Source organism: Agrobacterium sp. Ap1 (assembly GCF_017313375.1).
Classification (GTDB): Bacteria; Pseudomonadota; Alphaproteobacteria; order Rhizobiales; family Rhizobiaceae; genus Neorhizobium; species Neorhizobium cellulosilyticum.
Map to the genome: position 1 here is coordinate 56,162 of NZ_JAFLMY010000011.1, position 115,343 is coordinate 171,504.

103 protein-coding genes and 3 pseudogenes (2 of these 106 running past the window's edge) are annotated in these 115,343 nt (G+C 58.3%); 51 read left to right on the forward strand and 55 right to left on the reverse strand.

Annotated features, from left to right (window positions below; genetic code table 11):
- The 5 genes from JZX87_RS20215 to JZX87_RS20235 all read right to left on the reverse strand — a co-directional run.
- Window positions 1–164, reverse strand: the 5' portion of a protein-coding gene (locus JZX87_RS20215; protein ID WP_206827568.1) for an energy-coupling factor ABC transporter ATP-binding protein. 577 nt of this gene lie to the left of the window's left edge; only the first 164 of its 741 coding nucleotides appear in the window; its start codon is at window positions 162–164; its stop codon lies off the left edge, out of view.
- The gene (locus JZX87_RS20220; protein WP_206827570.1) at window positions 151–1,002 is read right to left on the reverse strand and encodes an energy-coupling factor ABC transporter ATP-binding protein; all 852 of its coding nucleotides are present in this window, start codon (window positions 1,000–1,002) and stop codon (window positions 151–153) included. Before JZX87_RS20220 ends, JZX87_RS20215 begins: the two co-directional genes overlap by 14 nt.
- A complete protein-coding gene (locus tag JZX87_RS20225) occupies window positions 999–1,763 on the reverse strand; it encodes an energy-coupling factor transporter transmembrane component T family protein (RefSeq protein ID WP_286194965.1) in 765 nt (254 codons plus the stop codon). Before JZX87_RS20225 ends, JZX87_RS20220 begins: the two co-directional genes overlap by 4 nt.
- The gene (locus JZX87_RS20230) at window positions 1,763–2,359 is read right to left on the reverse strand and encodes an ECF transporter S component (protein WP_206827572.1); all 597 of its coding nucleotides are present in this window, start codon (window positions 2,357–2,359) and stop codon (window positions 1,763–1,765) included. Before JZX87_RS20230 ends, JZX87_RS20225 begins: the two co-directional genes overlap by 1 nt.
- A 66-nt stretch (window positions 2,360–2,425) precedes the next feature.
- Window positions 2,426–2,863, reverse strand: coding sequence for a PPC domain-containing DNA-binding protein (locus tag JZX87_RS20235; protein WP_206827573.1), 438 nt, complete (start codon window positions 2,861–2,863; stop codon window positions 2,426–2,428).
- Window positions 2,864–2,911: 48 nt separating this feature from the next.
- On the opposite strand from JZX87_RS20235, the gene JZX87_RS20240 reads away from it, so the two are divergent.
- Window positions 2,912–3,250 (forward strand): hypothetical protein, encoded by a 339-nt coding sequence (locus JZX87_RS20240; protein ID WP_206827574.1) that lies wholly within the window; start codon window positions 2,912–2,914, stop codon window positions 3,248–3,250.
- A gap of 4 nt (window positions 3,251–3,254) precedes the next feature.
- Here JZX87_RS20240 and JZX87_RS31420 read toward each other — a convergent pair.
- Window positions 3,255–3,394 (reverse strand): annotated as a pseudogene (locus JZX87_RS31420) (alkanesulfonate monooxygenase); the annotation flags it as partial.
- A 335-nt stretch (window positions 3,395–3,729) separates the two neighbouring features.
- Here JZX87_RS31420 and JZX87_RS20245 point away from each other — a divergent pair.
- From JZX87_RS20245 to JZX87_RS20255, 3 genes are read left to right on the forward strand one after another with little or no spacing between them, the layout of a single operon-like run.
- Window positions 3,730–4,761, forward strand: a complete 1,032-nt coding sequence (locus JZX87_RS20245) for an amino acid ABC transporter substrate-binding protein (protein ID WP_206827575.1) — start codon at window positions 3,730–3,732, stop codon at window positions 4,759–4,761.
- A 17-nt stretch (window positions 4,762–4,778) separates the two neighbouring features.
- Window positions 4,779–5,963: an ABC transporter permease subunit gene (locus JZX87_RS20250; protein ID WP_206827576.1), complete on the forward strand. Its 1,185-nt coding sequence runs from the start codon at window positions 4,779–4,781 to the stop codon at window positions 5,961–5,963.
- The gene (locus tag JZX87_RS20255; RefSeq protein WP_206827581.1) at window positions 5,960–7,036 is read left to right on the forward strand and encodes an amino acid ABC transporter permease; all 1,077 of its coding nucleotides are present in this window, start codon (window positions 5,960–5,962) and stop codon (window positions 7,034–7,036) included. The genes JZX87_RS20250 and JZX87_RS20255 overlap by 4 nt, the downstream gene beginning before the upstream one ends.
- 303 nt (window positions 7,037–7,339) lie before the next feature.
- Here JZX87_RS20255 and JZX87_RS20260 read toward each other — a convergent pair whose 3' ends face one another.
- Window positions 7,340–7,537 (reverse strand): hypothetical protein, encoded by a 198-nt coding sequence (locus JZX87_RS20260; RefSeq protein ID WP_183827660.1) that lies wholly within the window; start codon window positions 7,535–7,537, stop codon window positions 7,340–7,342.
- Window positions 7,538–8,030: 493 nt separating this feature from the next.
- Here JZX87_RS20260 and JZX87_RS20265 point away from each other — a divergent pair, with 493 nt between their 5' ends.
- Window positions 8,031–9,080 carry an isopenicillin N synthase family dioxygenase gene (locus JZX87_RS20265; protein ID WP_206827583.1) on the forward strand — a complete coding sequence of 350 codons (1,050 nt, stop codon included), beginning with the start codon at window positions 8,031–8,033 and terminating at the stop codon, window positions 9,078–9,080.
- Window positions 9,081–9,460: 380 nt separating this feature from the next.
- Here the strand turns inward: JZX87_RS20265 and JZX87_RS20270 are convergent, their stop codons facing one another.
- The 9 genes from JZX87_RS20270 to JZX87_RS20310 all read right to left on the reverse strand — a co-directional run bounded on the left by JZX87_RS20270 (window position 9,461) and on the right by JZX87_RS20310 (window position 20,536).
- Entirely contained in the window at window positions 9,461–9,907 is a 447-nt protein-coding gene (locus tag JZX87_RS20270; protein ID WP_206827585.1) for an RrF2 family transcriptional regulator, read from the reverse strand.
- Between the two features lie 782 nt (window positions 9,908–10,689).
- Window positions 10,690–11,187 carry a hypothetical protein gene (locus JZX87_RS20275; protein WP_206827587.1) on the reverse strand — a complete coding sequence of 166 codons (498 nt, stop codon included), beginning with the start codon at window positions 11,185–11,187 and terminating at the stop codon, window positions 10,690–10,692.
- 48 nt (window positions 11,188–11,235) lie between these two features.
- Window positions 11,236–12,558, reverse strand: a complete 1,323-nt coding sequence (locus tag JZX87_RS20280) for an NtaA/DmoA family FMN-dependent monooxygenase (protein ID WP_206827590.1) — start codon at window positions 12,556–12,558, stop codon at window positions 11,236–11,238.
- A gap of 62 nt (window positions 12,559–12,620) precedes the next feature.
- Window positions 12,621–14,276: a dipeptide ABC transporter ATP-binding protein gene (locus JZX87_RS20285; protein ID WP_206827592.1), complete on the reverse strand. Its 1,656-nt coding sequence runs from the start codon at window positions 14,274–14,276 to the stop codon at window positions 12,621–12,623.
- Window positions 14,273–15,145 carry an ABC transporter permease gene (locus JZX87_RS20290; protein ID WP_206827593.1) on the reverse strand — a complete coding sequence of 291 codons (873 nt, stop codon included), beginning with the start codon at window positions 15,143–15,145 and terminating at the stop codon, window positions 14,273–14,275. The genes JZX87_RS20285 and JZX87_RS20290 overlap by 4 nt, the downstream gene beginning before the upstream one ends.
- Entirely contained in the window at window positions 15,142–16,158 is a 1,017-nt protein-coding gene (locus JZX87_RS20295; protein WP_206827595.1) for an ABC transporter permease, read from the reverse strand. Before JZX87_RS20295 ends, JZX87_RS20290 begins: the two co-directional genes overlap by 4 nt.
- A 50-nt stretch (window positions 16,159–16,208) precedes the next feature.
- A complete protein-coding gene (locus tag JZX87_RS20300) occupies window positions 16,209–17,831 on the reverse strand; it encodes an ABC transporter substrate-binding protein (RefSeq protein WP_206827597.1) in 1,623 nt (540 codons plus the stop codon).
- A gap of 37 nt (window positions 17,832–17,868) precedes the next feature.
- A complete protein-coding gene (locus JZX87_RS20305) occupies window positions 17,869–19,506 on the reverse strand; it encodes an ABC transporter substrate-binding protein (protein WP_206827599.1) in 1,638 nt (545 codons plus the stop codon).
- Between the two features lie 28 nt (window positions 19,507–19,534).
- A complete protein-coding gene (locus tag JZX87_RS20310) occupies window positions 19,535–20,536 on the reverse strand; it encodes an MsnO8 family LLM class oxidoreductase (protein WP_206827601.1) in 1,002 nt (333 codons plus the stop codon).
- Window positions 20,537–20,768: 232 nt separating this feature from the next.
- Between JZX87_RS20310 and JZX87_RS20315 the strand changes: the two genes are divergently transcribed.
- From JZX87_RS20315 to JZX87_RS20330, 4 genes are read left to right on the forward strand one after another with little or no spacing between them, the layout of a single operon-like run.
- Window positions 20,769–21,398, forward strand: coding sequence for a GNAT family N-acetyltransferase (locus JZX87_RS20315; protein WP_206827602.1), 630 nt, complete (start codon window positions 20,769–20,771; stop codon window positions 21,396–21,398).
- A 52-nt stretch (window positions 21,399–21,450) separates the two neighbouring features.
- Window positions 21,451–22,473 carry an LLM class flavin-dependent oxidoreductase gene (locus JZX87_RS20320; protein ID WP_206827603.1) on the forward strand — a complete coding sequence of 341 codons (1,023 nt, stop codon included), beginning with the start codon at window positions 21,451–21,453 and terminating at the stop codon, window positions 22,471–22,473.
- A 39-nt stretch (window positions 22,474–22,512) separates the two neighbouring features.
- Window positions 22,513–23,532: an LLM class flavin-dependent oxidoreductase gene (locus JZX87_RS20325; protein WP_206827604.1), complete on the forward strand. Its 1,020-nt coding sequence runs from the start codon at window positions 22,513–22,515 to the stop codon at window positions 23,530–23,532.
- 18 nt (window positions 23,533–23,550) lie between these two features.
- The gene (locus JZX87_RS20330) at window positions 23,551–24,822 is read left to right on the forward strand and encodes an LLM class flavin-dependent oxidoreductase (protein ID WP_206827605.1); all 1,272 of its coding nucleotides are present in this window, start codon (window positions 23,551–23,553) and stop codon (window positions 24,820–24,822) included.
- Between the two features lie 2 nt (window positions 24,823–24,824).
- On the opposite strand, the gene JZX87_RS20335 is transcribed toward JZX87_RS20330, so the two are convergent.
- The 5 genes from JZX87_RS20335 to JZX87_RS20355 are packed head-to-tail and all read right to left on the reverse strand — an operon-like array spanning window position 24,825 to window position 30,014.
- Entirely contained in the window at window positions 24,825–26,309 is a 1,485-nt protein-coding gene (locus JZX87_RS20335; protein WP_206827606.1) for an FAD/NAD(P)-binding protein, read from the reverse strand.
- Window positions 26,306–27,382: an LLM class flavin-dependent oxidoreductase gene (locus tag JZX87_RS20340; RefSeq protein WP_206827608.1), complete on the reverse strand. Its 1,077-nt coding sequence runs from the start codon at window positions 27,380–27,382 to the stop codon at window positions 26,306–26,308. The genes JZX87_RS20335 and JZX87_RS20340 overlap by 4 nt, the downstream gene beginning before the upstream one ends.
- Window positions 27,383–27,430: 48 nt before the next feature.
- Window positions 27,431–28,162 carry an ABC transporter ATP-binding protein gene (locus JZX87_RS20345; protein ID WP_206827609.1) on the reverse strand — a complete coding sequence of 244 codons (732 nt, stop codon included), beginning with the start codon at window positions 28,160–28,162 and terminating at the stop codon, window positions 27,431–27,433.
- Window positions 28,159–29,022 (reverse strand): ABC transporter permease, encoded by an 864-nt coding sequence (locus JZX87_RS20350; RefSeq protein WP_206827610.1) that lies wholly within the window; start codon window positions 29,020–29,022, stop codon window positions 28,159–28,161. Before JZX87_RS20350 ends, JZX87_RS20345 begins: the two co-directional genes overlap by 4 nt.
- Window positions 29,019–30,014, reverse strand: coding sequence for an aliphatic sulfonate ABC transporter substrate-binding protein (locus JZX87_RS20355; RefSeq protein WP_206827611.1), 996 nt, complete (start codon window positions 30,012–30,014; stop codon window positions 29,019–29,021). The genes JZX87_RS20350 and JZX87_RS20355 overlap by 4 nt, the downstream gene beginning before the upstream one ends.
- A gap of 409 nt (window positions 30,015–30,423) precedes the next feature.
- Between JZX87_RS20355 and JZX87_RS20360 the strand changes: the two genes are divergently transcribed.
- The 6 genes from JZX87_RS20360 to JZX87_RS20385 all read left to right on the forward strand — a co-directional run bounded on the left by JZX87_RS20360 (window position 30,424) and on the right by JZX87_RS20385 (window position 37,378).
- Window positions 30,424–32,010, forward strand: a complete 1,587-nt coding sequence (locus JZX87_RS20360; RefSeq protein WP_206827612.1) for an ABC transporter substrate-binding protein — start codon at window positions 30,424–30,426, stop codon at window positions 32,008–32,010.
- Window positions 32,011–32,070: 60 nt separating this feature from the next.
- Window positions 32,071–33,054, forward strand: coding sequence for an ABC transporter permease (locus JZX87_RS20365; protein WP_206827613.1), 984 nt, complete (start codon window positions 32,071–32,073; stop codon window positions 33,052–33,054).
- A 1-nt stretch (window position 33,055) separates the two neighbouring features.
- Window positions 33,056–34,012, forward strand: a complete 957-nt coding sequence (locus JZX87_RS20370) for an ABC transporter permease (RefSeq protein WP_286194966.1) — start codon at window positions 33,056–33,058, stop codon at window positions 34,010–34,012.
- Window positions 34,009–35,703, forward strand: a complete 1,695-nt coding sequence (locus JZX87_RS20375; RefSeq protein ID WP_206827614.1) for an ABC transporter ATP-binding protein — start codon at window positions 34,009–34,011, stop codon at window positions 35,701–35,703. Before JZX87_RS20370 ends, JZX87_RS20375 begins: the two co-directional genes overlap by 4 nt.
- 116 nt (window positions 35,704–35,819) lie before the next feature.
- The gene (locus JZX87_RS20380) at window positions 35,820–36,380 is read left to right on the forward strand and encodes an isochorismatase family protein (protein WP_206827615.1); all 561 of its coding nucleotides are present in this window, start codon (window positions 35,820–35,822) and stop codon (window positions 36,378–36,380) included.
- On the forward strand, window positions 36,377–37,378 hold the full coding sequence (locus JZX87_RS20385) for a GlxA family transcriptional regulator (RefSeq protein WP_206827616.1): 1,002 nt from the start codon (window positions 36,377–36,379) through the stop codon (window positions 37,376–37,378). The genes JZX87_RS20380 and JZX87_RS20385 overlap by 4 nt, the downstream gene beginning before the upstream one ends.
- A gap of 19 nt (window positions 37,379–37,397) precedes the next feature.
- Here the strand turns inward: JZX87_RS20385 and JZX87_RS20390 are convergent, their stop codons facing one another.
- The 8 genes from JZX87_RS20390 to JZX87_RS20425 all read right to left on the reverse strand — a co-directional run bounded on the left by JZX87_RS20390 (window position 37,398) and on the right by JZX87_RS20425 (window position 46,698).
- Window positions 37,398–38,606, reverse strand: coding sequence for a cystathionine beta-lyase (locus tag JZX87_RS20390; RefSeq protein ID WP_206827617.1), 1,209 nt, complete (start codon window positions 38,604–38,606; stop codon window positions 37,398–37,400).
- Between the two features lie 84 nt (window positions 38,607–38,690).
- Window positions 38,691–39,581: an ABC transporter substrate-binding protein gene (locus JZX87_RS20395; RefSeq protein ID WP_286194975.1), complete on the reverse strand. Its 891-nt coding sequence runs from the start codon at window positions 39,579–39,581 to the stop codon at window positions 38,691–38,693.
- 173 nt (window positions 39,582–39,754) lie between these two features.
- Window positions 39,755–40,693, reverse strand: coding sequence for an ABC transporter substrate-binding protein (locus JZX87_RS20400; RefSeq protein WP_206827619.1), 939 nt, complete (start codon window positions 40,691–40,693; stop codon window positions 39,755–39,757).
- 36 nt (window positions 40,694–40,729) lie between these two features.
- On the reverse strand, window positions 40,730–42,520 hold the full coding sequence (locus JZX87_RS20405) for an amino acid ABC transporter permease/ATP-binding protein (protein ID WP_206827621.1): 1,791 nt from the start codon (window positions 42,518–42,520) through the stop codon (window positions 40,730–40,732).
- 8 nt (window positions 42,521–42,528) lie between these two features.
- Entirely contained in the window at window positions 42,529–43,071 is a 543-nt protein-coding gene (locus JZX87_RS20410; RefSeq protein WP_183686712.1) for a GNAT family N-acetyltransferase, read from the reverse strand.
- Window positions 43,072–43,094: 23 nt separating this feature from the next.
- Complete coding sequence (locus JZX87_RS20415; RefSeq protein ID WP_183827734.1) at window positions 43,095–44,282, reverse strand: M20 aminoacylase family protein; 1,188 nt, start codon at window positions 44,280–44,282, stop codon at window positions 43,095–43,097.
- 64 nt (window positions 44,283–44,346) lie between these two features.
- Window positions 44,347–45,657: an LLM class flavin-dependent oxidoreductase gene (locus JZX87_RS20420; RefSeq protein WP_210349090.1), complete on the reverse strand. Its 1,311-nt coding sequence runs from the start codon at window positions 45,655–45,657 to the stop codon at window positions 44,347–44,349.
- Window positions 45,658–45,702: 45 nt separating this feature from the next.
- Window positions 45,703–46,698, reverse strand: coding sequence for an MsnO8 family LLM class oxidoreductase (locus JZX87_RS20425; RefSeq protein ID WP_206827723.1), 996 nt, complete (start codon window positions 46,696–46,698; stop codon window positions 45,703–45,705).
- A gap of 251 nt (window positions 46,699–46,949) precedes the next feature.
- Between JZX87_RS20425 and ku the strand changes: the two are divergent.
- Window positions 46,950–47,833 (forward strand): annotated as a pseudogene (ku, locus tag JZX87_RS20430) (non-homologous end joining protein Ku).
- A 383-nt stretch (window positions 47,834–48,216) separates the two neighbouring features.
- Entirely contained in the window at window positions 48,217–48,453 is a 237-nt protein-coding gene (locus JZX87_RS20435; RefSeq protein ID WP_206827623.1) for a DUF6894 family protein, read from the forward strand.
- A gap of 67 nt (window positions 48,454–48,520) precedes the next feature.
- Here JZX87_RS20435 and JZX87_RS20440 read toward each other — a convergent pair whose 3' ends face one another.
- Window positions 48,521–49,792, reverse strand: a complete 1,272-nt coding sequence (locus tag JZX87_RS20440; protein WP_206827625.1) for an NAD(P)/FAD-dependent oxidoreductase — start codon at window positions 49,790–49,792, stop codon at window positions 48,521–48,523.
- A 287-nt stretch (window positions 49,793–50,079) separates the two neighbouring features.
- Between JZX87_RS20440 and JZX87_RS20445 the strand changes: the two genes are divergently transcribed.
- From JZX87_RS20445 to JZX87_RS20455, 3 genes are all read left to right on the forward strand, one after another.
- Entirely contained in the window at window positions 50,080–50,520 is a 441-nt protein-coding gene (locus JZX87_RS20445) for a hypothetical protein (RefSeq protein WP_206827627.1), read from the forward strand.
- 284 nt (window positions 50,521–50,804) lie between these two features.
- Window positions 50,805–51,704 (forward strand): hypothetical protein, encoded by a 900-nt coding sequence (locus JZX87_RS20450; protein ID WP_206827629.1) that lies wholly within the window; start codon window positions 50,805–50,807, stop codon window positions 51,702–51,704.
- Window positions 51,705–51,956: 252 nt separating this feature from the next.
- Window positions 51,957–53,915 carry an ABC transporter ATP-binding protein/permease gene (locus JZX87_RS20455; RefSeq protein WP_206827630.1) on the forward strand — a complete coding sequence of 653 codons (1,959 nt, stop codon included), beginning with the start codon at window positions 51,957–51,959 and terminating at the stop codon, window positions 53,913–53,915.
- A gap of 18 nt (window positions 53,916–53,933) precedes the next feature.
- On the opposite strand, the gene JZX87_RS20460 is transcribed toward JZX87_RS20455, so the two are convergent.
- Window positions 53,934–54,320 (reverse strand): DUF4174 domain-containing protein, encoded by a 387-nt coding sequence (locus tag JZX87_RS20460; protein ID WP_206827639.1) that lies wholly within the window; start codon window positions 54,318–54,320, stop codon window positions 53,934–53,936.
- 444 nt (window positions 54,321–54,764) lie between these two features.
- Between JZX87_RS20460 and JZX87_RS20465 the strand changes: the two genes are divergently transcribed.
- From JZX87_RS20465 to JZX87_RS20490, 6 genes and pseudogenes are all read left to right on the forward strand, one after another.
- Window positions 54,765–55,022: a DUF982 domain-containing protein gene (locus JZX87_RS20465; protein WP_206827641.1), complete on the forward strand. Its 258-nt coding sequence runs from the start codon at window positions 54,765–54,767 to the stop codon at window positions 55,020–55,022.
- 74 nt (window positions 55,023–55,096) lie between these two features.
- Window positions 55,097–55,558, forward strand: a complete 462-nt coding sequence (locus JZX87_RS20470) for a TspO/MBR family protein (protein WP_206827643.1) — start codon at window positions 55,097–55,099, stop codon at window positions 55,556–55,558.
- A 93-nt stretch (window positions 55,559–55,651) separates the two neighbouring features.
- On the forward strand, window positions 55,652–56,104 hold the full coding sequence (locus JZX87_RS20475) for a pyridoxamine 5'-phosphate oxidase family protein (RefSeq protein ID WP_206827645.1): 453 nt from the start codon (window positions 55,652–55,654) through the stop codon (window positions 56,102–56,104).
- Window positions 56,105–56,248: 144 nt separating this feature from the next.
- Window positions 56,249–56,581 (forward strand): annotated as a pseudogene (locus tag JZX87_RS20480) (exonuclease/endonuclease/phosphatase family protein); the annotation flags it as partial.
- Window positions 56,582–56,697: 116 nt separating this feature from the next.
- Window positions 56,698–57,567 carry a TIGR02587 family membrane protein gene (locus JZX87_RS20485; RefSeq protein WP_206827647.1) on the forward strand — a complete coding sequence of 290 codons (870 nt, stop codon included), beginning with the start codon at window positions 56,698–56,700 and terminating at the stop codon, window positions 57,565–57,567.
- Between the two features lie 7 nt (window positions 57,568–57,574).
- Window positions 57,575–57,985 (forward strand): hypothetical protein, encoded by a 411-nt coding sequence (locus JZX87_RS20490; protein ID WP_206827649.1) that lies wholly within the window; start codon window positions 57,575–57,577, stop codon window positions 57,983–57,985.
- A 148-nt stretch (window positions 57,986–58,133) separates the two neighbouring features.
- On the opposite strand, the gene JZX87_RS20495 is transcribed toward JZX87_RS20490, so the two are convergent.
- The 6 genes from JZX87_RS20495 to nirK all read right to left on the reverse strand — a co-directional run bounded on the left by JZX87_RS20495 (window position 58,134) and on the right by nirK (window position 65,068).
- Window positions 58,134–58,559 carry a response regulator gene (locus JZX87_RS20495; RefSeq protein WP_206827651.1) on the reverse strand — a complete coding sequence of 142 codons (426 nt, stop codon included), beginning with the start codon at window positions 58,557–58,559 and terminating at the stop codon, window positions 58,134–58,136.
- Entirely contained in the window at window positions 58,556–59,683 is a 1,128-nt protein-coding gene (locus tag JZX87_RS20500; RefSeq protein ID WP_148144224.1) for a PAS domain-containing protein, read from the reverse strand. The genes JZX87_RS20495 and JZX87_RS20500 overlap by 4 nt, the downstream gene beginning before the upstream one ends.
- A gap of 61 nt (window positions 59,684–59,744) precedes the next feature.
- Window positions 59,745–61,562, reverse strand: a complete 1,818-nt coding sequence (locus tag JZX87_RS20505) for a PAS domain S-box protein (protein WP_206827652.1) — start codon at window positions 61,560–61,562, stop codon at window positions 59,745–59,747.
- A 591-nt stretch (window positions 61,563–62,153) separates the two neighbouring features.
- Entirely contained in the window at window positions 62,154–62,858 is a 705-nt protein-coding gene (locus JZX87_RS20510) for a Crp/Fnr family transcriptional regulator (RefSeq protein ID WP_183686745.1), read from the reverse strand.
- 91 nt (window positions 62,859–62,949) lie between these two features.
- Window positions 62,950–63,846, reverse strand: a complete 897-nt coding sequence (locus JZX87_RS20515; RefSeq protein ID WP_206827653.1) for a formylglycine-generating enzyme family protein — start codon at window positions 63,844–63,846, stop codon at window positions 62,950–62,952.
- Window positions 63,847–63,928: 82 nt separating this feature from the next.
- The gene (gene nirK / locus JZX87_RS20520) at window positions 63,929–65,068 is read right to left on the reverse strand and encodes a copper-containing nitrite reductase (RefSeq protein WP_206827654.1); all 1,140 of its coding nucleotides are present in this window, start codon (window positions 65,066–65,068) and stop codon (window positions 63,929–63,931) included.
- 459 nt (window positions 65,069–65,527) lie between these two features.
- On the opposite strand from nirK, the gene napE reads away from it, so the two are divergent.
- Genes napE through JZX87_RS20550 form a run of 6 tightly spaced genes read left to right on the forward strand, consistent with a single transcriptional unit; the run spans window position 65,528 to window position 70,164 of the window.
- The gene (gene napE / locus JZX87_RS20525) at window positions 65,528–65,743 is read left to right on the forward strand and encodes a periplasmic nitrate reductase, NapE protein (protein ID WP_206827655.1); all 216 of its coding nucleotides are present in this window, start codon (window positions 65,528–65,530) and stop codon (window positions 65,741–65,743) included.
- Between the two features lie 5 nt (window positions 65,744–65,748).
- Complete coding sequence (napF, locus tag JZX87_RS20530; RefSeq protein ID WP_148144230.1) at window positions 65,749–66,249, forward strand: ferredoxin-type protein NapF; 501 nt, start codon at window positions 65,749–65,751, stop codon at window positions 66,247–66,249.
- Entirely contained in the window at window positions 66,242–66,523 is a 282-nt protein-coding gene (locus tag JZX87_RS20535; RefSeq protein ID WP_206827656.1) for a chaperone NapD, read from the forward strand. Before napF ends, JZX87_RS20535 begins: the two co-directional genes overlap by 8 nt.
- Window positions 66,498–69,002, forward strand: coding sequence for a periplasmic nitrate reductase subunit alpha (gene napA / locus JZX87_RS20540; protein ID WP_206827657.1), 2,505 nt, complete (start codon window positions 66,498–66,500; stop codon window positions 69,000–69,002). The genes JZX87_RS20535 and napA overlap by 26 nt, the downstream gene beginning before the upstream one ends.
- Entirely contained in the window at window positions 68,972–69,463 is a 492-nt protein-coding gene (locus JZX87_RS20545; RefSeq protein ID WP_148144233.1) for a nitrate reductase cytochrome c-type subunit, read from the forward strand. The genes napA and JZX87_RS20545 overlap by 31 nt, the downstream gene beginning before the upstream one ends.
- Window positions 69,463–70,164 carry a NapC/NirT family cytochrome c gene (locus JZX87_RS20550; protein WP_353654227.1) on the forward strand — a complete coding sequence of 234 codons (702 nt, stop codon included), beginning with the start codon at window positions 69,463–69,465 and terminating at the stop codon, window positions 70,162–70,164. The genes JZX87_RS20545 and JZX87_RS20550 overlap by 1 nt, the downstream gene beginning before the upstream one ends.
- 94 nt (window positions 70,165–70,258) lie before the next feature.
- On the opposite strand, the gene JZX87_RS20555 is transcribed toward JZX87_RS20550, so the two are convergent.
- Together JZX87_RS20555 and JZX87_RS20560 are read right to left on the reverse strand one after the other, a co-directional pair.
- Window positions 70,259–70,768, reverse strand: coding sequence for a DUF2249 domain-containing protein (locus tag JZX87_RS20555; protein ID WP_206827659.1), 510 nt, complete (start codon window positions 70,766–70,768; stop codon window positions 70,259–70,261).
- 70 nt (window positions 70,769–70,838) lie between these two features.
- Complete coding sequence (locus JZX87_RS20560) at window positions 70,839–71,120, reverse strand: DUF2249 domain-containing protein (protein WP_148144235.1); 282 nt, start codon at window positions 71,118–71,120, stop codon at window positions 70,839–70,841.
- Window positions 71,121–71,324: 204 nt separating this feature from the next.
- On the opposite strand from JZX87_RS20560, the gene hemN reads away from it, so the two are divergent.
- On the forward strand, window positions 71,325–72,677 hold the full coding sequence (gene hemN, locus JZX87_RS20565) for an oxygen-independent coproporphyrinogen III oxidase (protein ID WP_206827661.1): 1,353 nt from the start codon (window positions 71,325–71,327) through the stop codon (window positions 72,675–72,677).
- 68 nt (window positions 72,678–72,745) lie between these two features.
- Here hemN and JZX87_RS20570 read toward each other — a convergent pair whose 3' ends face one another.
- The 6 genes from JZX87_RS20570 to JZX87_RS20595 form a co-directional block, all read right to left on the reverse strand.
- Entirely contained in the window at window positions 72,746–74,644 is a 1,899-nt protein-coding gene (locus JZX87_RS20570; RefSeq protein ID WP_206827663.1) for a nitric oxide reductase activation protein NorD, read from the reverse strand.
- 12 nt (window positions 74,645–74,656) lie between these two features.
- Window positions 74,657–75,460, reverse strand: coding sequence for a CbbQ/NirQ/NorQ/GpvN family protein (locus JZX87_RS20575; RefSeq protein WP_206827665.1), 804 nt, complete (start codon window positions 75,458–75,460; stop codon window positions 74,657–74,659).
- A gap of 69 nt (window positions 75,461–75,529) precedes the next feature.
- Window positions 75,530–76,876, reverse strand: a complete 1,347-nt coding sequence (locus tag JZX87_RS20580) for a nitric-oxide reductase large subunit (protein WP_206827667.1) — start codon at window positions 76,874–76,876, stop codon at window positions 75,530–75,532.
- A gap of 28 nt (window positions 76,877–76,904) precedes the next feature.
- Window positions 76,905–77,357: a c-type cytochrome gene (locus JZX87_RS20585; RefSeq protein ID WP_148144240.1), complete on the reverse strand. Its 453-nt coding sequence runs from the start codon at window positions 77,355–77,357 to the stop codon at window positions 76,905–76,907.
- 160 nt (window positions 77,358–77,517) lie between these two features.
- A complete protein-coding gene (locus JZX87_RS20590; protein ID WP_286194967.1) occupies window positions 77,518–77,769 on the reverse strand; it encodes a cytochrome C oxidase subunit IV family protein in 252 nt (83 codons plus the stop codon).
- 26 nt (window positions 77,770–77,795) lie between these two features.
- A complete protein-coding gene (locus JZX87_RS20595; protein WP_206827670.1) occupies window positions 77,796–78,365 on the reverse strand; it encodes a cytochrome c oxidase subunit 3 in 570 nt (189 codons plus the stop codon).
- Window positions 78,366–78,470: 105 nt separating this feature from the next.
- Between JZX87_RS20595 and JZX87_RS20600 the strand changes: the two genes are divergently transcribed.
- The 9 genes from JZX87_RS20600 to JZX87_RS20640 all read left to right on the forward strand — a co-directional run bounded on the left by JZX87_RS20600 (window position 78,471) and on the right by JZX87_RS20640 (window position 87,363).
- Window positions 78,471–78,626: a hypothetical protein gene (locus JZX87_RS20600; protein WP_206827671.1), complete on the forward strand. Its 156-nt coding sequence runs from the start codon at window positions 78,471–78,473 to the stop codon at window positions 78,624–78,626.
- Window positions 78,627–78,639: 13 nt separating this feature from the next.
- The gene (locus tag JZX87_RS20605) at window positions 78,640–79,116 is read left to right on the forward strand and encodes a hemerythrin domain-containing protein (RefSeq protein WP_206827672.1); all 477 of its coding nucleotides are present in this window, start codon (window positions 78,640–78,642) and stop codon (window positions 79,114–79,116) included.
- On the forward strand, window positions 79,113–79,796 hold the full coding sequence (locus JZX87_RS20610; protein ID WP_206827673.1) for an NnrU family protein: 684 nt from the start codon (window positions 79,113–79,115) through the stop codon (window positions 79,794–79,796). Before JZX87_RS20605 ends, JZX87_RS20610 begins: the two co-directional genes overlap by 4 nt.
- Window positions 79,797–80,000: 204 nt before the next feature.
- Window positions 80,001–82,277 carry a TonB-dependent receptor family protein gene (locus JZX87_RS20615; protein WP_206827674.1) on the forward strand — a complete coding sequence of 759 codons (2,277 nt, stop codon included), beginning with the start codon at window positions 80,001–80,003 and terminating at the stop codon, window positions 82,275–82,277.
- 98 nt (window positions 82,278–82,375) lie between these two features.
- Window positions 82,376–83,395 (forward strand): ABC transporter substrate-binding protein, encoded by a 1,020-nt coding sequence (locus JZX87_RS31835; RefSeq protein ID WP_206827675.1) that lies wholly within the window; start codon window positions 82,376–82,378, stop codon window positions 83,393–83,395.
- Between the two features lie 8 nt (window positions 83,396–83,403).
- Window positions 83,404–84,213 carry an ABC transporter permease gene (locus tag JZX87_RS20625; RefSeq protein WP_148144246.1) on the forward strand — a complete coding sequence of 270 codons (810 nt, stop codon included), beginning with the start codon at window positions 83,404–83,406 and terminating at the stop codon, window positions 84,211–84,213.
- The gene (locus JZX87_RS20630; RefSeq protein WP_148144247.1) at window positions 84,210–84,956 is read left to right on the forward strand and encodes an ABC transporter ATP-binding protein; all 747 of its coding nucleotides are present in this window, start codon (window positions 84,210–84,212) and stop codon (window positions 84,954–84,956) included. The genes JZX87_RS20625 and JZX87_RS20630 overlap by 4 nt, the downstream gene beginning before the upstream one ends.
- A 5-nt stretch (window positions 84,957–84,961) precedes the next feature.
- The gene (locus JZX87_RS20635; protein WP_286194968.1) at window positions 84,962–86,173 is read left to right on the forward strand and encodes an NnrS family protein; all 1,212 of its coding nucleotides are present in this window, start codon (window positions 84,962–84,964) and stop codon (window positions 86,171–86,173) included.
- Window positions 86,174–86,175: 2 nt separating this feature from the next.
- Window positions 86,176–87,363 (forward strand): NnrS family protein, encoded by a 1,188-nt coding sequence (locus JZX87_RS20640; RefSeq protein WP_206827678.1) that lies wholly within the window; start codon window positions 86,176–86,178, stop codon window positions 87,361–87,363.
- Window positions 87,364–87,446: 83 nt separating this feature from the next.
- Here the strand turns inward: JZX87_RS20640 and JZX87_RS20645 are convergent, their stop codons facing one another.
- Entirely contained in the window at window positions 87,447–88,490 is a 1,044-nt protein-coding gene (locus tag JZX87_RS20645; protein WP_206827679.1) for a LacI family DNA-binding transcriptional regulator, read from the reverse strand.
- Window positions 88,491–88,765: 275 nt separating this feature from the next.
- Between JZX87_RS20645 and JZX87_RS20650 the strand changes: the two genes are divergently transcribed.
- The 7 genes from JZX87_RS20650 (at window position 88,766) to JZX87_RS20680 (ending at window position 99,141) form a co-directional block, all read left to right on the forward strand.
- Entirely contained in the window at window positions 88,766–89,947 is a 1,182-nt protein-coding gene (locus JZX87_RS20650; protein WP_148144251.1) for a YyaL domain-containing protein, read from the forward strand.
- Window positions 89,948–89,955: 8 nt separating this feature from the next.
- Entirely contained in the window at window positions 89,956–91,701 is a 1,746-nt protein-coding gene (locus JZX87_RS20655) for a DUF2264 domain-containing protein (protein ID WP_148144252.1), read from the forward strand.
- Between the two features lie 30 nt (window positions 91,702–91,731).
- Window positions 91,732–93,027, forward strand: coding sequence for an ABC transporter substrate-binding protein (locus JZX87_RS20660; protein WP_206827680.1), 1,296 nt, complete (start codon window positions 91,732–91,734; stop codon window positions 93,025–93,027).
- Window positions 93,028–93,153: 126 nt separating this feature from the next.
- The gene (locus tag JZX87_RS20665; protein ID WP_148144254.1) at window positions 93,154–94,041 is read left to right on the forward strand and encodes a carbohydrate ABC transporter permease; all 888 of its coding nucleotides are present in this window, start codon (window positions 93,154–93,156) and stop codon (window positions 94,039–94,041) included.
- On the forward strand, window positions 94,038–94,961 hold the full coding sequence (locus JZX87_RS20670; RefSeq protein WP_148144255.1) for a carbohydrate ABC transporter permease: 924 nt from the start codon (window positions 94,038–94,040) through the stop codon (window positions 94,959–94,961). Before JZX87_RS20665 ends, JZX87_RS20670 begins: the two co-directional genes overlap by 4 nt.
- A 15-nt stretch (window positions 94,962–94,976) precedes the next feature.
- Entirely contained in the window at window positions 94,977–96,140 is a 1,164-nt protein-coding gene (locus tag JZX87_RS20675) for an ABC transporter ATP-binding protein (RefSeq protein ID WP_206827681.1), read from the forward strand.
- Between the two features lie 769 nt (window positions 96,141–96,909).
- Window positions 96,910–99,141: a methyl-accepting chemotaxis protein gene (locus JZX87_RS20680; protein WP_206827683.1), complete on the forward strand. Its 2,232-nt coding sequence runs from the start codon at window positions 96,910–96,912 to the stop codon at window positions 99,139–99,141.
- 408 nt (window positions 99,142–99,549) lie between these two features.
- Here JZX87_RS20680 and JZX87_RS20685 read toward each other — a convergent pair whose 3' ends face one another.
- The 8 genes from JZX87_RS20685 to JZX87_RS20720 all read right to left on the reverse strand — a co-directional run bounded on the left by JZX87_RS20685 (window position 99,550) and on the right by JZX87_RS20720 (window position 111,798).
- Window positions 99,550–99,984 (reverse strand): DUF2721 domain-containing protein, encoded by a 435-nt coding sequence (locus tag JZX87_RS20685; RefSeq protein ID WP_148144258.1) that lies wholly within the window; start codon window positions 99,982–99,984, stop codon window positions 99,550–99,552.
- Window positions 99,985–100,601: 617 nt separating this feature from the next.
- Window positions 100,602–102,536, reverse strand: a complete 1,935-nt coding sequence (locus JZX87_RS20690) for a mechanosensitive ion channel family protein (protein WP_206827684.1) — start codon at window positions 102,534–102,536, stop codon at window positions 100,602–100,604.
- 148 nt (window positions 102,537–102,684) lie between these two features.
- Complete coding sequence (locus JZX87_RS20695) at window positions 102,685–103,131, reverse strand: ion channel (RefSeq protein WP_206827686.1); 447 nt, start codon at window positions 103,129–103,131, stop codon at window positions 102,685–102,687.
- 68 nt (window positions 103,132–103,199) lie between these two features.
- Complete coding sequence (locus tag JZX87_RS20700) at window positions 103,200–104,906, reverse strand: SulP family inorganic anion transporter (RefSeq protein ID WP_206827687.1); 1,707 nt, start codon at window positions 104,904–104,906, stop codon at window positions 103,200–103,202.
- Window positions 104,907–104,995: 89 nt separating this feature from the next.
- The gene (gene aspT, locus JZX87_RS20705) at window positions 104,996–106,687 is read right to left on the reverse strand and encodes an aspartate-alanine antiporter (RefSeq protein ID WP_206827689.1); all 1,692 of its coding nucleotides are present in this window, start codon (window positions 106,685–106,687) and stop codon (window positions 104,996–104,998) included.
- Window positions 106,688–106,759: 72 nt separating this feature from the next.
- Window positions 106,760–109,501, reverse strand: coding sequence for an aminotransferase class I/II-fold pyridoxal phosphate-dependent enzyme (locus JZX87_RS20710; RefSeq protein WP_183686796.1), 2,742 nt, complete (start codon window positions 109,499–109,501; stop codon window positions 106,760–106,762).
- Between the two features lie 151 nt (window positions 109,502–109,652).
- Entirely contained in the window at window positions 109,653–111,344 is a 1,692-nt protein-coding gene (gene aspT, locus JZX87_RS20715) for an aspartate-alanine antiporter (RefSeq protein WP_148144264.1), read from the reverse strand.
- 226 nt (window positions 111,345–111,570) lie between these two features.
- On the reverse strand, window positions 111,571–111,798 hold the full coding sequence (locus tag JZX87_RS20720; RefSeq protein WP_286194969.1) for a hypothetical protein: 228 nt from the start codon (window positions 111,796–111,798) through the stop codon (window positions 111,571–111,573).
- Between the two features lie 521 nt (window positions 111,799–112,319).
- Here JZX87_RS20720 and ppk2 point away from each other — a divergent pair.
- Both ppk2 and JZX87_RS20730 read left to right on the forward strand, forming a co-directional pair.
- Entirely contained in the window at window positions 112,320–113,156 is an 837-nt protein-coding gene (ppk2, locus tag JZX87_RS20725) for a polyphosphate kinase 2 (RefSeq protein WP_148144266.1), read from the forward strand.
- A gap of 29 nt (window positions 113,157–113,185) precedes the next feature.
- On the forward strand, window positions 113,186–114,346 hold the full coding sequence (locus JZX87_RS20730; RefSeq protein ID WP_206827690.1) for an AI-2E family transporter: 1,161 nt from the start codon (window positions 113,186–113,188) through the stop codon (window positions 114,344–114,346).
- A gap of 504 nt (window positions 114,347–114,850) precedes the next feature.
- Here the strand turns inward: JZX87_RS20730 and JZX87_RS20735 are convergent.
- Window positions 114,851–115,343, reverse strand: the 3' portion of a protein-coding gene (locus tag JZX87_RS20735) for a DUF2950 domain-containing protein (RefSeq protein WP_206827691.1). The gene runs 443 nt beyond the window's last position; 493 of the gene's 936 nt are visible here — the last part of the coding sequence; its start codon lies off the right edge, out of view; its stop codon occupies window positions 114,851–114,853.

Below are 115,343 nucleotides of genomic sequence, written 5' to 3' on the forward strand. Positions count from 1 at the left end.
TGCGGCCTGAGAAGGCCGTTGATGATCCTGAATAGAGTGCTCTTGCCTGCCCCGTTTCGACCGACGATCGCAAGGATATGCCCATCCGGGACAATCGCGCTGATGCCATCGAACAATGCCGGCTGGCCCTGATAGGCAAAGCCAAGTTTCCTAAGCTCGAGCACTTCTTGATCTCCTCAAAATCGCGGCTGCCTCATCCAGGGTCAATGGAAGATTACTTTGCGATACCTGCTCTGCGGCTTCCAAGGCCGGTCGAATCTCAAGAAAGCCTCGCGTCACGGAAGGCAGCCCGATTGTTGCAATCACAGCCGGATCAAAAAGCGCAGCACGCATGGTTTCCATCTCGCAAAGCCTTCCCTCATGGAGAACGAGCAACCGGTTGGCCCATCCAAGAACCGTATCCGGACTTGTGTCCATGATGATCACGCTGACTTCCGAAGGCAGAGCGTTCAGGACTGAAAGCGTGTGAGAACGGGCCTCCGGATCGAGATTGGAGAATGGCTCGTCGAGGATCAGGGCTTTCGGGCGAAGGGCAAGCGCCGAGGCGATCACCAATCGCTGCTGCTCTCCGCCAGACAGGGTGAAGGGATCCCTGTCAGCAAGATGTGCCAAACGGCAGGACGAGAGAGCTTCGTCGCGCCGCGTAATGATCTCATGCGTCGGGAGACACAGGTTTTCGGGGCCGAACGCAATCTCTTCGGCTACCGTAAAGGCGCGTCCGGAAATATGCTGCGCAGGAAACTGTCCGACCAACTGAACGGTGGCGGCGCGCTCCGCCAGGCTGTAGTCCTCCCACGGCCTGCCGTTCCACAGGCAGCGGCCTGCGGTAAGTCGGTGAGTGCCACCACTGAACCAGCCTGCCAGCCATCCCGCAAGCGTTGATTTACCGGAACCGTTGCCGCCCAGAACGGCAATCCGCTCTCCCTGGGTGACCCGCAGGGAGACACCCTTGAGTACCTCACGGGATGCAAATCCCGCGTGAAGGCCGATTACCTCGATCATCGCAACACCACAATCACGATTCCCGTTGCCGTGAGAACGGTCAGCAACCAGCGTAGAACTCGCTGTGATAGCGAATCTGCAGGTGGATCGACCACAGTCCGGGAGGGCAGAGCCCTGAACCCTCGTGCCGTCAACACATGGGACCGCTCCTGGGCGTCAGCGAGTGCGGAAGTCAAGAGTGGGACGAGCAGCATGCGCAATGCCTGCAGACGCCGCCAAGGCGTGCCATCGACCCTCAGCCCGCGCGCCTGCTGAGCGTTGCTGATCGCTTTTGCCCGTGCGGTAAACTGATCCAGAAGCAGGAGCGGACTTGCAAGAAGAAAGGAAAGGCCGGGCGGCCAGCGCGCAGCATCCAATGCGCGAAGCAGTGTTGCGGGCGCAGTGGTCGACACGAACAGCAACGATGCGGACAGGATCAGCGAAATCCGCCCGCCGACAAGCGACGCATGATCCAGGCCGGTCGAGCTGTAGAACAACCAGCCCAGTGCCGGTTTCATGTCGGGCCGAGGAAGGATGGCGCCGTGAAAGATGAAGACAGCGACGGTAAATGGAAGCGAAAGAACGACGTACCGCCAGGCAAGATTTCGTCCCACCCCGGAAAATGCGCCGATCAGGAGTATGGCCGCACTTGACATCCAGAGCATCAGCGGCGGCAAAATGAAAGATGTCGCCACGAGGGCAAGCAATGCGGTTGATTTCGTTAACGGGTTTGCCCGGTGAAGCACACTCTTCCCCGGGCAATAAATGGATGTATTCAGCATCAAACAGAAGCTCTGCTGAACTTCAAATAGTCGTAACCGCCCGTCAGTCGTTCCGGCAACTGCCGAACCAGGCCCCAGACAAGCAACGCGGAAAGTACCTTGTCGGCAACGTTCGCACCGAAAACCGTGAATGCGACCGAACTGACCAGGGTCTGGCCAACGCTTGAGAAATACGCAACGAAGAAATCGGCACCGGAGCCTGTGACACCGCCGAAAAGATAGATCCGGATCGGCACGGCTACGACGGTTAGTGCAGCTGCGACGACAACGCCGGAAATCACGGTCTGCCAGATCGTCTTGAACCAGCCGGCTCTCGCCAGCAGACCTGCAACAAGGCCGATGACCAGCGCGACCGGTGCGAAGGCGGCAGCAACGGGTGCAAAGATCAACCCGATGATCACGTTGGTGAATATGCCGGTTATCGCGCCGGCGATGGGGCCTGCCAGCACCGCCACCAATATCGTCCCGATCGAATCCAGGAAAATCGGCAAACGCAGCAGATCATTAAATTGACCGCCAACGATGTTGATCACGATTGCCACTGCGATAAGTGCAAGAACCTTGGTATCGAAATAGGTTCTGGTTGTAGTTGACATGGATATTACCCCCTATTGAGCGCCGCATCGGCCTGGCCCCGACCAGACTGATGCGCTCGTTGATGTTCAGATGGATGAGCGTGGTTCGACCACAAGTTCTTCCCAGCCCGATTGCGGGCAGAGTTCACGGCGGAACGACAAATCGGTGAATTCCGCGAGCGTGATTTCCGCCGTCGTGTAGACAGCCGACCCCTCGCCGAAATGGGCGCCTATCGTTTTTCCTGTCCGGTCGGAAAGCGAGATATGAAGATGCTCGCCCTTCTCGTCGATCGTACCGACCAGCGAAACGATCTCGAAATGCCCGCTGACTTCGGCCCAGACGCCTGTATTTGCATAGCGGAGCAGCGCCGTGTTCAGACTTCCGACAACCGATACAATCGAAACGGCCTTGAGACTGTTGGCCTTGACGAAGGCCCTCAGTTCCTTGACGACGTCCTGGCCAGGTTTCAATCGGACCGCATAAAAGCGCGCGTCGCTTGATGGCGCGTTCGCATACTCACTCATTACTCACCTTTTCTAGATTTATCTGATGCAATTGAGGACGGCACCGTAATGCGCCGTCTTGTGAATGAAGGGAGCTTCTGTCGACGGCGCGACGCAAGCGACATGCTGGCGGATGGCTGGTGTCCATCCTTCGGTGTTGAATTGGAAATCGGCGTTATCGGAGCGATGCCCTCTGCTTGGATCAGGTATCGAGCAGATCAAATATTCTATAATTTTTATAGATTTTTTATTTCTGCGCTCGCCGCCGCACTTAAACAATTATGGTCGATGAATCGGCATGATGAAGATGATATTTTCGCATCTGGATGCCAGAGCCCTGACAGGCTGAGATTGGGTATGGTCAACAGCCGCCACCATGCCAGGACCTTCACAAGGCCCGTTGCCTGACTTTGAGATCGGCTACGCAAAATGCCTCCTCGAGATGAGGATAGCCCGGATGCGAACGGTATCAATCCCGAGGCACCGACATTCCCGCAGCCGAGCAGAGATCGTTTTCGGTGAGCCGACCAAGGCCGTAGCGGTCCAACAACGGCCTGCAGCTTTGGAGAAACCCGAACGGCCTATCGTGCTGCGAAGGAATGAAAGGTAAGCGGCGAAGATCCACACGCATTCGTTTATGCGCCACGCGGGAGCTTCCCGACCCTTCGGGAGACGGCGCAATGAATTTGTAGTCGCTAACGGACAGTCAGCCTTAGCAAGTTCATCCCGAGTGCCGCGATATTAAGCAAATGCCTTTTCTAAAGCTCGCTTATTTCGGCAAAGCCCTCCCTCGCGAAAATAGTCCATTAAATTAATGTAATATCAGGTTCGGCACATCGGGGGACAAACCGCTGGCAGGAGCCTGATTGTCATCAGGAGTTTTTCATATGATATCCCAAGGACTTATTCGCGCCGCGCTGAAACCGGCGATCGCTGCAATAGTGGTTTCGGCGCTATGCCTTTCTGCCCCTGCCAACGCCGGACCGACGCTTGACAAGATCAATCAGCGCGGCACGATCAAGGTAGGCGTGGGCACGACGCCCGGCTTTTTCTCGCCGGACAGCGCTGGCAAATGGCAGGGTTTCTTCATCGACTACGGTCGCGCGCTGTCGATCGCGGTATTCGGCAATCCCGACAAGGTCGAGTTCACAAATTCCTCTCCACAACAGCGCCTTCCCGCACTGCAGAGCGGCGAATTCGATATCCTGCTTTCGGGTGTCACCGTGACCGTTACGCGAGCGTTCAAGCTCGGTTTCCACTTCGGCCCGACGATCTTTTATGACGGCCAGGGCATTCTCGTCCGCAAGGATCTCGGCGTCACAAAAGCTGCGGATCTCGATGGCGCAACGATTGGCGCACAAAGCGGCACGACCGGTGAACTCAACGTGGCTGACTTTTTCCGCAAGACCGGCAAAAAGTTCACGCCGGTAACGATCGAGGATACCGGACAGTTCATCGCCGCACTCGAATCCGGACGTGTCGATGCCATCACCCAGGACTCGTCCGACCTCGTCGGCAAACGCACCCAGCTCAAGAAACCGGATGACTACATCGTTCTGCCCGAGCGCCTGTCGAAGGAGCCGCTTGCGCCCGCCATTGCGGGCGGTGACGACCGCTGGCTGGAAATCGTCAACTGGACGGTCAATGCCACGATCCAGGCCGAGGAATGGGGTATAACTTCCAAGAATGTCGATGAATTCCTGAAGTCGGAAGATCCTGCCATCCAGCGTTTCCTCGGCGTCGATCCGGCGCTGGGCGCAGCAATCGGCCTTGATCCGAAATGGGCCTACAACATCATCAAGACGGTCGGCAATTATGGCGAGATCTTTGATCGTCATCTGAAACCGCTTGGCTGGGATCGTGGTTACAACCGTCTATGGACGGATGGCGGTCTGCTCTATTCTCCGCCGTTCCGCTGAGAAGGCAATCATTGCTTATGTCGATCATTGCGACGCCGGGCCCCCGCAGGCCCGGCTTTCATCGCCGGTTGCAGATGTGGTGGGGTGGCCGGGCCCTGCTTCAACTCGTCATATTGGGGTTTTTCGTGGCCCTGATCGTATACCTGACAATAAACGTCGGCGACACGATGCAGCGTATCGGCATCTCTCCGGGCTTTGATTTTATTTGGCGGTCGACGAATTTCGAGATTGGCGAAAGCACGATCCCGTTCACCGCAAGCGATCCATATATTCGGGCCATCGTTGTCGGCCTTATCAACACACTCAAGGTCTCCCTGTTCGGCTGTGTTCTGGCGACCTTCCTCGGTGTCATGATCGGCGTCGCCGGGCTCTCCGGTAATCTCCTGCTTGCGGCATTGGTACGCTGGTATATCGAGGTCGTCCGCAACACGCCGCTGTTGCTGCAACTGTTCTTTTGGATTTCGCTGGCAAAGGCATTTCCCGCTCCGCGGCAGGCAGTCGCCCTTCTCGGCTCCGTCTATCTGACGAACCGCGGGGTCTATATTCCGTCGATAAAGGCCGAAGACCTGGCCATGGGGTTACCCGCAGCCTTTGCAGCGACCACTGCAGTCTACGCGGTCATGCTTCTTGTTCTGTTCCGAGCGGGCAAGTTCAATGGCCGTAATGCCATTCTGGCCGGCTTGGGAATCCTGTCGGCGGTCGCGGCAGTCCTTCACCTTGGCCGCATCGACATCACGTTCGAGGCCCCGGCGCTTTCAGGTTTCAACATTAAAGGCGGCTATAATCTTTCCCCGGAATTTGCCGCACTGCTAACCGGCCTCGTCGTAAAATTCTCGGCCGTCATCGCCGAAATCGTTCGTGCAGGCATCCAATCCGTCAATCGGGGGCAATGGGAGGCAGCAAGATCTCTGGGATTGCACAACGGCCAGATCATGCATCTGGTCGTCCTGCCGCAGGCGCTGCGTGTCATCACGCCACTGACGACGTCGAGTTATCTCGACCTGACCAAGGACTCGAGCCTTGCAGTGGCGATTGGCTATCCCGACCTCGTCAGCATCGTCAACACCACGGCCAACACGACAGGCCAATCACTGGAGGCGCTACTCATCCTGATCGGAACCTACCTCGCCATCAATCTCACAGTCTCGGCACTAATGAACGAGTACAACAGGCGCGTTGCGTTGAAAGGGATGGCGCGATGACCGTTGCATCACAATTGGAGGTTCGGCGCCTGACAAGGAAGCGCTTTTCGGCCTTGCGCGTGGGGTTGTTCGGATCGACCATCAATACGATCGTCACGCTTGTGACACTTGCCCTGCTGGCATGGCTTGTCCCACCATTTTTCCGTTGGGCTTTTCTCGAAGCCACATGGAGCGGCGCTCAGACGGCCTGTGCCGCGCGCGATGGCGCGTGCTGGGCATTTGTTATAGCGAAGCTCCGCTTCATGTTTCTCGCCTTTTATCCGCAGGAGCTTCAGTGGCGGCCGATTGCCGTCATCCTGATCCTCGTCAGCTTGCTATCTGCCAGCGCCCTGCCCCGTTTATGGCGCAAGGAACTGCTGCTCGCATGGCCCCTCGCGGTAGCTGCATGCTGGCTTTTGCTCACAGGTGGGTTCGGACTTTCCCCGGTCTCTTCAAATCAATGGGGCGGCTTGCCAGTCACACTGTTCGTCTGGGCGGTCTGTTTTGCCGCGGCGACGCCGATCGCGATCCTTCTGGCGCTCGCCCGGCGCTCCAGGCTCGGCGGTTTGAGAACATTTTCGATCGCGTATATCGAAGTCATGCGCGGGACGCCCATGGTGGCAATCCTTTACGTCGCCATGCTGATCCTGCCTATGGCACTGCCCGGTGCCCATTTCGACAAAATGATCCGGGCCATGATCATGATAACCCTGTTCTGGGCAGCCTATATCGCCGAAGTCGTTCGCGCCGGACTGCAAGCAATTCCATCCGGGCAAGAAGAAGCAGCGACCGCTCTCGGCATTGGCTACTGGCGCACGATGCAGTTGGTCATTCTGCCACAAGCGCTAAGGCTGGTTATACCAGGCATGGTCAATCTCGCGATCGGCTTTCTGCTTGCCACCTCACTTCTGGCGGTCATTGGAATTTTCGACCTCCTGAATGCGGCCCGTGCTTCGGCAACTGACCCCAATTGGCTGGGCTTTTACAACGAAGCCTATCTCGTGGTGGCGCTGGTTTATTTCGTGATGTGTTTTGGCGCTTCACGGTACAGCCTCTGGCTGGAGCGCCGATTGCGAGCAGACACCCGTCTATGAACTGTTTGCGGGAGGATATTTATCGAGATCAGCAAGACGGTAAAAACGCTCTTGGTAACGTCGCCGCCCTGAACAAAATGCCCCCGCGAAGGCCAGAAGTCGCGCCTCAATGAAAAGCGGCTCCTATAGGGAGCCGCGAATTTGTCAGAGAAAGATCAGAGTTCCTGCAACGAAAGCAAATGCGCCAGTTATTGCGCAATGCGCCAACCATCTCTCGATGTGAATTGACGTTACTCGCAGCCTGTTAATATCCCGGCGAAGCGCCGGACGCCGCTCAAAAGCCAACGCCATGACAACCTCCTCTTAGTAAGCGAAATGAACGCTCCAAAACAGGGTCACGTTGTCGTCACGCTCCACAGTTTCCTGGTCATCGTGATCTTCCTTGGCCGTCCGCGCAAAAGCTTCGGGCGTCAATCGTGCCTCTTCCCGCGCATTCGCTATGACCTTGCGCACCGGGCCGAATAGGTCGAAACCGAAAAGGGAAATACCACCGCCAATCATTGTCAGCCTCCGTACCTTGGAAAACATACGGCACAGTTTCGCCGCAACCACGGCAATTTCCAATATTGTCTACTAAAATACTGCACTAATTTGCACGGTCAGCGGAGACAAACTTGCCCGAATTTCGACACATGAGGAAACACGAGTTTTTACAAGCAAGAAGTTCGGTGGAAGACGTGGAATGAGAATCCTGATGGGCATGGGTGACAGGCTATTGGTCATCAAACCACGCCTAAATATCGCCTCAGCGCGTGACACGATGAGCGATCGAACGATTCAAGCAACCGTCGCCGGTACGTCTCGATATAATCACCTTGCTTGCCACGGGGACGCGGCAGATCAAGGGTGATCTATTCGAGTATAGCCGGCGGGAAACCTTTTCTACACGATGGGGCATATTCGCGATTATCTTCTTTGTCTACTTTTTCTATAGACAATAACATGGGATCAACGGCGAGATTTCGCCCGGCATTCTAACAATACGAGGCTGATCGTGACCATTGATTCTGCAGCGGTCGAAACCGAGACCTCCCTCCCTACCCTCGACATTTCTCGCTTTCACGGGACGGCAGAAGGAAGAGAAGCTTTCGTCGCCGAGTTGCGCAAGGTGCTTTATGAGCATGGCTTCTTCTATCTGAAAGGCCACGGTGTCAGCCCGACGCTGATCGAGGATGTCGTCTCCACTGCGAAACGTTTCTTCGCTCTGCCCCTTGAAGAGAAACTCAAGATCGAGATGGTCAATTCACCGCATTTTCGCGGGTATAACCGTGCGGGGCAGGAACGTACCCGCGGAGAGCCGGACTGGCGCGAACAATTGGACATCAACACGGAAGGCACACCGGTTGCAATCGGTCCTGATACGCCCGCGTGGAAACGTCTGCTCGGACCGAACCAATGGCCGACCGCACTGCCTGAGCTCAAGCCGCTGCTTCTCGAATACCAGGCGGAAGTTACCCGTGTCAGCATCGACATTCTGAAAGCGATCGCAGCGGCTCTTGGCCAAGCGGAAAACGTCTTCGCCGAGATTTACGAACCACAGCCATCCCAGCTTCTGAAAATCATCCGCTACCCCGGTCGTGAAATCGCCCGAAGCGACCAGGGGGTCGGAGCCCATAAGGATGGCGGCTTCGTCACCGTACTTCTGCAGGATACTACGCCTGGGCTTCGCGTCCGCACCGAAGACGGTGTCTGGATTGATGCGCCACCGGTTCCCGGCACATTCATCATCAATACCGGCGAATTGCTTGAACTGGCCACCAACGGCTTCGTGCGTGCCGATATCCACGATGTCGTCGCACCGCCGGCTGGCACTGAGCGATTTTCGGTCGCCTTTTTCCTCGGCTCACGCTACGACGCAACCATTCCGGTCGTTGAATTGCCGGAAGACCTGAAAAAGCTGGAGCGAGGCATCACCGTGGATCCCCTCAATCCGATTTTCAGAGAAGTCGGTCAGAACCATCTCAAGAGCAGGCTGCGATCCCATCCGGATGTCGCGCTGGCACATCACTCGGATCTTCTGCCACAACAGCGGGCACCAACCTGACCCGGACAGGTCCTCATGCATCCACGCTCATCGACGATTTTACGGATTCTATCTTCGTGACGCGCGATATGCCTGATTCGATCAGGCGCAAATTCCTGGGACCGGGGTTGCCTTCAGCCATGAACAGAGCAGTTGGCACAGTCGCTAATGGGCCGGAAGTAAGGCGTTACGCCCTGCATTTGACCCAAACGAATATGCTGAAAAAGCCCCTTGCAGACCGAGGATTACCCGATCCGAAGATGTCTTCGTGGGGTAAATGACGTTGTCCATGCGGAGAATGACACGCCTGGAATATGGCAGTTGAATGCCGATATTGGTCCAACCCGTCGAACATCTCGCGTCATATCAGGATATCGATTGCCGAAAATGACCTGCAGCGTCTAGCCGTTTGCCATCTTCACCGAGGATGTGGAGCGCTTTGCGACCATTTCTTCAAGTGTCATTTTGTCCAGGACCTCGGAGACGGCATCGCGGACCTCCATCATCGAATGGCGTACCTGACAGTCATCAGGGTGATCGCAATCATCACACGCCTCAAAAGCCGTCTTGCTGGCGCAACGTATCGGTGCAAGCGGACCATCGAGAATCCTGACAGCCTGGCCAATCGAAATCTCCGACGCCGGCTTAGACAGGGCATAGCCTCCGCCTGGGCCCTTTTTCGAGCGCAGTATCCCACCCTTACGCAATTCCAGAAGGATCGCATCGAGGAATTTCTTGGAGATGTTGTTCTGCTCGGCAATTTCGCTCACGAAAGCCGTTTTGCCAGGCTCGAGTTGCGCCAGATGAACCAGTGCCTTGAGGCCGTATTTTCCCTTTTTTGTCAGCATCGAGGTTCAAAATTCCACATGAGCAATAACCGCGCAATCACCGGGTCATGCTGACCGATACAGGAGTTGGAGAAAACGTTCAACAAAGGGTTGTTGAGGGTACCCGGGCTTGATCGGTGGCTTGGTCCAGACAGCGGCTCCCCGGGTTATAGACAACAGGCTTCCAACTTTCAGCTCCTCAGTAGTTATCCTTTCCAACCTGAGAGGCCCGAACAAAGTCGGATCCTCGAAAGTCGGCCCGGCATCACCATCATCGCGGTCTACACCCCGCGATGAATGTGGCAAGCCTTTCCTGTTGTCGCGATCTCGAAAATCCAATGCGCATGTCGACACGAAGCGAAACACTATTCAGACATGATCGACGACGAGAGCGAGACATTTCCAATGCAAAGACAAGTCTTTAAATTCGGCAGACTGCCATCTGCACCTGAATCACCCGCGGCGGGTGTTGCGCTGTGGCAACATTCCTACCGTTGAAGCCATGAGGACAATCTACGTTCCATAGGCCGAAACCTTTGCGTGAAGGCCGATTGACGGGATGCCCGCGCCGGCAATCACGACCGGAACACCAAACGAAAGATAGCTCCGCGTAAACATGGCAGCGAACAGCCCACTGCCATCGCCGGGAGAAAACAAGCGGCACAATGCTTCTCCTGGAGCAGTAAGAACATGTTCTGACCCCTGCGCACGCAAGCGTGAGAGCGAGGATCTGGACAGATCTCCAACCTACGATCGTCAACGACAACTGGCCGAGCAACTAGTCATCCGTTTCGTCGTCGCCACTATCGTCCATTCTTGTCGGGGCGATGATGAACATATTCGAAGACCGTTCCGTCACGATGGCGAACATTGAAAGCCCGACCTGTCGGCACCTCATGGAGGTCCCAGACGAATTCTGCACCTTCCTCCACAAACTTTTCGAAGTATGACTGAACGCCATCAACCAGTACGGTCCCGGTCGTCTCACGGAAGAGAGAAAGTTGTTCGTCAGTGCCTTCGATAATGAGGAACGAGCCGACCATCGCCAGATACAGACCGACTTCCGCAAAAGGAAAAAAGGCGTCGTGTTCCACATCCTGAAGATTTTCGTAATATGCGATGGGTTCCTTCAACTTGCCGGGTGACACAAATACCCGGATCAATGTCCGCGGTTTCTTGCCCGTCGTATCCTTCAGGCGGCGACGCATCGGCTGACGGTAGAATTCGCTCGCAGTCATTGTCAGCATTTCCAGATTGGTCGTGAGACAATCCAACCCGCTGGTGGACGTCGTGGCGCTCACGACGTCTCGGGCACGCGTCTCGCCTCGTTTTTCACGGCGTCGCGTAGATTACCTGGCCAATCTTTGCGGCGTTACAGCCTGGTCTCCCAGGCCGGGCAATTCGAGATTGGATCGGAAGTCGTCACCGACGTAATCCGTATCGATGATCGAACGGCGGCGCAGTTCCGGCAGGAGCCCGTTCACGAGCAAATCCTCCTGTTCCGGATTTCCGAAGCCGTGAAGCGAAAGAACGTCGAGAATGCCCGCGCGATAACGTTCCTCGATCGCATCGACGAGCTGTTCGGGCGTTCCGGCTAGCGACCAGTGCCCCGTTTCCTGCGCCTGGATGATCAACTCGCGCAGCGTGAGCCCTTCCTTGGCATAACGCCTGAACACCTCCACCCGGCCCCGACGGCGGTTGATGCTCGTTACCTCTGGAAGCAACGTATCCGGCAAAGGTTCATCAAGTGGTAGTTCAGAGAGATCCAATCCGCCGCCCAGCATGTCGGCCAGTTTCAGACGACCCTGTTCGTAGTCGATCTTTTCGTGCTTCTCCTTCAGCCGGCGTGCGACATCCGCATCGCTCTCGCCGATCACGGCGTGGAAGGAATTCATGATGAAGGGCAGGCCCGCAGCCCTTCCGAAACCGGTGGCGCGGCGCCGCAGTTCGATGGCAAAGGCAATCGCATCGTCTAGACGCGGCTGCGATGTATAGACCACTTCGGCATACCGCGCGCCGACGTTAACGCCCGCTTCCGACTGCCCGGCCTGGAAAAGCACAGCCCTGCCCTGTGGCAGTGGCGGCACGTTCAGCGGGCCTTGCACGTCGAAATGCCTGCCCTTGTAGGCAATGGGATGAAATTTCGCATGATCCACCGTGATAGCCCCGCTTGCGCGACGCTGGGCGACATCACGGTCATTGGCATCGTAAAGTGCGTTCACCACTTCGATAAACTCGGCGGCACGGGCATAGCGTTCTTCTGGGCTCGGCAAGGTCTCGCCGAAATTCTCCTCGCCGACCGAGGATGTGACCGCATTCCATCCAGCGCGGCCGCCACTCAAGTGATCGAGTGTTCCTATCTGGCGGGCGAGGTTGTACGGGTGATGAAACGTGGTGGAGATCGTGGCGATCAGGCCGATCTGCGATGTTGCCTGGCTGAGTGCCGAAAGCGTGACGATCGGCTCTTGAATGCCCGCCGTTCCGGCAAGGCCGGCCGGATCGATATGAAGCAGATCGGCAGTAAAAAGGCCAGTTATCTTCTCCGCCTCAGCCTTTTTCGCCAGTGCTACCGCTCGGTTTATCCCGGTCGTAGGTGTAGGGTCGTTCGATGCCGCAATCACGCTGCTGGCACCGGTAAGCGTTTTCAAGCGGCGGGGGCGATTGAGTGCCATAATGGGTTTCTCCTGAATGAATGTGATGTCGTAAAACTTGTTCGCCACGGCCATCCGGCAGCTCAGGCGAGCGTCGGCACGGCCTCGATCAGTGTTCGTGTGTAGCCATGCCGCGGCGCAGAAAACACTTGAGCCACATCGCCGCTTTCGACGATTCGGCCGTCCTTCATCACCAGCACACGATCGGTGAGGTGATGCACGACGCCGAGATCGTGAGAGATGAACAGAAGCGATGTACCGGAAGCGGCCTGAAGTTCGGCCAGAAGATCAAGAACCTGTGCCTGCACGGAAACATCCAGCGCGCTGACCGGCTCGTCGGCGATGAGCAGCCTTGGCCGGGGTGCAAAGGCGCGGGCAATCGCTACACGCTGGCGCTGGCCGCCCGAAAGCTCGCGCGGATACCGCTTGAGAAAGTCGCCGCTAAGCCGCACCGCCTCGAGCACTTCCAGCACCCGGTCACGTCGCTCCGCGCCAAAGAGGCCGGTCACATCGAGACTTTCGCCGACGATCTTTTCCACCGTGTAGCGTGGATCGAAGGAACTGAACGCATCCTGGGCGATCAACTGCATGATGCTGCGGCGTGGCCGGCGAGTATTTTCGGCGACGTTGCTCCACAATTGGCCATCGACGAAAACCTCGCCTTCCTCCGGCTCAACAAGTCCCAGAACCATTTTGGCGACGGTTGTCTTGCCTGACCCGGATTCGCCTACGATGCCGAGCGCCTCGCCGTCGGACAGATCGAAAGAAACATCATTGACGACCGGCGTGCTTTCGGGGCCGCCGTAATGTTTGACGAGGTTACGGACCGAAAGAACGTGGGTGCCGGCATGCACCGTTTTTGAAGGCAGAGGGATACGTGCCGCGCGTGGCACCCCTCCTTTGACATGATCTTCAGCAGACGTTGTCACCGAAGCCGAAAGCCGAAAACCTTTCGAACCGGCTGAAGGCACGGCATCGAGGAGCTGGCGCGTGTAAGGATGGCGCGGATCGCGCAACAGCTCCGCTGTCAATCCTTCCTCGACGATCCGGCCTTCCTTCATCACTAGCACCCGATCGGCAAGGCGCGAGACGACTGCCAGATCATGACTGATCAAAAGCAGTGTGTGCCCGGCCTTGCGCCGCTCGGCCAGAAGGTCGAGGATCTGTTTCTGCACGGTGGCATCCAGCGCCGTCGTCGGTTCGTCTGCGATCAGCAGCGACGGATTTCGTGCGATGGCCGTGGCGATCAGCGCCCGCTGTCGCAAGCCGCCGGAAAGCTGATGCGGATATTGCCGCAGTCGCCGGTCGGGATCGGGAATTCCGACAGATTTCAGCAGCAGGTTGCTGTCCAGACCCGGTCGTGAGCGCGAGAACAGCTTTCGCCGTCCGGCGGCATCGGAAAGCTGCTGGGCGATGCGGCGTAACGGATCGAGCGACACCAGCGCATCCTGCAGCACGAAACCGATCTCCTGACCCCGCAAGCAACGCCAGTCGGTTTCACGAAACGAAAGAACATCCTTGCCCGAAACTTCGAACCTGTCGGCAGAGACGCTGGCCGTATTTCCGGAAAGTCCGATAAGCGACCTGGCCGTCACCGATTTTCCCGAACCGGATTCACCGACAAGCGCAACGGTTTCACCGCGATGGATGGTCAGGTCGATACCCTGCACGACGGTGTTTTGCTCACCGTCGCGCGGAAAGCCGATCTTCAGATTGCGCACATCGATCAGTGGCGTCATGCCTGCCTCCTGCCCTCGAATGCGAGTTGCCAGCGTTTGCCGAGAATGCTGATGGCGATGACCGTGAGTGTGATTGCCACGCCCGGCCACACCCCGATCCACCACGCGACACGAAGATAATTGCGCGCCTCCGCCAGCATGGCGCCCCATTCGGGTATCGGCGGCTGCGGCCCCATGCCGAGAAAACTCAAGCCAGCCGCCTGGATGATCGTGGAGCCGAGGCCGATCGTTGCAAGGATCGGCACCTGCGCGATCGCGTGCGGCAGAACGTGGCGAATGACCAACGTATTACGCCCGAGCCCGAAGGTTTTCGCCTGCTCGACATAACCGCTCTTGGCTATGACAAAGGTCTGCGCACGCACGACACGGGCAAAACGCGGCACGGAGGCGACACCCAGAGCAAAGATGAGATTGACGGTTCCCGGCCCAGTAAACGAGATCAGCACCAGCGCCAGAAGCAAGTCGGGAAAGGAGGAGACGACATCGAGGAAACGCGAAATGGCCTCGTCGACAATGCCGCGCGTCAAACCCGCGACCAGCCCGAGAAAGGACCCTGCCAACGCCGCTATGGCAATCGCACTGACACCGATCAGGATCGAATAGCGAGCCCCGTAGACCACGCGGGAAAACACGTCGCGGCCCAGATGATCGGTCCCGAACCAGTGTTCGGCAGACGGCGGCAACTGCGATTTGATCGGATCGGCCAAAAGCGGATTGTCGGCTGTGACGAGCTGCGGCCAGAAGGTTGCTGTTGCGACGAAAACCAGGAACAGCGATGAAAGCACGACACCCGGCCGGGAAAGAAATGCAGTGACTATCTTTCTCGAACGGCCCGCCACAGTCAGTGAATGATCGAAGAAAACGCTCATGCCTTCGCCCTCCCACCCTCGTTACGCAAACGTGGATCGAGCAGGAGATAAAGGATATCCACCAGCGTACTCATCGTCACGTAAATGAGCGCTGAGAGGATGGCGACGGCCAGCACGACCGGCATGTCATGCGCCAGAACGGCGTCGACGGTGATGCGCCCAAGCCCCGGCCGCCCGAACACCGCTTCGGTGATGACCGCGCCGGAGAGAAGATTTCCGACCAGCCAGCCGGCCAGCGTCACGGCCGGCAGTGCCGCATGGCGTAGACCATGGCGAAGCCGCAGCCCGAGATCGCTCGCACCCCAACTGCGAACGGTCAGCGCGAACGGTTCCTCCAGCGCCCGCTCCAATCCTTCCCGCAGCACCTGCCCGAGCACGGCGCCGAGCGAGAGCCCGAGCGACAAGGCAGGCAGCACGAGTGCTGAAAGGTTTCTGTCTCCAGAAACCGGAAAGACTTTTAACGTGAAGGAGAAGACATAAAGCAAAAGGATACCGAGCCAGAAGGTCGGCGTCGAGATCAGTGTCAGTTCGAGCCCTCCGGCAATACTACGCGGAATACGCTTGCCGGCGGTTAGCACCGCACTGGCGATGGCAAAAATGATGGCGACGGCAAGTGAAGCGATTGTCAGCTTCAGCGTTGGCAGCATCTGTGATGCAACAAGACCGGAAATATCGGTCTGGAGAATATAGGACCGCCCGAAATCGCCCTGTAAAAGCCGTCCGAGATAAGCTAGATACTGTTCCAGCAGTGACTGGTCCAACCCCCACTCGGCACGGATCGCAGCCTCCACTTCCGGCGTGCGGATTTGTTCGCCGATCAACAGACTGACGATATCGCCGGGTGCGAGCTGGACGCTGATGAAGCTTAGCGTCACCGCTGCCCAGAGAACGAGAATGCCCGAACCGATACGACCAAGTACCTGCATCGGCAGGCCGCTTCGCGCAAGAAAATGCCTACGGCGGTAGTTGGCCACGGGTGCGTGGCCAAGGGTCGTCACATCGTCAGCAGTCATGCCATCCGCTCCTGCACTTTTTCTCCGGTCTGCCGTGTGAGCATGTCGGACTATTCGCTTTTCCAGATGTCGTAGGAGCTTTCGGGCAATTGCTTGAACGGCCGGAAGCTGATCCCCTTCACATGGCTTGCAGCAGCAATCTGATCTTCCGGCTCATAGAGCGGGATGGCATAAGCTTCTTCGACAATCGCGAAACGCTGCAGCTTGGTGTAGATTTCGAAGCGTTTCTTCTGATCGAGCGTCGAGGCGGCTTCGCTCAGCCATGCGGCCAGTTCCGGTGCCGAGGCGCGGCTGTAGTTGATCGTTCCACCCTTATCGAGCGGCAGGTAATGGTATTCGATATCAATCGCATCCGTCGGTGTGTTGGAATTGGCGATCGAGCCGAATTCGCCGGTCTTGCGGCGTTCGGTATAGGTGCCGGCATCGACATAATTGATAGCGAGATCGATGCCCGCGACCTGCCGCGCCTGCGCCTGCAGGGCCTGTAGCAGTACATCACGCTGGTCACGCACCGTCGCCTGCGCCTGCACGACCTCGATTGTCAGGCGCTTGCCGTCTTTGACACGAAAACCTTCCGCGTCCCTGTCTTTCCAGCCGGCATCGTCGAGCAGGCCGTTGGCGATCTCGGCATCGGCGCCATAGGTTTTTTCGATACTTTTGTCGTAAAATTGCGGGTCAATCGGCGAGGTAATGCCCCATGCCCGTGTGCGCTCACCGCGATAGACGGCCTGCAGAACCTTGTCGATATCGAGAGAGGCGAGCAGTGCCTTGCGGACTTTCACGTCCTGGGTTGGCCCCCAGGTGACGTTGAGGAAAAGCGAATAGGGTGTGCCGGTATTCAGTGCTGTCCGGTAGGTGAAATCCGGATTTTCCTTGAAGAGTGCTGCATCATTGCCCGAAATACCCTCGATCACGTCGAGCTGGCCCGATGTCAGCGCGCCGGTGCGCACGGAGGATTCTGGCAGGAAGCGATAGGTTACCTGATCAAGATAGGCCGGCCCCTGATGAGCGGCTGTCGATGGTGCCCAGGCATAGGCCGGGTTCTTCTCGAACTGAATTTCCTGCCCCTTGACGTAGCGCTTGAGGATGAACGGCCCGGTACCGGCTATCTCCGGCCCGCCAGACTTGATCTGCGACGAGGAAAATGCCGCCGGCGACAGGATTTCCAGCCCCGCAACATAATCGAGGAAAGGCGCGTAAATGGCCTTGAGCGTGAAGGACACCGTGTGGTCATCGACGGCCTTCAACTCGGCAATGCGCGAGACAGGCCCTGCACTGACACTGGTCGAATATGCCGGATCCCGGAGCTTTTCGAAATTGGCAACCACCGCCTTCGCATCGAATTTCTGGCCGTCGGTAAAAGTGACGTCGCTACGCAGCTTGAACGTATAGGTCTTACCGTCTTTGGAAATCTCGTAACCGCTGGCAAGCCACGGCACGTAGCCGCCGTCGGCTGTGCGGGCCAAAAGCGATTCATAGGCGTTGCGCAACAAAAGCTTGGTCTTGTCCTGACCGTTGAGTTGTGGGTTGAGGGTGGCAGGATCGGTTTCCACGCCCCAGGTCAGCACACCACCGCTGACAGGTTTCGCGTCCTGCGCCAGGGAGGCAACCGGGGCGGCGGCAAGAGCCAGTAGCGCGGTGCCGGCGAGAATGAATTGTCTGCGATCGAACATGCGTAAACTCCGTGAAAGATGTTGAACCACAGACGCGTCAGGCGTTCTGCTGAAGCCAGATGTCGTAGGCGTTTTCGGGAAGGCGTTTAAACGGGCGGAAGCCTACGCCCTTGACCTCGCCACTGGCGGCGATCTGGTCGTCGGGCACGTAAAGCGGCAAACCGAGCGCCTGCTCAAGGATGGCGTAGCGCTGCAGTTTTGCGTAGATTTCGAAGCGCTTATTTGTATCGAGGGTCGATGCGGCTTCATCGAGCCAGGCGGAAACCTCCGGAGCTTCGGTTCGGCTGTAGTTGATCGAGCCGCCCTTGTCGCGCGGTAGGTAGTGGAAATAGATCGTGACGCCGTTTTCCTGCGTGGTCGTCGAGTTCGGGATGATGCCGTATTGCCCATCCTTCTGACGGGTGGAATAGGTTCCCGCATCGACATATTGCAGGGCGATATCAATGCCAGCATGCTGGCGTGCCTGCGCCTGCACGGCCTGCAAAAGGATGTCGCGCTGGTCGCGCACCGTCGCCTGCGACTGGACGACCTCGATCGTCAGCCGTTTACCATCCTTTATGCGAAAACCTTCGCCATCGCGCTCCGACCAGCCAGCCTCGTCCAGCAGGCGGTTGGCCAGTTTCGGATCGAATCCGTAGGCGCCTTCGATGCTCTTGTCGTAGAAATCGGTATCGGCGGGGGTGAGAATGCCCCAAGCCCTCAGTCGCTCGCCACGATAGACCGATTGCAGCACCTGATCGACATCGACAGAGGCCTGGAATGCCTTGCGGATCGTCAAATCCGCGGTCAGGCCGCGGTTGATATTCAAATAGAGCGTATAGGGCGTGCCGGTATTGATCGCCGTCTGGTAGGAAAATTCCGGATCGTCACGGAAGAGACCGGCATCATTGCCTGGAATGCCCTCGATGACCTGCACCTGGCCGGAAGAAAGCGCGCCGCTGCGCACAGCAGATTCCGGCAGGAAGCGATAGATCACCTCATCCAGGTAGGCCGTCCCTTGATGATCGGCATTTTCCGGGGCCCAGTCGTAATGCGGGTTCCTGACGAAGCGGACTTCTTGGCCCTTGATATAGCGATCAAGAATGAACGGACCGGTACCGGCGATTTCCGGCCCACCCGACTTCAATTGCGCTGAGGAGAAAGATTTCGGCGATAAGATCTCGATTGCGGAAGCGCCGTCAAGGAAGGGCGAATAGACACGCGCGAGCCTGATGACGACCGTATGCTCATCCTGCGCCACAACCTCTCTGACATGAGAAAGATGCCCGGAGCTGTTGCCGGTCGAATAGGTCGGATCTTTCACCCTCGTCAGATTGAAGGCAACCGCCGCGGCGTTGAACTTCTCTCCGTCACTGAAGGTGACGTTGTCACGCAGAACGAAGGTGTATTCCAGGCCATCTTCAGAAATGGAGTAGCTCTTGGCCAGCCACGGCACATAACCGCCTTCCGGTGTGCGCGCCAAAAGCGATTCATAGGCGTTACGCAGGATCAGCTTGGCTTTGGCCTGCCCGTTCAAATGCGGGTTGAGTGTGCTCGGTTCGGTTTCCACGCCCCAGGTCAGCGAACCACCGCTGACGGGCGCTTCCACTGCGCCTTCGGCGCCGATGGCAAGGCCGGTTGTTGCAAGAAGCGCCGTGGCGCCGGTTGCGAGAATGAAGTGACGTCTGGTTACCATGCTAATCCCCTGAACCTATGTCTTGAAATCACGCGGCAAGCGCGCGGCTGGCTGTCGCCAGATATTCGATGGCCTTGAGACGATGCTCCCCGTTCGAGACCGGGCAATCGACGATGAATTCATCGACGCCATGGAGGTGGTGGAGCCGTTGCAGCTCAGCCTGAACGGTTGTGGGAGAGCCCCGGATGATCAGCGGCGAGCGTTCCTCGACACGGTAATTTTCAGCACCCGCTTGGCGCACGTATTCCAGCGCCTGCTGTTCGCTGCCGACATTGACGCCCTGTCCACCATCAATTTCGACGCGGAAGCGGCGCCCCTCGACATCCAGGGCCTCGGCTGCCTGATCGGTCTCAGCGACCACCACCGCAACGGCCAGAACCGCATAGGTTCCGCCAGCGTCTCTATAGGCCGCAAGCGCAGCCGATACAGCGTTCTCTTCGCCGTTGATATGGCCGGCATAAACGAAGCTCCAACCGAGGCCGGCGGCGAGCCTTGCGCTTTCCGGACTAGCACCGAGGAGAAAGCGATTTGGCGCCGTAGGCGGAGAAGGATAAGCGCCGAGCCTGTCTTCCGGCGTGGTTGCTGCATCCTCGCCGCGAATAAAACGGTCGAGATCCGCAAGCTGTGCGTCAAACGACGGCTTGCGCGAGGGATCATAGGCGCCTTGAAGCGCGCGGGTCGAAATCGGCAACCCGCCGGGCGCCTTGCCAATACCGAGATCGACACGGCTGGGCGCGAGAGAGGCGAGGAGATTGAAGTTCTCGGCCACCTTGTAGGCGCTGTAATGCTGTAGCATGACGCCGCCGGAACCGATGCTGATCCGCTTCGTCTGCGCCAGAAGATAGCCGATCAGCACTTCCGGCGACGAACTTGCAAGCTTCGGAGAATTATGATGCTCGGCGACCCAGAAACGCCGGAAGCCGTTGTCCTCGGCCTTTTGAGCCAGAGCGACGGTTCGCCGAAGTGCAGCGGCAGCGCCTTCATTTTCGTGAATCGGGCTCTTATCGAGAAAGCTCAAACCAAAGGTCATCCATATTCCTTCTGGGGGCAGATTGTCGAATTGATAAAAGCTATATTTTTTGTAGACTAATAATCGAGCAATGATGTTTCCTTATTCAGCTGCACAATAAAAGATCATGCCGCGCCAACCATGACCTCCTTGATCCATGCTTTACGCGCGGCTGGGGCGGGCCCGGGTCTTTGATGAGGAGGCTGAGCGAGACCGTCTGGACAGCTGGCTACCGCCCCTTGCGAGGAAAGCCATGCCCGACGTCATTATCCGGACTACCCTTCATGATCCCTTGACCCGGCCTCTGATTGAGGGGCTGATCAGCGAGTATGATGGTCGCTATGGTGTCGATAGTCGACCGGGCGGAGCGCGGACGGAACTCTTCCGTTACCCTGACGGCATCAATTCTCCGCCGCTCGGCGATTTTCTTCTCCTGCAGCGCGACGGGCAGACCATCGCCGGTGGCGCCTTTATGAGCCACGACGACGAGACGGCAGAGATCAAGAGGATCTGGACCGATCCTTCGCTGCGACGACAGGGGCTTGCCCGACGCATCATGACCGTCCTGGAAGACAGTGCCGTCAGCCTCGGCTATACGCGGACCTATCTTTCGACCGGTTTTCGCCAGCCGGAAGCCGTCAACCTGTATCTGAGCCTAGGATATCGGCCGCTCTTCGAGGTCGACGCGGATCCTCGCCTTTATCGATCGCTTCCCTTCGAAAAAAATATCGGCGCCAAGGCCGAACAGACACCCTCAACCCCCATCTACCCGCCGGCCGCCTCATTCGAAGCGGCGACAGAACGCGTAAAGGCGCTGAAGGCCGAGCAGGAAGAGAGAATACTCGATCGGCTTGCCCGACATCGTGCCCTGTCTGCGGCGTGATTGACCGCCAGCCACGCCCATCATTCACTCCCCCTTTCATTTGAGAGTTGCCATGCCGCTGTCCCACATCTCGAAATTTTCGTTTCTCGTTCCCGGTAACTACGATGACGACAACCCCGCCAAGGGGATAGAGGAAACGCTGCAACTGATCGAGCTCGGTGAAAGGCTAGGTTATTCCGGCGCATTGGTGCGACAGCGCCATCTGGAGCGCGGCATCTCCTCTGCCGCGACTTTTCTCGCTGCCGCGTCCCAGCGCACAAAAAAGATCGGGCTCGGTACCGCAGTCATCCAGCTCGGTTATGAAAATCCGTTTCGTCTCGCCGAGGACTTGGCGACGGTAGACATCCTTTCGGGCGGACGCCTGAATGTCGGTGTATCGGTCGGTGCACCGCCTTTCGGCGATCTGATCGCAGACTACACCGATGACGCACCGCAGGCCGATTACGGACATGGACGCGCAGAAAAACTGGCTCGCGCGCTTCAATCGCTGCCTCTCTCCGACGAGCTGCTCTCCGGCAATGCGGCGGGTGCCCAGACGCCCCGTCTGCGCCCGCTCGCACCAGGGCTTGCCGATAGACTCTGGTACGGCGGTGGTTCCCAGAATTCGGCTCGCTGGGCGGGACATGCCGGCTTCAACCTTCTCACCGGCAATATCGTCAGCGGTGAAGGCACGGACGATTTCCTGACTGCGCAGGCAGCGCTGATCAACCGTTTCAAGCAGGAATGGACGCATGCCCGCCCGCCGCGTGTCGCACTCGGCCGCGTCATTCTGCCGACCGATAGCGCCAGCCCGGCCACACGCCGGAAATATGCGGATTTCGTCGCCGCCCGTACGGAGCGCACCAAGACCCCTCACGGCCCGCGGCGAACCCTGTTCCTACCAGACATCATTGGTACGACAGACGAAATCCTTGACCAACTGTCCCGAGACCCGGTCCTGCCGCAAATCGCCGAATTCAGGCTCGAACTTCCTTACGAATTCGCTGCCGAGGATTACGGCCAGATTATCACCGATTTCACCCGACTGTTTCCAGCGGCAAAAGAGGCGGATCACGGCCTGCGTAATGCCAGCTGATCGACCGACAGACCCGCAACCTTTTGCTCGGAGCAAGACATGACATTGACCAAGGGCATTCATATCGGCATCGGCCTTGATGCCGGATCCCGTAATATCTTCCACACTGAAACCGGTTCGGGCGGCCTCTTGCAAAGGCTCGATGCAGCCGCCGACCTCATCATCATCGAGGACCGTTTCGCCAGGCCCGACGGCGACGGGCTTGATGCCGTGCTGTTTGCAAACTGGCTTGGCGCCAAAAGCCAAAACGCGGGAATCCTTGCCGGCGCGCCGGTCAACGTCCTAGAGCCTTTTCATATCTCCACCGCGATCGCGACACTCGACTATGTGACTGAGGGGCGGTCCGGGCTTTTGGCGCAGTCGCTCGCGGGAGATCACGCCGCATCTGCCAGGCGCTTTACAGGACCTCTGAACGGCTATCCGGCGGATGACCGCCAGGCGCTCGACACGGATTTTGGCGAAGCGATCGACGTGATCCGGCGGCTATGGGACAGTTGGGAGGACGACGCGGTGATCCGCGACGTGGAAAGCCAGCGTTTCGTTGGTGGGGCCAAGCTGCGTTATGTCGATTTCAAGGGCAATAATTTCAGCGTGCTTGGTCCCTCAATCACGCCACGCCCGCCACAGGGCCAACCGATCATTGCCGCAACCATCAGCAAGGCAGGTGACCTAGCTGCAAAAGCCAATGTCGACCTGGTTTTCCTGCGCGCCGGCATCGACGAATTGTCCTCGGTGCTGAAAACCGCATCAGCGGCCCAACCCGATTTGCGCTTCTTCGCCGACATCGACCTCGGCTCCGCTTCCGCAGAGGAGAGAACAGACGGGCAATGGCAGGACGAGGCTGAACGCATCGCCGCACGAGTGCGTGAGTGGACGGCATCGGGTCTTGCCGGCATCCGACTTCTGCCCCGTCAACCCGACCGTGATCTACGCCCGGTGGTCGATCACCTCCTGCCGGCTCTACGGACCGCCGGCATCGGGCGGCCACAAGAGGCATCGACCCTGCGTGAACGCCTTGCCCTGCCTGTCGCTACCAACCGTTATGTCAACGCAGCCTGACGAATCCGGAGCACGACCATGTCGAAGAAACAAATCATCCTTGGAGCGCAGTTTCCAGGCGTCAACAATTTCACGGTCTGGAGCGATCCCGCTGCTGGCAGTCAAATTGCCTTTTCATCGTTCCGACATTTTGCCGAAACCGTCGAACGCGGCAAACTCGATTTCATTTTTCTGGCTGAGGGTCTGCGCGTGCGCGAGCAGAAAGGGCGTTTCCATGAACTCGACGTGGTTGGCCGCCCCAACACGCTGGCGATCCTTACGGCCCTGGCAGCCGTTACCGAGAATATCGGCCTGATCGGTACACTGACCACGACATTCAACGAGCCTTATGCGCTGGCACGCCAGCTTGCGACGCTTGACACGCTGTCTCAGGGGCGTGCCGGCTGGAACGTCGTCACCTCACCCGGCGCTTTTACCGGCGCGAATTTCCGGCGTGGCGATCACCTGCCGTTTGCTGAACGATATGAGCGCGCAAGGGAGTTCATCGACGCAGCGCGCGCGATCTGGCAGGGCAGCGATTTCGTGGCAAACTCGAAACATTTCGACATTGCTGGCCGAACCGATCTGCCTCCTTCCCCGCAAGGTGGACCGGTCATCGCGCAGGCGGGCGATAGCGATACCGGACGCGAATTGGCGGCAAGCCATGCTGATCTCATCTATTCCCGTCACGGTACACTCGAAGAAGGGCAGGCCTTCTACCGAGATGTAAAAGCAAGGCTTGCCCGCTACGGACGGAGCGACAACGATTTGAAGATCCTGCCAGGTGCAGCTTTTGCCCTTGGCGAGAGCCAGGAAGATGCCGAGGAAAGGCTGCGAAGGATCCGCCTGCAGCAGGTGAGCCCGAAGAATGCCATCGTGTTTCTGGAACAGGTCTGGAACCGCGATCTCTCCACTTACGACCCCGAAGGACCGTTGCCGGATGTCGATCCCGAAGTCTCCACGCCGGCGCTGGCGCAGGGCCGTGCGAACCGTTTTGACGACCGGTTAGATACCGCCCGCAAATGGCGCGAGATCGCCGAGCATGAAAAGCTCAATATCCGCCAGCTGGTGATCAAGGTCACGGCGCGCAAGCATTTCGTCGGTACGCCGGAAACTGTAGCGCGCGAGATCAACCGCTATGTGCAGGAAGATGCTGCCGACGGTTTCGTCTTCGCCCCGCATCTGACCCCAACCGGATTCGACGAGTTCGTCGAGAAAGTTATACCACATTTGCAGGAACGGGGCGTTTACCGAAAGGACTACACGAGAGGTACACTGAAGGGTAACCTCGGCCTTAGACCTGCCGCCTAGTGTCAGACGCTGGCCTGGTCGGATATGGCTATTTTGCTCAAGGCAGCCCAAATCCTGTCCGCCAACACTTCGGCCTGGAAACGCAGTTCGGTCAAAGAACTGGACTCCCAGGCGACACCGCGCAAGGGGTGGCCGATCGCAAAGATGTCGGCATGGGCCACGCCCTGCCGACTGATCACTGCGAATTCGTTTGTTGCGTCGATCCCGAAACCAGTCTCGTGACGCCTCACCAGCCCGTCCCGCAAGAGATTTTGCACCAGAGGTGCGGAAATCCTGCCCCAATCGTGTTCCTGATGCCCGCGGGCATCCACGATAGCGTCAACGAGAAGGGTCTCCGTTTGCCGTTTGCCCCGTGGGCGAACAACAACCTCGATCTGTTCTCTCATGGGGGTTGCTGACACCAATCTTGCCGCGCGTGCGACAAATCGGTCCGCATCTCTAGCCGCCTGGATCGCTTCGAAGGAAGGTGGTGCGGCGCGATGCACGGTCACGTCCCAAAGGGAACGCAGATGGCGTGCGAACCGGAGGCGCTCGGAGGTCGTCGCGCTCTGCCATAGGGGCAGGATGAACGGGCGCAGGCTGAGTGGCAGAACCTGCCAGTCCCGCCCCTCCATCAAAAGCTTCCTGCGTGCGTTGATCATCAATACCAGAAGTCCGCGGGTCGACTTTGGTAGCTGCTCGGGATCGATTATCTCCACAGGATCGCCGGCAACGCGAACCGGTTCGATGAGGTGACCACGACGTGAGATGACATGGTATCGCCCGGGAAATCCCCTGCTCTCCAGGCTCGCAACGGTATCGACCATGCTCAGGCTCGCACCGACGATCAGGATATTGTCCAATCGGCTGAGACGATCCAGCTTTTGGCTCTCCCACGGCGTCGCCATCCGATCATCCCCCAAGAGGGGAGCGAGCGCGGGATCATTCGCGAGGGGAAAGACACCAGTTGCCAGCACCACGAGGTCTGCCCGAAGTCTACGGCCATCGGCGAACCGGGCGAAAATGCCCTGCCCTCGGCATTGCCTCTCCAAATTCACGACCTGCGATTGCCAGTGCTTTACATCAACGGTGCCCGCCGCCTTGGCTATTGCAAGGTGCAGTTCCTCTTCGACATAGCGGCCGAATAGTCCGCGGGGAATAAACCGACGATTGGCATCTTCCGGACGAGCGGAAAGTCCAATATCCGCATTTTGTTCCACCCATCGAGCAAGATGCGTAGCGTCGTTGGGGTGAATGGAAAAGTTACCGGCAGGGCCGTTCATCAACTGGACCGTCTCGGTCGTACTATAGGCTTGTCCGCGACCGAGCGATGCGCGCGGCTCGGCAATAACGATGCGTAGCGGTCCTCGCAGACGTCCCAGCAGGCGGATCGTCAGCGCCGCCCCCGAATATCCACCGCCGACGATCAGGATGACGGGCCCCTTGTTACCACCCTTCGGGTGCCCGTCGACGGCGACATCAGGTGGTAACGAAAAGGCGAACGTCATGCCGGTTCGCGCAGCAGCGGCAGGAGTTGATCGCCTTGCCTGGAGATCTCGCGCAGATAGGGCGTATCAGACAAAACGAAATGGGTCACGCCAAGGTCCCGGTAGCGCTTGAGCGAGCGTGCGACATCGGCCGGCGACCCCACAAGCCAAGTCGTCCCCGCACCGCCACCGCCATATCGGCCGGGAGCGGTGTAGAGATTTTCATCAAGAACATCACCCTTTGCGGCCAGGTCATAAAGGCGTTGTTGCCCGACGGCCTGAACTCTGCGCTCGTCGACATAGTCATCCTTGCCAATTCTTGCCATTTCAGCAACTTTGGCCTCTGCATCGGCCCATGCCTGCTCGGTCGTATCACGCACAAACGTGGTAACCCGCAACCCGAATTCCAGCGGCGGCAGGTCGCGATCCTGCGCTTTGCTCAACTGCTTCAGCCGGTCGATCCGTGCAGCGACGCCCTCAAGCGGTTCGCCCCAGAAAAGCTGGATGTCGGCTTCGCTGGCCGAGACACGCTCGGCTGCGGCCGACGCTCCACCGAAATAGAGCTTCGGATGGATGCGGTTTTCCCGTTCGGCAATTCTCGGCGTTACCGTCGAGTTTTCGACCCAATAGTGCTGGCCCTTGAATGTCACGTTATCCTCAGTCCAGAGGCGGCGGATCAGCCGCATGAACTCCTGCGTCCTGCCATAACGTTCCGCCTGATCGCCTTCCTGATCGCCATAGGCCGTGATCGTGTCCTGTCCGGAGACGATATTGAGCCGCACCCTGCCACCCGAAAGATGGTCGAGCGTCGCGACCGCCGATGCGAGGTTGGCTGGACGCCAGTAACCGGGGCGGACGGCGATCAGAGGTTCGAAAGACGTCGTCCGCGCGGCAAGAGCGGTCGCAACCGTGAAAGTGTCCGGCCGGCCCCAGCCGGCTCCCAGAAGAGCACCCCGCCAGCCGTGCTGCTCGAGCGCCTTGGCATGCTCGGTCAGCGTATCGAGGCTGTTATGGTCACCGCTCACCGGCTCTCCGCGGTGCCCGGCAACGACCTGATTGGGGATATACCAGAGGAATTCCGACTGCTTTGTCATTGGCAAAATTGTCTTTTCTCGAAAAACGGGAGAGCGAAATGCATCCGCTCAGATGACATGGGCGGCCTGCAAGGCAGTGAGGACATCACTCTTCAGCTCCGCCAGCCGTGCGGCACGCCGGTCCCGCGGCCGGGCAAGGTCGACGGAAAGATCCTGCTGGATGCCGCCATCCCTTGCGCCCATCATGTAGATCCGGTCGCCGAGATACAGCGCTTCATCGATGTCGTGGGTTACAAGCAGGAAAGAGATGCCGCGCTGCTCGACCAGCTTCAGGACGAGATCCTGAAGTTTCATCCGCGTGAAGGCATCAACCGCACTGAACGGCTCGTCGAGCAGCAGTATTCGCGGTTCGGTGTAGAGCGCCCGGGCGATCGCCACGCGTTGCGCCATGCCTCCGGAAAGCGCCTTCGGCAGCGTATCGGCGTGGCCGCTCAACCCGACATCGTCGATCAGCCGGTTCACCCGCGCACCATCGAAACGCCGCCCGTCCGCATAACCGATGTTCTGCGCCACGGTGAGCCAGGGCATCAGCCGTGGCTCCTGGAAGACGAAGGCGATCGGTGGTGAAGACGATGCGCCATCGAGACCCGCTTGCACCGAAACCTTGCCGGAAAACCGCTTGTCCAAGCCCGCGGCAATCCGCAGTAGCGTGCTTTTTCCGCAGCCGCTCGGCCCGAGTAGTACCGCAGCCTCACCATTGTCCAGGCTCAGCCTGATATCATGTAGGACGATTGTGCTGCCGAACGCCTTTTCACGCACTTCGATATCGAGGATGCTCATGTCGGGCGCCCTCCGATCGACGTCGAATAGGTGTCGCGCCACGAAAGACACCGGTCTTCGACGAGCTTGAACACGCTGTCCGACACCTTTCCCAATATCGCCAGACAGATAATCGCGATCAGCACGAGATCTGGGCGCGAGAGTTCGCGTCCGTCGGACAGCATGTAGCCGATGCCTTCCGACGCGGCGAGAAGCTCGGCTGCCACCACGCTCAGCCATGCCAGCGACAGGCCGTAGCGCAATCCGGTGAATAGATGCGGCAGCGACGCAGGGATCAGTATGCGCCAGACCAGCACCGGCAACGGCTGCCGATACATCTCGCCGACCTCGACCAGCTTCCGGTCGACGTTGCGAATGCCCGAAAACAGGCTGAGGTAAACCGGAAAGAAAGCGCTCTTGGCGATCAGGACGACCTTCGACGTTTCGCCGATACCGAACCAGATCATCAGGAGTGGCACCCAGGCGAGGCTTGGCACCGCTCTCAATGCCTGGAAACTCGGCTCGAGATACCGCTCGGCTGAATACCAGAGGCCTACAATCGAGCCGATGACGATGGCGAGCAGCGAACCCGCGACAAAGCCGATCAGCACCCGCAGGCTGCTGGCAGCGATATTCGTCCACAGCGGCCCCTCCGCCAGATAGAGGAAGGTCGTGTACAAATCCGATGGCGGCGGCAGCACGTAAGGGCTGACCCACCCCATACGGACGAAAAGCTCCAGCAGCACAAGCGCGCCGACTGGAACGATCGCGCCACGCAGATCCATCGAAAACAACCTGCCGCCCAGGCGGGAAAGCCGCCCGGGTGACTTCCTGGTCTCAGTCTGGTTCTCGCCCCGAAACTCCTGGATCGAGATCGTCATGCACCGATAACCTTCCTGGCCGGCGTCGGATCCAGAAGCTGCGAGAGGACGTTATCAACATTGACGCCCGGCCTCAGCACTTCCGGGCCAAGCAGCGGGGTTACCGTCTTGATGGAGGCCAGCAGCTCGTCGCCGGGCACCGGATCGGTCCAGTCGCGTCTTGCGATCGTGCGGCGCGTCACCTCGGGATCGCCGCCGGCCTGCTCCGTCACGAAAGCGACGAACTCGTCATTGTTCTCGCGGATCCATTTCTGCGTCTGCACCCATACGCCGAGCACCCGCTCGACGGCTTTCGGATGCTTGCCGAGAAACTCTTCCGATACGCTGAAGACACTTCCTTCCCGCCAGCTGCGGTCGTTGAAGATCGCCCGGTCGCCAGCAATTTCCGCCTGCGCGGTCTGCGGATCGATGCCCACCCAGGCGTCCACCTGGCCCTGTCTGAGCGCGGCGAACCCTTCCGGATGCTGGAGATTGACGACCTTGAGATCGTTGATCGTCAGATTGGATTGGGCGAGCGCGCGAACAAGCGTGAAATAGGGAGCTGTTCCCTTGGTCACTGCTATCGTCTTGCCCTTGAGGTCCGCAACGGACTGCAGCGGCGAGTCGGACTTCACCTGGATGATCGAGGAGCCGCCCCAGCTTGCCACGTAGATGATCTTCAGCGGCACACCATTGGCGCGCGACAGGAAAGCCGAAAGTGCTGCCGATCCGGCAAAGTCGGTCGAGCCGACCTTGAGAAATTCGAGCGAATTGTTGCTTCCGCGCGACTGAACCCAGCTGATCTTGGTACCGACATCCTTGAACGCCTCTTCCAGCCAACCCTTGTTCTTGATGAGCAATGTGTGGGAGGAATAGAAGCCCCAGTCGAGCCGCAGCTCGGCTGGGAAATCCGACGGCTGCGCGGACGCAAGCGAAGCGCTGAATGGTGATGCGAGGACGGCCCCGGCGGTGGCGAGTTTCAGAGCATTACGGCGCGAGATCTTGATGGTCATACAGCTCCCAATCTATAGAATTGATAGACTATCAATTTAGCCGGATCGCGAACTCACGGTCTCGGAACGGTTTCCCATAATTTTTCTAAATTGGAGAAAATCTGTATCGGCTCGGATGCCCGTCAGAGACGCCGAAGCGCCTAGCCGCCAGACTGATTTCGCCGCTTGCAAACCAAATCCCAGCTTCCGCATTTTGGGATCCGATTTGTTCCCGCGGGTGGCCTCGATTGGAACTTCTCAACAAAACGCGCTCTCGAAAATCCACAGAACGAGCAGAAACAATCTCCATTCGCGCCCAAATTCGCAAAGGATTTTTCTGTCCAGCTTAAATTTCTACTGATTTACTAGAATTTATTGACGGCGTGGCTGGCTCCTCAAGCCGCGCGCCAGAAGGATACGGAGATCCTCGATGATAAATGCCCATATTGCGGGTCTTGCCGCAGCGGTACTTTCCTTTTTGCTCACCACATTCGCGGCGGACGCCGCGACAATTCGCTGGACGCGGGCTTCCGATGCGCTGACGCTCGACCCGCATGCGCAAAACGACGGCGTCACACATGCGCTCCTGAACCACATCTACGAAAGCCTCGTCTGGCGTGATGCCAAGGGCGCCCTGACGCCGCGCATCGCCACGGAGTGGAAGGTGAAGGAAGGGGATCCCACCACTTGGGTGTTCACGCTGCGCAAGGGTGTGAAATTCCACGACGGCGCGGACCTCACCGCGGAAGACGTGGCTTTCTCGCTCAACCGTGCCCGCTCCGAAAAGTCGAACCTTCGCCAGCTGCATGCCGATGTCGTCGAGGTCAAGGCTGTCGACGACCTGACCGTCGAGGTCAAGCTTCGCGCACCGAACCTGATCTATCCCAACAACCTGACCGGCACCTACATTCTCGACAAGGGTTGGGCCGAGAAGAACAATGTCGTTGACGTGCAGGACTATGCGGCTGGCAAGGACAATTACGCCGTGCGCAACACCAACGGCAGCGGCCCCTATGTTCTCAAGTCCCGCGAGGTCGGCGTCCGTACGGTGCTCGACGCCTTCGACAAGCATTGGGAAGAGGCCAAGCCCGACGTGACCCAGATCGTCTATACGCCGATCGCCGATTCCGCGACGCGCGTCGCGGCTCTGTTGTCCGGCGAGGTCGATTTCGTGCAGGACGTACCGGTGCAGGATATCGAGCGCCTCAAGAAGACCGATGGCATCAAGATCACCAGTGGACCGGAAAACCGTTCCATCTTTCTCGGCTACCGTGTCGATGAGACACCGCTTGCATCGTCAAACATCAAGGACAAGAACCCGCTGAACGACGTGCGGGTACGCAAGGCATTCGATCTTGCGATCGACCGGGACGCGTTGCAGAAGGTTGTACTGCGCGGAAACTCGATCCCGACCGGTGTCATCGTGCCGCCGTTCGTGCATGGCTGGTCGAAAGAGCTGGATGCCTACACGAAGCCCGATGTCGCCAAGGCCAAGGCGCTGCTTGCCGAAGCCGGTTATCCGGACGGCTTCACCATCACGCTCGACACGCCGAACAACCGCTATGTCAATGACGAGGCGATTTCCCAGGCCGTTGTCGGCTTCCTCGGCCGCATCGGCGTCAAGGTCACGCTCGCGTCGCGTCCCTTCGCGCAGCATTCTCCGCTGCTGACCGAACGTAAATCCGACTTCTACCTCTATGGCTGGGGCGTTCCGACATTCGACAGCGCCTATAATTTCAACGACCTGATCCACACCAGAACGGGTCGTTACGGCGCCTATAACCCTACCTATTATTCCAACGCGGCCGTCGATGCGAAGATCGAGTCGCTCGGTGCGGAAACCGACGTCGCCAAGCGCGACGCCACGATCGCCGAATTGTGGAAACAGGTGAAGGAGGAGGCGATCTATCTGCCGCTTCACAACCAGATCACAACCTGGGCAGTGCGTGACAACATCGACATCGAGGTGCCGCCGGATGCATCGCCAAAACTCGGCCGTGTGACGATCAGCGAATAAAATCAGGGCAAGGCGGATCCGGGACAGGATGGCGACATCCTGTCCCGTTCGGGCGGTAGCATGACAGGTTTCATTTTAAGACGCATATTCCAATCGGTGCTGGTGATGCTGGCGGTCGCCCTCATCGCCTTCGTGGTCATCCGTTTCGTCGGCGATCCGCTGGAATCGCTGGCCAGCCAGGAAACCCGGCTGGAAGACCGTGAGATCATGATGCAGCGGCTCGGGCTCGACCGGCCGGTCGTCTTCCAGTTCACCTCCTTCGTCCAGCGCGGACTGAGCGGCGATTTCGGCATTTCCTACAAACAGCAGGAACCGGTAACGCGCATGATCGCGGAACGTCTGCCGGCAACGCTGGAACTGGCTCTCGCCTCGGCAACACTGGCGCTTGTCCTCGGCGGTGTTCTCGGCATCCATTGCGCCCTGAAGCCTGACAACGCGCTGACGCATTTCATCATGACCGCCTCTCTGATCGGCGTGTCTCTCCCCACATTTCTGATCGGCATCGGACTGATCTATCTTTTTTCCGTCGAACTCGGCTGGCTTCCGTCCTTCGGCCGCGGCGAAACGGTGAAGATCGGCTGGTGGACGACCGGTCTCTTGACCTTGTCCGGCTGGCGCTCGATCATCCTGCCGGCCATCACGCTGTCCCTCTTCCAGACGACGCTGCTGATGCGGCTGATAAGGGCGGAAATGCTGGAAGTGCTGCGGCAGGATTACATCCGTTTCGCCCGCGCTCGCGGTCTGCCGCAAAGACGCATCCACTTTGGGCATGCGCTGAAGAACACGCTTGTGCCGGTCATCACCGTCGCCGGCCTGCAATTGGGTTCGGTCATCGCTTTCGCGGTTGTCACCGAAACGGTGTTCCAATGGCCGGGTGTCGGCTCTCTGTTCATCAATTCGGTCCAGTCCGTCGATGTTCCGGTCATGGCCGCCTACCTCGTTTTCATCGCTCTTCTCTTCGTCCTCATCAATCTCGTTGTCGATATTCTATATTACGCCGTCGATCCGCGCCTGCGCGTCGGACATACCAGCGGGGAAGCATGACATGGCTGCTGATCCCGACATGACCGTCCCTCCTTCTTCCAGGCAACCGATCCCGAGAACACCCGACCGTATCGGGCGCAGGCTCGGCGTCGTCACTTGGCTTGCCTTGGTGCTGGCGGTCGGCCTGATGCTGGCCGCCCTCTTTGCGCCACTGATCGCACCGCATGACCCGTTCGATCCGGCCACGCTCGATCTTCTCGACGGGATGACCCCGCCGATGCAACCGAGTGCCTTCACCGAAAAGACATTCCTGTTCGGCACTGACAACCAGGGTCGTGATGTCTTTTCCTCCATCCTTTATGGCAGTCGCGTTTCGCTGACTGTCGCGTTCGCCGCGACCTTCCTGTCGCTCGCCATCGGCGTGACGGCCGGTCTCGTCAGCGGCTATGCCGGCGGCGTGACGGATGCGATCATCATGCGGGTGGCCGATGCACAACTCACCTTCCCGACCATTCTTATCGCACTTCTGGTGTTCGGCATCGCCCAAGGGGTGGTGCCGGCAGCGCAACAGGAGAACGCCGCGGTCTGGATACTGATTTTCGCCATCGGCTTTTCCAACTGGCCGCAATTCGCCCGCACGGTGCGTGGCGCTACTCTGGTCGAAAAACGCAAGGATTACGTCGCGGCAGCCAAACTGATCGGTGTATCGCCAGCCCGCATACTCGTTACCCATGTGTTGCCCAACCTTGCCGGCCCCGTCCTCGTGATCGCAACAATCGGCCTTGCGCTGGCGGTCATCGAGGAGGCGACGCTTTCCTATCTTGGCGTCGGCGTTCCCCCGACCCGCCCGTCGCTCGGCACGCTGATCCGCATCGGCCAGCAATTCCTGTTTTCCGGTGAGTGGTGGATCCTCGGCTTTCCGGCCGCAACGCTCGTCCTCCTCGCGCTGTCGGTAAACCTTATCGGCGACCGCTTGCGCGATGCGCTCAATCCACGCCTGAGGGATGGTCGCCGATGACAAAGACCGACAATCATACCGTCCTTTCCATCCGAAACCTGACGGTGGAGTTCCCGACCAGTGCTGGGCTTTTCAAGGCGGTCGACGACATTTCGCTCGATATCGCGCGCGGCGAAGTTCTCGGCGTGATCGGAGAGTCCGGTGCCGGAAAATCGATGACAGGTGCGGCCGTCACCGGGCTTGTCGATCCTCCGGGCCGGGTCGTATCCGGCGAGATTTTTCTCCAGGGCGAGCGGATCGACGGACTTTCGGAGGTGGCCCTGAAAAGCCTTCGCGGGCGGCGCATCGGTACGGTCTTTCAGGATCCGTTGGTCAGCCTGAACCCGCTTTACACGGTCGGCCGCCAGCTAATCGAGACCATTCGCAGCCACCTGCCGCTCGATGTAAAGGCCGCGCGTCAGCGGGCGATCGAGTTGTTGCGCGAGGTCGGTATCGGCGAGGCGGAAAGGCGCGTAGATGCCTATCCGCACCAGTTTTCCGGCGGAATGCGCCAGCGTGTCGTGATCGCACTTGCGATTGCCGCCGATCCGGACCTGCTGATTGCAGACGAGCCGACCTCCGCGCTCGATGTCTCGGTTCAGGCGCAGATCGTTGCGTTGCTCAAGTCGCTTTGCGAAAAGCACGGGCTGGCCGTGTTGCTGATCACCCACGACATGGGCGTGGTGGCCGAAATTGCCGATCGTGTGGCAGTTATGAACCGCGGCCGGATCGTCGAGACTGGCGCCGTTACCGACGTCGTGCGCAATCCGCGGGAGGCTTATACCCGCGCCCTCATCGCCGCCATTCCTTCGATCCATAGCAAAAGCGCGCGACCGGCGCTCGCAGGTGTCCGCGAACTGGTGGGGGTCGAAACCATCCGCCGGGATTTCGAACTGCCCGGTGGCTTCTCCCTGCCGCTGCTGAGGCGCCTTTCCCCGGTGCGCAGCATAACCGCGGTTAACGACGTCAGCTTTACCATAGGAGAAGGTCAGACGTTCGCGCTTGTGGGAGAATCTGGTTCAGGAAAATCCACTATCGCCCGTATGGTGGCAGGACTGTTACGGGCGCGATCGGGGCGGATATCGGTCGGCGGCAAGGTGATAGGTCCGAACGATCGATCAGCGCACAAGGGCGCCGTCCAGATGATATTCCAGGATCCCTATGCCAGCCTCAATCCGCGCTGGCAGATCGGCGACATCATTGCCGAACCGATACGCAGGCTCGGTCTTGGACATAATCGTGCCGAGGTCGACCATCAGGTCGCAGAACTGCTGGAACGCGTTCGACTCGAGCCCGAGGCCCGCCATCGTTATCCTCACGAATTCTCCGGCGGCCAGCGCCAGAGGATTGCCATAGCACGCGCGCTTTCCAGCCGCCCGCGGTTCATCGTCTGCGATGAACCGACATCCGCACTCGATGTTTCGGTTCAGGCACAGGTGCTGGACCTGATGGGCGGGCTGCAGGCGGAATTCGGCCTCACCTACTTGCTGATCAGCCACAACCTTGCAGTGGTACGCCAGATGGCCGATAGGGTCGGGGTGCTGAAAGGTGGTGTTCTCGTCGAGGAAGGCGTTGTCGAGCAGGTGTTCGAGCGGCCGCAACATGCCTACACGAGAATGCTGCTCGCGGCCGCGCCGGACATCCAGGACGTGTTCCGGCGACGCGAGGCCGCTCTGTCTGAGCCAATTGCCCGGCCGGCAGTTCAGGCATGACATGGGAGGACAATGGGTTTGGCGCGAATTGTCCGCTTCCGGTCTGAGTGTGGTCTCGAAGCAGCCTGCAAAATCCTGTTTCCTGTTGCTTCCAGCAACAAAAGGGATCACTCACCATGCCTCACCAAACAGCGCTTCTCGTCATCGACGCGCAGGAATCGTTTCGCCATCGGCCCTATTTCCGTGACGACGAATTCCTGCCCTACATCGAAAAACAGCAGGCCTTGATCGACGGTGCGAAGGCGGCCGGCATCCCTGTCGTGCAGATTTTCCATGTGGATGAAGACGTTGAATTTACAATCGCTTCCGGACTTGTGAGGCCGATCGCGCCTCTCACATTTTCGCCCGACGTGGTCTTCCACAAGCACCGTCACAGCGCCCTTGTCGGCACCGGTCTCGGCGTCTGGTTGACAGAAAACGGCATCCAGCGTCTTATCGTATCGGGCATCCGCACCGAACAATGCTGCGAAACGACAACTCGCCATGCATCGGATCTCGGTTACGGCGTCGATTATGTCAGCGAGGCAACCTTGACGTTTCCGATGACCGATGCAAATGGGCGTGAATGGTCCGCTAGTGAAATCAGGGCGCGGACGGAGTTGGTTTTGGCGGGGCGTTTCGCACGGATTCTGACAGTCAGGGACGCGCTGGCAATCGACGGGAAGGCAGCAGCTTGAGCGATAAGGAACGGCCTCGGAAAATTCCGGTTTTCGTGGTCGTTCCGCCACGGGTGCTGCTTCTTGACATTGCTGGCCCGGTCGAGGTCTTGCGGCGCGCTAATCTCGAGCAATCGGCGGTTCGTTTCGATATTACCTATATCGGGTCCTCTCCTGATGTTCGCAGTTCGGTCGGGTTGAGCGTTTCCGGCATCGTGCCGTTGCCGGCTACACTGCCGGAAGGTGCGATGGTTATCGTCTGCGGCGCGGTCGACGAGCCGCTTGGTACCGGAAGGCCCCAAGACCGTATGGGCGACGGACCGCTGGAGGAAACTATCGTCAAATGGTTGCGCGGTAGCATCCAGCCGGGTGTTGAGCTTGCCACCATCTGTTCGGGAGCGCTGCTGGCTGCGCGTGCCGGTTTGCTGGAAGGGCGCGAATGTACGACCCACCACTCGATGCTGTCAGACCTCGCTCGGCTGGCGCCGACCGCGCGCGTCCTGGAAAACCGGCTCTTCGTCGAAGACGGCGAATGCATGACCAGTGCCGGCGCGACGGCTGGCATCGATCTGATGTTGGCGATTGTGGCGCGCAAGGTTGGCCATGCGACGGCGCTTGCGGCCGCTCGCACACTCGTCATCTATCTGCGCCGGGCGGGCGCAGATCCGCAGATGTCGCCATGGCTGCAGGGACGAAGTCATCTCCATCGGGCCATTCATAAAGCCCAGGACGCAATCGGCGCGGATCCTGCCCGCGCCTGGACAGTCGATGCGCTGGCGGATGTCGCCGCCACCAGTCCGCGGCATCTGTCGCGGCTTTTCAACGAGCATGTCGGCATGAGCGTGACCGACTATGTCAACCGGATAAGGCTCGCCCTTGCCAAGGAACTGGTCAACGGATCGCAGTTAGGTATGGAGCAGGTCGCAGACCGAGCCGGTTTTTCGTCGGCTCGGCAGTTTCGAAGAGCCTGGAACCGGCTGCACGATCAACCACCCGCGCGCACCAGAAACAGCGGCTGAATGGTACAACGTTTCCGGGTCAGCCTGCCTTTGCAGCCGATAAACCTCGCTCCAGATCTTCAATCAGATCGGCAACGTCTTCGAGGCCGATCTGCAGGCGCAGCACCGGTCCACCCGACGGTGGCGGTGTCACGCGACGGTCAAACAGATTGACATGCAGCGCAAGGCTCGGGAAACCACCCCAGGAATAGCCGAGGCCGAAAAGCTCTAGCGCGTTGAGAAATGCCTGAGCCTTGCGCTTGTGTTCCGCTTTTTCGGGAACCGCCAGAACGAAGGAGAAGATGCCGCTTGCGCCCTTGAAATCGCGCTTCCAGAGATCGTGTCCCGGAAAACTCGGCAATGCGGGATGCAGGACCTGTGCAACCTCTGGCCTTCCCTCCAGCCATTGTGCGACGGCAAGCGCGCTCTGCTGGTGTCGTTCCAGCCGGACACCCATGGTGCGCAGGCCGCGCAGCACCTGATACGCGTCGTCCGGAGCACCGCAAATACCGAGCGCGCCGTTGGTTTCCTTCAGACGCGGCCAGTGCGCCTCATTGGCCGATACCGTGCCCATCAGGATGTCGGAATGGCCGGCCGGATATTTCGTTACAGCCTGGATGGAGACGTCGACGCCAAAATCGAGCGGGCGGAAATAGAGCGGCGTCGCCCATGTATTATCCATGGTGACGACTGCGCCGAGACGGTGGGCGACTTCCACGATGGCCGGAATATCCTGCATCTCGAACGTATTCGATCCCGGCGCCTCGGTATGAACGAGTTTGGTGTTCGGCCGGAACAGCGCCTCGATCCCGGCACCAGCGCCGGGATCGTAAAACTCGGCCTCGATGCCAAAACGCGCCAGAACGGTTTCGCAGAAATGCCGTGTCGGGCCATAGACGGAATCAACCACCAGCGCATGATCGCCGGGCGACAGATACGCCAGGAAAGCGATCGTCACCGCCGCAAGTCCCGACGGCACGAGAATGGTTCCCGCCGACCCTTCCAGTTCGTCGATCGCCTCGCAGAGCGCGTTCGTCGTCGGTGTTCCGCGCGTGCCATAGGTGTATTTCTGGGCATGCGTATCCATGATCTCGGCGCTCGGGAACAGAACGGTCGATGCCCTGACGGGCGGCGGGTTGATGAAACCGTGATAGTCGAACGGATCGTAGCCTGCGCGCACCAGCTTCGTATTGATGCCGAGAGGCTCCGGCGATTTACGGCCGCTGCGATCATTATTGTCGTGAGTCATGCGAGTGCCTTTTATGGATCATTGATATCGGCGCGGCCCCAAGAAGGAGCCGCGCCGATGGAAGGAAATCCGGACAAACGAGCGTCAGCTCTTCGGAAGTCCGGGAGGATTGGTGCGGGATTCCGGCAAAGCCTCTTCCGACAGCTGCCAGCGTTCGAGGATTTTTGCGTAAGCGCCGGATTTGATCAGGCCGTTTGTGGCAAGTGTCAGGACGTCGGCGAGACCCGATCCCTTGCGCGTCGTGATTGCCACGTCATAGCGCTCCGGCCAGCCCGCGGACAGCGTGCCGACGCGCCGTATATTTTTGTCTCTTGCCGCGATGTAGACGAGTTGCGCGTGCGGTTGGACGATGACATCAACCCGCCCCGATTGGAGTGCGATGATGCGGGCCGCATCGTCATCGTGATATTGCAACTCGATCGGTTTCAGACCCGCGGCAACGTTTTCCTCGCTCCATTTGAGCAGGATGCGTTCCTGATTGGTGCTGGCGCCCACCGTCATGCGCACCCCGGCTGCATCCTTCGGCTCCCGAATCTCCTTGATTGCACTGTCGGCCTTGACGAAGAAGCCGTGCAGACCTTGCCGATATGTAGAGAAATCGAATTTCTCCTTGCGCAGTTCGGTGACGCCGACATTGGAAATCACCGCGTCGTATTTGCCCGATGCCAGCCCGAGTGGCCAGTCGGCCCAGGCAACCGGCACCAGTTCAAGTTCGAACCCGAGACTGTCGGCGATCGCCGATGCGTAATCTGGATCGGCGCCGACGACGGTCTTGGCGTCGGTAGCATAGGTTGCCAGCGGCGGTCCTCCGGGCGAGACCGCGACGGTAAATTTGCCGGGATTGACGAACTTGAACTCCTTGGGAAGGGAGGAGATCGCAGCCGCATCTCTCTCCACTCGAACCCGGCCAGGCTGTTCCGGGGAAAGGTCGAATACGTCATCCGCCGCCATTGCGTGGCGATCGAGAAGAGGCATGGTAAGCAGGGGTAGGATAAGGAAGCCAGCGCTCATCACGCGGCTGAACTTTTCGAAAATGGTGGTGGCGTTGATGTTCATGGCGTTCGTCCGGTTAGCGGGAAGGAGACGCAGGCGGGAGGATGGCCCGCGTCCCCGCTGCTGTGTCCCCCGACACATCAGCAGTCTGAAGATCAGCTCTTCGGCAGCCCCTGGGGATTGGTGCGCGACTGCTTGATTGCCTCGGCCGACAGGTTCCAGCGGGCGAGCGCTTTGCCGTAATTGCCGTTCTCGATCTGGGCGTTCAGAGCGAACGTGATCGCATCCGCAAGTCCTGCGCCCTTCCTGGTGGCGACGGCAATTTCGGCCGTCTCGGGCCAGCCACCGGAGAAGGTGCCGACGAGGCGGGTTTTATTGCCCTGCCCTGCCTTGTAGGCCGAGATAGCATTGGGGCCGAGATAGGCATCTGCCCGGCCCGACTGCAGTGCCAGATCCTGCACCGTCACGTCGTCATAATACTGGATTTCCGCCGGCTTCAGTCCCTTTGCGATATTCGCTTCGTTCCAACGAACCAGAATTTGCTCCTGGTTGGTGCTGGCACCGACGATGACACGTAGGCCAGCAACGTCCTCCGGCTTGGCGATCTCCTGGATCTTGCTGTCATTGGCGACGTAAAATCCGAGAAGGTCGTTGCGGTAGGTGGAGAAATCGAGCTTTTCCTTGCGCTGCTCGGTTACCGTCACATTGTGGATCACGGCGTCGAATTTTCCGGATGCGATGCCGAGCGGCCAGTCGGCCCAGGCGACCGGCACGAGTTCGAGTTTGAGCCCGAGACTATCGGCCACCAACTGCGCGATATCAGGTTCGCCACCAACCGGAGTCTTGGTGTCGTCGCCATAGACGGCAAAGGGCAGGTTGCCAGGAACCGAGGCGACCGTGAACTTGCCAGGAGTCACGAATTTGTAGTCGGCGCTGATAAGCTTGACCGCGTCATCGACCTTCTGAGCCCGTACCCGTTCCTTCTGTTCCGGTGAAAGGTCTGGCCCCTGCGCATAAGCGGTCGAGGCAAGCACTGCTGACAGCGAAAGAACGCCGCCGACAGCGATGCTGAGAAGTCTGCTTCTATACGACATCCTAGTGTTTCCTTATTGGGATCGTTGTTGGAGTTTTCAGAGAACTTTGGCGAGGAACGCGGCCGTGCGAGGATGATCCGGCCGGCTGAAAACCTTGTCCGGCGTGCCGGTCTCAAGGATGCGACCCTGCTCCATGAAGACGACCTGATCGGAGACTTCACGGGCAAAGCCGATTTCGTGTGTAACGATGACGAGTGTCGCGCCGGAGCGGGCAAGTTCCTTGATGACGTCGAGCACTTCGTTGACCAGTTCCGGGTCGAGCGCGGAGGTCGGTTCATCGAAGAGCAGCACTTTCGGCTTCAGCGCCAGCGCGCGGGCGATGGCCACGCGTTGCTGCTGGCCGCCGGAAAGCTGGCGCGGATAGGCATGGGCCTTGTCGGCAAGCCCGACACGGGCCAGCAGATCGAACGCTTCAGCCTCAGCCTGCTCTCGCGACACGCCGCGCACCGAAATCGGTGCTTCGACGATGTTTTCCAACGCTGTCAGGTGCGGGAAGAGATTGAAGTTCTGGAACACCATGCCGACTTCAACGCGTCGTTTGAGGATGTCCCTTTCCTTGAGTTCGTAAAGCGTCTCGCCATCCTGGCGGTAACCGATCAGTTCGCCATCGACGGCAATGAAACCGTCATCGACGCGTTCCAGGTGATTGATCGAACGCAGCAACGTCGACTTACCCGAACCCGACTGCCCGAGAATTGTGGTAACGCTGCCGACCGGTACCTTGAGCGTGACGTCGTCAAGAACCTTCAGTTGGCCATAACTCTTCGAGACGCCATGGATCGTCACCTCGCCGCCGCGCACCACGAGCGGCTTGCCGCGGACGATATTGGTTGCGGCGGCGACCTCCGGCTCGTCCGTCGCAATCGCCGCGCCCCTTGGCCGCACGATTTGCCTGTAGAAAGAGGCGAAGATCGAGGGTGGCGGATTGCGAAGCGCGCCACGCGAGTAGTGACGTTCTATCTGATGCTGGACAATCGACAGGACGGTGAGAATAACCAGATACCAGACGGTAGCCACCATCAACAGCGGAATGACTTCGAGGTTGCGCCGGTAGATGATCTGGATCGTGTAGAAGAGTTCCGGTAGGGCGAGGATGTAGACCTGAGAGGACCCCTTCGCGAGCAGGATGATTTCGTTGAACCCGTTTGGCAGAATGCTGCGCATCGCCTGCGGCAGCACGATGCGGGTAAACTGCCTGTGGCGCGGCAAGCTGAGCGCAGCCGCCGCTTCGTGCTGACCCTGGTCTACGGAAAGTATGCCGCCACGCACGATCTCCGAGGTGAAGGCAGCAGCGTGCAGCGCGAGGCCGAGTACTGCTGCGGCGAACGGCGTGATGAGCTGCGTCGTGTTCCAACTGATGAAGTTGATACCAGTATAAGGAACCCCGATGGTGATCGTCTCGTAGAGATAGCCGAGATTGTTGAGGATCAGCAGGAGCACGATCAGCGGAATCGATCGGAAGATCCACACATAGGTCCATGATATCCCGGCCAGCAGCGGTGAGCCGGAGACGCGCGCGAGTGCCAGTCCGGTGCCGAGAAGAAAGCCCAGCGATGCGCCGAGCGCGGTCAAAAGCAGCGTTCGTCCGAGGCCGACCAGAACCGGCTCGGCGAAGAACCATTCGGCGAACACGCCCCATCCCCAGCGCTCGTTGCCTAGCACCGAATGCACCGTCGCAGCGATGAGGACGACAGCGAACACGGTTCCGACCGTGCGAGCCGGATAACGAGCCGGCACGATGCGGTAATGCGAATAGTCGCCGTTGGCCGGTTTGCTGGTCTCGGCCGAAGCACGCGTAACATCGTTGAAATCAGTGCTGATGGTCATGATACCCCTCACACAGAACCGTGCAGCGTCACCGCAGCGATGGCCGTACCCGCAGGGACGATGGCAAATTCAAGCGACTTCTCGAACGGCAGTTTCTGGATCGTCTCAGGATCTGCTGCCGTATCGAAAAGTGCGGAATAGCCGTTAGTGAGGTAAAGACCGACGGCCTCCGGCTGGCGAAAGCCCGTCGTCAGGTAGACACGCCGATAGCCCTGTCGAGCGGCCTGCTCTTCCAGTTCGAGCAGCACCTTGCGCGCCAGGCCCTGGCGACGATAGTCGGAATGGGTCCAGATGCGCTTGAACTCCGTCGTGCCGTCATCTTCGTGCTGCATGAAGGCACCGCCCGCGATCGCCTTGCCCTCGCGTAGCAGCAGCAGAAAATTACCGTGGGGCGGAGCAAAGACATCCGGCGAATAACGGTTCATTTCCTTGGTCGCCCCTTCGGCGTCGTAGAAGCTGCCGTATCTGCTATCGTATTCGTAAGTCAGTTCTTCGATCAGCGGCACTGCCAGCGGGTCGAGTGGGCTTGTGTAGAGAAAGCGGTCGCTCACGGGTGTCTCCTGCGTCCTGCCGGTCATGAGAGGAAGGCTTCGGCGAGCCGCGCCCAGTAACGGGCGGCCGGCGCGATGATCTGGTCGTTGAAATTGTAGAGGGGGCTGTGCAGAGGCGCGCTGTCGCCGTTACCGACAAAAAGGTAGGAGCCAGGCCGCTCCTGCAGCATGTAGGCGAAATCTTCGCTTGCCGTGCGTGGCCTGAAACTGCTGGCCACCTGATCGGTAGAAAAATTCTCCTCGGCGACCCGGCGGGCAAACCGCGTCTCCTCCACATGATTGATCACCGGTGGGAACCCACGCAGATAATCGACCTCCGCTTCAGCGCCGAAACTTTCAGCCTGGGCGCGCGCAAGTGCCGGCACCCGCGCCTCCAGCTTGTCGCGAACTGCAGGAGAATAGGCGCGCGCCGTGAGCTTGAGCTCGACGCTTTCCGGAATGACGTTGGACGCGGAACCGCCATGGATCGACCCGACCGTCAGCACAGCCATTTCGAGAGGATCGACATTGCGGGCAACGATGCTCTGCAAGGCGGTAATGAAGGAGGCGGACGCCAGAACCGGATCGACCGTCTCATGCGGCGAAGCGCCGTGCCCGCCCTTGCCGACGATACGGATCAACGCCTTGTCGACCGAGGCCATGGCCGGCCCCTCGACGAAGCCCAACTGGCCGGCCGCGACGCCCGGCCAATTATGCAGGCCAAAGATGGCATCGACCGGAAATCTCTCGAACAGTCGATCATCGATCATCCTGCGGGCGCCTGCACCCACTTCCTCGGCCGGCTGGAAGATCAGCGTCACTGTACCCGAGAAACGGCCGTGCTCTGCCAGATATCGGGCAGCGGCGAGCAGGATCGTCGTATGGCCGTCATGGCCGCAGGCATGCATGACGCCGGGATTGCGGCTCGAATAGGCAAGCGCCGTCGCCTCCTCAATCGGCAGCGCGTCGATATCGGCGCGAATTCCTAGCCGCTTCTCGCCCGAACCACGCCGGAGGGTGGCGACAACGCCGTAGCCGCCGACACCCTCCGCCACCTCGTAACCGTAGGAGAGCAGATATTTGGCGATGATCCCGGCAGTACGCTTCTCGTGAAAGGAGAGCTCCGGATATTGATGCAGGTCCCGGCGGATGTCGATGAACTCGTCTATCGAGGCAAGGATCAGCCGCTCGGCGTCGTCGCGAGGACGCGCGCCGTCAACATGGATATTCATGGTTGTCACTTTCCAAAGGTTGCGCCGCGCCTCTCGGGGCCGGCCGTTTCACCCTGTCGAAATGTCAGGCCCTGGCCTTTTCCGCCGCTCCCGCGCCTGCCGCGTAAACGCTTTCCCGGTAGGGCAGCCCGAGATTTTGGCGCAGCGTATGTCCCGGGAGTTGCGGGTCGAAATAGCCACGCTCCTCAAGGATCGGCAGGACGTGGCTCGTGAAATCGCCCAGCCCTTCGGCAATCACCGGAAAACCGAGGATAAAACCGTCGGCTGCACCATTGTCGAACCACTCGATGAGCTTGGACGCGACGGCATCCGGCGTACCGACGAACCCTTCCCTTGGCGTGGCGGCATCAAGCGCCGCCTCCCGCAGGGTCTGCGCCTTCTCCTTTGCCACCCGTTTGATCCGGTCCGTTGTCGAGCGGAAGCTGTTCTTGCCAATGTCGCCAAGCTCGGGGAAAGGCGCATCCAGATCGTAGGCGCTGAAATCGTGATGATCGAAGAAGCGGCCGAGATAGGCGAGAGCTTCCTCGACCGAGATCAGGTTGCGGATGGTCTGGTATTTTTCCTCGGCCTCGGCTTGTGTGCCGCCGACGATCGGACCGATGCCCGGAAAAATCTGGACGTGATCGGCAGAGCGACCATGAGCAACCGCCGCTTGCTTCACACGTAGTGAGAACGTCCGGTTTTCCTCGATCGAGACGCCGTTGGTGAAGACGGCATCGGCATGTCGGCCGGCAAGGCCGATTCCGGCGTCGGAAGACCCCGCCTGAAAGATCACCGGCTGCCCCTGGGGCGACCGCTGGATGTTGAGCGGCCCCTCGACCTGGAAGAAGCGTCCCTTGTGACCAAGCGTATGCAGCTTGTCGCGGTCGAAAAATTTGCCGCTGACGCGGTCGCGGAGGAAGGCGTCGTCATCCCAACTGTCCCACAGACCCTTGATCACTTCCAGATATTCGTCGGCGATCTCGTAGCGAAGCGCGTGTTCGGGGTGGTTGCGGCTGTAATTCTTCGCCGTTCCTTCGAGCGGCGTTGTCACCGCGTTCCAGCCGGCGCGCCCGCCGCTGATGAGATCGAGAGAGGCAAATTGCCGGGCAATGGTGAAGGGATCGCTGTAGGACGTGGAAACCGTGCCCGCCAAGCCGATCTTGCTCGTCACCGTTGCAAGCGCGGATAGGATGGTCAAGGGTTCGAAGCGATTGAGAAAATGCGGAATGGACTTCTCGTTGATATAGAGGCCATCCGCGACGAAGGCGAAGGCGATGCCGGCGGCCTCTGCCTTCAGGGCCGTAGCCTTGAAAAAATCGAGATTGACGCTCGCATCGACAGGGCTCTTGGGGTGTCGCCAGGAATTCATATGCCCGCCGGCACCCTGCAGCATGATTCCGAAATTGATCTTCCTGCTCACGATAATTTCTCCTTGAAATCAGGCTGCCGCAGAGAGCGGTTTGCGGGACAAGAGCTCGATGGATGCAAGCCGGCGGTCAGCCCCGACTGCCGGCGGTTCCAGAATAAATTCCTGGATCTCGTAGGCCGCCGCCAGACGAGCCAGTTCCGCGTGGATCTCATCCGGGGTCCCGTGCAGCACGCTCGGTTTGCGCTCCTCGATCCGATAGTTCTTGGAGCCCGCCTGTTTTGCAAAATCCTCGGCCTGGTCGCGTCGACCAAGGCTGACCGACTGACCATTGTCGAGAAACACCTTGAAGATCTTCAGCTCCGACACCTGCTCTGCCGCATCTGATGCGCTTTCCGAGGCATAGGCGGCGAGTGCAAGCATCGGTGAGCGCCCGCCGCTTTCCTCGCGATATGTTTCAAGACTTTGGCGCAGGTTTTCAGAATCGCCGTTAAGATGACCAGCAAAGACGAAGTTCCAGCCAAGCTGCGCCGCCTGGCGAGCACTGCCCGGGCTGGCTCCCAACAAAAAACGCTCCGCGGTGAATGGCGGCTGCGGCCCCGCAAAGGCAAAGGAGTCATCTCGCCGCAGGGCGACGGAGTTGTCGAGAATGGCGCTAAGCTCAGCGATCTGCGTCTCGAATTCCGGCTTTTCTGAACGATAGACCTGCAATGCCGCCGTTGCCCTGGGCAGGCCACCAGGCGCCTTGCCAATCCCGAGATCAATCCGCCCCGGTGCCAGGGAAGACAGAAGATTGAACACCTCCGCGACCTTGAACGGGCTATAATGTTGTAGCATGACGCCGCCGGAACCTACCCGGATGCTTGATGTGTTAGCGAGGATCCAGGACACTAGAACTTCCGGCGCAGAACTCGCCAACTCGCTTGTTCCATGGTGTTCGGCCACCCAAAAGCGGTGGTATCCCAGCGCCTCGGCTCGCTTTGCCAGATTGACGGTCGCCGACAAGGCGGAGACCGCGGTCTCTCCTTGGGCAATAGGGCTTTTGTCAAGCAAACTGATTTTGTACATCCGGCACCCACGCGCATCTTTACGTGCGTCCATTTGTCTACTGATTTTGTATATTATGAAGGGCAATCTTTGCGATTGCGACGAGTGAAGCGGAAAAATCTTCTGCGTTACAGGTGCGATCGCGCTGCCGAAAGCGCTACGCCGCGCTGTAAAGAGAGTCGGTGGTGGCTGTTGCTCAGAACGATAAAATAGCCGGAACGATTCAGCGCCTGTCCTGTTAATGGGCAAAGCTGTATCGGAGATATCGGGACATGGCATCGCCACGCGCCAACTGGAAGGGCCACATCAGGTTCGGCGAGGTCACTTGTCCTGTGGCCTTGTTCACAGCCACCTCATCCTCCGAGCGGATCAGCTTCAACATACTCAACCGCAAGACCGGCAATCGGGTGCGCCGCGAGTTTGTGGATAGCGAGACCGGCAATGTCGTTGAACATCACGCACAGGTGAAGGGTTACGAGACCGGCAATGGCCGCTATGTCGTGCTGGAGCCAGACGAGATCGCTTCAGCGGTTCCCGACAGCGACAAGACCCTTTCAATCACGGCGTTCATTCCGTGCGACGAGATCGATGACGTCTATTTCGACAAGCCCTACTATCTGGCACCACAGGAGATGGGCGAGGAGGCCTTTGCTCTGCTCCGTGACGGAATGAAAGAAGCGCAGGTCGCGGCATTGCCAGCACGGTACTGTTCCGCCGGCGTCGAACGGTGCTGATCCGCCCCCATGGCGAAGGTCTGATCTGCACCACCTTGAATTTCGATTACGAGGTGCGATCGGCAGACGAGGCCTTCGATGACATGGCCGACATCAACATCGACAAGGAAATGCTCGACTTGGCCTCCCATATCATCGGCACGAAGACGGGTACCTACGACCCGTCGAATTTTGATGACCGTTACGAGGAGGCCCTTGCCGAACTGGTAAAAGCTAAGATCGAAGGCAAACCATTCAGAAAGATTGTAGCACCAAAGGCATCGAAGCCGAGCGATCTCCTCCAGGCATTGCGGGACAGCGCCGGCGCTGCCCAGAAAAAGCCGACCAAGCGGAAATCCGCCAACTCCAACACTACCGGAAAGACGGTGGCAAAGAGCGGCAAGTCCAAATCCGCCGCGTCTTCTCGTCGCAAAACCGGATAGGGAGCGAAACTACGATGCCAGTGCGTCCCTACTGGAGTGGAAGCTGCCTGTAGCGGCGATATCTCAGCGCATCTCATTGCGCATGCGCATGTTACCAATATGGATGGAAGATGAGGAAGAACATGAGCACAGGTGGTAAAGCTCGATCAAGGATGTATGCGTTCGTCAGTATAATCTTCCTTATCGGGCTCTTGCTCGCTGGTTACTACGTATTCGGCAAAACTCCCGGAGAGACTGAAACCGCCCCAGCATCGGAGGTGGTGAACCCAAAGTCGTGACACTTATCGCGCGTTCGGCAACTACCGCACCACTCAGATGAGCGGCGAAACAAGTCTGGAACGTTCACCACGTTCCATGGTTAAGACAGCCGCGAAGGAGGTTTCATGCAGAAATATTTTTTTCATATCAGGCAGGATGGCGTGCTCACCGAGGATCCGGACGGCTCGGAATTCACGACGTTAGATGAAGCCCATGATTACGCCGTTAGTTCGGCCCGAGAGATTCTTGCAAACAAGGTCAAAAATGGGAAGATCATCGACGGTGGCTGTCTTGAGGTCGTCAGACCAGATGGATCGGTAGCGCTGACTGTCCCGCTCAAGTCCGCGCTCAAATTCGATTAGTCAAAACGCTGAAGAATTCGACGCAGTGCGCTGCTAGCGCATCGCCACACCTGGCAACCGTTCCAGGCTACCGAAGGGGAAACAGATCCCAATCGACGTCCTGGTGGCCGAGAACCGCGGCGGATATCAGGTCTGCCGCAATCTTTGCAAACGTAATGCCATTCCCTCCAAATCCCATCGATACAAAGACCCGGCTCATCCCTGGCGCAGTCCCTATCATCGGAAGCCCGTCAGGTGTGACGCCGAACGCGGCCGACCAGGAAAAATCAGGTTTGCCGAGCGAAATCCCGGTCAGATCAGCCAGCTTTTCGACAAGGACCGCTGTCTTGTGTTCGATCTTTGTCGGGTCGAGATAGGCAGCCTCACCTTTCTCATCCTCCCCACCGACGATGACGCGTCCATCAGATGTGGAACGAAAGTAGAGGTAAGGGTCCGAGGCCTCCCATACGAGGTATTTATCCAGCCAGTCAGGTCGTTTCAGCCTTGGCTTGCTAGCCAAGGCCCATGTCGACATGAGCTTGTGGCGTGGATTTCTCAGGCATTCGAGAAACTCGTATCCACTGCAGAATATGACGTGGGCCGCCTCAATCATCTTCCCCTGATCTGTCGCAACGATGACGTTATCGCCGGCCTCGCGAACATCGGTGACCTCCAGCCCGCCTACGACTTCCACCCCCTGTCGCCTCGCTGCGCGAAAAATGCCCGTTGTCATCTGCACAGGATTTGAGGATGCGGAGATCGCGCTATTGATCGCTCCACTTCGGTTGATACCATAACGCTCCAGAAGCGCCGCCCGATCAAGATATTCGGCGAGGATTCCAACTTCTTGGCGAGCCTGCGCCTCTCTTTTCAACGCTCGCGCGCCAAGCTCTTGCCCGGAGAGAAAAAGCGTGTGCCGCGACTGAAATTCGCAGTTGATGCCGAGATCCCGAATGAGGCTCTTCAGCTCCTCGACTGCACCCGCCGACCTGCGCCAGACCCGTGAAGCCTTCTCGTGACCGATCGTTCTAGCGAGACGATGAAGCGGGACATCGATCTCATGCTGGATCATGGCAGTGCTCGCGGCGCTGCTACCACGAACCGGATAGCGGCGGTCGATCGTCAGGATGCGCAATCCTTTGCCGCTGAGTGAATGGGCCATAAGGGCGCCGCCGATTCCCGCACCCACCACTATGACATCGAAGCGATCGGATGACGGGAACTTTCTTGTGACGATAGATGCACGCTGTTTGGCGAGCCACAGGGGTTGCGCGTGCCGGAGCGGCTGCTGATGGGTGAGTGAACCGGCGGCGTCGAGCTCGCCGGACCCCGATGTCGATCGGATCTGCGATGACACCATTATTGGCGAACTTTCGCATTGCGACCGTAAATGGCTCCACGATGACGTTCTCGGTAACTGGCTGCCTTCTACCGGGCCTTTCGGCTGATACGATTTAGCCCGGGTGAACCAAACAGCTCATCTTCGTCGATCCTGACGTTCAAATGCATTCCTCCCATGTTCTGAATTGAAGATAGGAGCAGCGTGTTCCGCTGGAAGAGCGATGAACGTACACAGTGGCCTGTTCCAGACATTTAATGGAACACCGGTAGGCCGAGAGTGTTCTCGTCTCAATCGGAGGAACGGCAATGCCCCAGTTGAAAGACATTCATCCAGAGCTTACCGGAAGTTCAACAAGCAGCACGACATTCGGTCGATCCATGGAGAGTAAAAGTCAGATCGCGGACTCTGCACCGCCGAAGTTCGTTGGGGAGGCTCTCAATATTTACCGCCTTGAGCCGATAGCTTCTGCAGATGATCCCGCGTGGGCAAACAAGCCGGGACACGGTGTGGTGGTCGTCGCGGCACGTACAGCCGGAGACGCACGAATAGTGGCCGCGGAACGAGAGCTGGATTTTATGGAAATCGACGCGGCTCCCGCCGACGATGTATCAACCCGGACCGCAAGCGCTTTCAGGGATGAAAAGTTCTACACGGTCGTCGAAATCGAGCACGGGCGGTGCGACTTGGTTCGCGGAGTAATTGAGGGCGATATCAGGATGGACGTTATCAAGCCGCTTTGCATGTGATGCGGTGGTCTTCGATGGCGGGTACGGTGTTCGGGCAATAGAAGACGGCCTGAGGAACTCCGTAACCTACGCCGCTGTGACGGCGGCTCTCATGGGCGGAAAGTCTCGAAGACCGTACAAAGCGACATGACGAGGAACCGGGAAGTTTCAGAAGCGTTCAGGCGATACCAACAACAAGTCGTTTATCGGAGGTTATTATGGGTCGCGGTATTCTTCTTTGGCTTCTCGGCGTCCCGTTGCCGATCGTCATCCTTCTTGTTCTATTTATGCGCTAGGAGAAGGACATGCCTCTCTATCAATCTGGTGTATCAGATGTCGGAGTTGAATCCTCTGCCTCGGCTCTCAGTTGGGGTCCGGTAATAGGTGGCGCGGTCGCTGCAGCGGCCACGGCCCTCATCCTGCTTCTGCTGGGGGCCGGCGTTGGTCTGACGATGGTGTCGCCATGGTCGGGAGAAAGCGCTTCATTCACCACAGTAAGTATCACGGCAGCAATCTGGTTTGTGGTGGTCCAGTGGCTCGCTTCCGCGCTCGGCGGCTATCTGACGGGGCGGCTGCGCACGAAATGGGCCGGCGTGCACACCGACGAGGTGTTTTTTCGGGACACCGCGCACGGCTTTCTCAGTTGGGCGCTTGCAACAGTGCTCGTTGCAGGATTGGCCGGATCTGCTTTCACAAGCCTTGTAGGCGGCGGAGTTCAAGCTTTGGCATCTGCCACCTCGACTGCGACGATTGCCGGCGCCACATCCGGCAGTGCTGACAACACAGGTCCTAACGTGGCGGCCGGATATTTCACGGATGCCTTGCTTCGTCCGCAGGATCTGCGCAATCGCGCCCAGACTGACGATGCGGCCGCAGTTGCGGAGGTTTCCCGTATCCTCCTTAATTCCGCAACGGCTGGTTCGATGCCCGACGAAGACAAGACCTACTTGTCGGCCGTCGTGGCGTCTCGCACTGGGCTCACGCCCGAGGAAGCGAAAGCGCGCGTCGATGCTGTGCTGCAGCGGATCGATCAGGCGAAAATTGAAACGCAGGAAGCAGCAGACAAGGCTCGTAAGTCAGCCTCCACAACAGCGATGCTTGGCGCACTCTCGCTCTTGGTAGGTGCCTTCATCGCTTCTGCGGCCGCGGCACTTGGGGGACGTCAGCGAGACGATGAAGAAGCCGCACTTATCGCTAAGTTATGACACGTTCTACGCGTCGGCGATGACAATCTAGCCGACGCGACTTCGCCAATCTTCATCAAGTCGCCCCGGATGCATTCGGGGAAAAGCTTCAGTGCCTTCAGGCCCGCCTGAGAACGAGCGACGGGATGTCGAGACTTTCGTTTCCTCCTTGGATGACGAGAGGGATGAGCCTGGGCCTGCCCATTAAACAGCGTATTGAAATTCCATCACCAAAGCGTGAAACCTTTTATCTCAAGCGCCGTTAAGGGGCTCATGAGTGATCGCAAAATCCACCCCGCAACTGAAAAACTTGCAACATTACAGGGTGCTGAAGTCCCTCCGCAGAAGGATGAAGAGCACTCAGAGGCTGAGCCGGTACCTGACGCCATTGAGCCCGATCAGGCAATGTCACCCGAGGAAGCCGAGCAAGCCCGCAAATCCTATCTTTTAAAGCGCTTCTGGATCAGTGCGCGCGGCTATTGGAGCCGTCGTGGTGACCGCCTGGCATGGCCAGTCTCCATTGGTCTCCTTGCTTTGATTGGTCTGAACGTCGGTTTCCAATATGGAATCAACGTCTGGAACAGGGAAATTTTCGACGCGATCGAGCAACGCAATGCCTCGTCGGTCTATTATCTGGGAGCTCTGTTCCCGCCGCTGGTACTAGGCAGCGTAGCCTTGGTTACCATTCAGGTATTCGTCAGGATGTTGATCCAGAGACGTTGGCGTTCCTGGCTGACCAAGGCATTGATCGCCCGCTGGCTTGCCAATGGTAGATATTACCAACTGAACCTGATCGGTGGCGACCATCAGAACCCGGAAGCACGAATTTCCGAAGACATGCGGATCGCAACCGAGTCTCCAGTGGATTTTGTGTCAGGTGTCATCTCCGCCTTTCTCTCTGCCTCGACCTTCATCGTTGTACTCTGGACAATCGGCGGCGCTTTAACACTGCCGGTGGGCGGATCGTTTATTACGATCCCGGGGTTCCTCGTTGTCGCCGCGGTGATCTACGCATTCGTAACGTCAGGCTCGATCGCTTACATCGCCCGCAACTTTGTACAGGTCTCCGAGGTCAAGAACCAGGTTGAGGCCGAGTTTCGCTATACACTTACTAGGGTCAGGGAGAATGGCGAAAGCATTGCTCTGCTCGGAGGTGAAGAAGAGGAGCGAAACGATCTCGACAGAACGTTTCAGAAGGTGCGTGAGCAATGGCGCCAGCTTGCTCATCAATATATGCGCACTACGCTCGTCTCGCACGGATCGATGCTGATTGCTCCCGTGGTGCCGGTCTTGCTATGCGCGCCAAAATTCCTCGATGGAAGCATGTCACTTGGTGAAGTCATGCAGGCAGCATCGGCGTTTACCATCGTCCAGACGGCCTTTGGCTGGCTGGTCGATAACTATCCCCGTCTTGCAGACTGGAACGCCTGTGCTCGCCGCGTCGCGTCTCTGATGATGTCGCTCGACGGCCTCGAACGCGCCGAAACCAGCGACAGCCTTGGCCGCATCGCCCGAGGCGAAGCTGTTGACAATACCATGCTCAGTCTTCGCGATCTCTCCGTGTCCCTCGGTGACGGTAGAGCCGTCGTGAAGGAAACCCAAGTAGAGATCGAACCGGGCGAGCGTGTGCTGGTAGCCGGAGAGTCTGGCTCTGGCAAAAGCACACTGGTGCGGGCAATCGCAGGGCTATGGCCTTGGGGCGAAGGAAGCGTCAATTTCCGTGCCAACGCTCGATTGTTCATGCTTCCGCAGAAGCCTTATATTCCGACCGGATCACTTCGACGGGCGGTCGCTTATCCGCAAGAAGCCGATATGTGGGGCACCGAGGAAATCGGTTCAGCGCTGGAGAAGGTTGGCCTGGGACATCTCAAGGGCAAAATCGCCGATGAAGCCCCTTGGGACCACACCTTGTCCGGCGGCGAGAAACAACGATTGGCCTTTGCCCGGCTTCTGCTGAATGCCCCCGACATTGTTGTACTGGATGAGGCAACGTCGGCGCTGGATGACAAAAGCCAGGACAAGATCATGGAGACGGTCATTAATGAGTTGCCGGATGTTACGATACTGAGTGTTGGTCACCGAGCAGAACTTGAGGCATTTCACAGCCGAAAGATTACTCTTGAGAAACGGGATGGCGGGGCAAGGCTTGTCAGCGACGTGGACCTCATTCCGAAGAAAGGGAAGCGCATGTCAATCTCTCGGATGTGGGGGAAGAGACAGGATCGACACTGACTGCAGTCCAGCCAGAGGTTAACCAGATAACGATGGCCCCCTCGCTGCGTTCTCGGCTTCACGATGCGGTAATTCTTCGATAGTTGCGACTATGTCTGCAAAACATACTGGGATTGGTGCCACCCATTTTACGGAATCGTTTCCATCAACGAGGGAGGCCGTGAAGCGGTCGAAGGTGAATCTGTAAGTCTTGGCAACATCGGCCGGACCTGCCACGCAGCGACAGCCTTGCTCGAGGGCCGTAACCTCGGTTCGTGAAACCTCGAAAACAACGATTGCCCGTTCGTGTAGCTCTTGCACGTGTGGCTGGAGTTCATCCAGTTGCTGACGTCGCAAGCCGGTATCATCTCCCGCGACCAGCAAAATCCATTCCGGTTTGCAATTGGCCTCAAATAAAGCAGACATATGGCGACCCTTCACAGCGAGATTTGCAGCCGTACGGCTACACCGCGGATACCGTAAAACCGGTAGCAAAAGAGAAGGTTCCTCCGAAGGCGGGCGTGCAAGTGTTCAATTACGTGAACCTCTAACCTGCGCGCGCAGCCCTGAACGCAGTCGTCCACCGCGCGGAGTTTTCAAGGTGTTTGATAAAGCAGGCCCGCGGCGTTCACTGTTCCATCGCAAGCGACAAATTCGAAGGGGTCGAACCAACAAATATCGCGCGAAAGGCTGATTGATTAATGCGATGTCCGTCTCAGGCATGCCAGATGGCCGCCGTCCTTAAAGCGAGCAAGCTTGCGATCGAGGCCTGACTTCTTTTGCATCCGTTGCCTAATATTATCGCTGAGATCGGAACTTGTCCTGCCACTCGGCGTTCTCACGCCGCAGATATGTAGGGAGTAAAGCATTATGTCTGGTCCAAACGCACGATGGAAAGAGCCTGTTGAGATCGCCTTTCCAACTGGCTCCCATAAAGTAAGCGGCCCGTTTGAAGCGCTTGCACACATGATGGATAACTGGCCTGCTTCACAGGGGCTGGATTTCGTCCGCGCGCGAAGCGCCTGCCGCGGCGCGATTGCTGGATACAAGACGATCGATGAGGCACGAGTAGCTTTTGAAGCGGCGGCGGCCGAAGCTCGCAAACAATTCGATCTCCGCCGGCATTGAGCGTGCGCCAGACATGCCGACCTCACTCTACACCTGACCAGTCACGAACGCTTCAATCTGCAAGGTCGTTTGCATTGAATACAACACGTAAACACTATGGAACTCTCGGTATTTTCCTGACGCTCGTACTCATCACGGGCTTCACCCTTGGGATAACCATCCGACCTGGCGATTGGTACGAGACGTTGGTGAAACCGTGGTTTACGCCCCCGAACTGGTTGTTCGCGCCGGCGTGGACATTAGTTTACATCCTCATTGCCATCGCCGGTTGGCGGGTCACAATCGGTCATGGTTTGAGTTCCACACTATTCCGCCTGTGGACCTTGCAGATGCTTTTGAACTGGGCCTGGACGCCAGTCTTCTTTGGTTTTCGCCAAGTCGGCTTAGGCCTTGCCGTCATCGCTTGCTTACTTCTGGTGGTCATGGCTTTTCTGATCAAGGCCCAAGACCGAGTGGCGCGATGGTCTTTCGTGCCCTATGCGCTCTGGCTTGCCTACGCGACGTCGCTCAATGCCGCCATCTTTTTTCTGAACTAGAAGAGGTTGGCACAGGCTCCCGGCCCGGCATTCACGGAACGAACGCTGTGGCAGCGAGTTTCAGTGGCACGTCCTCGACTTCTGGAGAGCCACATGGCGGCGCACACCTTGGAAGAACTATCAAAGCAGCTGCAGAAAATCGATTTCTGCATGCTCCAAACGAAGAACGAACCTGGCGTGTTCAGCGTTCGCCCGATGAGCAACAATGGTGACGTCGATTACGACGGCGACTCCTACTTCTTCTCATACGATCAGACCCGTAAGGTCAGCGACATCGAGCAAGACGCTCGCGTCGGCCTGACGTTTACCGCGCCACCCAGCTTACTCGGTAAGCCCGGCATATTCCTGGCGATAGACGGTACCGCAAGCCTGATCCGTGACAAGGCGCAGTTTGAGGCTCACTGGGTCAAAGACCTTGAGCGGTGGTTTCCGGAAGGGATCGATACCGCTGGAATCGTACTGATCAAGGTCTCGGCCACCGAGATACAATACTGGGACGGCGAGGAGAACGGCCGCATCCCTCTCGCAAAGCGCGAAGCTTGCTGAGTTTTGCGTGATGGACCGGCAGGACCCGGGCGAGCTTCAATTTTATCGATTGAGAGGATGACGATGAGCCTCAGACATACACGCGTCCAGCATGAAGGCGCCGGCCACTGGGTGGTCGATTTCGTCGGAGATGACGGGGAGGCTGAGGCGGCCATCGATGGCGTATTGATAGGGTGCCTCTACCTGCCGAACGGCAACCCTGCCCCAGGCCCAAGTTCGACTACAAACTGCGGTGGTTCCGGCGGCTCCAGGAATATGTAATGAAAATTCTAGAGCCAGACGTTATCGCCCTGCTGGTTGGCGATTTCAATGTCATGCCGACCGCACCGGACGTTTACAAACTGGAGCGTTGAATCGCTGACACGCTTTATCGCCCCGAGGTCCGCCAAGCCTATTCGCACTTGATCGAACAAGGCTGGACGGGATGCGATCCGCCATTTGCATCCAGACGAGCGGATCTACACATTCTGGAAATATTCACCCAGCGCTCGCTCTTCTCCAGCCAACCGGGCTTCGGCTACAAGCGCCCTGGTCCTCAACGCAACTGCCTCTATCTTCGGCTGGTGGAATTTTTTGCTTAAGGAAAACTTGGCATGAGTATCGCGACGACGCGCGAGGATTTTGACAACAGCAAATTTTTCGCCGGGATTGCACGCGGTATTGCAGGGGCCCTTCTCTTCTCCCTGCCGATGCTTATGACCATGGAAATGTGGCAGCTTGGCGTTTACATGGACCGCAGCCGTTTACTGCTCCTTCTCCTCGTCAATATACCTCTGCTGATCATTCTCTCCGACAGGGTCGGCTTCGAAGAGACATCCACGTGGCAGCAAGCGATCCGTGATGCCAGCATTGCCTATGCTCTTGGTATCGTTTCCTGCGCATTGATCTTGGTTGCGATGGGAGTCATCAAGCAAGACCAGTCAGCGCACGAGATTATTGGCATGATCGCGCTTCAGGCCGTGCCCGCGAGTATAGGTGCGATGCTGGGCCGAAGCCAACTCGGTGGGCAGTCGGATGATAGAAACGACGAAGCGGGCGGAAACGATGACGACCCCGTTCACGAAAGGGAGACAGGCTACGCTGGGGAGTTGTTTCTCATGGCTGTCGGTGCCTTGTTCCTCAATCTCAACGTTGCGCCCACCGAAGAAATGATCCTGCTGTCTTATAAGATGACGCCCTGGCACGCCCTCGTCATCATCGCCGCCTCGCTGGCGGTGATGCATGGTTTTGTCTACGCCCTGTCTTTTAGGGGGAGCCATGATCTCGCCGAGGGCACGCCAAGCTGGCATGCTTTTGTCCGCTTCACATTGCCTGGATATCTGATTGCTTGTTTGATCAGTGCCTATTGCCTTTGGACGTTCCACAGAACCGATGACATTGGATCCACCCAAATCCTGATGACTATTGTCATCCTGAGCTTCCCCGGCGCGATCGGCGCCGCGGCCGCTCGCCTGATCCTGTGAGGCCGCGATGACCAAAATCTCGAACGGTAAAAATATCGAGGCCGGCGCCCCTCACTGGATCGAATGGATCACAGGTGCTGTCTCCGGGATCATCGTAGTTGGCGTGATCGTCTGGATAGGAAAGGACGGGTTCCTGGACCACGATACCTCGCCGAACCTTCATGGGAAGGTAGTGCAGATAGAAGAGCGCAGCGATGGGTTTCAGGTCTTATTCTCAATCGAAAACGCTTCCAGTGCAACCGCATCCCAAGTGAAAATTCTAGGAGAAATAAGAGAGCAAGGCTCGGTGCTGGAAAGTAAGGAAACCATCTTGGATTACGTTCCCGGACATTCCAAGGCTGGCGGCGGACTGATTTTTCGGCAAAATCCGACTGGGAGGGAGCTCGAGGTCAGAGCGACGGCTTTCAGTGAGCCGTAATTGCCAAGCTGACGCGACGGTCAGTCGGAAACTGCCGGGCCAAAAATTACGATCAGAAGGAAGGCAGTGACAAGGGAAGACATCGAACTGAGTTTAGGCAGCTCGGTGTCTTCCCTTGGAGAGCCGAAATCAACTGCACTGTCGGTGTTCACGTAGATCGCCGTCCCGCATTCGCATCTTCGGCAAGAACCAGGCTCACCGGCGGCGAGCCGCTATCGTCTCCCTGGATGATTGCCGACACATAAGCGAGTGCGTTCTTCATCCCGTTCATCGTGTAAGGCTTCTCTATTGCGCCAAGAGCACCAGCGAAATCATCGGGAATTTTCTTGATGTTGCCACTGACGAACACGTAGGGAATACCTGCGGCAGCAAGCTCTCGCCCGACATCGATGCCCGTAGGCCCATCCATGAGATGGATGTCCACAAACGCAAAATCCGGTTTGGAACTGCCAATCTGATGGCGTGCCTGAGTGCTGCTCATGGCAAGCCCGGTCACGATATGTCCTGCCATTTCCACCTCGCTTTCGAGCTCCATGGCAAGCAGCATCTCATCTTCTACGATCATAACTTTCAATGCGTATTCTCCTGATGGTCGCCGACGAGAAGGACGACGTCGACAATCGTCTTCTGCCCGTCCCGCTTCCGTTCGATTTCAGCGCCGAGCTGCAGGGCGGAGGCCTCAAGCAACATCCGTCCAAGCTCAGCACTTTCGCTGTCAGGCTCGACCGGCTCCGAGGTGTCTTCGACACGGATCAGAAAGTGGCCATTGAGGCGTTTTACGACAACATGGATATCGCCGCCGCCATCGCTTAGCCCGCGCCGGACGGCATCCCCGACGAGCTCGTTGACGATCAGCGAGAGTGGTGTGGCCTTGACGGCTGGCACGAGCAGAGGTGACAGATCCAGCGAAAGGCGAATGTCCTTGCGGCCCGTTGCATCGACAAGGTCGGTGACAAGCTCTCGTGTGAACTCCGACATGTCGAACTTCGAGACATCGTCCAGGGTGAACAACTTGCGCTGAACCGTGCTGAGCGCTTCGATCCGGTTCAGCACCGACATTAGAGTGCGTTTTTGTCGATCATCCTTGGTGACACGCGCCTGAATTTTGACGATCGAGGCCATCGTCAAAAGATTATTCTTTACCCGATGGTCGACCTCGTGGACGAGGAGCGTGCGGGCGTCCAGCGCAGAGCGCAGGTTCGCCGTGTGTTTTGCAACCTCCGCCTCGGCCTGATGCCGCGCGGCGGCCAGATCCGCTTCCCGACTCTTGACCGGCGTGAAGTCGAGCTGGGAAGCAAAGAAATAGATGATCCTATTTGCTTCATCGCGCACAGGGCTAATGAATACGGCATTCCAGAACGTGGAGCCATCCTTGCGATAATTGAGGATGTCCACGGCCACGTCCTGACCGGCTCCGATCCGTTCGCGCATGAGCGCGATGGTATCCCGATCAGTCTCAGGCCCCTGCAGAAAACGACAATTACGGCCGATGACCTCATCGTCACTATAGCCCGTTAGCTTTCTAAAAGCCTCGTTGCAGAAGATAATCGGGTTGTCAGCTTGGTTTGGATCCGTGACGATCATTGGCATACGCGTGGCTTTGAACGCCGCCGCGAATGGGTCCTCACTCACGTGCCCGGCGACCAAACGGTCCCCGGCGCTGCGTGCTTCGCGTTGGTGTTGATCCTTTTCCTGCATATTAGCCCTGATTGAGTTGCGTCACGAGAGAAGTCATGGCGGGGAAAATAGTTCCTGCTGGTCATGCCCTGCCGTGTGGCGGCATTAACGCTTCGATTTCGCAGATGACCCCGGCAGAATCATATATGATCGTCGATGTTCCATTGAGCTCGGCCGCCAGCAAACGCTCGACCAGTCGAGATCCGAAGCCCGTCCTGGTCGGGGCACCTACGCTCGGCCCGTCCCTTTCCTGCCAGCGGAGACGAAGAGAAGTGGTTTGGGGGGCATAGAGCCAGGTAATCGATACTTTGCCCGTCGGTACGGAAAGGGCACCGTACTTGGCCGCGTTCGTTCCAAGTTCATGGAGGGCGAGCGACAATGTTGCAACGGCCTTTTGGGGCAGCAGAACTGATGGACCGGAGATTTCGAAACGCTCCGGCGGGTAAGGTGCAGCCACCCGCTCGACCACAGCAGCGAGATCCGCGCTTTGCCAGTCACCTTCTGCGAGCAGATCGTGAGCGTGCGCCATTGCCGACAGCCGCGCTTCGAATGCGGCTACCGCATCTGTTGTATAAGTCGTCTTCGCAAAGGTCTGACGCGCGATAGCGATCACTGTCGCGAAGACATTCTTCACCCGGTGATGCAACTCGCCGATCAAAACCGCCTGAAGCGGATCGGCCTCCATTTTTGTGGAAATATCATGGGCGATTTTCGATGCCCCGACAATCTTGCCGGCAGTGTCATGAATGGGTGAGACGCTCAGCAGAACGTCGACCAGATGGCCGTCCTTGCGGCGACGCTTGGTCTCATAGGCCTCGATTACGGAGCCGGCTTTGATCTGCTCGAGCAGAGCCGGCTCCTCTTCGGCCCTGTCTTCTGGCACCAAAGCCAGAACAGACTGACCAAGGATCTCATCGGCTTTGTAGCCATAAAGCCGTTCAGCACCGCCGTTCCATGATGCGATAGTCATGTCCAGGTCTATCGCAAGGATCGCATCGTTTGAGGACGCGATGATCGAGGCTAACCGGCGCTCTGCCTCTTGAGTCTTTTTTCTTTCACTGATGTCGATCGAAACGACAGCAACCTGATGGATACGCCCTTGTGCATCGCGCAGCGCAGAAACGGTATTGTTAACCCACACGAGACTGCCATCTTTCCTCACATATCGCTTCTCCATGTCGAAGCTTTCGCCGGTGGCTGCAAGCTGGCTGAACAGCCGGTTTTGCTCGGGCATGTCATCGAGGTAGGTGATGTCGGCGATACTCTTTCCGATGAGCTCCCGTTCTTCATAACCAACGATTTCGCAAAACCGCCGATTGACGTGCAGGATCTCCCCTTTCAGGCTGCCTTGGCCGATGCCGGCTGCCGACTGCGACACGACAGCTCTTAGCCGCTCCTCGCTTTCCTGCAGGGCCTGATCGGCGCGAACGCGGTCCGTCGTTTCATTCACGATGCAGAAGACGCCTCGCACGACCCCGTCCTCGTCATGGATAGCGGAATACGAGATGTCGAAATAGACGGTTTCGGGGTAGCCATGACGCTCGATGTAGAAGGGGCGATCCTTCGCGGCGACTGTCTCACCGGTGTCCATCACACGGCGCAAGAGTGGCTCGAGATCGTCCCAAAGCTCGGGCCAATTCTCTCGCGCGGGTCGGCCAAAAGCTATAGGATGCCGATGGCCGATGGTCGGAGCGTAAGACTCATTGTAGAGCGCGACCAGATCTGGTCCCCAGAACATGACGATCTGGGCCTTTGCCGGCAGCATGATATCGACAGCGGATTGCAGACAGCGAGGCCATGCTGGTGGCGGACCGAGGAAAGAACCGTCCCATCTTCCGCTCTCGATCAATCGCGAGATCTCGTCCGTCCCTTTGAAGGTTTTTCCAGTCTCGCTTCGCATTGGTACCCGCTCTACTTGCCGCTGCGATATTGCACATCGTGTTCCCGATTGGTTGTTGGCAGATTTATGGCGGCAGATGACTGCTGCAAGGCCATTCCGCAATGAATTCGGAAAGCGAAGGTAACCGACCTTTGAGGTTAGAGGCATCCAATGCAGGCCCTCTTCAAATCAAAGCCTGCTCTGCCAAGCTTTCATTTCTGAACTCTGGTCACGGCCCATGACCGACGTTGACATGCCACCTGGCATAGGATGGCATGCCGCTCGCCGCGATTATTCGCGACCGCTCGCCACCGATCAAGATCATTGTGTCTGACCATGTCGACGACGCCAGGCGATCTAATTCCAGCCGAAACAGTTTTCTTCTCGACCTTATCGAGAAGAACAAATCATAGAGACAATTGATGCCATTATAGGCATGCAATCATCGGCTAGCACTGTCTGCAAGTGCCTTGTGGTCATCCATAGTTCGGACGAAGTCAGGCAGTGCCTGGTGTCCTTCCCAAGAAGAATTGTCTTCCAAAATTCGAGGATTTCTTCGCAGGCACGAGAACTCTTTCGTCTCCGTACCTCGTAGGAAAATAAAGCGGAGTCTTATTTTCTCCGTCGAAATTCGCCCGCGGCAATACTCTCAAGCCCCGACATATCTGTTACAAAGAGCTTTTGTCGCCCGCCCAGCACAAACCCCATTTGTTCCCACGCGCTTAAAATGCGCGAAACTGTGTGAAGGGTAGTGCCGGTCATTTCCGCAATGTCCTGCCGGGAAATCAGGAAATCGATGCGGATGCCACGCTCCTCCTGTTTCCCCGCCTTCTTGGCAAGGCGCAGAACGGTGTGAGCAACCCGTCGTTCCACTTCCTCGGTCGACATTTCGCGGATGCGAACATGTGCTTCTTCCAGTCTCTCCCCAATAGTCTGCATGGCCGTCACGGCAAGGCGCGGATTGTGCTCTACAAAGCTCGGCCAAAGCTCCGTTGGCCAAGCCAGCGTGACACTTTCGGCTACGGCCGTTGCCGTGCCTGGGTAGTCCGTACGCTGCAGTGCCCTGGCAAAGCCGAACAAATCACCTGGATGCACGACCCTGACAATGATCTGCTGGCCGTCTTCCGTCACCTGCGTCACCTTGAGCCGGCCGTGCAGAAGAAGAAAGAAACTGTCGGCGGATCCGCCTTGTTCGAAAACTGCCTCCCCTTGGGCAAAGCGCCGTGCAGACGCATGTTGCAGCAACCGATCCAACTCATCGTCCGGCATAAGGTCGAAAAGCGAAATAGATCGAATAAGCGAGCGGTCGATTTTCAAGGTGGCTTGTTCCTCGGTGCGAAGCCGGTCAGGTCGCGTTCATAGTGAAACGCAGCCCACTTCCCTCCCTGAGGAATCGGCATGAGTAACGCTACATCGGACGACCCGAAATGGCAAAAAGCAGCGGCGCATACCACCGTCTGTCACGCACGAGGCGAAAGCCTACGTTGTCGGGTGGTGCGCCGATCGAACAACCGCCACCTTTAGGTTCACGAATAAACGAGCTCAACGGGGCGCTGTGTTTGCCGGCCGTAATATAGATACCGCAACTTTCGGCTTCCGATATCGGCTTCGAGTACCTGTCCAGCATGACCCTGCGCAGGCAGGTTGATGTCCATTCCCATATATTTCCTCCGAAATCGGCAAGGCCGTGTTCGTTCTCGCCAAAACTCCCATAGGGTTGAGGATGAGGAAGACGCGAGGCTTTGCGCGCGGTTTCGCGTTCATAGTCCGCCAGCCAACGCAATGCGGGATTCTTGCTGTCCGGATCGATGCCGAGTGCATCATCCGGATATTTCGAGCCTGCAGCAAACGCCAGTTCTTCAATGGCCGGCAATCGCCAGATCTCTCCGGTTTTATGAGAAAGCCAGCGGGCATACATGGCCGCATCGTCAAAGCTTACCCCGGTCACGGGCAAATCCGCGCCTGACGATGTCGGCAAATCGCGGCGAGTACAGCCCCCTTCGAGAACACATTGATCGTAGCTCTCGGCACTTACCTGATACTTCATGATTTCCAACGGCTGTCGGAGAGTTTTGGTCATCGGCGCGTCGACGGCGAGGCCATTGCGAAAGAACTCCCCACTTTCACGATACTCTAAGCGACCCGCAGGGATGCTGATGGTTTCAGGAACTGGGCCGCCGTTTCCACGCGTCGGTAGTAATCCAGACTGAAAGCCAATTGCGCCCGTCAAGCCGACAACAAGTGCGAACGGAAGAGCGATTGACGAAAAGGCATTACGAAGAAGAGCGGCATTGACAAACGTCATAGGATCCTCCGATCCCTCCGGCCTCCTCTGACCGGCACGGAGATGCGGCTCGGCACTGGATCCGAGGCCGAGCCAAACATCGTCAACCCGAGGTCGGCGAGACCACGGCTGTCATAAGGTCATCGTTCCAGTCGCCCGTCACCTTGAAGTGGCCGGCCGCGCCAAGTTCGAACGCCTCGATCAGATTGTGGTTTACATATGCATAGATACCAGGCTGCTGGAACGTGTAGTAAGCCGCACCTGCAGCGCCTCCAGGGATGAACCATGTTTCCTGATCGAGTTCTGGCGGATTGGCGAACTTGCCGGTAGCCCAGACATAGTCGCCATGGCCCCCGATGAGATGCGGACGCGTATCTCTGTTGGCTTGCGAATGCAGGATCAGGACGCGGTCGCCAACCTTTGCCTGCAAGGCGTTCTCACCCGTCAAAGCGCCGACCGCCCCGTTAAACACGACATGTGTCGGGGTTAGTGTCTTCATTGCTTCCAGGACATCCGGATAGGCTTCACCAGCACTTTCGTACTTCTTGAACTGACCGTTCTCATCCTTAGGAACATAGAAGTCCTGCTCGCCGACATAGTACACCTTGTCGTAAACGAGGTCGTGGCCCTTGTGGTCCTTGAGTCCGTCACGCGGCAAAACCATGATCGCGCCATTCATGCCCGAAGTGACATGCCATGGCACCATGCCGGCGGGGGCACAGTGGTAGACAAAGACACCCGCCTTGGTGGCCTTGAAGCGCAGCACCGCCGTCTCACCGGGATTGACCACCGTCAGCGCCCCGCCACCCAGCGCACCCGTCGCCGAATGGAAATCTATATTGTGCTGCAGCTCATTGGTATCGGGGTTGACGAGCGTCAGTTCGACGTAGTCGTCCTGGTGAACGACCATCATCGGCCCCGGAACAGATCCATCGAATGTCATCGCATGGACTTCCGTCCCTTTGTCGTCGACGATAATCTTCTTTTCCTGGATGGTCATCTTGAACTCGATAACCTTTGGCGCGCCCTCACCCTTCTGGGTGTGGGCATGTACGAACGGCGGCCTGACCAAGTCAACCTTGACGCGCTTCAGCGTCGCGATGTTTGCTGCTGTTGCAGCGGGATTTGTCTTGATATCTCCACCTTCGGCATGTGCAACAGAGGTGACGACCGGCGCCAATGCTCCCGCGACAGCTGCGCCGGCCAGCATGCTCCGGCGGGTCAACCGAAACTGTTCACTCATGAAAGTCTCTCCCTTTTTCAAGAAGCGGACCAATGTCTGTTCCGCAGCTTCGAAGTTAGATCGACTTGAATGCGCGTTATTGTTCCAACACAAATAAAAACGAGAGTTATCGCGTATAGGTAGATTACGCGAAGAGACACTCGTCCACTTGATCAATGCTGATTTTTAGGGAACACTGAAGTACCGGGCGAAGAAAGTTTTGCTCATCGAGCCCTGGGGCAGTGGCCGATCCGAACCATGATTGGACTTGGTTTCAGTACATTGGCAATATCGTCTTGAATGTTGTGCGTCGCCCGCGGCACAACTTTCGTTTGTCTTCTTTTTAATCTTTACGCATATTTTTTTGGCGAACTACGGCTTATTTGACTTTTATCAAGGTGAACGACTATCGGATTTGGTTATAATTAAGGCATTTGGTGCATATTTGCATTTCAGATCTTGCCAGAACCGGAAGCGAATATGGTTGAGCCGACCGCAACTCTCGAACAGACATCGTTCCGTCAAAAGCGGCGTCGCGAGATGCTGACTTTTGTTGTTCTCGCGTTTGGCATCTGGCCCATAGTCGCGGTCGGCACTGTTGCCACCTATGGCTTCGCAGTTTGGGCCTACCAGATCATCTATGGCCCCCCTGGCCCGCACGACATAACCCCGGCACGGCCAAATTCGGCGGAGTGAGTGACATGGGGCAGATGGCCAGCACGCGTCGCGCATTCTTGACCGGCAGCGTTTTGCGCGAAAACAGCAGTTATTACCCGCCCGGCGTTACAGATGAATCCGTAGGCAACTGTACGGGCTGCAGTAACTGCGTTGATGCCTGTCCGACAAAAATAATCAGCCTGCGTGATCGTATTCCCACCGTCGATTTTCAAGTCGGCGAATGTACGTTCTGCGGTGAATGTTCCGCGCGATGTCCTGAGCGGGTTTTCCCGCCTGAACCCGCCACATCATTCGCGCATCATGCCGTCATTGCAGATAGCTGTCTCGCGTTGAACTTCGTTGATTGCCAGGCGTGTCGCGATGCCTGTCCGACGACGGCAATCCGGTTCAAACCCCGGCTGGGCGGGCCTTTCGTGCCGGTGCTCGATACCGATCCTTGTACCGGTTGCGGTGCCTGCATTTCGGTCTGTCCCACCCAGTCCATCACCATGACGGCAAACAGGATGGAGGTGGCGCATGCGTGAACCACAGCACCATATATCGAGCGCCGTGGTCGTCGTGCGGCCCGAAGCGGTCGAGCGTATGACTGCCGCCCTCACCGATATCGAAGGCGTCGAGGTGCATGCCACCGGCGGCGGCAAGATCGTCATCGTCATCGAAGGCCCGAGTTCCGGCTTTCTCGGTGAAACATTGATCGTAATTTCGGCGATGGATGACGTCATCGCCGCACACATGGTCTTCGAACAGACAATTACTGAAAAGGAGATGTTGGATGACGGCAGAACTCACGCGGCGTGATGTGCTGAAAGCGCAAGCTGCTGCCATCGCAGCATCGACAGCCGGCATCGCCATGCCGGCAGCCGCCCAATCCGTCCCCGGTGGCGTTGCGGCACTGGAAATCAAGTGGTCCAAGGCCCCCTGTCGCTTCTGCGGCACCGGTTGCGGGGTCATGGTCGGTGTTAAGGAAAACCACGTGGTTGCCACCCATGGCGACATGGAGGCCGAGGTCAATCGCGGCCTCAACTGCGTCAAGGGCTACTTCCTGTCGAAAATCATGTACGGCAAGGACCGGCTGACGACACCGCTCCTACGCAAACGCAACGGCGTCTTTGACAAGGAAGGCGAATTCGAACCCGTCACCTGGGAAGAAGCCTTCGACATCATGGCCGAGAAGGCCAAGAAGACCCTGAAGGAAAAGGGCCCGACAGCGCTCGGAATGTTCGGCTCCGGCCAATGGACGATTTTCGAAGGGTATGCCGCGACAAAACTGATGCGCGCTGGCTTCCGATCGAACAACCTCGACCCCAACGCCCGCCACTGCATGGCGTCGGCAGCTTATGGCTTCATGCGCACCTTCGGCATGGACGAGCCGATGGGCTGTTATGACGACTTCGAGCATGCCGACGCCTTCGTGCTGTGGGGCTCGAACATGGCTGAGATGCATCCCATCCTGTGGACGCGTCTTGCCGACCGTCGCCTGGGCCACGAGCATGTAAAGGTCTCTGTTCTATCGACCTTCACCCATCGCAGCATGGACCTTGCCGACATTCCGCTGGTCTTCAAACCCGGCACGGATCTGGCGATCCTTAACTACATCGCCAACCACATCATCCAGACCGGTCGCGTCAACCAGGAATTCATCGACAAGAACACCAAGTTCATGCAGGCGACGACCGACATCGGTTATGGCCTGCGCGCCGAACACCCGCTGGAAGTCAAGGCAACCGGTGCGGCTAAGGCGGCCGAGATGACGCCGATCGATTTCGAAGCCTTCAAGAAGCACGTTTCCGAATACACGCTCGACAAGGTAGCCGAGCTTGCAGGTGTCGACAAAGCATTCCTTGAACAGCTGGCCGAGCTTTATGCCGACCCCAAGGTCAAGGTCATGTCGCTCTGGACTATGGGCTTCAACCAGCACGTCCGCGGCGTCTGGGCCAACCAGATGGTCTACAACATCCATCTCTTGACCGGTAAAATCTCCGAGCCGGGCAACAGCCCCTTCTCGCTGACCGGCCAGCCTTCGGCCTGCGGCACCGCCCGCGAGGTCGGCACGTTTGCCCACCGCCTGCCGGCCGACATGACTGTGACTAATCCGGAGCACCGCAAACACGCAGAGGAACTCTGGAAGATCCCGCACGGCATCATCCCGGAAAAGCCCGGCTACCATGCCGTCCAGCAGGATCGCATGCTGCATGATGGAAAGCTGAACTTCTACTGGGTTCAGGTGAACAACAACATGCAGGCCGCCGCCAACAACAGCAACGAGGCCTATCTTGGCTATCGCAACCCGGACAATTTCATCGTTGTTTCGGATGCCTACCCGACGGTAACGGCCCTAAGTGCCGATCTTATCCTGCCCGCTGCGATGTGGGTGGAGAAGGAAGGTGCTTACGGCAATGCCGAACGCCGCACCCATGTATGGCACCAGTTGGTAAACGCGCCGGGCGAAGCCCGCTCCGACCTCTGGCAGTTGGTTGAGTTCTCCAAGCGCTTCACCACCGAGGAAGTCTGGCCGAAGGACATTCTCGACCAGAACCCGGACTATAAAGGCAAGACCCTCTACCAAGTCCTTTTCCAGAATGGTCAGGTCGACCGGTTCCCGGTCACCGAAATCTCGCCAGACTACGAAAACCGCGAGGCCAAGGCTTTTGGCTTTTACATCCAGAAAGGCATATTCGAGGAATATGCGAGCTTCGGACGTGGCCATGGCCACGACTTGGGTCCATACGACCTCTATCATGAAGTTCGCGGTCTGCGCTGGCCGGTGGTCGACGGCAAGGAAACCAAATGGCGTTACCGTGAAGGTTATGATCCCTACGTGAAAGCAGGCGAAGGCGTCAAATTTTACGGTCAGAAGGACGGTCGCGCCGTCATCCTCGCCGCCCCTTACGAGCCGCCGGCGGAATCACCGGATGACGAGTTCGGCTTCTGGCTGGTCACCGGCCGTGTTCTTGAACACTGGCATTCCGGCTCTATGACCATGCGCGTTCCCGAACTCTACAGAGCGTTCCCAGGTGCCCGCTGCTTCATGAACGGCGACGACGCGCGCCGGCTCGGCATCAACCAGGGCGGACAGGTGAAAATCCAGTCCCGCCGCGGCGAGATCATCAGCCGGGTGGATATCCGCGGCCGTAACCGCATGCCGCATGGCGTGATCTTCGTACCTTGGTTCGATGCCAGCCAGTTGATCAACAAGGTCACGCTCGATGCCACCGACCCCATTTCCAAACAGACGGATTTCAAAAAATGCGCAGTCAAGATCCTTCCCGTCGCCTGAGTCGGCGTCTCTGGACGCTTTTCGCGCTTGCTCTGTGTCTGGTCACCGGCACGGTCGCTCTCGCACAGACCGTGCCGCAACTATCGGGCCGTTCAAGCCCGATGCAAAACACCGGAGCGGATCCCCTGCCGAGATGGATCGTCGACGACATCCAGAAGATGCGCAACTATCCCGATCAGCCGCCGGTCATCCCGCATTCGATCGAGGGATACCAGCTGTCGGTCAACACCAACCGCTGCATGTCCTGTCACCGACGTGAACTGACAGAAGGTTCCGGTGCGCCGATGATCAGCGTTACCCATTATATGAACCGTGAGGGCCAGATGCTGGCCGATGTTTCGCCCCGCCGTTATTTCTGCACTGCGTGCCACGTCCCGCAGGCAGATACGCGGCCCCTTGTCGACAACACGTTCAAGGATATGAGCGAACTCGGCTTCAAACCGGCGGGATCTGGACAATGATCGGCATGATCAAAGCAGTGATCCTTTGGGCCTGGCTTATTCTCGCCACGCCCGCTGGAACCTTGGGCTTGGGCTTCCTCACGCTCGGCGGTTTTGTTGGAGGGGTGATTTTCTGGGGCGCGTTCAACACGGCACTGGAAGTGACCAATACTGAAAAATTCTGCACCGGTTGTCACGAAATGAAGACCAACGTCTACGAGGAATTGACGCAAACGGTGCATTTCTCCAACCGTTCGGGTGTTCGGGCATCTTGTCCGGATTGCCACGTCCCGCATCAATGGACTGACAAGATCGCCCGCAAGATGCAGGCTTCGAAAGAAGTCTGGGGCAAGATCTTCGGTACGATCAGCACGCGCGAGAAGTTTCTCGACAAGCGGCTTGAGCTTGCCCAGCACGAATGGGCGCGTCTGAAGGCCAATGACAGCCTGGAATGCCGGAATTGCCACTCGTCGATTGCTATGGATTTAACCAAGCAGACGAAACGCGCCGCCGACATTCACACACGTTATCTCCTCTCGGGCAAGGCGACCTGCATCGACTGCCACAAGGGAATTGCGCATGAACTTCCCAACATGGATGGTGTCGATCCCGGCTGGAAAGTTCCGGCCGAGCTGATGGGTAAAGCCGCCTCGCACGGACTTCAGGACACCGATCAGCTGGCAGCCTATCTGGCCGCCCGGGAAGGTAACATCATCGACTGATAGCTGCGGTATAATCAGCCCCGAAACGGGGCTGATTATACTGTTTAGTGGCGATGACACGCGATACGATCAGGATGGAAAGAGGTCCAGTCCGCTATCCGACCCGGATAAGCATTCGATAGACGTTGCCTGAACCATCCGAAGCACCGACCCAGCGGTGCCCCCTGTTTTCGAGCTCGGTCGCCAGGAATGCTGGCTCGCGGTCAAAAAGCACAAACAAGACTTCGCCCGGCTCCATCAACGAAAGTCGCGACAGCACTTTTTCCATCGGGACTGGTGGTTGCGCACCGACGAGGTCGAGCTGCCATAAGGGCTCCGGCCAATCCGAAGCGTCCTCGGCGCCGCTCGATACGGCGACATGAGCCGCCTGTTTTGCAATCGGCGAAAAGATAATCTCCCAATCGCCGGTATCGAGCTCAAGGGTTTCGCTTGAAAAACCCTGTCTGCTCATCAGCGGCAGAAGCGGTGTCGGCTTGAATGTGGAGAGAAGCCGCAGCCCCTCTCCTGGCGCTAATGACTGAACAGCCGCCATGATGTCCTGAAAAGGCTCCCCGCCTTCGCGCAGAATAGGGCGGACATCGAGTTCCTTGTAAACCTGCGACATGCGGATTCTCCTAATAAAGGGATGTGGGCCGCTGCAATTAACCCGACAGTTTCAAAACAGCCGCCTTATATCAGTGATTGCCACCGCAGGAACAACCGCAACCATCATGCTTGAGCCGCTTGAGCTCAACCTTCCAAAGCTGCGGGCCGTGCTCGAGGTATTCCCACCCAAACAGGCCGGCGAAGTTAGTATCGAGATGCATGCGCAAAGGGATCGGATCGTGATCTACTGTAATGTGCAGCACCTCACCAGGCTCAAGCGTTTCGAGCGTGCCGAAAATGCGCCGATGGCGCTGAGCCCCCGGAATTTCGCGAACATCGATCGAGAGAACCTCACCAAGCTTTGCAGTCATCGTGTTTATCGTCCTTCATCTGCCCGCGAGATATGTCGGGCCTGGGGCGCGGCCTATGATCTTTCGCTAACACACGCAAAACGCCCCCTCGTTGTTTCGGCTCAAAGATCTTTCAGATCCAGCCAATCCGTTCGCTGCTTGGCATTCGGCAAAGAAGGATAGGTGTGCGACCTCTAATGTTGCTCCTGTCACAGGAGTTGAACGATGAAGAGAAGCATTCTTGAGCGCTATGGCGACGCCCGCCTGCCGCGTTACACCAGCTATCCGACCGCGCCGCGGTTTTCTCCGTCCATTGGTGGTGGAACCTATGGCGACTGGTTGTCCCAGATCGAGGGCGACGATCCCATCTCTCTTTATGTCCATATTCCGTTCTGTCGGTCGATGTGCTGGTACTGCGGCTGTCACACGACGATCACCCTGAAAGACCAGCCGATACTCGATTATCTCGATGTCCTGAAACGGGAGATAAGTCTGGTTGCTGACGCCATGCCGAGAAAGCCGGAAATAGCCACGATCCATTTCGGTGGCGGCACGCCGACGATCATGGAACCAAATGAATTTCTGGATCTCGACTTCCACCTGCGCAGCCGTTTCGCTTTTGTCGAGAAAACGGAACTGGCGGTAGAGATCGATCCCCGCACCCTGACCGATAAGATGATCTCTGCCCTCGGCAAGGCCGGTGTCACGCGTGCGAGCCTAGGCGTGCAGAGCTTTGATCCGAAAGTGCAAAAAGCGATCAACCGCATTCAGACGCCAAAGCAGACCCGCGCTGCAACTGAAGGCCTACGCGCCGCCGGTGTCGGAAGTATCAATTTCGACCTCATCTATGGCTTGCCGCATCAAACCGTCGCTTCCGCAATCGAAACGGCAGAAACCGCCATATCCATGCGCCCCGACCGGTTTGCCGTTTTTGGCTATGCCCACGTCCCGACCTTCAAGAAACATCAGCGCCTTATCGATGAGGCAGCGCTCGCAGACGCAGCCGGACGCCATGCACAGGCCGAGGCGATTGCCGCGACCTTGCTCGATGCCGGATACAGGCAGATCGGGCTCGACCATTTTGCCCTTCCTGGCGACAGCCTGTCGATAGCCGCCAAAACCGGATCGCTACATCGGAATTTCCAGGGTTATACGACGGATGCCTGTGAGACCCTGATCGGCTTCGGCGCTTCTGCGATCGGCCGTTCAGCTCACGGCTACGTGCAAAACGAGGTCGCTATCGGCCGATATGCGCAGTCCGTCGCCACTGGCCAGCTTGCCACTGCCAAAGGCTATCGGCTGACCGCCGACGATCGGCTGAGAGCGGAGATCATCGAGCGGGTCATGTGCGATTTTTCGGTCGATCTTGCTGCGATATGCCGATCTCACGGTGTCTCGGCAGATACGGTCGTGAATGGGAATCCGCAGCTTCAACGCCTGCTCGCAGATGAAATCGTAACATTGGAGAATGGGGTTTTGCTCCTGCGCGGCGAGGAGCGTTTCCTGGTGAGGGCAGTTGCTACCTGTTTCGACGCCTATCTTGCTCAGGCGGGCCGCATCCATTCCAAAGCGGCTTAAACGCTCATTGTAAAAGATGGACCCGGCCTTCGGGTAAGGCCGGGTCCTCGCTGGAGTCGGTTGGGGGATTAACCGACCAGCCCGCGATAGATGGCCGGAAGTGCCGAAGGCAGCTTGCGGATATCCGGCACGACAGAAAATCCATGCTGACCGAAAATCGCCGGCACATAGGATTTGGCATCCTGATCGACGGTAACCCCGAACACCTGCACACCCTTGCGACGCGCCTCGATCACCGAACGCCGCGTATCCTCCAGCGCGAACCGGCCTTCGTAGTGATCGACATCATTGGGCTTGCCGTCGGTCAGCACCAGCATAAGGTGCTTACGGTTGGGCTGTTCGGACAGTTTTGCCGCCGCATGGCGAATGGCAGCGCCGATACGGGTGTAATAGCCCGGTTTCAGCGAGGCGATACGGCGGCGCACAGCTTGGTTCATCGGCTCGTCGAATGCCTTGATGGTTTCCACCCGCACCCAGTCGCGACGCCGCGAGGTAAATGTCAGGATGGAGTGGTTGTCGCCACAGGCGGAGAGGCCTTCCGTCAGCACCATCAGCGCTTCCTTCTCCACATCGAGAACACGGCGGTCGTTGAACCAGGAATCAGTAGACAGCGACACATCGACCAGCAGCGTTACCGCCAGATCATGCGCCTGCGGGCGGCTCATCAGATGGATGCGGTCCGAGCATTCGCCGCTGGCCTTCAAGTCGGTGCGGCTGCGCACCACGGCATCCAGATCGAGATCGGAACCATCGAACTGGGCGCGCAGCATTTCACGTTTCGGCCGCATCACCTCGAACTGCCGTCGCACCCGGCGAATGAGGTTTTTGACCTGCTCGGACTGCTGGAAGTCCTCGCCCTCCAGCGGAGCCGGACCGGCAAACACCCGGCAATGATCGCGCATATAGACGCCGCGACGATAATCCCATTCCGGATAGGTGAGTTCAGCGACAAGAGGCGTATGCACCAGCGCTTCCGGCGGCAGGTCGAGATCGAAACGGAATTTTGCCGATGGTCGCCCCTTTCGCTCGCCGAGCGTCATCTCGTCCAATTCGTCGGCAGCCGCCGCGTCATGATCGTCGCTATCGTCACCGGGGCGATCGACATTAACCATCTCCGCCATGGCGAGGATTTTTTCGAAACGGTTGAGGATAAAAGGGCTGCGCTCGCCTTTCCTCTGAGAATCCTTTTCGCGCACGGCGATATGGCGGCCACCCGCCATGGCATCCTGCGTTGCGCCACCGGCGGGACGATCCTCCTCCTGCCGCGGTTCCGCCTCCTCCCGCGAAAACACATCCGGCCAGAGCGGCACCGGCAGCATTGGCAAATAACCGGGCGGCGCCTTCAGCGGCCACGGCCCCGCTTGGTAAAGCGGCGCAAGACCGGCGCCATGCCGCAACAGATCGCTGATGCGATTTTCCACCATCTGCTCGATACGCGGCAGCTTTCCGCGCTGGCGTTGTTCGATCAGCGACAGACAGAGATTTTGATAACGCGGCATCAATCCTGGGAAGGCTTCAAGCACATCCTCCACCCGGTGCGCCGCCTGTTCAAGCAGTGCAAGATCGCGGCGAAGCGGATCGATTTCATGGATCGGCGAAAGATCCATCCGCGCCATGACCGCCGCGAGCCACAGATAGAGATCGCGGTTGAGATCGCGCTGCGGCATCAGGTCTAGCACCGGCGGCAACATCAACGATGCCTCGTCGCGGGCCGGGTGGACGAGCTTTTCTTCTCCCAAACCCATGCGCTGGCGAAGTTTCAGGCGATGCGCGGATGCCTTGCCCCGGGCGGGAACGAGCTGTACCGCCCGCTCGCCACCGAAACCACGGAAGCAGACGGAGATCACCGGAAGCAGCTCTTCCAGCTTCACCGCCGCCGCCTCATATCGCGGCCAGGTGCGGGTATTGCCGGCAAAATTGTGCCAGGCGCGCCCCACGGTTTCTTCGAGCTCGAGAAAATCCAGCATCGCGTCCTCCCCTTAGCGGATTACCGCCTGCATCAGTTCGAGAAGCGCCGAGCGCACATCCTGCTCATCAGTCAGCGGCTCGATCATCGCAGAGCGCACCGCATCACGCGGTTCAAGGCCGGCATCGATCAGGCTTGCGCAATAGACCAGGAGACGGGTGGAAACGCCCTCTTCCAGATCATGGCCCTTCAGGGCCCGCAGCCGGCGAGCGAGTTCGACCAGCGGTTCGACCCGCGCCGCATCAAGACCGCTTTCCTCAACTACGACCTCGATCTCGCGTGCCTTGGGCAGAAAATCGAACTCGATCGCCACGAAACGCTGGCGTGTCGAGGGTTTGAGCGTTTTCAACAGGCTCTGGTAACCGGGATTGTAGGAAACGACGAGCATGAACGAACCCGGCGCTTCCAGCTGTTCGCCGGTGCGCTCCAAGGGCAGAATGCGGCGGTCGTCGGTCAAGGGGTGAAGCACGACCGCAACATCCTTGCGGGCTTCAACCACTTCATCGAGGTAACAAATGCCGCCATCGCGCACCGCCCGCGTCAACGGACCATCGACCCACACTGTATCGCCGCCCTTCAGCAGATAACGGCCGGTAAGGTCGGCGGCGGCGAGATCGTCATGGCAGGACACGGTGGTCAAAGGCAGGCCGAGCTTTGCCGCCATATGGCTGACAAAGCGGGTCTTCCCGCAACCGGTCGGGCCTTTCAGCAGTAGAGGCAGCTGGCGTGTCCAGGCGGTTTCGAACAGGGCGCATTCATTGCCAGCCGGCGCATAGGCCGGGATCTGGGAGGTCGAGTGACGCAGATGCATGTTCATCGGAGATTTCCTTAAGGATGAAAGGATAATTCCCGGCCCGCGCTTCAGGATCGCGAGCCGGGAAGTCACTCATTCGGCCGGCTCAGCGATGCCGCTAATCGCCGGGACGCGATCCTTGCCGGGTACAAGAGTGGCCCAGACAAACATCAGTGCCGAGATGAGGACGAAGACGCCGGAGCCCAGGCGGACCCAGTAGAAAAGCGCCAACTGGTCCTGCACGTCCATGTAGCCTTCGCCCAGCACGCGCTGCAGATGAACTTGCAGGACACCCGCAAAGGTGAGCGCGAAGGTCATCACCGACATGGCCGTGCACATCATCCAGAAAGACACCATGGACAGCCACTGGTTATAGGGCTTGCGGCCACGGATTTCCGGAACGGCATAGGCCATGATGGCAAGGTTGAGCATGACATAGGCACCGAAGAAGGCGAGATGGCCATGTGCTGCAGTCACCTGTGTGCCGTGGGTATAATAGTTCACCGAGGACAGTGTGTGCAGGAAACCCCAGACGCCGGCACCGAAGAATGCCATGACCGAGCAACCGATCGACCATAGAAGAGCGGCGCGGTTCGGATGCTTGCGTCCGGCCTTCCATGTCATCACGAAGGTGAAGATGACCATGGTGAAGAAGGGTGCGACTTCGAGCGTCGAAAACAGCGAACCGATCCACTGCCAGTAGCCCGGGGCGCCGATCCAGTAATAGTGGTGGCCGGTGCCGAGAATGCCGGAAAACAGCGCCAGGCCGACAATGACATAGAGCCACTTCTCGACCACTTCGCGGTCGATCCCGTTGAGCTTGATCATCAGGAAGGCCAGGACCGAGGCCATGATCAGCTCCCACACGCCTTCGACCCACAGGTGGACGACATACCACCAGTACATCTTGTCGAGCGCGAGGTTGCCCGGATTGTAGAAGGAAAACAGGAAGAAGATCGCGATGCCCCAGAGACCGAAGATCAGGATATTGGTGACGACGGTCTTGCGGCCCTTCAGCGATGTCATGGTGACATTGAAGAGGAACATCAGGCAGACGATGACGATGCCGACCTTGATGGCAAAGGGCTGTTCGAGGAATTCGCGTCCCTCATGGATCTTGAACATGTAGCCCACGACGGCAACGGCCGCGGCGATGAGAAAGATCCAGAACTGCGCGATTGCCAGCTTTGGGCTATAGAGTTCGGTTTCCGCCTCTTCGGGAAGCAGATAGTAGGTTGCCCCCATGAAACCGATCAGCAGCCAGACGATCAGCGCATTGGTATGGATCATCCTGACGATGTTGAACGGCAGAAGTTCGGAAAGAGTGTTTGGCATGACATAGATCGTGCCGGCCAGAACGCCGAACAGCACCTGCGCCAGGAAGAGGCCGATCGCGCCGTAGAAATACAGCATCGCGACCTTTTGAGTTTGGTATTTCATCGCATGTTTCTCCTTGGGTCCGAGCTCATCAACCGGCGTCGTTCGGCGGCCATTTCTGGGTGTTGATCTTGCTCGTCCATTCGAGGAAGTCGGCGAGGTCGTTCAGTTCCTGTTCGGTCAGGTTGAACTGCGGCATCTGGCGCCGCCCCTCGATGCCCGAGGGCTGCGCCGCCATCCAGGCCTTCAGGCTGTCGCGGGCGCTTTCCGGGTCGTCCTTGCCGCCATAACGAACCCAGACATTGCCCAGCTCGGGCGCGAAATAGGCCCCTTCCCCCAACAAGGTGTGACAGTTGATGCAGGCGTTTCTTTCCCAGACATGCTTGCCGCGGGCAACGCTGTCGGTGAGCGCCGTTTCATCCGTCGAGGTCGTGCGGATGTACCAGTGACTATGGGCTGTCAGCCCCACGAAAATCGCGAAGAAGAATATGGACCCGCCGTAAAAGACGTTGCGGGCTCCGGTCTTGGTGAGGCGTTCTGCCATACCTTACGTCCTCTCATCTGACGCAGTCAGTGACCACGGCTCGAAATCCCCCGCCATGTTACGGCCGGACGATCACCTCGCCGGCCATGCGGGACGTCCTCTTTCTATTGTTCGGGGAAAAGCCTTCTTTGTGCATTGGCAAAGAAGGGAGCGGTTTGGCTTAGGTGAGATATGAAACTAGAAGCGGCCGCGCCAAGGTCACAAGAAGCAACAGGGCGCACCATGCCAACAGTGAGAGTGCCATGCCACGCTGGCCATGACGCAGTTCCATGAAGTCGAGAATGACGAACCGCGCCTTGACGAAAGCGATCAACAGCACGGTACCGATGGCGATCGGGTTTCCGTCAGAGAGAGCCGCGATCGTGGCACCACCGATAGCCAGAACAAGAACGAGAATGAATGTCCCAAGCATTGGGAAACGGGTGTCATGCATATCGTTCAAACCAGATAGATGATCGGGAACATTACCAGCCAGACAAGATCGATCGCGTGCCAGAGTGTGGCGATGAGAAGGATATTGCCCCGCGCCGGTCGCCACGCGACGAGAAGCAGGACGAAGCTGCCGAAGACGACATGGAGAAGATGAAACCCGGTAATGAGAAAATAAAGCTGGAAAAAATAGGAGAAGGTCGCATCGAAAGAATAACGGAACTCGGCGGCGTATTCGATACATTTGATCACGACGAACAGAAACCCGAAGGCCGCGGCCAGGCAAAGTGGAATCCGCGCTGTTGAAGGCGACGCCCGCCGCCGTGCCGCAATCGCGGCCTGCCAGCCGCTGGTTAAAAGCACGAGAGTGTTTGCCGCCGCAAGGCCGGGGTTTAGGTGAATGCGGGCGACCGCAAAGTCGTCTGCGTGTATGCCTGACATGATGAGAAATGCCGTGAGCAGAATGCCGAAGGCGACAAGTTCACTCCAGACCAGAATCCAGAGGAGCAGCACATCTTCATCGACAGCCGCTTCATGGGACGTCTGATGCAGCGCGCCACCTGATATCTCGTTTTGCATGGTCATGCCCGACGATAGGCGTCGCGAAAATGTCCTTCTTTGCGCTTCGGCAAAGAGAATTGCGCATCACCAAGGCATGGTGGGAGCATCGAAAGGAATTCTATCATGACGGATGCACAGGTCGGCCTCCTCGTCGCCACACCCATCATCATCGGCTTCGCGCTCACCCTGCAGCGCATGGGTGTGCTTCAGCGCACCGGCACGCTTTCGGCAGTTGCAGCCTCGGTCATCATCGCCGGCATTCTGTTCCTGCAACAATAAGGGAAGAAGCGTCATGACAGTCTCAGTCACTCCACTGAACGCACCGGATATTCGCCGGCTCGAAACCAATCACCAGCAGCTCCTCAGTCTGAGCCTTCAGCTCGAGCAGGCTATGGAAGAGATTGGAACCGATCCGAAATACTTCGATCTGCAACGCCTTTCCAATTCCATATTCCTGCTGCTCAGGGAAGCGCATGATCTGGAGGAGCGGGTTCTATTTCCCGGCTTTGACCATCGCGCAGGTTCGTGTTTTTCGGTCATGATTATCGAACATTTGAAGGCCGAGCACCGTTACGACAGACTGGCGGGAGAAGAGTTGCGGCTGACCCTCACGGCGCTTTCCGAAGGCCGGTGCGCCCTTCCCCTCGACACGATAGCAAGAATGCTACGTAGCTTCCTGGAGTGCCTGCGCCGCCACGTCTCCACCGAGAAACTGATGATGGAAGCCCTGTTGGCCCCGGAGGGGGAAGAGCGGGAGATTTTCGCTTGAGCCAGCTTTTTCTCGCGCTGATCGCATTCATATTGTTGCATTCGGTACCGGCACTCCCACCGGTCCGTAACGGCGCAATCGCTATTTTCGGCCGAAAAACCTATCTCCTGATCTATTCGGTCGTCTCGACTCTGCTGCTCGTCTGGGTGTTCCATGCCGCTTTGAACACGCCCTATGTAGAATTGTGGGGGCCATCCGGCAGCCACGCGACAGCAACACTGGTGCTCGCTCCGATTGGCATATTTCTCGTCCTTGCCGGCCTGTTCACACCCAACCCCGCCTCGATAACCTTCCGGCACGGTGATCGACCGGGCGCCCTTGTCGCGGTCACGCGCCATCCGGTTCTGTGGGGTTTCCTCTTCTGGTCTGGTGGTCACGTGATTGCGAATGGCGACCTGCGGTCTCTCATCCTCTTTGGCGGACTTGGCCTATTTTCCGCAGCCGGTTTCCTGATGCTGGACAGGCGCGCGAAGCGTCGGCTTGGCCAGGGCTGGAGCACATTTTGCGCGGACCATCCGCTGCTGCCTCTGGCCACATTCGCGACCGGCAGAAAAAGGATCAAGGTCGATGCCCCGATGGCGCTTGCATTTGCACTGACAGCGGCAATGACCCTCTGGCTTCTCCTCGGCGGCCATGCCCTTTTGTTCGGCGCCGATCCGCTGAGTATGGCTACCATATAGAACGTCCTGACGAAGGTCGGTTTGTCAGCCTTGTTTGCGCTCCGACAAAGAAGCCGGACCGGCGCTCAATTAACGCTGGCTACATGACATTTGCGCCTGTGCTCCTTCCCCAAGAATTCCCCTCGCTCTGTCCGTAGCCACCTCGCGGCGCCTGATGGCGCACGGGCGTGGCATCCAAAACATGCAGTCCGGGGGCCTTTCATCATGTCCATTACACAAGAGCGCGTCGTCCAGACACCGCTCATGCGAAACGCTGGCGTCAAGCGTTTCGCAAGCCATACGCTCATTCTCCTTATTACCTCCACGTCGCTCAGCCAGACAGCGCTGGCGCAATCCGCGGTGCCAGGTTCGTCAACCGCACTTGAGCCGATCGTTCTGGAATCCGGGCAGAAAACGACTACCGGCTGGTCCAATGGCGTGATGGACAGGATGGCCGGCGGCGTCACGCTGGTTCAGGCCGACAGCTGGCAAGGTGTGATTGCGCCGACCCTGTCGGATGTTTTGGCTGGAGTTCCGGGCGTCGTGGTGCAGGATTTCTTCGGCGCCAACGACCAGCCGCGCATCCAGATCCGCGGCTCCGGCCTGCAGCAGAACCCGGTCGAGCGCGGCATCCTGATGCTGCATGACGGCCTGCCGATCAACCGCGCCGACGGCTCCTATATTGTCGGGCTTGCCAATCCCTCGACCGCGCAGGGCGTGGAAGTCTATCGTGGCTACATGGCGAACCGGCTCGGTGCCACCGTGCTCGGCGGCGCCATGAACTTCATGTCACCACCGATCACCGGCGCGCCCGGCGTCGAGATTAGCACCGGCGGCGGAAGCTTCGGCCAGGTCGGCGGCACGGCGCGCGCCAATTTCGGCGATGAAAGCCTCGGCGCCTCGATCTATGCCGATGCGACACGACGAGACGGCTTTCGTGACTACAATTCGTCCGAGCGCGTGAGTTTCGGCGGCAGCTTCGTCGCCGAGCTTTCCGACGTCGTGACCACCCGCGTGTTCTTCGATTACACCGATCTCGGTTTTGACGTCGCCGGCCCGATCAACAAGGCGGCGCTCGACAGCGATCCGAGCCAGGTTTCGGCAGGCCCGGTCATCGTCGGTGGTGTCGCCACCAATCCCGGCCCCAATGTGCTGCGCGACAAGCCGCGCCGGGATGCAACGCAGGTGATGCTCGGTTCCCGTACCACGATCGATCTCGGCGAACACCGCATCGATCTCGGCCTCGGTTACACCCATACCGACGACAGCTTCCGTTTTCCGGTTTCCGCCGGCATTCGCGAAACGGTTGGCGGCGACCTGACGGGCATGGCCCGCTACAGCTATGCACCGGACGGATTTGGCGATCTGCCTTTGTTCGAAACCTCGGCGCTCTATACGATCGGCTCGGCGGACCGCCGTTATCACCTCAATGAATCCGGTACACGCGGCAGCCTGTTCGGTGAAAACGACCTCGACGCCTCGAGCCTGTCGCTGCATGCCGGTTTCAACATTCCGGTCGCCGACGGCTGGACAGTTTCGCCTGCCATTTCATACGCGCATGCCTCGCGGCACAATAGCGATACCTATTCGTCGGCAACGCGTCCGACGATCGCCTACAATCCGATGAACCCGACGGTACGCCTGCCGAACGGCGCCATAACTGCGACTGATACCAGCTATGATCGCAGCTATACGGCCTGGAGCCCCAGCCTCGGCGTGACTTTCGAACCGTCCGCCGATCACATCTTCTTTGCCGCCATAAGCCGCAGCTTCGAACCACCGACCCATGACGATCTGCTGGCGACCATCAACGGTACCCCGAACAGCAGCCCCGGACGCCCGGCACCTGCGAACCCGTCTCTGCCCTCCAACGCCTTCATCACGCCCGCTCTAGAAGCTCAGACGGCAACGACACTCGAAGGAGGCTGGCGCGGCCAGACCGGTAGAGTCGGTTGGGACCTCACCACTTATTATTCCTGGATCGACAATGAGCTTCTGAGCCTGCGCGATGCGACCGGCGCACCCATTGGCGCCATCAATGCTGATCGAACCCGCCATTTCGGCATCGAGATCGGCCTATCCACTGATCTCACCGACCGTCTGACCGGACGGATTGCCTACACGTTCCAGGATTTCCGCTTCGTCGACGATCCGTTGCGCGGCGACAACTATCTTGCCGGCGCACCGCGCCACATCGTCAACCTGGCGCTCGCTTATCAGGCGACCGACGACTGGACGATTTCCACCAGCCTGAAATGGGTGCCGGACGAGACGCCGGTCGACAACATGAACACGTTATGGGCTGATCCTTACGCCGTGATCGATCTGAAGACCGAATACCGCATCAACGACAAACTCTCGATCTTCGGCGAGATCACCAATCTGTTCGACGAAAAATACGCTTCCTCGACGCTGGTGGTCGATCAGGCGACCGCGGGACAGGCCGCCTACATTCCGGGCGACGGTCGCGGCTTTTATGCCGGTCTCAGGAGCCGCTTCTGAAAATCCGCCCCTGTTGTCGCGCCGTTTCTTGCGCTTACGCAAAGAGCCGGCGTGATGACCGGATAAGATCCTTATCGCCCCCTTGGAAAGAATCCGTCGTGAACCTTTTTGCAAAACCCGAGAAGAATTCCAGCACCTTGAACGGCATCGACCGCCGCTCCCTGCTAAGGACGGCCGCAACTGCAGCGCTTGCGCTTCCGTTCGTCAGCCGCGTCAATGCCGCCACACTCGATGAACTCGTGCTTTACGGACCTCCGGCCGGCCCTTCGATCACGCTTGCCTATGCCGTTGGCGCCGGCCTGCTGCGCGATGTCGCCGAGCGGGTTCGTTTCCGCATCTGGCGCACGCCGGACGAAATGCGCGCAGGCCTTACCTCCGGCACCATGCAGGCCGTGGTCATGCCGGTGACGGCAGCGGCAAACCTCAGCAACCGTGGCTTCGGCGTCAAGCTCGCCAATGTGATGACCAATGGCCTTCTCTATGTAATCTCGACTAACCCCGAAATTCGCAGCATTGCCGACCTGTCCGGCAGAGAAATCACCGTGCCCTTCCCCAACGATACGCCGGAACTGGTATTCGACGCCGTGCTGGCGCATCACGGTCTGGCTGACAAGGTGAAGGTCAGCCGTTCCGGCTCCCCGATCGAGGCGATCCAGCTGCTTCTTTCCGGCCGGATCGAAACGGCACTGGTGCCAGAACCGGCCGCGACCGCGGCGATGATCAAGGCCTCGAGTACGAGCAAGACCGTCCATCGCGCAATAGACATGCAAAAGGAATGGGGCGCAGTGACAGGGCTTGCGGCCATCATGCCGCAGGCGGGACTGGCATTGGCGCCTGCCTTCCTGCGCGACTACCCGGAGAGGATCGCCCCCCTTCTCTCCGGTCTCGAAAAAGCGACAGCAGAGGTCGTTGCCAACCCGGCAGCCGCGGCTGGCCACGCCGCTTCGGCGCTGGAACTGCCCTGGCCGGTCATCGAAAAATCCGTGCCTTTCTCCAATCTCGTCGCAACGCCCGCAGCTAGGGCTCGCCCCGAGATCGAGGCGCTGCTTGAAGCTATCGCGAAGACCAACGCACCAATGATCGGCGGAAAACTACCCGACGACACGCTGTATCTGTGAGCCCAACCATGCCCTCACTTTCCGAGCGCGCCTCAAGAACGGGACAATTTCTCTGGTCCGGCTGGTCCGGACTTGCGGGATTGAGCGTCTTTGCAGCCTTCTGGCAGGTGGCGCATGAAGCCTATGGCAGCTTCATCCTGCCCTCGCCGCTGGAAACGCTTGCCGCCGCGTGGGCCCTTCTGGGCGAGGCTTCCGCCTGGCAGCTTTTGCTCACCACCTCGTCACGCGCACTCTCGGGCTTCGCGCTTGCCGGTGTGATCGGCACCATGACCGGATGCCTTGCCGGGTTTCATCCGGCGATCCTGCGCCTCGTTCAACCGCAGATCACCCTGATGCTCGGCGTGCCGCCGATCGCCTGGATCGTGCTTCTGATGATCTGGTTCGGCACCGGTTCAGCGACGGTGACGACGACAGCTGCCGTCGCCTGCCTGCCAATCGTTTTTCTCGGTGCGGCGGAAGGTATCGCCAGCCGCGACAGGCTGCTTGACGACATGGCGCTCTCGCTCGGCATGGGGCGGGTTCGCAGACTTGTTCGCATCACCGTTCCGCAAATGCTGAACCGCCTCTTCCCGATCCTCGTCATGGCGCTCGGAACCGCTTTCAAGGCCGCCGTGATGGCCGAACTTCTCGCCAATGCCGGAGGGATCGGCGAAGCGCTTGCGGTCTCGCGTTCCAATCTCGACGTGGCGAACGCACTTGCCTGGATCCTGCTATCGGTAAGTGCACTGCTTGCCGTCGAATATGGGCTGATCCAGCCGACACGTTCCGAGCTGGAAGCATGGCGCCATGCCGCCCGGCCATGGGGTGTCAAGCGATGAGCGCCCTCACCCTCAACGACATCGGACACGCCTTTCTCGGCCGCACGGTTCTTGATCGGGTTACACTCGACATCGGCGAAGGCGAACTGGTGGCCCTGGTCGGGCCATCCGGTTGCGGCAAGAGCACGCTTCTGCATATCGCCGCCGGGCTTGTCGAACCGCGACATGGCCGCATCAACCGGACCTATGTACGACACGCAGTCGTGTTTCAGGAACCGAGGCTCCTGCCATGGGCCACGGCGCGCAAGAATATCGGCATGGCGCTTCCGGAAAGGCTCTCGGTTCGCGACCGTCACGATCGTATCCTCTCTGCAGCGGCAGCGGCCGCTCTTGAAGGCGAAGATCTCGACAAATATCCGGTCCAGCTTTCGGGCGGCATGAAGCAGCGAACCGCGATTGCCCGCGCGCTGGCAAGCGAAGCCGATTTTCTGTTTTTCGACGAGCCGTTTACCGCGCTTGACCCCGCGCTTCGCCGCCATATGCAGGATATCGTCATCGGCCATGTGGGCAGCGGCAAACGCGGCGGCCTCTTCATCACCCATGACATGGCAGAGGCCGTGCGGATCGCTCATCGGGTCGTCGCGCTGGACCGGCGCGGAAACGGAATATCAGGGAAGCGTCACATATCGCTCATGCCTGGAGAACGTGACGAGCGGATGGTTTTCGAGACCGTTCAGCACTTCATGAAGCAAGACCCGCTGTTTCGACATGTTGAGGAACTCGACGAACGGAGGGCGGGATGACGGTGATGCCCTTTGATACAACTTCGGGATGGCGCAATATCCTGCGGGCCGCGACCGCCGAAGGGCTGCGGTTGTTCTTCCCGATTGCCGCTTTGCACACAGCTCTCTGGCCACTGCTTTGGGTCGCAGGCTGGCAACTCGGCCTGCCCTTCGCTCACAACACCCTGCCGGCCCACTGGCATGCCCAGGAAATGCTGATTGGATCGTTCGGAGCCGCATTGCTCGGGTTTCTCACCTCGGCTTTGCCGGAATGGACGGATACGAAGGGATTTTCGGGAAGGCCACTGCTCATCCTCGCAGGTCTGTGGACTTCAGCCCGGCTCATCGGCCTGTTCGGCATTGACGCCGCAATCCTTCTCGGCGGCATTTTTGATCAGATATGGCTGGTTTTCCTTGTTGGTTACGCTGCCTGTCTGGGTTGGAAAAAACGGACGATGGCGCTGACCGGCTTCGTCCTGCTGCTCGCGACATTGGCAATCGCCGCCGGCCTACTGCGTTTTTCCATGCTGACGGATGCCTATGATCTGGCCGAGCGCGCTATAAGGCTCATGCAATATGCCTTTCTCGGTCTTCTCGGTCTGGCGCTGGCCCGCATCAGCGTGCCGATTACCAACCGCGTTCTCGATCCAAGTGAGGAAACCTCGCCGTACCGGCCGCATCCGGGCCGGATCAATCTCGCGCCGGGGCTTGCAGGACTGCTGATCGCCGCCGAGTTTTCGGGGTTTCCCGATGCTGTTTGCGGTTACCTGGTACTGGCGACGGGCGCTGCCTTTCTCGACCGCGTCGCCGAAGGTTTTATCGGTCGGGAAGGCTGGACGTTCGAGGTCGCAGGCCTCTGGCTGTCCAGCCTGCTTGCCGGCCTGGGCCTTCTCCTCATCGGCCTTGGCAGGATCGGCGTCGATATCCCGACGCTCGGGGGCCTGCACCTGATGCTGATGGGTGGTCTTGGCCTCGGTGTGCTGCAGGTCCTGTCGATCGCCGGTCTGTTGCATACCGGCCAGCCACTCGGTTTTTCGCGCCTCACCCGCGCTGCCATTCTCTGCCTTCTAACTGCTGTGGCGCTGCGTGTCACACCGGAGTTCTGGCCATCTCTCATCCTGCCCGGTGGGCAATATGGCCCGTCTGCCCTCGCCTGGGCTGCCGCCTTCCTTCTCTGGCTTTACGCCTATATTCCCCTCTTGTGGTCAACCACCACAATCGACCAGGACAGATGTTGACCATGTCGAACACCTCCGCCCCGAAAATCCGTCTTTCAAACCTCGCGCTCGAAGGCTTTAGACCGTTCTTTCTGTTCGGCGCACTTTATGCTGCACTGTCGATCCTGCTCTGGGTGCCTTGGTATCTCGGTTTTCTGCATGTCCCGACGGCACTGTCGCCGATCGCATGGCACCAGCATGAACTTCTGTTCGGTTATGTGCCCGCGATTATCGCTGGCTTCCTACTGACAGCCATGCCGAACTGGACCAAACGCAAACGGTTGACCGGCACGCCGCTCGTTCTTCTGTTTGCCCTCTGGCTAGCGGGACGGCTGGCGACCTTCCTCTCGGAATATACCAGCCTCACCGCCGCAAGCGTCATCAACCTCGCCTTCCTGGTCGTGCTCGGCCTTTATGCGCTACGCGAAGTCGTGGCAGCCAGAAACAAACGTAATTACAAACTGGCGGCCGTGATCGGCCTGATCGCGGCAGCGCAGGCGCTTTTCCTTTATGAATTTTCCCGCTTCGCCCATGTCGATGTCGCGGGACGCCTTGCCATATCCGCCATCATCCTGATGATCGCTATCGTCGGCGGCCGCATCATTCCCACCTTTACCGGCAACTGGCTAAGAAAGAATAATCCCGGCCGCGAGCCGCCACCCTTCGGTCGTTTCGATCTTTTCGTAATGGTGATCTCGACCATAGCGCTTGCCACTTGGCCGCTGGCGTCGCACTGGGACGCTCTGGCAAAACCGGCTGCAATCCTGATGCTGCTCGCCGGTACTCTTCAACTGGTCCGACAGGCGCGCTGGTGTCCCGAACGCACGCTCTACGAACCGCTCGTCACCATTCTCCACGTCGCCTTCCTATTCGTGCCACTTGGCTTTGTCTTGACCGGCATCGCCCTGCTTGCCTATGATTCAAGCTTCGCCTCGGCCGGTATCCATGCCTGGACATCGGGGGCGATCGGCACCATGACGCTCGCGGTTATGACCCGCGCAACCCGTGGCCACTCCGGTCAGGCGCTGCATGCGCCGGCTTCGACGGTTTTCGTCATCTACCTGCCAATCGTTATCGCTGCCGCACTACGCATCGCTGCAGCGCTTGCGCCACAATACACGATGTTGCTTCTGCCGCTCGCCGGTCTGCTCTGGGTTCTAGCCTTCTGCGGCTACGCGATTTTCTATGGCAGTTACATACTGTCCAAATAGCGTCAATGCATGTCGCGGGTCCAATCGCTCCGAGATCAATGCCTATGAAGGCCATTGTTTCCCGAACAATCAATTAGCAACGACTAAATAGTGCCAACCGAAGCGCGCGAGACAAGCGAGACGCCGATGCCGACCCGCCGCGCAACGCGATCCGGCATCGCAGCTCGCTCAAGCAGCAGATCGACCGCCGTGCGGCCGACTTCCTGTCTGTCGATGCGGATCGAGCTGAGCGGAGGCGTTGAGTGACTACTCACAGGCAGATCATCGAAGCCGATAACCGAGATGTCATTGGGGACCGAGAGACCGGCCGCGGTCGCAGCCTGTATGACGCCGAGCGCTAACATGTCTGCAGCACAGACAAAGCCGGTATAATCCAGCCTGCCGGCCGCCAGCCTTTCCTCGACGGCACGTCGCGCATCGAGGCTCATCAGAGCCCGGCTCTGTGTGTCAATAAGGTGGATTTCGGGATCGAAAGTGATTCCGAAATCCGAAAGCGCATCACGAAAGCCGTCGAGCCGGAGCGCAAATGACACGCGCCAGGGATGCGTCACATGCGCAATCTTGCGATGCCCCTGCTCCAGTAGATGCCGTGCCGCCAACCACCCGCCGAAGTGATAGTCGGGCGACACGCTCGGGATCCGCATCCGGCGGTCGGCACCGTTGACAATCACGGCAGGACAGCCAAGTTCGCTAATCGCATCCAGCATTTCCGGCGTATCGATGCCAAGCACGATGAGACTTTCGGGGCGCTGCCGTCCAAACCAGCTTTCCTGGGCTAGCAGTGCTGGAACTTCGACGGAAGGAAGCAGCTCTACATTGGTGGCAATGCCGCGCCTTTCGGCTTCCTTCAATATCGAGTCGAGGATCTCGCCGTAAAACTGACCGCTCACCACGAACCGGTCGAAGGTGATGATCGTCGTGGACGCCACGTTATATGCGGGTTCCGGTGGCAGCTGGCGCTTCTGGTATCCGAGTCGGCGTGCCGTCTCAATGATTTGCGCTGCAACGCTCGGACTTACGCCACCACGTCTATTGAGCGCCTTGGATACAGTGCCAACCGAAACGCCGGCTGCAGCTGCAACATCGTGAAGTGTCGCCGTTGAAAGATACGAGTCTGGATCGCTCATCATTCACTTTGTCTCTGCGGTTCTTAACGCCCGCGATCGGTTCCGCGACAGAATGTCTATCACGAAAATTTTCGGTATTAAAGCTGTGCGCCTTCTTCCGCGATTTTCGTAAATTTTCGCATTTAAATCAACACGCGAGATAGTTCTACATGATTGGCACGCCTAGCAATCGACAATTTGCGAAAGGATTTTTCGCTGCATGTGCGAAAAGTTTTCTTAATTGACAAAATTTTCGCACATGCCAAAGTCTTCGCATCTACAGCGAGGAAACCTGCATGCTCACCGCCACCCTTCCACACTCCGTCCAATCTCCTGCCAGGGCAAAACCAAATGGTCGCCAGGCGGTCCTGGAGCGGTGCGTCGAACGGGTGAAGTCGACATCGCGTATTTTCGGGCTGCGCAACCCTCAGATCGGCAGCGTGGAAAACGGCTGGCAGTATTGCAATCCGTTCGACTGGGTCATCAGCTTTTATGCCGGGCAGCTTTGGCTCGCTTATCAGTTCGGTGGCGAACCTGGATTGGCCAATCTCGCCCGAGCCCGTCAGTCTGACCTTAACCTGCTTTTGTCCAACCTCGCTGCGCAGGATCATGATCTCGGTTTCATCTTTTCACTGAACTGCGTGGCCGATTGGAAACTGACCGGATCGCAGACAGCGCGACAGATGGCCCTGCGCGCTGCAGAAGCGCTGCGCGCCCGCTTCAGACCCGCCGGCGGCTATATCCAGGCCTGGAACTCGCATGGTACGGAAAATACGACGCGCTCCACCTTCGTCGCTGGACGCATCATTGCCGACACGATGCAGAACCTTGCGCTGCTTTACTGGGCACATGCAGAAACCGGCGCGCCCGATTTCAAGATGATCGCCGACGCCCATGCGGAAACCACCCGCCGCAATCTGATCCGGGAAGACGGCACGTCCTTCCATACATTCGTTTTCGACGCCACGACCGGTGCGCCGCTACGCGGTGAAACCCATCAGGGTTATGCGCATGATTCTTGTTGGGCCCGTGGCCAGGCCTGGCTGGTGCATGGCTTTGCACAATCCTACGGCACGACGGGCAATCCCGAATATCTCGATGCGGCTCGGCTGGTCGCGGCCAAGGCAGAGGAGCTTATGGGCGATGACCAGGTGCCTCTCTGGGATTTGCGCCTTCCGGCCGATGAGCCGCAATATCTCGACAGTTCGGCAGGGGCCATTCTGTCGGCCGGGCTTTTCATCCTGGCGGATGTGACAAGCGGTGAAGAGAAAATCCGCTGGCGCGCCTTTGCCGATCGACTGCTCGATGGGCTGATCGAGACTTGCGACGTTACGCAAATTGAAGGGGCGCAGGGATTGCTCGATTATGGCGCCGCCCATGTACGGCGCGGCTCGGTGCGCAACATGCTGCCCTATGGCGACTATTATTTCATGGAAGCGCTCATGCGGTCGCTCGGCCATTCCCGTTTCTGCTGGTGAGACCGACGATGCGTCCTTCGCCACCAATCAATCCAGATGCCGCCATCGACCGGAATGCCGCCGCGCATCTCCTCTCATGGCTCGTCGGCAACCATCTCGGCGCGTTCACGCAAGGCAATGCCGGGCTCAAGCTCGGATCGACGGTTGCTGCCTATGATGAACGCGCCGCGCGCCTTGAGGGGCTTTCACGCCTGTTATGGGGTGTGATTCCAGCGCTCGCGGGCGGCTGTTCAGTGCCCGGAGTTGAGGCCATCGTCGAAGGTTTGGCCAACGGCTCCGACCCGGATCATCCTGCCTATTGGGGTGAAGCCGGCGACATGGATCAGCGGCTGGTCGAGATGGCAGCGCTTGCCGTGTTCCTGCGTGAACAACCCGAGCTCCTGAACAGACTGATGTCGCAGGCTTGCCGCGAAAACCTCTTCCGCTGGTTATCGCAAATTCAGCACGCCCGCATCAACCCAAGCAACTGGCGCTTCTTCAGAATTCTGGTGATCGATGCGCTTGCCAGCGTCGGCTGGCCGGTCGACAGGAAAGGCCTCGCCGAAGAGCTTGATTTCATCGACAGCCAATATGTCGGTGAAGGATGGTACAAGGACGGCGCTGAGGTGGGACGGTTCGACTACTACAATCCCTTCGCCTTCCATTTCTACGGGCTTCTCTATGCGCGCTGGCACGCGGTTGACGATCCCGAGCGGTCGGCGCGCTATATCGAGCGGGCGAGAACCTTTGCTCTCTCGTATCGCCACTGGTTTGCAGAAGATGGTGCGGCTATCGCCTATGGCCGCTCGATGACCTATCGCTTCGGAACCGCCGGTTTCTGGGGCCTCCTCGCCGAATTCGGCCATCCTGAACTGAGTGCAGGAAAGTTGCGTGGCCTCTGGTCGCGGGCGATGCGCTGGTGGCTTGGTCAGCCGATCTTCGACACGGAAGGACGCCTGACCGTAGGTTACGCCTACCCTAACCTGCTGATGAGCGAGTTCTACAACAGTGCGCAATCACCACTCTGGGCGTTGAAAGCCTTCGCTCCGCTGGCCCTTCCTGCCGACCATCCATTTTGGAGCACCGCGGAGGAGGCGGACACTCCGCCTGCTCTCCATGCAGTTGCCGTATCGCGCCAGATTACCTGGCGCTCCAACGGCGTTTCCTATCTGGTCGCGCCGCCGCCGAGACATCAAGAGATCCGGCATGTCGCCGATAAATACGCAAAATTTGCCTATTCCTCACATCACGGCTTCTGCGTGGAATCGCTGGATTGGATCTCAAGCGGCTTTGCCGGCGATAACCTGCTCGCGTTTAGTCGCGATGGCGTTACCTGGGCATTTCGCACTGAGATCGACGAAGCCGTTCTCGAAGACGGTGAACTGAAAGCGGTCTGGTCACCCTTTCCCGGTTGCCGCGTGACGACACGACAGCGACCGAGAGATGCAGGAGAGTTGCGCGAGAGTACGATCGAGGCGGATTTCCCGCTGCAGGTTCTTGCAACGGGCCATGCGGCAGATCTGTGGGTAGCGCCGCAGTCCTTGCAGCAGGTGATCGAAAGCGAAGGGTCTTCCGAGGAAAGGCCGGTAGCTGAAGGTTTGACGCTGTTCAGCGACCTGCGCGATCTCGATGGCAGGTTAAAGCGCCGCGTGCTGCCCTGTGCGCCGAACACCAATCTTGTCCACCCCCATTCCGCAGTGCCTGCCTTGCTCGGCTCCATACCCGTCGGCCGCAGTCTCATGCGCACATGCCTGACCGCCGGGAGGCGATCATAACAAGCTGAAGAGGAAATTTAGGAGGAGACCATGTTCAAACGAAAGACACTTGCGGCGCTGACATTCACAGCGCTTGTTTCACTTACATCTGCGGCTTTTGCCGAGGACGCGTCGATCCGTTTCGCCTGGTGGGGTAACGAAGCACGCGCCGCAAATACACTTAAAGTCATAAAGCTTTTCGAGGAGAAAAACCCGGGCATCACTGTGAAAGCCGAATATTCCGGCTATGATGGTTACCAGACACGCCTGAGCACTCAGTTTGCCGGCGGAACTGAACCGGACGTCATGCAGGTACTACTGGCCTGGCTGCCGATGTTCTCGAAAAAGGGCGACGGCTTTGAAGACATCAACAAGTTCTCCAGCCTGATCAATCTTGAGGAATTCCCCAAGACCACGCTTGAGCAGGTAAGTATCAACGGCAAGATGCAGGGCGTGCCGATCGGCTCGACCGGCTTCCTGTTCCTGTACAATAAGGAACCGTGGCAGAAGGCCAAAATCGACTATCCCAAAACCTGGGACGAGTTGTTCGAAGCCGGGAAACTGATGCGCGAGCGTCTAGGCGACGATTATTACCCGCTCGATCCGACCACACAGGGCAGCTTCCTGATCTCGCTGTCCTGGGCCATGCAGAAATACAATGTAAACTTCATCGATCCGGACGAACCCAAGGTGTCGATGAGCGAGGAACAGGTGGCCGACTGGCTGCGCTTCTTCAAACGACTGGAAAACGAACATGTTCTGGTCAGCATCAAGGCGCGTACCGCCATGGGCGGTGCAAACAAGCCTACATCGCAGATGCCCGACTGGGTGGAAGGTAAGTGGGGCGGCGTCTATTCGCAGGATTCAACGCTGACATCGCGCGCCGATACCCTGACCGGCGGTCTCGATCAGCTGGAAGTCGGCCCTTACATCATGCTGCCAGACGCCAAGACAGCGGGCACCATGAGCCGTACCGGCTTCATCTATTCGATCAGCAAGCACAGCAAGCAGCAGGAGGCGGCGGCGAAATTTATCAACTTCCTGACAACGGATGCGGAAGCCGCCCGCATCATCGGCACGTCACGCGCCATCCCCGCCTCCAAAACGCAATGGGATGTCCTGACCAAGGAAAATCTCATCCCGCCGATCCAGAAGATCGGAACAGGTCAGATCATGGAGCTCAATGAGGAGGGACTTGTGCCACGCTTCTCGCTCTATTTCGAACATCCGCTGATCTACAAGCTTCTGTTCAATACCTTCGAGGAGCTTTCTTTCGACAAGACCACACCGGAGGAAGCTGCGCCGAAGCTGATCAAGGAAGCCACCCGGATACTGTCCCGCCTATAGCGCGACAAGGGTCACCGGCCCGTGAGGCCCGGATGAGCCCGACCTTTCCGGAAGAGTGCGACGGCTGCTGTCGGCGCACTCACCCTTCCACGCGGCCATCGGCCGAACATTTCTCAGGTGATGCGGATGTATGAAAGCAAACGCCTTGGCTATCTTTTTGTGATGCCCTTTATTCTGGGCATCCTCGCCTTCAATCTATTCCCTTTCGCGGCCTCGTTCGCGTTGAGCTTTACCGACTATCCGCTGATCGGATCGCCGACCTATATCGGGCTGGAAAACTACGAAAAGATGGTTTTCGACGATGATCTATTCTGGAAGTCGCTGACGGTTACGGTGTCCTTCGCCCTCATCGTCGTTCCGGCCCGGCTGGCGGTCGCGCTTTTCATCGCGCAGGTGCTGAACTTCAAGCTGCGCGGCATCAATTTCTTCCGCGCCGCCTATTACCTGCCTACCATTCTCGGCGGCTCGATCGCCATCTCCGTGATGTGGAAGTTCCTCTTCCAGCAGAAGGGGCTGGTCAACATCATCCTCGATACCGTCGGCATCGATCCGATCCCGTGGCTGGCAAATGAGCGTTATGCGGTCTGGACCATTGTCGCGCTCAACACCTGGCAGTTCGGCGCCGCCATGGTGATCTTTCTGGCCGCGCTCCAGGGTGTGCCGAAATCGCTTTACGAAGCAGCCGAAATCGACGGTGCATCCTTCTGGCAGCAGTTCCGCAGTGTCACCCTGCCGATCATCACGCCGGTCATCTTCTTCAACATGATCATGCAGATCGTGAACTGCTTCCAGGAGTTCAACGCGCCTTACATGATTACCGAAGGCGGCCCTCTCTACTCCACTTACTTCATGGCCATCTACATCTACGACGAAGCATTCAAATATTTCAACATGGGCTACGCCAGCGCCCTGTCCTGGGTCCTGTTCTTCCTGATCGTCGCGATTGCAGGCGTCCTGTTCTGGTCCTCGAAATATTGGGTCTTCTATTCAGGGGAAAAGGAGAAAGCGCGATGAGCAGTGACACAGTCGCAACCGCGCTGCCGAAAACGCGAATCCCGTCGAACGCGGAAGTGCTGCGCACACAACGCAGGGAGCGGATTTCACTCGCCTTGCGCTATCTGATACTGGGAAGCGTCGGCTTGCTGATGCTTTATCCATTATTCTGGCTGCTGGGAGCATCGTTCAAATCGAACCAGGAAATCTTCACCACGATCTGGTTCCTGCCGCGTGACCTTACCCAGTTGCTCGATTTCAGCGCCTATTACAATGGCTGGATGACGCGGACCGAGTTTACCTTCGCAACCTACTTCCTGAACTCGTTCCTCATCGTCATCCCGCGGGTCATCGTCACGCTGATTTCGTGCACGCTGGTGGCATATTCCTTCGCACGCTTCGAATATCCGGGGAAAAAGTTCCTGTTTTCCATCATGATCGGCACCATGCTCCTGCCGCCGATCGTGTTGCGCGTGCCGCAATATCTGATGTTCAAGGAACTGGGCATGATCGACACCTATTGGCCGTTGATCCTGCCATCGGCCTTTGCCGTCGATACCTTCTTTACCTTCCTTGTCGTCCAGTTCCTGCGCGGCACGCCTCGCGACATGGAAGAGGCGGCGATCATCGACGGCTGCAACGCCTTGCAGCTTTTGTGGCACATCGTCGTGCCGCTTTTAAAACCGGCGCTGATCTCGGTTGCTCTATTCCAGTTCATCTGGACGATGAACGACTTCATTGGGCCACTGATCTACATTTCCACCGTCGAGAAATACCCTGTGTCACTCGCGCTCAAGATGAGCATGGACGTCAGCGGCGAAGTCGAGTGGGCCAATATTATTGCAATTTCCATCGTAGCCTTGCTGCCGTCACTGACCGTGTTCTTCCTGGCGCAGCGCTATTTCATCGAGGGCGCAACCTCGAGCGGTATCAAGGGTTGAGGAGAAGGAGCCATCATGGCTAGCGTTAATCTCGAAAAGATCGTCAAGACATATCCCAACGGTTTCGAGGCCGTGCACGGTGTCGACCTTGAAGTGCGCGATGGCGAATTCATGGTCTTTGTGGGCCCGTCCGGCTGCTCGAAAAGCACCATTCTGCGCATGATCGCTGGGCTGGAATCGATTTCCGGCGGAGAACTGAAGATCGGCAATACTGTCGTCAACAACCTGCGCGCCAAGGAGCGCGGGATTGCCATGGTATTCCAGAACTACGCGCTTTATCCGCATATGAAAGTCTATGACAACATGGCCTTCGGCCTGAAGCTGGCAGGTCTGCCCAAGCAGGAAATCCACGAACGTGTCACCCAGGCCGCCAAAATGCTGGAAATGGAGCAATTGCTCGATCGCCTGCCGCGCCAGCTTTCGGGTGGTCAGGCGCAGCGCGTGGCTGTCGGCCGCTGCATCGTCAAGCGGCCGGAAGTGTTCCTCTTCGATGAGCCGCTCTCCAACCTCGACGCCAAGCTGCGTGCCTCGATGCGCGTGCGTCTGACGGAACTTCATCGCGAGTTGCGTGACCGGGGACAGCCATCGACGGCAATCTACGTGACCCATGACCAGGTCGAGGCAATGACCATGGGCGAACGCATCTGCGTGCTGAAAGACGGCACGATCCAGCAGGTGGACACGCCGACGACGCTCTATGATCGTCCCGTCAACGCCTTCGTCGCCGGGTTCATCGGCTCGCCCGAAATGAACATCCGCCCGGCAACGGTGGTGGCGCGCGACGGCGGGTTGGGCGTTGAGATGGGCGATACGATGCTGCCGCTTCCCGCTGCATATTCCGATGCCCTTGGCAATCGGATCGGCCAGAAGGTGCAGTTCGGTATTCGCCCTGAAAATATCGGCACGCCACGCAGCATTTTTGCTGCGGGATCGCAGGAACGTGCTTCCGTCGCCAATTGCACTTTCCGCCTGCGCGAGCATATGGGCAACGAGGTCTATACCTATTTCGATCTTGGCGGCCACGAGTTTGCCGCCCGCGTCCCGACCGATTTTGCCGGCGAGATCGACAAAGCAGAACGTGGCCAGACGATCCCACTCGGTTTCGTGATGGACAAGGCACACATATTCGATGCGGATACCGGATTGAATCTGACGCTAAGCGCATTGCAACCGGCATAAGCTACCTGGCTTGACAGGTAACACCTGCGCCAAAGGACGCAGCACACACCTGTCAGCTGGAGCCGCGCAACATAAACCGCCTTCCCTTGAATAGGATCGGCGGTTTGCTGCAGCTCGAAGAAGCCCGGCGCGCAAAGACGGATCTGGAAAGCTCATGGTTCTGAAGCGTGAAGTCTCTGTTTTAGCTGTCAACTGCCCTTCAGAACGCCTTTGCCGCAGCACACATCTGCGCTGAACCGCGGAACTACATAAGAAGATCGTGAATCTGACCATTACTCCCGGTGGTTTTCCTGCCGCGACCTTGCCTTTCCGGGCGCTGCCGCAACGCTTTGTGTCGCGTTCCTGGCCTCATTGAGGCCAAGTGAGAGGCAGCGGGAGCCATCGAAACCTTGGTCCTTGCGCTTGTTTCAGCCAATGACTTCATTCCGTGATGCCTGACATTGTATTCCAAGAACGTCTGCAGTCCTCCTACGACAGGAACTCGGGAAACGCTCGGCTGTCGCCACGACTTCGGATCATCTGTAAGTAGTCGATAGGGCACGCGGTAATCAAACCTATGCGCACACCCGCCATCACCCGCATGCCGAATGTTGCGCCGCACAACAAATACGCACAATAATTCGATCGATACGGGCGTGAATTAGGAAAGATTTAGTCAATATTGAACATTGATCTTGTAATGCGAGATCGCCTTGATCGCGCGGAGGATATTGGATCGGCGTGTGCAAGGGGAATTGCGTTCCGTGCCGGTCTCTTTGGGGGCATTGCAATGAAATTTTCGGTTCGAAACATACTCGTCACCGTGTTTGCGGTTCTCAGTTTCGCAGTTATGGGTCTTATGTTGCAGCAGCTGCTGCGACAGATCGAAACCCAGCGCGTATCCACCCAACTGGCAGGCTTGGCCTCGCTCGATAAATCGCTGTTCGATGCGCTGCTCGGCATGCGCGGCGAACGCGGCGCCATCAGCTCAGCCGTCAAGCTGGAACCGGTGGATATGGCCTCCACCCGCAAGAATATCGAGGATGGCAGACGTGATCTCGATGCCGCCTTCAATGATGCCAAATCAATCATCGACAGGGTCGAACCGGCGAGCCTGAAGATCAGCCTCGGCCCGGTTCTCGAAAACTACCGCAAATGGCTGGATCTTCGCGCGAAGGTGGATGCAGGACTCGCCCTTCCGGTCAAGGATCGCGATGCCAGTGTCGGAAAGAACGCACTCGGCCTTGCCGACCAGATGCTCGTCGATCTCGAAAAGGCCTCCTATCAGGTCGAAGCGGTCATCAATGCTCGCGGGCCTGCCATGATCATGTTCACGCAGCTGCGTTCGCTTGCCTGGACCTCCCGCACGCAGCTCGGTACCGCCAATTCCTCGATCGTTGGTGCCATCATTTCCAAGCAGCCGCTTTCGGCAGAAAAGCTGGCCGAAATCGCTGTGCAGGACGCCCGCGTGTTTCTGGCCTGGGACGTGATTTCGCAGATTGTCGCAAGCGACACGACGCCGGCCGCCATCCGCGATCTGCACAAGGTCGCGCAGAACACCTACTTCTCCGGCGCCTACGCCGAACAGAAGTCGTCCGCCATCAAGCAGTTCCAGGCCGGGCAGCCCTTTGCCATGAATGTCGATGACTGGCGCAAGCCCGCCGGCCCGGCGCAGGCATCGCTTGCCGATATCGCCTCGGCATCGCTGAAGGAAATGACGGCTCTGACCGGTGCCAATGCGGCCGCGTCTACACGGTCGATCGTCATCTATGGCGTTGCCACGCTTCTTGCTCTTGCGCTCGCCATCGTCGGTTTCACTACCATCATCTTCCGTATCGCCAACCCGATCACCGCCCTGACCGGCGCCATGCGCACGCTCGCCGCCGGCGATCTCTCCGCCAAGATCGATGGTGCCACCCGCAAAGATGAAATAGGCGACATGGCCCGCGCCGTCGAGGTTTTCCGCGAGGCCTCAATCCACAATCGCCAGCTTGAAGAAGAAGCAATCGGCTCCCGCCAGGCGGCCGAAGCCGAGCGCGTTGCCTTCCAGAAACGCGCTGAAAGCGAAGCCGAAGCCCGCCTCACCCAAGCGACTTCCGGCCTCGCCTCCGGCCTGCGCCGTCTTGCAGCCGGTGATCTGCTCTGCGAAATCGAAGAGGAGTTTTCCGAGCAGTTCGAAGCCCTGCGCCACGATTTCAATAGCTCGATCCGCCAACTGCGGACTGCGCTGGAAGGTGTCGCCAAGTCGGCACTGACGGTTCGCAGCGGCAGCGACGAGATTTCCACTGCCTCGGACCAACTCGCCAAGCGCACCGAACAGCAGGCCGCCTCGCTGGAAGAAACGGCAGCGGCGCTCGAACAGGTTACGACAAACGTCAAGCAGACGTCGGAACGAGCCTCCGAGGCTCGCGAGATGGTTCGCCATGCCAGCGCGCGCGCAAACTCCTCCAGTTCGGTCGTATCGAACGCGATCGATGCAATGAGCAAGATCGAGGCAGCGTCCACACAGATAGGCCAGATCATCGGTGTCATCAACGACATCGCCTTCCAGACCAACCTTCTGGCCCTTAACGCCGGTGTGGAAGCTGCCCGTGCGGGCGAAGCGGGCAAGGGATTTGCGGTCGTTGCTCAGGAAGTCCGTGAACTCGCGCAGCGTTCCGCCAACGCAGCCAAGGAGATCAAGACGCTGATCGGCAATTCGGAAGCCGCGGTCACGCAAGGAGTGGCGTTGGTCAACGATACCGGTAACGGGCTGAACGAGATTGCGAATCTCGTCTCCGCCATCAACCAGCACATGGACGCGATCGCCCTCGGCGCGCGGGAACAGGCATCGGGTCTGACTGAAATCAACACCTCGGTCAATCACATGGACCAGGTAACCCAGCAGAATGCCGCCATGGTGGAAGAAATGAATGCCGCCGGCGCTGGCCTTGCTGATGAAAGCGGCCGCCTTTCAGAGCTGCTAATGCGTTTTGAGATGCGTCAAGCAGCTGCCCAAGGCTCAAGAATGCGCGCCGCCTGATGAAATGAGTTCCGCAACTGTATCGTAGGTCAGGAGAGCCTCAATGCGTTGCGCTCATCCACGAGCGCAACGCGACATGAACAGAAAAACACCGTGGATCCGACTTCAAGTAATGCCCATTTTCGGCCGAAGGAAAAATGATGCCGCACGCAATCATCCCGCCGACGACTCCACTCAAGACAGCTTCGGGCCATCCACCTAGTCGCGATGTACGGAAACGCTGCGAAATGGCCAGCGCACTCGTGGTTTCAAGCTCAAGCTATTGATAAGACCAGACCAGGCTTTGTGCCAGGTTCGTCAGTGAGACCAGCTTATCCGAACAGCACCCGAAGTACGGCGATATCCAAGAGATTGTGGTGCGGTTCGTGAGCAAGCCGAGACGGGGATTGGCGTGAAAAGCTCAGCTGGCTAGCGCCGCTCGCGGATTTGCTGGAGCATACTCCTGCCCGCATAAACAAGCTCCAGGAGGAACGCGAGCAGCGAGAGCATCAGACAAATGATCGCCCCGCCAAAAAGCCATGGCAGGTTTTCCGGTCGAAGCCGAATGGAAAGGCCGCCTGCAAGAAGATTAAGGATTGCGGCACAAGTACACAAACCCGATACCACTCCAAAGATAACTGCTACCTCCAGAATAAGCGTGCGACGGCTCAAATAGGTTATCCATTGCACCCCTCTATCTCCCAAGTCGGGTTTGTCCCCGACTTCATTCAGGCGGTCCGCAACTCTGCCCAGTCGCAGGCTGTAGATACTCACGAATGCTGCGGTCCCGGCAAGCAGAAATACAGGAGCCAACGATGTCTGAATTATCCCTGCATACTGGTTGATGATGGGTGGTGTATCCATAATTTCCTCCTCGTCCAGGCATCGTCCTCGCTGAGAAGTTCCGGAGCCCTCTTCGTCCACCGGGGCAACAACCTGAAGCAATAGAGAAATGGTAGGGCAGACCGGAAGCCTTGGCTATCCTGCAGTCAAGCCGGCCAATGCAATTTGCGTACGACCCCGCCAAGCAAAGCTGGGCCTTTTCGGAACGCAGTCACTCTATTGGGTCTCTCGACCAGATGGAGCTTGGCATTTCGGCAAAATCTGGCTGGTGAAGCGACAGCCAAGCTCTATCGCCTCAAGCGCCGCGCCTCGGTTGCTATCGGCAGGATCACGTCTAAGTCTTTCCAACATCTCGATCAGCTTCAGGATCGGCCCGGACCACCGCATTTTGGACTCGTCGTCCGACATTCGATACGCTTCAGCGATATCTCGAAGCAAGATTCCCAACACCGCTTGACGTTGTCTGTGAGAAAGATTGCTCCACAGCGCCTCAACATCTGTTTCCCGAGCGATCACAATCCGTTACCTCGCAGACAAACCCGAAATCATTGCCGGTTGTGTCTCGCCTCCACCACCAAAATCACTGGCTTCCTGTTTCATTCCTGATTGACGCCCGTTCATTCAGAGCGGCCTCGTATTTATGGCGGGCTTCCATCGATGGTTGCGGCTAGCTGCGTGTGCTTGTTCAATGCCTGTAATGCCGCCGCTGACGCATTGCCCGCAGCCCCCTCTCCTCCGACATTCACCGTTGGCTGTGCGAACTGAATTCCGTTCGAGACGAAAGCCTCACGCAACAAAAGGTTTGCACGCCTTCGAATGAAGGACTGCATCGGAGAAGGCTTGAGCGTCATCCCGAAACTCAGCACCATTCCGTAATCGCCGAATTCCTCGACGCCCTTCATCTTCAGGGGCTCGATAAAGATTGGGCCGAACTCGGGATCCTCCAGCATCGTGGCACCGATCTTTTTCGTCAATTTCCGCGCCTTCTCGACATCGGCGTCGAAGCCGACGGAAATGCGGAATTTCACCACACCCCAATCCCGGCTCATGTTCTCCACCGCACCGAGTTCGCCGAATGGGACGGTAAAAATAGGCCCCCGGTGGTGCCGGAGACGGACAGACCTGAGGCTGAAGCCCTCGACGGTACCCTTGTAACTCTTCGCCTGAATGTATTCTCCGACCCTGAACGCGTCGTCGAGCATATAAAAGACACCGCTGATAACATCCTTCACCAAGGTCTGTGACCCAAAGCCGATCGCAACCCCGAAAACCCCTGCTCCGGCGATCAGCGGGCCGATCTCCACCCCGAGTTCCGCCAGGACGAGAAGCACGGTTATCGTCAGGCCGACCGCCGCCAGCGCATTTCGCAGTATCGGCAGCAAGGTGCGTAGACGACCGCGGCGCGACGTTTCCTGAGCTGTTAAACCTGCATCGTCACTTGTGACGAGCTGTCCGTCGATCCAGGATTTTGCCATGTGCCACAGAAGATCGGCAACAAGCACGACTGCGACACTTTTCAACAGCCCATAAAAGACCGCCGAGAGCGCAGGATCCCGCTGCGCAAGCCCTTCCGGATTCATCTTCCAGACAAAGACGAGCCAGGCCAAGGCAACGACGATGATCGCGGCACGCGCGCCGCGTGTGATAAGCACGCTACGCATCCCTGTGGCATTCGGCACCAGACGCAGTGCTGCCTTTCCCACGGACTGGAGGGTAGCAGGCAGGATCAGCGCAAAAAACCCGATCCAGAAAAGCCCCTTTAATCCCAGACACCAAAGCGCCCAGATGACGACGATGGCAAAAGTCAACGTGAACCTACGTTGCAGGCTGCGCGTCCGCACCGACCAGACAGCTTCCAGCAGCAAGGCCAGAAGGAGGATCGAGCTGAGATAGGACAAGGCATCCACCACGTCCTGATCGATACCGATCAAGGAACCGGCGACCGAATTCGCGGTCGCCAGCACTGCGGCTCCCACTAGAAGCTGTGCCCGTATCAGGCCCTCCCTTGGGACTGCAAGCACAACCAATGCAGAAGCCAACCGAAAGCCCACGAAGGCAATCAGGTAGACGAGCAGAGCAACACGCACGAGTGGCGGCCAGTGAACGGCGAAGAATATGATGGCCAGCGGCAAGGCAAAAACGAAAACGGACAGCAGGCCGTAAACGCCATTGTCGGCATGTGACCGCATTCGGAGATAAAGCCGCTCGACAATCATTCCGACAAGGATAAGCCCGAAAAACATCAGGAAGACTGGTGCGTATCCGTTCGAGACAGCATCCCCCCTGACGCGTTTGGCAGCTTTCAGAACTTCGGTTGGGATCCGGGGGATTGCCGCGGCAATCCTGTCCATGCGGGCCCGGATGGCCGTTTCCCACGTCGAGATCAAAGGTTCGGAAGATGGTTTTGGAGGCGGCGTGCTTTTATCCTCGGCCCGCTTGATCCACGACTGGACCTCGGGATCCTGAAGCAGTGTTGTAAGCGCTTCGATCTTTTCGGGCAGAGGGGGCGCCGGCTGCGAATAGGCAGGCGCGGCGGCTAAAAGCAGAAACAGCGATAGCGCCAGCCACTTCATTATCCGTATGTCCTGGATAGCTACTCAGTAAAAGTTATTGTGCCGAATGATATCGCGGACCTTGCCTGCGTATACGTAGAATACCGTAACCTACTGGCGAGCCGTACGAACTGGCATGCCCTCTGTCGTTCATTGACACCGTAGATGTCTATCTCTGACCCGCCTTCGGCTCCTCACTGTCTTCAGAGAACCAGAGCGTTCCCGAAACCTTGAAAAGGAATGCTGTCGTCCAGCCGAAAAGGAGGATGCCATTCACGCCTTCGATTGCACTGCCGATCCTCCAGCCACCGGAAAGCGTGACGTCGCCATAGCCAATTGTTGCAAAAGTGACGGCCGAAAAATAGACGGCCTCCTCCATGCTTTCGAGCGCACCCAATGCCCGGTAGGCCACAGCCCAGATGAAGATTTCAAAAAAATGGGCAAAAACAAACCCCAAGACAAAGACGTAGGTGAGGCAAAGCCGGGCTATGCCGGATAGGTTTCGAGCATTTCTGACCGCGCCTATGCACAGGCTGTACAGACATGTCACGACCAGCCCGTGAATGATGATGGTGAAAAACAGTATGCCGGCAGAAAGAAGGATGACCATGAACATGAAGGATGCCCCGTTTCCTGTATAAAGTGCTGATCGGCAATCACATATTCGCGTTTCCGCTCCCTCTTTCAGCTATGATGCGGACCGGGCTTCATCGGGCTTGAGACAGGTGCCTCGATACTGTGCTGAAAGTGGCGAACCCCGTCATCCAACCGCTTGAACATGCGGCTTGTACCAAGTTTTTCAGCGAAGCCTGAGGCGCGGACATAGTCGAGTACATCGGGGTTGAGGCTCGCGAGCCATAATGTCACTCCCTGATCCGCGAGATTTCGATCGCTCGCGATTACCATCTGCATCGCGGAATATTCAATATCGAACACCCTGCTCAGATCCAGCAACAGGACCTTCGGCTTTCTTTGCAGTACTAGGTCGCGGATTCGATCGGCAACCTGCTGCACATTGGCAAAGAAAAGCCGCCCTTCCGGGCGCAGGATCAATAGCCCATCCACAATATTCTCTTCATCGTCCTTGTCAGAAACGGGCCGCAAAACCCTGTCTCCGCGAGCACGACCGATTACATGTATCCGTGGGTTTGCGGATTGGCTGGATAGGCCGAGCAAAGAGACGATGATAGCGACAACGATACCCTGGAGCGTGCCAAAGAACAGCACTCCCACCAGCGCAGCCAAGGCCCAGCGGAACTCCATCCTGCGAACCTGGAGTATACTCCTGAACTCACTGGGCCGGATCAGACCGAGTGAATAGACGATGACGATTGCGGAAAGCGCTGCTTGAGGCAAAAGCCCCAGCAGGGGAGCGAGCACCAGCATCGTCGCAACGGAAACCGCGGCCGTGACCAGTGAGGCGCGCTGGGTTTGCCCTCCGACTGCCCGTACGACCGCGGTTTGCGACGTCCCGCCCCCGGCTGGCATGGCACCGAAAAATGCGCCTCCGAGATTGGACGCACCGATCGCGAACAACTCTCTATTAGGGCGGATTGGAGGATCCGAAGAAATTGCGAAAGCGCGTCCTGCAGCCGCGGTCTCGGTGAAACTCATCAGTGCCACACCGATCGCCCCAGGCAACAGCATCATGATCAGATCGAGATTGGGCACGGTCACCGTTGGCAGCGCCCGTGGAATCTCGCCGATGATGGCAACTCCTCTGTCGCTCAGGCCCAACATCCATGAGGCGGCAATGGCGCCACCGACGACAGCAAGCGGCGCCGGAGAGTGAGGACGGATCCATTCTACCAATAACAACAGGAAAAGCGCCGTAAGTCCTACAATTGCAGTGATTACCGATGCTTGGGGAAGCTGTTCCACAAACGCCAATATGTCTCTGAAAAAGCCGGCCTTGGTAATATGAAGCCCGAAGAGCTTCGGCAACTGGTCCAGGATGATTACCAGACCGATACCTGCCTTGAACCCAGTCAGCACCGGCACCGAGATAAAATTGGCAACAAAGCCCAACCGCAGACCAGATGCAATGAGCAGCAGCGCGCCCGTCAAAGCCGTGAAGGTCGCGGTAGCGACGATGAGCTCGCTTGGATCCCCATCGGGTACAACTAACTGCAGCTCAGCTGCGGTCAGGATTGCGATGGTTGTCGTCGAGCTGACGCTCAACACCCGCGACGAACCGAGAAAGGCATAAATGATCATCGGCACGAATGCCGTATAAAGGCCGACGATCACGGGCAATCCGGCAACCGTCGCGTAGGCCATAGCCTTCGGCAGGACGACAGCTGCCGCCGTCAAGCCAGCGATGACATCTCGCCGGATGCCTCCTGCGGGGGACAGATCGGCAGTGCTGCCAGAGGATGATGGCCCGATCATCGTTACCGTTCCTTACAATCATGGCGGAAATTGCCTTTCTCCCGCCAAACCGGATATTCGCTCACGAGATCGTCCGGCATCGGTGATCCCTAACCTGCGATCACATTGACGATTACGCTTCCCCAGGTCGTAAGCAGGATGTGTCCGAGCGGCACTGCCGGCGTATACCCGAGCACCGCGACTGTGCTACCGGAACGTTCCTGAACTGCCGCCATGGCCGCCGTCATTGTCTGCGCCCCCGCAAGTCCGCCAAGAAGCAGGATGGGGTTCATCTTGAGGACATAGCGGCCGAAATACAGCCCGACGATCAATGGCGTTATCGTTACGATCATGCCTCCGAAGAGAAGACCCAATCCCGCTTCAGCAATCGCCGAGAAGAAGACAGGTCCGGCATGCAAACCGATCATCGCCACGAACGCCGAAAGCCCCAGGCCGGTCATCAGCGAGATACCAGCGTCCGGTATCCGGCCGAAAAGCGGGAAGCGCGTGCGCAAATGTCCGACCAGCAGGCCTGACAACAAGGCACCGACGCTGGTGCTGAGCGAAATCTGCATGCTGCCGACTGGAAACGTCACGATGACGCCGACAAGCCCACCTAGGAAAATCCCCAGTCCCAGAACGAAAAAGTCCGTCGTCTGCGTTGCGGATATGACTGTCCCGATTTGCCGGGCAGCTTTCTCGACCACCGCTTCCGGCCCGACAAGTCCAACAATATCGCCACGCTGCACGGTAACGCCGGGCGCGATCGGCACCTCGTTTCCACCACGGGTAACCCCCCGCAGGTAGAGGCCATGGGCGAGGTTTCCCTCTCCCAATTGTGTAATCGTACGCCCATCGAGATCGCGGTTGGTCAGTATGACGTCGGTGGAGACGACCGGCATATCGAGCAGAGCCTTGTCCTCGATCTCCTCGGCATGCGGACCGATCAATCTCACGAGCTTCGCGCGCTCCCCGGAGACGGCAAGAACATCGCCAGGAACGATCACCATCGAGGGTGTCGCATCGATCAGGGCATCGCCTCGACGCAGCCGATGAATGAACAGTCTCTCGCCCGAAGCCTGCCGTTCGGCGGCAGCGATCGAAAGACCCGCGACCAGTCCGTTTTCGGCAACCCGATATGCCCGCAACTCGAACCGACGCCATGCGGACGCCACCCCCTCGGATCGGCGGACGATACCCAGTTCACGTTCGAGTTTCAGCGCCTCGGCGGGCAGGTCGATCCCGAGCAGCCGGGGAGCGACGACACTGCAGAAAAGGATCACGCCTAAGGCGCCGAAAACGTAACATACCGCATCGGCCACAGCGATATGCGCCACCAGTCGTTCGCGCTCCGCATCGGGTAACGGCAATGCATTGATCGCCTCGGCGGCAGTGCCGATCGCCGGACTTTCCGTCAGCGATCCGGAGAGAAGACCAGCCGCGAAGCCGGGATCGAGATCCAGCAGCCTGGCGATAGTGATCGCCAGGCCCAGCCCGGTGACGGTGACCACCACGGCGAGCAGCATAGGCTTCAACCCGTCCCGCCTGATCGACTTCATGAACTGCGGGCCGACCGAATAACCTGTTCCGAAGAGGAAAAGGAGAAACAGGAAGGACTTTGCCATGGAGGCAATCGGCACATCGGCCAGTTGTCCGATCGCGATACCGGCAAACAGTGAACCGGTCACAGGCCCCAGGCTAAAGCCTGCAATCTTGAAGGTCCCGATCAGATAGCCGATGCTGATCGCGAGAAACACCGCAAGTTCCGGATACTTGATAAGGAATTGTTCGGTCCAGACCATTGAAAACCAGCCCTGTCTGTTCCCGGAACGCGCCGGGCCAGAATGCCCGACGCCGAAGATCCGGTACCATTCTCAATGCGATCGCTTCTCGTCCTTGCTCTTTCGTGGTCGTTCAGCCACCGCGATCGCGTCTGAACGGATAAGCTTCAGCCCCCTCGCCTTTTCGAAGCCGTGGATTTCCTTCACATCCAGTTTACGCATGAAGTCGATCGTCTCCTGCGTCAGGACCTGGCCCGGAACCATGATCGGAAAGCCGGGCGGATAGGGAATGACGAAATTGGCAGAGACCATTTCCGGCCCGTCTTTGAGACGCTTGTCGCATTCGGTACCGAACAGTGGCACATATTCGCATACCGACGCATCATAGGCCTTGAAGAACGCCGTCCGGATATCGCCCTCCGGCGTGTCGCGGCCTGCATCGTGACGAAACGCCTCATGGAAGTGGCTGAAGTTGGGTAGATCCGGTACGTCCGTCATGAGCGATTTCACGCGCGCAGCAAAGGCAGTGCGCTCGCCTTCCCCGCCATCGGAGAGGCGCTCCTCGATGGACTGGCATATCTCAACCAAAACCCTGATCAGATGCGCGACATCGCTGCGGGTGTTGTTGATGTTGGATTGCAGCAGCACGCTGTTGCGGGACGTCTTGTTGAGCTGGATGCCGTATTTCTCGGCCAGCAGGCCCTTGAATTGCGTGCCGTCGAAGCCGGCCGTGCCGCAAACAAGCGTGATACGCGTCGGGTCGAGATAGAACTCGTCTTCGTGCATTGCCTTGACGGCATCCGCCCAGGTGGTGCCGTCGCGGATGTATCCCTCAAACCCCGACTGACGATAGGATTTGGGGATCATATCATCGGCGTCGAGCGCCCTGAAATATTTCGAGATCAGCCTGTGCTCGTTGACGCTACGCCGGATCTTGAGTGCAATCTCGATCGCGTTCATCACCAGCCCGTAGCCTTCCAGCTCCATCTGCCGGCGAGCAACGTCAAGGCTTGCGATCAGTTGCTGATTGGGGCTCGTCGATGCGTGGGTAAACACGGCCTCGCGGAATTGTGCCGCGACGGTATGGAAGTCGACGTCCTTGACGAGAAGCATCGACCCCTGCCGAATAGCCGACATCGACTTGTGGGTCGAATTCGTCTGGTAGACACGCAACCGGACAAGACGCGGATCGGGAATGAGCTGCGCCGCAAGCAGGGCATCATCGCCTGGGTTTTCGCCTAGTTGCGCTTTCTGCGCCTCGAATGCTTTCAAAGACGCCGGATCACGCAGCCAGTCTTCGATTTCCTCCGCGGCACCCATCGCTGTTCTTGGGCGCAGGAAGGGCGAGAAGCGGGCGAAACCCGACCAGGCTTCGTCCCACAGGAAAATCAGATCCGGCTTGATCGCAAGGCATTCCTCCATCACCCGCCGCACATTGTACATATGGCCATCGAACGTGCAGTTGGTCAAATCCAGAAGCTTAAGCCGATCGAGCCGTCCCTCGGCCTTCAAGGTCAGCAGCGCGCGCTTGATCGTTGCAAGCGGCACGGCCCCGTACATCGAATATTCCGTCATAGGAAAGGCTTCGACATAATAGGGCTGCGCGCCCGACAGAACCATTCCGTAATGATGCGACTTGTGGCAGTTGCGGTCGACGACGGCGATATCGCCCGGAGCCAACAGCGCCTGCACGGCCATCTTGTTGGAGGTTGACGTGCCGTTAGTGACGAAGAAGACGTGGTCAGCGCCAAACGCCCTTGCCGCCATTTCCTGAGATCGTTTGATATTGCCCGTTGGCTCCAGAAGGCTATCCAGTCCGCCAGTCGTCGCACTGCTTTCGGCCAGAAACAGGTTCAGGCCGTAGAATTCGCCGAAATCGCGGATCCAGTCCGACTTGAAGACCGACTTTCCTCTGGCGATCGGTAAAGCATGAAATGTGCCGATCGGCCGGCGGGCGTATTTCTTGAGGTTGTCGAAGAATGGCGTCTCGTAGCGTGCATAAACACCTTCCAACACGGCAAGGTGCAATTCGAGCATCTCTTCGACCGCGTAAAAGACGCGTCGCACGCCCTTCGCGTTGGGGTCGCCCGCGATCTTCTCCACCTCGCGATCGGAAAGCAGATAGACGTCGAGTTCCGGGCGAAGCCTCCGCAGGGCACTGGAGAGACGAAGGGCAGAAGCGTCTGCACTCTCCACCTCGCCGAGCGGATCAAGTACGGAACGCAGGATCGGCGCATCGTGACGCGAGCGATAGGGAAAACCTTCCGCGAGAACGACTGCAACGATGTTGGGGTTGAGGATCGTCGCGCAGATGGCATCTTCAAAGGAGCCAACCATCACCGGCTCGTAGATGAAGGCATCCTCGCGCCGCCGCAACCGGCGTATTTCACGTGCAAAGGCCGGCCATCTGGCAGCCGGCTGACTGTTGACGAACAGGACCTCGAAATAGGGACGCCGTTCACTGGCATCATTCGTCGAGGGCGGCAGGATGTCGGGAACCTCAGACGCCGACATTTCGTCGTGAACGTCCCATTCCGCTGACCGGCTGCGATATGCATCTGTGAGCAGGCCGTTGGAGATCCGCCGGGCCAATCGTGCAGCACCGCCGGCATCATTCGCCGCGATACTTTCCCGCAGCGCTGCAAGAAGCTGTGGCCCCGGATAGGCGTGATATTCCTCCACGGCCTCCAGGGCGCTCAAGATTGCTTCCAGCTTCAACCTGTCACCCTGCTGTTTCGCCCAGGCATCGGCCATTGTCGTCAGTTCGCGCCATTTGTCTGCACGCGCCGAATGGAGGAGGAGGAACTGGTCGATCTGTACGTTTCGATTTGACATTTCACGCTCCCGTTGTTTCCCGATTATGGTTGGCGGCACTGGTCGAACCGTGCCGCACTTCCCGCCGCCCGCGATGAAAGAAACTGCAGATGCAAAGACTTGCGCATCGCCGAGGGTGACGAACTTCTTCACCCTCGACCTGCTGTCTGCTTCAGGCCAGAAGCAGAACCAGAACCATGCCCCAGATGGTCAGCAACGTGTTTCCGACGGCATAAGTCACCGTGTAGCCCAAGCCCGGAATTTGGCTTTTTGCCCGGTCGTTGATCATTCCGAGGGAGGCCGTCGTCGTGCGCGCGCCGGAGCAGCATCCCAGCAGGATTGCGGGATGAAACCGGAAAACGTATTTGCCGACATACATCGCAAGGATCAGCGGGAGCGTCGTTACCATCACACCCCAGAGGAACAGGCTGAACCCGAGTTGCTGCAGACCGGCGACGAAGCCAGGTCCCGACGAAATACCGACCACGGCGATAAAAACGTTGAGACCCACGGAATTCATGAACCAGACGGTAGGCGAAGGTATGCGCCCGAATGTCGGACGGACAGATCGAAGCCATCCGAAGAAAAGGCCAGAAATCAATGCCCCGCCGGATGTCGAAAGCGTCAAGGGTACGCTGCCAACCTTGTAGGTCATCGCCCCGATCAAAGCGCCGATTGCGATAGCGGCGCCGATGAAAGCCACGTCGGCAATGTCCGTCTGTGCGTCCGGCCGTCCAAGAGCCTTTGTTGCCGCAGCGGTATCCTGTGTGCGCCCGACAATCGTCAGAATATCGCCGCGCTGCACCTGCGTGTTCGGCAGGATAGGAATTTCGGTTGCAGTTGCACCGCGAACAATCTTGCGCAGAAAGACGCCGCGGGCGAGCGGCATGGATGCAAGCTCGGCAAGCGTCTTGCCGTCCACCGCCTTGTTGGTGACGAAGACATCGACACCGCCGGCCGGGACTGCGAGCAGTTCCTGGTCGTTTATCTCCTCCGCCACACTGCCGATGAGATCGACGAGGATTTCCCGTCGACCTGCCACGGCGAGAATGTCGCCGGCGGCGATTACGGTATCGACGGTTGCGTCCTGCACCTTTCCATCGCGCCTGATGCGTTCGATGAATACGCGTTCGGACGGAAGCATACGTTCTGCCTCGAGTACGGTCAGGCCCGCGGCTCGTCCCCCCTCCTTCACCCGGTAGGCGCGCAGCTCGTAATGATGCCATGCAGTCCCTGCACCACCCAGAGCCTTCTTGCCGCCATGCTCGAGTTCGTAACGCTTGCATTCCGCTTCCAGATCTATGCCCAGCAGGGATGGCCCGATCAGCGCAAGAACAATGGCGGAGCCCACCGTCCCGAAAATATAGGTGACAGCATAGGCGACAGGCATTGCATCCAGCATCGCCTTGCTCTGTTCAGGCGGAAGGCCAAGACGGTTGATGGCATCCGTCGCCAGCCCCATCGAGGCCGAAATCGTCTGGGAACCTGCATAGAGCCCGGCGGCGGAGCCTATGTCATAACCGGCGATGAGTGCGCCGAAATAGGCAGCCCCCAGGCAGAAGAGGCAGACCACGGCCGCAAAGACTGCCTGCGGAATTCCGTCCTTCGCGATCCCTCTCACGAACTGGGGGCCAACCCCATACCCGATCGCGAAAAGGAACATCAGGAAGAATGTCGACTTCAATGGCGGGGAAATGGTGATGCCGAGCTGGCCGATAAGAACCGCGGCAATCAGCGTTGCAGTGACGGCACCCAGACCCAGCCCTTTATAGGTGAATGAGCCGAAGTAATAGCCAAGGCCCAGCGACAGGAAGATTGCAATTTCAGGATAGGTGCGGAGCGTGTTTACGAACCAGTCAACCATCGGTCCCTCTCTCGGTTGATCACAGGGGCATGGGAGGTCGTTTCCCTCTGAATGCACCCGGACGGCTCTCCTTTGCTCCAAACCGCTTGTGGGTGGAGCGCCGAGTTCAGGGTCGCTCACCGGAGAGTGTTCGCGAAGTAGAATACGGTATTATACCGCGGCGGCTGACACTGGTTACAAGCGCGCACCCCGAGCCAGAGAGCCTGTCCGCAAATCGTGCATGCGGCTAGTGACGCGGCGGCCGCAACAGGATGACATTGGCTCGTGAGAGGGCCTGTTCGATTTCCTTGGCAAGGCTGTCGATAAGCTCTTCATACTCGAGCCGCCTTGCATCTCTGATATCGGCAGGCAGATGCCGACATTCGTTCAGAGCGGTTTTGACATCCGCAAGGTCCTCGCAAAGAACCCTGAACTCTTCATCGAGTTCGAACAGGTTATCTATCTGTCTCAGCAAATCCGGAAATCGTTCGCGAGCTGCGGCAAGTCCGCGCGAATGTGGTGCCTTATCTGAGCTGGATCCCATCACACCCCCACGAAGGCTTCGATTGCGACAGATTGATTATCGTAGCGCGGTTCGGGAAAGCGTGACGTATTATACTCGAAATTACCAAGCCTCCGACGGGAGACCTCTCCTCGGCCGCCTGACCTGTCCGACAGCCATCGCGTCATTGCATCGCCGGATCCGATGCGATCGAAGGCATGCGATCGTCGAACTCACGACCGTTAGCTCGCCGCGACACGCCGTAACACAGAGATTACGGGAAGTTACGAGCCACGCGAAACGGGCCGCACTAGATTAACCGAAGGCTCGCAATCGACGCGACAGCATACCGCTATTTTTTTTGGCCGTGTTGTTCATTTCTTCCTGAGGCCCACTCTCAACACCGTCAATGGTTTTGCCGTCTGGACTGCGTTTTCCGATCACGGCTCGGCCTCATCATGGCCCGGCATATTCAGGCAGTACAGGAGGCTAGGATGAACCAGTTGCATGACGCGGATCACGAGATCGGAAAAAAGGAAAAGAAGTCGTGGAACTACGACAAGGAGCTCAAGAGGCTCCAGGTGGAACTTGCTCACCTTCAGGCATGGGTCAAGGATTCTGGCATGCGGGTCGTCATCATATTCGAAGGACGCGATGCGGCCGGCAAAGGCGGCGTCATCAAACGTATCCTTGAGAAGGTCAGCCCCAGAGTGTTTCGGGTTGTCGCGCTTCCGGCTCCGACAGAGCGTGAGAAGTCTCAGATCTATATGCAACGCTATATTGCGCATCTTCCTGCCGCCGGTGAGATCGTGATCTTCGACCGCAGCTGGTATAATCGGCCCGGCGTTGACAGGATCATGGGCTTTTGCAGCGAGAAGAAGGCGCGCCGTTTCCTGGAGCTCGCACCACGTTTCGAAGCCGCAATCGTCGAAAGCGGCGTTCTGCTCCTGAAGTATTTTCTCATCGTCAGCGAGGAAGAGCAGGAACGCCGTTTCAAGAAGCGTATCGAAGATCCGCTGCGGCAGTGGAAACTGAGCCCGATGGATGTCGAATCCTACCGGCGCTGGTGGGACTACACTCAGGCCTATGACGAAATGCTACGCATGACCGACACCGAGCACGCGCCTTGGTGGATAGTCCCCTCAGACGACAAGAAGCGTGCCCGCGTGAACTGCATCGCCCACATTCTCTCATCCATTCCCTATGAGAGAATAGCGTTCAAGATCCCTGATCTCGGCAAACGCCAGAAGCGGCCGAACGACTATATCGAAGATCAAAGTCCTCGACATATCGTGCCTGACATCAGCCGATCAGCACGCCACGGTAATTGAGCCCGTTCGTCAGCCAGCGAGGCCAGATCATGAACGCCGCTGCCCCAGCCGATAAGCAGGAGCCGCATCCCGTCGCGGCAAGCCATATATCGATCGAGGCGCGCGTAAGCGATATCGTCCGGATCGGGGTCATTGCGGCCTTCACCTATTGGTCGGCGCAACTGATCGCGCCCTTCGCCCTGATCGTTATATGGGCGGCAATAATGACAGTGGCGCTCTATCCGTTGTTCAACCTTTTGACCAAGCTCCTCGGGGGAAGGCAGTTCCTGTCAGCATCCGCTCTCGTCGCCGCATGTCTTATCGTGATCATCAGCCCTCTGGCGCTCGCTGCGGTGAACTTTGTCGATACCCTGCAGACATTTTTTTCGGATGCCGTCGGCTTCCACATACCGAGGGCGCCAGAGCGACTGAATGAGGTTCCGATCGTCGGAACAAAACTCTACTCTGCCTGGAATGAGGCTGCCACCAACGTGGCCGCAGCGATACTGTCGTTCAAGCAGCCGTTGCGTGAGGCGGGTGGGGTCATTCTGGGCAGGGTTCTATCAATCGGCGGTGGGATCCTCAGCTTCATCGTTTCGGTAATTCTGTGTGGTGTTTTCCTGACCATGGCGCCTCGCCTCGCCTCGGGCATTCAGATCTTGGCAAGCCGCATCGCTGGCGAAAGAGGTGTAGGATTCGCGAAACTGGCGGGCACGACGGTTAGGAACGTTTCGCGCGGCGTGATTGGCGTCGCACTGCTCCAGGCCATCTTATGCGGATTGATCTTCATGGCCTTTGGTGTGCCGGTGCGAGGGGCTTTAACCTACGGCGTATTCATTTTGTGCCTGATACAGATTGGGCCAGCCCTCATCCTGTTACCGCTCCTTGTCTGGATTTGGTTTTCTTGGCCGTTCAACGTCTCCGCTCTGTTCACGGCAATTATCGTGCCGGTCATGCTGGTGGACAATATTTTGAAACCTATATTGATTTCCAGAGGACTTTCGACGCCCATGCCCGTCATTCTGGTCGGGGTTATTGGCGGCACGCTGACCCACGGGCTCGTGGGACTTTTCATCGGTCCGATCGTTTTGGGCGTATTTTATGATTTGATCGTCGCTTGGGCATGGCCGCAACCGCCCGTTTCACAACCATCCACCTCTATCATAAAATCAGCCGATGAGATCGGGTCGGAAAATCTACCCGGAAGCTGAAATCAACACGCACCCAACATGCTCAACTCATCTCAGAGCAATAGCGAGAAACTTCGCGTTCGATTTCACGGCAGAGGTCTTCGTATTCATGAACGCGTTTCACGTCAGTTGGCCGCTCCAATCGTAGACGATCTAGCGCGATTGTCGCGAGGTCGTAGGATTCGAAAAGATCGGCAATCGTGTCGCTGACATGGCTGCGGAGCTGATCTCGCAGTGCAGGCAATTTCAACATGAGTTTGTTGCGCCCGCTGCGGGCATTGGAAGACTGCATCCCGATTGCCTTGGTTCAACCTCTCCGACAAAATTCGACGAGGCGCCAGATAGTTCCAGTGTCGCAATCAAAAGCCTGAAAGTATCTCAGCAACCCGCTTCGGGCCGGGCAACGCATGGAGCACGATAGCGGTAAGTCTCTCTCGGAAGCTACCCATTGCGCAGAACGCGGCAGCGCGTGATCCCGCGCTGTCGCTTTTGTTTTAAGTCTTACGGAACCGCATCCACCAGAGGCTAGTCCATCGTGATATCCCAATCGTCACCCGGATTGAACAACCGGATTTGCGACGCACGTTCTTGCGTTTCGTCTCCCAGGTCCTTCTCGTATACGACCCCAGAGTAGTTGACGATGAAGGTTTGGACGCCCGTGACGCCATAGGTAACCGGCCAGGCGATCAGTGCAAAACCGTTCGTCATGTTACCATTCACGATATAGCTGTACTCGCCGCCTAGCACATTCGGTCCCTGCCCCGTCAGAATACGGTATCGGTAACCGTAATACCCTTCACCCTGCTTGGCCTTGCTGAAGGCCGCAGATTCGAGCATCGGCCCTGCCGGGCTTTCCTCTTCATCGTCGTTGGCTTGCCAATATAGTCCATCGCGTTTGCCGGGCGAGCTGATCAGCCGTTGAGCGAACTCGACAATCTGATCCCCGTCTTCGTCTATCCGGGCATATTCGTATTGGGCGTCGACATAATCACGCATGGTATCGATCGTGACGAGTTCA

Bases quoted from the DNA above. Each gene is read 5' to 3' on its own strand.
- JZX87_RS20320 (WP_206827603.1), top strand. From the start codon at position 21,451: ATGCCGCTGTCCCACATCTCGAAATTTTCGTTTCTCGTTCCCGGTAAC.
- JZX87_RS20450 (WP_206827629.1), top strand. From the start codon at position 50,805: ATGCCTCTCTATCAATCTGGTGTATCAGATGTCGGAGTTGAATCCTCT.
- JZX87_RS20465 (WP_206827641.1), top strand. From the start codon at position 54,765: ATGTCTGGTCCAAACGCACGATGGAAAGAGCCTGTTGAGATCGCCTTT.
- JZX87_RS20645 (WP_206827679.1), bottom strand. From the start codon at position 88,490: ATGAGCGATCCAGACTCGTATCTTTCAACGGCGACACTTCACGATGTT.
- JZX87_RS20655 (WP_148144252.1), top strand. From the start codon at position 89,956: ATGCGTCCTTCGCCACCAATCAATCCAGATGCCGCCATCGACCGGAAT.
- JZX87_RS20580 (WP_206827667.1), bottom strand. From the start codon at position 76,876: ATGAAATACCAAACTCAAAAGGTCGCGATGCTGTATTTCTACGGCGCG.
- JZX87_RS20670 (WP_148144255.1), top strand. From the start codon at position 94,038: ATGAGCAGTGACACAGTCGCAACCGCGCTGCCGAAAACGCGAATCCCG.
- JZX87_RS20315 (WP_206827602.1), top strand. From the start codon at position 20,769: ATGCCCGACGTCATTATCCGGACTACCCTTCATGATCCCTTGACCCGG.
- JZX87_RS20235 (WP_206827573.1), bottom strand. From the start codon at position 2,863: ATGAGTGAGTATGCGAACGCGCCATCAAGCGACGCGCGCTTTTATGCG.
- JZX87_RS20595 (WP_206827670.1), bottom strand. From the start codon at position 78,365: ATGCAAAACGAGATATCAGGTGGCGCGCTGCATCAGACGTCCCATGAA.
- JZX87_RS20420 (WP_210349090.1), bottom strand. From the start codon at position 45,657: ATGCTGCAGGGTGCCGGCGGGCATATGAATTCCTGGCGACACCCCAAG.
- JZX87_RS20330 (WP_206827605.1), top strand. From the start codon at position 23,551: ATGTCGAAGAAACAAATCATCCTTGGAGCGCAGTTTCCAGGCGTCAAC.
- JZX87_RS20660 (WP_206827680.1), top strand. From the start codon at position 91,732: ATGTTCAAACGAAAGACACTTGCGGCGCTGACATTCACAGCGCTTGTT.
- JZX87_RS20615 (WP_206827674.1), top strand. From the start codon at position 80,001: ATGTCCATTACACAAGAGCGCGTCGTCCAGACACCGCTCATGCGAAAC.
- JZX87_RS20710 (WP_183686796.1), bottom strand. From the start codon at position 109,501: ATGTCAAATCGAAACGTACAGATCGACCAGTTCCTCCTCCTCCATTCG.
- JZX87_RS20475 (WP_206827645.1), top strand. From the start codon at position 55,652: ATGGCGGCGCACACCTTGGAAGAACTATCAAAGCAGCTGCAGAAAATC.
- JZX87_RS20365 (WP_206827613.1), top strand. From the start codon at position 32,071: ATGACAGGTTTCATTTTAAGACGCATATTCCAATCGGTGCTGGTGATG.
- JZX87_RS20305 (WP_206827599.1), bottom strand. From the start codon at position 19,506: ATGGTAACCAGACGTCACTTCATTCTCGCAACCGGCGCCACGGCGCTT.
- JZX87_RS20345 (WP_206827609.1), bottom strand. From the start codon at position 28,162: ATGAGCATCCTCGATATCGAAGTGCGTGAAAAGGCGTTCGGCAGCACA.
- JZX87_RS20260 (WP_183827660.1), bottom strand. From the start codon at position 7,537: ATGATTGGCGGTGGTATTTCCCTTTTCGGTTTCGACCTATTCGGCCCG.
- JZX87_RS20675 (WP_206827681.1), top strand. From the start codon at position 94,977: ATGGCTAGCGTTAATCTCGAAAAGATCGTCAAGACATATCCCAACGGT.
- JZX87_RS20515 (WP_206827653.1), bottom strand. From the start codon at position 63,846: ATGACGTTTGTCAATGCCGCTCTTCTTCGTAATGCCTTTTCGTCAATC.
- JZX87_RS20250 (WP_206827576.1), top strand. From the start codon at position 4,779: ATGTCGATCATTGCGACGCCGGGCCCCCGCAGGCCCGGCTTTCATCGC.
- JZX87_RS20685 (WP_148144258.1), bottom strand. From the start codon at position 99,984: ATGGATACACCACCCATCATCAACCAGTATGCAGGGATAATTCAGACA.
- JZX87_RS20545 (WP_148144233.1), top strand. From the start codon at position 68,972: ATGCGCAGTCAAGATCCTTCCCGTCGCCTGAGTCGGCGTCTCTGGACG.
- JZX87_RS20695 (WP_206827686.1), bottom strand. From the start codon at position 103,131: ATGTTCATGGTCATCCTTCTTTCTGCCGGCATACTGTTTTTCACCATC.
- JZX87_RS20290 (WP_206827593.1), bottom strand. From the start codon at position 15,145: ATGAGCGTTTTCTTCGATCATTCACTGACTGTGGCGGGCCGTTCGAGA.
- JZX87_RS20585 (WP_148144240.1), bottom strand. From the start codon at position 77,357: ATGGCAGAACGCCTCACCAAGACCGGAGCCCGCAACGTCTTTTACGGC.
- JZX87_RS20300 (WP_206827597.1), bottom strand. From the start codon at position 17,831: ATGTTCGATCGCAGACAATTCATTCTCGCCGGCACCGCGCTACTGGCT.
- JZX87_RS20730 (WP_206827690.1), top strand. From the start codon at position 113,186: ATGAACGCCGCTGCCCCAGCCGATAAGCAGGAGCCGCATCCCGTCGCG.
- JZX87_RS20605 (WP_206827672.1), top strand. From the start codon at position 78,640: ATGACAGTCTCAGTCACTCCACTGAACGCACCGGATATTCGCCGGCTC.
- JZX87_RS20400 (WP_206827619.1), bottom strand. From the start codon at position 40,693: ATGTCGTATAGAAGCAGACTTCTCAGCATCGCTGTCGGCGGCGTTCTT.
- nirK (WP_206827654.1), bottom strand. From the start codon at position 65,068: ATGAGTGAACAGTTTCGGTTGACCCGCCGGAGCATGCTGGCCGGCGCA.
- JZX87_RS20490 (WP_206827649.1), top strand. From the start codon at position 57,575: ATGACCAAAATCTCGAACGGTAAAAATATCGAGGCCGGCGCCCCTCAC.
- JZX87_RS20625 (WP_148144246.1), top strand. From the start codon at position 83,404: ATGCCCTCACTTTCCGAGCGCGCCTCAAGAACGGGACAATTTCTCTGG.
- JZX87_RS20415 (WP_183827734.1), bottom strand. From the start codon at position 44,282: ATGAATATCCATGTTGACGGCGCGCGTCCTCGCGACGACGCCGAGCGG.
- JZX87_RS20505 (WP_206827652.1), bottom strand. From the start codon at position 61,562: ATGCGAAGCGAGACTGGAAAAACCTTCAAAGGGACGGACGAGATCTCG.
- JZX87_RS20285 (WP_206827592.1), bottom strand. From the start codon at position 14,276: ATGACGCCACTGATCGATGTGCGCAATCTGAAGATCGGCTTTCCGCGC.
- JZX87_RS20485 (WP_206827647.1), top strand. From the start codon at position 56,698: ATGAGTATCGCGACGACGCGCGAGGATTTTGACAACAGCAAATTTTTC.
- JZX87_RS20230 (WP_206827572.1), bottom strand. From the start codon at position 2,359: ATGTCAACTACAACCAGAACCTATTTCGATACCAAGGTTCTTGCACTT.
- JZX87_RS20390 (WP_206827617.1), bottom strand. From the start codon at position 38,606: ATGACTCACGACAATAATGATCGCAGCGGCCGTAAATCGCCGGAGCCT.
- JZX87_RS20280 (WP_206827590.1), bottom strand. From the start codon at position 12,558: ATGGCACTCAATCGCCCCCGCCGCTTGAAAACGCTTACCGGTGCCAGC.
- JZX87_RS20455 (WP_206827630.1), top strand. From the start codon at position 51,957: ATGAGTGATCGCAAAATCCACCCCGCAACTGAAAAACTTGCAACATTA.
- JZX87_RS20255 (WP_206827581.1), top strand. From the start codon at position 5,960: ATGACCGTTGCATCACAATTGGAGGTTCGGCGCCTGACAAGGAAGCGC.
- napF (WP_148144230.1), top strand. From the start codon at position 65,749: ATGGGGCAGATGGCCAGCACGCGTCGCGCATTCTTGACCGGCAGCGTT.
- JZX87_RS20405 (WP_206827621.1), bottom strand. From the start codon at position 42,520: ATGACCATCAGCACTGATTTCAACGATGTTACGCGTGCTTCGGCCGAG.
- JZX87_RS20680 (WP_206827683.1), top strand. From the start codon at position 96,910: ATGAAATTTTCGGTTCGAAACATACTCGTCACCGTGTTTGCGGTTCTC.
- napA (WP_206827657.1), top strand. From the start codon at position 66,498: ATGACGGCAGAACTCACGCGGCGTGATGTGCTGAAAGCGCAAGCTGCT.
- JZX87_RS20270 (WP_206827585.1), bottom strand. From the start codon at position 9,907: ATGCTGACAAAAAAGGGAAAATACGGCCTCAAGGCACTGGTTCATCTG.
- JZX87_RS20600 (WP_206827671.1), top strand. From the start codon at position 78,471: ATGACGGATGCACAGGTCGGCCTCCTCGTCGCCACACCCATCATCATC.
- hemN (WP_206827661.1), top strand. From the start codon at position 71,325: ATGAAGAGAAGCATTCTTGAGCGCTATGGCGACGCCCGCCTGCCGCGT.
- napE (WP_206827655.1), top strand. From the start codon at position 65,528: ATGGTTGAGCCGACCGCAACTCTCGAACAGACATCGTTCCGTCAAAAG.
- JZX87_RS20310 (WP_206827601.1), bottom strand. From the start codon at position 20,536: ATGACCTTTGGTTTGAGCTTTCTCGATAAGAGCCCGATTCACGAAAAT.
- ppk2 (WP_148144266.1), top strand. From the start codon at position 112,320: ATGAACCAGTTGCATGACGCGGATCACGAGATCGGAAAAAAGGAAAAG.
- aspT (WP_206827689.1), bottom strand. From the start codon at position 106,687: ATGGTCTGGACCGAACAATTCCTTATCAAGTATCCGGAACTTGCGGTG.
- JZX87_RS20690 (WP_206827684.1), bottom strand. From the start codon at position 102,536: ATGAAGTGGCTGGCGCTATCGCTGTTTCTGCTTTTAGCCGCCGCGCCT.
- JZX87_RS20240 (WP_206827574.1), top strand. From the start codon at position 2,912: ATGCGCCGTCTTGTGAATGAAGGGAGCTTCTGTCGACGGCGCGACGCA.
- JZX87_RS20460 (WP_206827639.1), bottom strand. From the start codon at position 54,320: ATGTCTGCTTTATTTGAGGCCAATTGCAAACCGGAATGGATTTTGCTG.
- JZX87_RS20350 (WP_206827610.1), bottom strand. From the start codon at position 29,022: ATGACGATCTCGATCCAGGAGTTTCGGGGCGAGAACCAGACTGAGACC.
- JZX87_RS20425 (WP_206827723.1), bottom strand. From the start codon at position 46,698: ATGTACAAAATCAGTTTGCTTGACAAAAGCCCTATTGCCCAAGGAGAG.
- JZX87_RS20325 (WP_206827604.1), top strand. From the start codon at position 22,513: ATGACATTGACCAAGGGCATTCATATCGGCATCGGCCTTGATGCCGGA.
- JZX87_RS20445 (WP_206827627.1), top strand. From the start codon at position 50,080: ATGCCCCAGTTGAAAGACATTCATCCAGAGCTTACCGGAAGTTCAACA.
- JZX87_RS20570 (WP_206827663.1), bottom strand. From the start codon at position 74,644: ATGCTGGATTTTCTCGAGCTCGAAGAAACCGTGGGGCGCGCCTGGCAC.
- JZX87_RS20355 (WP_206827611.1), bottom strand. From the start codon at position 30,014: ATGACCATCAAGATCTCGCGCCGTAATGCTCTGAAACTCGCCACCGCC.
- JZX87_RS20245 (WP_206827575.1), top strand. From the start codon at position 3,730: ATGATATCCCAAGGACTTATTCGCGCCGCGCTGAAACCGGCGATCGCT.
- JZX87_RS20335 (WP_206827606.1), bottom strand. From the start codon at position 26,309: ATGACGTTCGCCTTTTCGTTACCACCTGATGTCGCCGTCGACGGGCAC.
- aspT (WP_148144264.1), bottom strand. From the start codon at position 111,344: ATGGTTGACTGGTTCGTAAACACGCTCCGCACCTATCCTGAAATTGCA.
- JZX87_RS20635 (WP_286194968.1), top strand. From the start codon at position 84,962: ATGCCCTTTGATACAACTTCGGGATGGCGCAATATCCTGCGGGCCGCG.
- JZX87_RS20560 (WP_148144235.1), bottom strand. From the start codon at position 71,120: ATGACTGCAAAGCTTGGTGAGGTTCTCTCGATCGATGTTCGCGAAATT.
- JZX87_RS20370 (WP_286194966.1), top strand. From the start codon at position 33,056: ATGGCTGCTGATCCCGACATGACCGTCCCTCCTTCTTCCAGGCAACCG.
- JZX87_RS20640 (WP_206827678.1), top strand. From the start codon at position 86,176: ATGTCGAACACCTCCGCCCCGAAAATCCGTCTTTCAAACCTCGCGCTC.
- JZX87_RS20535 (WP_206827656.1), top strand. From the start codon at position 66,242: ATGCGTGAACCACAGCACCATATATCGAGCGCCGTGGTCGTCGTGCGG.
- JZX87_RS20340 (WP_206827608.1), bottom strand. From the start codon at position 27,382: ATGACAAAGCAGTCGGAATTCCTCTGGTATATCCCCAATCAGGTCGTT.
- JZX87_RS20700 (WP_206827687.1), bottom strand. From the start codon at position 104,906: ATGATCGGGCCATCATCCTCTGGCAGCACTGCCGATCTGTCCCCCGCA.
- JZX87_RS20590 (WP_286194967.1), bottom strand. From the start codon at position 77,769: ATGCTTGGGACATTCATTCTCGTTCTTGTTCTGGCTATCGGTGGTGCC.
- JZX87_RS20630 (WP_148144247.1), top strand. From the start codon at position 84,210: ATGAGCGCCCTCACCCTCAACGACATCGGACACGCCTTTCTCGGCCGC.
- JZX87_RS20555 (WP_206827659.1), bottom strand. From the start codon at position 70,768: ATGTCGCAGGTTTACAAGGAACTCGATGTCCGCCCTATTCTGCGCGAA.
- JZX87_RS20295 (WP_206827595.1), bottom strand. From the start codon at position 16,158: ATGACTGCTGACGATGTGACGACCCTTGGCCACGCACCCGTGGCCAAC.
- JZX87_RS20650 (WP_148144251.1), top strand. From the start codon at position 88,766: ATGCTCACCGCCACCCTTCCACACTCCGTCCAATCTCCTGCCAGGGCA.
- JZX87_RS20395 (WP_286194975.1), bottom strand. From the start codon at position 39,581: ATGCCTCTTCTCGATCGCCACGCAATGGCGGCGGATGACGTATTCGAC.
- JZX87_RS20375 (WP_206827614.1), top strand. From the start codon at position 34,009: ATGACAAAGACCGACAATCATACCGTCCTTTCCATCCGAAACCTGACG.
- JZX87_RS20665 (WP_148144254.1), top strand. From the start codon at position 93,154: ATGTATGAAAGCAAACGCCTTGGCTATCTTTTTGTGATGCCCTTTATT.
- JZX87_RS20575 (WP_206827665.1), bottom strand. From the start codon at position 75,460: ATGAACATGCATCTGCGTCACTCGACCTCCCAGATCCCGGCCTATGCG.
- JZX87_RS20360 (WP_206827612.1), top strand. From the start codon at position 30,424: ATGATAAATGCCCATATTGCGGGTCTTGCCGCAGCGGTACTTTCCTTT.
- JZX87_RS20225 (WP_286194965.1), bottom strand. From the start codon at position 1,763: ATGCTGAATACATCCATTTATTGCCCGGGGAAGAGTGTGCTTCACCGG.
- JZX87_RS20500 (WP_148144224.1), bottom strand. From the start codon at position 59,683: ATGCAGGAAAAGGATCAACACCAACGCGAAGCACGCAGCGCCGGGGAC.
- JZX87_RS20440 (WP_206827625.1), bottom strand. From the start codon at position 49,792: ATGGTGTCATCGCAGATCCGATCGACATCGGGGTCCGGCGAGCTCGAC.
- JZX87_RS20380 (WP_206827615.1), top strand. From the start codon at position 35,820: ATGCCTCACCAAACAGCGCTTCTCGTCATCGACGCGCAGGAATCGTTT.
- JZX87_RS20220 (WP_206827570.1), bottom strand. From the start codon at position 1,002: ATGATCGAGGTAATCGGCCTTCACGCGGGATTTGCATCCCGTGAGGTA.
- JZX87_RS20435 (WP_206827623.1), top strand. From the start codon at position 48,217: ATGCAGAAATATTTTTTTCATATCAGGCAGGATGGCGTGCTCACCGAG.